At 32.5% G+C, this 115343-nt stretch carries 111 protein-coding genes and 1 pseudogene (2 of these 112 cut by a window edge); 82 read left to right on the top strand and 30 right to left on the bottom strand.

The features are described from left to right. Positions 1-153 carry the 3' portion of a hypothetical protein gene (locus AAGG74_RS18665; protein ID WP_429676719.1) on the top strand. The gene continues 72 nt to the left of window position 1, outside the view, so only the last 153 of its 225 coding nucleotides appear in the window; its start codon lies off the left edge, out of view; it ends in the stop codon at positions 151-153. 65 nt (positions 154-218) lie between these two features. Here the strand turns inward: AAGG74_RS18665 and AAGG74_RS18660 are convergent, their stop codons facing one another. From AAGG74_RS18660 to AAGG74_RS18580, 17 genes are all read right to left on the bottom strand, one after another. Beyond that, the gene (locus tag AAGG74_RS18660; RefSeq protein ID WP_429676718.1) at positions 219-2333 is read right to left on the bottom strand and encodes a DEAD/DEAH box helicase; all 2115 of its coding nucleotides are present in this window, start codon (positions 2331-2333) and stop codon (positions 219-221) included. A gap of 119 nt (positions 2334-2452) precedes the next feature. Continuing rightward, entirely contained in the window at positions 2453-3856 is a 1404-nt protein-coding gene (locus AAGG74_RS18655) for a replicative DNA helicase (RefSeq protein WP_429676717.1), read from the bottom strand. A 6-nt stretch (positions 3857-3862) separates the two neighbouring features. Further along, a complete protein-coding gene (locus AAGG74_RS18650; protein WP_429676716.1) occupies positions 3863-4567 on the bottom strand; it encodes a hypothetical protein in 705 nt (234 codons plus the stop codon). 27 nt (positions 4568-4594) lie between these two features. Then, positions 4595-5530, bottom strand: coding sequence for an ATP-binding protein (locus AAGG74_RS18645; protein ID WP_429676715.1), 936 nt, complete (start codon positions 5528-5530; stop codon positions 4595-4597). Beyond that, entirely contained in the window at positions 5530-5802 is a 273-nt protein-coding gene (locus tag AAGG74_RS18640; RefSeq protein ID WP_429676714.1) for a hypothetical protein, read from the bottom strand. The genes AAGG74_RS18645 and AAGG74_RS18640 overlap by 1 nt, the downstream gene beginning before the upstream one ends. 215 nt (positions 5803-6017) lie before the next feature. Further along, the gene (locus tag AAGG74_RS18635; protein WP_429676713.1) at positions 6018-6818 is read right to left on the bottom strand and encodes a hypothetical protein; all 801 of its coding nucleotides are present in this window, start codon (positions 6816-6818) and stop codon (positions 6018-6020) included. A gap of 39 nt (positions 6819-6857) precedes the next feature. Next, complete coding sequence (locus AAGG74_RS18630; protein WP_429676712.1) at positions 6858-7421, bottom strand: TadE/TadG family type IV pilus assembly protein; 564 nt, start codon at positions 7419-7421, stop codon at positions 6858-6860. A 5-nt stretch (positions 7422-7426) separates the two neighbouring features. Continuing rightward, on the bottom strand, positions 7427-7948 hold the full coding sequence (locus AAGG74_RS18625; protein WP_429676711.1) for an A24 family peptidase: 522 nt from the start codon (positions 7946-7948) through the stop codon (positions 7427-7429). Positions 7949-8180: 232 nt separating this feature from the next. After that, positions 8181-9092 (bottom strand): type II secretion system F family protein, encoded by a 912-nt coding sequence (locus tag AAGG74_RS18620; protein WP_429676710.1) that lies wholly within the window; start codon positions 9090-9092, stop codon positions 8181-8183. An 18-nt stretch (positions 9093-9110) separates the two neighbouring features. Further along, positions 9111-10157 carry a type II secretion system F family protein gene (locus tag AAGG74_RS18615; protein WP_429676709.1) on the bottom strand — a complete coding sequence of 349 codons (1047 nt, stop codon included), beginning with the start codon at positions 10155-10157 and terminating at the stop codon, positions 9111-9113. 23 nt (positions 10158-10180) lie between these two features. Further along, a complete protein-coding gene (locus AAGG74_RS18610) occupies positions 10181-11491 on the bottom strand; it encodes a TadA family conjugal transfer-associated ATPase (protein ID WP_429676708.1) in 1311 nt (436 codons plus the stop codon). 149 nt (positions 11492-11640) lie between these two features. Then, entirely contained in the window at positions 11641-13074 is a 1434-nt protein-coding gene (locus AAGG74_RS18605; RefSeq protein WP_429676707.1) for a CpaE/TadZ family protein, read from the bottom strand. Further along, a complete protein-coding gene (locus tag AAGG74_RS18600; RefSeq protein ID WP_429676706.1) occupies positions 13071-13955 on the bottom strand; it encodes a hypothetical protein in 885 nt (294 codons plus the stop codon). The genes AAGG74_RS18605 and AAGG74_RS18600 overlap by 4 nt, the downstream gene beginning before the upstream one ends. An 85-nt stretch (positions 13956-14040) precedes the next feature. Then, a complete protein-coding gene (locus AAGG74_RS18595; protein ID WP_429676705.1) occupies positions 14041-15948 on the bottom strand; it encodes a coiled-coil domain-containing protein in 1908 nt (635 codons plus the stop codon). 71 nt (positions 15949-16019) lie between these two features. Further along, positions 16020-16706 carry a DUF1064 domain-containing protein gene (locus AAGG74_RS18590; protein WP_429676704.1) on the bottom strand — a complete coding sequence of 229 codons (687 nt, stop codon included), beginning with the start codon at positions 16704-16706 and terminating at the stop codon, positions 16020-16022. Between the two features lie 86 nt (positions 16707-16792). After that, on the bottom strand, positions 16793-17758 hold the full coding sequence (locus AAGG74_RS18585; RefSeq protein WP_429676703.1) for a single-stranded DNA-binding protein: 966 nt from the start codon (positions 17756-17758) through the stop codon (positions 16793-16795). Positions 17759-17774: 16 nt separating this feature from the next. Continuing rightward, complete coding sequence (locus tag AAGG74_RS18580; RefSeq protein WP_429676702.1) at positions 17775-18251, bottom strand: hypothetical protein; 477 nt, start codon at positions 18249-18251, stop codon at positions 17775-17777. Between the two features lie 159 nt (positions 18252-18410). On the opposite strand from AAGG74_RS18580, the gene AAGG74_RS18575 reads away from it, so the two are divergent. The 7 genes and pseudogenes from AAGG74_RS18575 to AAGG74_RS18545 all read left to right on the top strand — a co-directional run bounded on the left by AAGG74_RS18575 (position 18411) and on the right by AAGG74_RS18545 (position 26498). Continuing rightward, positions 18411-20510, top strand: a complete 2100-nt coding sequence (locus AAGG74_RS18575) for a penicillin-binding transpeptidase domain-containing protein (RefSeq protein ID WP_429676701.1) — start codon at positions 18411-18413, stop codon at positions 20508-20510. A gap of 218 nt (positions 20511-20728) precedes the next feature. After that, positions 20729-21838: pseudogene (gene clpX / locus AAGG74_RS18570) on the top strand (ATP-dependent Clp protease ATP-binding subunit ClpX); the annotation flags it as partial. 102 nt (positions 21839-21940) lie between these two features. Beyond that, complete coding sequence (locus AAGG74_RS18565) at positions 21941-22654, top strand: JAB domain-containing protein (RefSeq protein ID WP_429676700.1); 714 nt, start codon at positions 21941-21943, stop codon at positions 22652-22654. A gap of 43 nt (positions 22655-22697) precedes the next feature. Beyond that, positions 22698-23306, top strand: coding sequence for an ATP synthase subunit B family protein (locus tag AAGG74_RS18560; RefSeq protein WP_429676699.1), 609 nt, complete (start codon positions 22698-22700; stop codon positions 23304-23306). A 118-nt stretch (positions 23307-23424) separates the two neighbouring features. After that, complete coding sequence (locus AAGG74_RS18555) at positions 23425-24342, top strand: GGDEF domain-containing protein (protein WP_429676698.1); 918 nt, start codon at positions 23425-23427, stop codon at positions 24340-24342. Positions 24343-24376: 34 nt separating this feature from the next. After that, positions 24377-25489: an FUSC family protein gene (locus AAGG74_RS18550; protein WP_429676697.1), complete on the top strand. Its 1113-nt coding sequence runs from the start codon at positions 24377-24379 to the stop codon at positions 25487-25489. Positions 25490-25637: 148 nt separating this feature from the next. Further along, entirely contained in the window at positions 25638-26498 is an 861-nt protein-coding gene (locus tag AAGG74_RS18545) for a sigma-70 family RNA polymerase sigma factor (RefSeq protein WP_429676696.1), read from the top strand. Between the two features lie 70 nt (positions 26499-26568). Here the strand turns inward: AAGG74_RS18545 and AAGG74_RS18540 are convergent, their stop codons facing one another. Next, positions 26569-27258 (bottom strand): sigma-70 family RNA polymerase sigma factor, encoded by a 690-nt coding sequence (locus tag AAGG74_RS18540; protein WP_429676695.1) that lies wholly within the window; start codon positions 27256-27258, stop codon positions 26569-26571. A gap of 133 nt (positions 27259-27391) precedes the next feature. Further along, on the bottom strand, positions 27392-27682 hold the full coding sequence (locus tag AAGG74_RS18535) for a hypothetical protein (RefSeq protein WP_429676694.1): 291 nt from the start codon (positions 27680-27682) through the stop codon (positions 27392-27394). A gap of 91 nt (positions 27683-27773) precedes the next feature. On the opposite strand from AAGG74_RS18535, the gene AAGG74_RS18530 reads away from it, so the two are divergent. Beyond that, entirely contained in the window at positions 27774-28208 is a 435-nt protein-coding gene (locus AAGG74_RS18530; RefSeq protein ID WP_429676693.1) for a hypothetical protein, read from the top strand. Between the two features lie 56 nt (positions 28209-28264). Here the strand turns inward: AAGG74_RS18530 and AAGG74_RS18525 are convergent, their stop codons facing one another. After that, positions 28265-30808, bottom strand: a complete 2544-nt coding sequence (locus AAGG74_RS18525) for a type IV secretory system conjugative DNA transfer family protein (protein WP_429676692.1) — start codon at positions 30806-30808, stop codon at positions 28265-28267. 176 nt (positions 30809-30984) lie between these two features. Between AAGG74_RS18525 and AAGG74_RS18520 the strand changes: the two genes are divergently transcribed. After that, the gene (locus AAGG74_RS18520; RefSeq protein ID WP_429676691.1) at positions 30985-31587 is read left to right on the top strand and encodes a chemotaxis protein CheW; all 603 of its coding nucleotides are present in this window, start codon (positions 30985-30987) and stop codon (positions 31585-31587) included. A 24-nt stretch (positions 31588-31611) separates the two neighbouring features. Here AAGG74_RS18520 and AAGG74_RS18515 read toward each other — a convergent pair whose 3' ends face one another. Next, positions 31612-32982: a MinD/ParA family ATP-binding protein gene (locus AAGG74_RS18515; RefSeq protein WP_429676690.1), complete on the bottom strand. Its 1371-nt coding sequence runs from the start codon at positions 32980-32982 to the stop codon at positions 31612-31614. Between the two features lie 118 nt (positions 32983-33100). Between AAGG74_RS18515 and AAGG74_RS18510 the strand changes: the two genes are divergently transcribed. From AAGG74_RS18510 to AAGG74_RS18470, 9 genes are all read left to right on the top strand, one after another. Next, positions 33101-33766 carry a hypothetical protein gene (locus AAGG74_RS18510; protein ID WP_429676689.1) on the top strand — a complete coding sequence of 222 codons (666 nt, stop codon included), beginning with the start codon at positions 33101-33103 and terminating at the stop codon, positions 33764-33766. Between the two features lie 87 nt (positions 33767-33853). Then, positions 33854-34300 carry a hypothetical protein gene (locus AAGG74_RS18505; RefSeq protein WP_429676688.1) on the top strand — a complete coding sequence of 149 codons (447 nt, stop codon included), beginning with the start codon at positions 33854-33856 and terminating at the stop codon, positions 34298-34300. 91 nt (positions 34301-34391) lie between these two features. Next, positions 34392-34793, top strand: a complete 402-nt coding sequence (locus AAGG74_RS18500; protein WP_429676687.1) for a hypothetical protein — start codon at positions 34392-34394, stop codon at positions 34791-34793. A gap of 32 nt (positions 34794-34825) precedes the next feature. Further along, positions 34826-35263 (top strand): hypothetical protein, encoded by a 438-nt coding sequence (locus AAGG74_RS18495; RefSeq protein WP_429676686.1) that lies wholly within the window; start codon positions 34826-34828, stop codon positions 35261-35263. A 26-nt stretch (positions 35264-35289) separates the two neighbouring features. Then, on the top strand, positions 35290-36612 hold the full coding sequence (locus AAGG74_RS18490; protein ID WP_429676685.1) for a hypothetical protein: 1323 nt from the start codon (positions 35290-35292) through the stop codon (positions 36610-36612). Between the two features lie 27 nt (positions 36613-36639). Beyond that, positions 36640-36999, top strand: coding sequence for a PrgI family protein (locus AAGG74_RS18485; RefSeq protein ID WP_429676684.1), 360 nt, complete (start codon positions 36640-36642; stop codon positions 36997-36999). 39 nt (positions 37000-37038) lie between these two features. Continuing rightward, positions 37039-37854, top strand: a complete 816-nt coding sequence (locus AAGG74_RS18480; RefSeq protein WP_429676683.1) for a TraC-like domain-containing protein — start codon at positions 37039-37041, stop codon at positions 37852-37854. A 1-nt stretch (position 37855) separates the two neighbouring features. Beyond that, on the top strand, positions 37856-39670 hold the full coding sequence (locus AAGG74_RS18475; RefSeq protein WP_429676682.1) for a VirB4-like conjugal transfer ATPase, CD1110 family: 1815 nt from the start codon (positions 37856-37858) through the stop codon (positions 39668-39670). 100 nt (positions 39671-39770) lie between these two features. Next, complete coding sequence (locus tag AAGG74_RS18470) at positions 39771-41864, top strand: M23 family metallopeptidase (RefSeq protein WP_429676681.1); 2094 nt, start codon at positions 39771-39773, stop codon at positions 41862-41864. A gap of 23 nt (positions 41865-41887) precedes the next feature. Here the strand turns inward: AAGG74_RS18470 and AAGG74_RS18465 are convergent, their stop codons facing one another. Next, complete coding sequence (locus tag AAGG74_RS18465) at positions 41888-43021, bottom strand: hypothetical protein (RefSeq protein WP_429676680.1); 1134 nt, start codon at positions 43019-43021, stop codon at positions 41888-41890. Between the two features lie 206 nt (positions 43022-43227). Here AAGG74_RS18465 and AAGG74_RS18460 point away from each other — a divergent pair, with 206 nt between their 5' ends. From AAGG74_RS18460 to AAGG74_RS18280, 37 genes are all read left to right on the top strand, one after another. Beyond that, on the top strand, positions 43228-43722 hold the full coding sequence (locus tag AAGG74_RS18460) for a hypothetical protein (RefSeq protein WP_429676679.1): 495 nt from the start codon (positions 43228-43230) through the stop codon (positions 43720-43722). 117 nt (positions 43723-43839) lie between these two features. Further along, positions 43840-44307, top strand: coding sequence for a DUF327 family protein (locus AAGG74_RS18455; protein ID WP_429676678.1), 468 nt, complete (start codon positions 43840-43842; stop codon positions 44305-44307). A gap of 164 nt (positions 44308-44471) precedes the next feature. Beyond that, a complete protein-coding gene (locus tag AAGG74_RS18450; RefSeq protein WP_429676677.1) occupies positions 44472-44930 on the top strand; it encodes a hypothetical protein in 459 nt (152 codons plus the stop codon). 19 nt (positions 44931-44949) lie between these two features. Further along, positions 44950-46308: a flagellar hook-associated protein FlgK gene (gene flgK / locus AAGG74_RS18445; RefSeq protein WP_429676676.1), complete on the top strand. Its 1359-nt coding sequence runs from the start codon at positions 44950-44952 to the stop codon at positions 46306-46308. 42 nt (positions 46309-46350) lie between these two features. Then, a complete protein-coding gene (flgL, locus tag AAGG74_RS18440; protein WP_429676675.1) occupies positions 46351-47223 on the top strand; it encodes a flagellar hook-associated protein FlgL in 873 nt (290 codons plus the stop codon). 21 nt (positions 47224-47244) lie between these two features. Then, entirely contained in the window at positions 47245-48576 is a 1332-nt protein-coding gene (gene fliD / locus AAGG74_RS18435) for a flagellar filament capping protein FliD (RefSeq protein WP_429676674.1), read from the top strand. Between the two features lie 15 nt (positions 48577-48591). Continuing rightward, a complete protein-coding gene (locus AAGG74_RS18430; RefSeq protein ID WP_429676673.1) occupies positions 48592-48972 on the top strand; it encodes a hypothetical protein in 381 nt (126 codons plus the stop codon). Between the two features lie 17 nt (positions 48973-48989). Next, positions 48990-49271, top strand: coding sequence for a hypothetical protein (locus AAGG74_RS18425; RefSeq protein WP_429676672.1), 282 nt, complete (start codon positions 48990-48992; stop codon positions 49269-49271). Then, a complete protein-coding gene (flgB, locus tag AAGG74_RS18420) occupies positions 49264-49761 on the top strand; it encodes a flagellar basal body rod protein FlgB (protein WP_429676671.1) in 498 nt (165 codons plus the stop codon). Before AAGG74_RS18425 ends, flgB begins: the two co-directional genes overlap by 8 nt. A gap of 13 nt (positions 49762-49774) precedes the next feature. Further along, positions 49775-50188, top strand: coding sequence for a flagellar basal body rod protein FlgC (gene flgC / locus AAGG74_RS18415; RefSeq protein ID WP_429676670.1), 414 nt, complete (start codon positions 49775-49777; stop codon positions 50186-50188). Between the two features lie 26 nt (positions 50189-50214). Further along, positions 50215-50517 (top strand): flagellar hook-basal body complex protein FliE, encoded by a 303-nt coding sequence (fliE, locus tag AAGG74_RS18410; RefSeq protein ID WP_429676669.1) that lies wholly within the window; start codon positions 50215-50217, stop codon positions 50515-50517. Positions 50518-50538: 21 nt separating this feature from the next. After that, positions 50539-52161: a flagellar M-ring protein FliF C-terminal domain-containing protein gene (locus AAGG74_RS18405; RefSeq protein ID WP_429676668.1), complete on the top strand. Its 1623-nt coding sequence runs from the start codon at positions 50539-50541 to the stop codon at positions 52159-52161. A 50-nt stretch (positions 52162-52211) separates the two neighbouring features. Continuing rightward, entirely contained in the window at positions 52212-53222 is a 1011-nt protein-coding gene (locus AAGG74_RS18400) for a flagellar motor switch protein FliG (protein ID WP_429676667.1), read from the top strand. Further along, positions 53209-53961, top strand: coding sequence for a FliH/SctL family protein (locus AAGG74_RS18395; protein WP_429676666.1), 753 nt, complete (start codon positions 53209-53211; stop codon positions 53959-53961). The genes AAGG74_RS18400 and AAGG74_RS18395 overlap by 14 nt, the downstream gene beginning before the upstream one ends. Further along, positions 53945-55240 carry a FliI/YscN family ATPase gene (locus AAGG74_RS18390; RefSeq protein ID WP_429676665.1) on the top strand — a complete coding sequence of 432 codons (1296 nt, stop codon included), beginning with the start codon at positions 53945-53947 and terminating at the stop codon, positions 55238-55240. Before AAGG74_RS18395 ends, AAGG74_RS18390 begins: the two co-directional genes overlap by 17 nt. Positions 55241-55251: 11 nt before the next feature. Then, positions 55252-55674, top strand: coding sequence for a hypothetical protein (locus tag AAGG74_RS18385; RefSeq protein ID WP_429676664.1), 423 nt, complete (start codon positions 55252-55254; stop codon positions 55672-55674). A 15-nt stretch (positions 55675-55689) separates the two neighbouring features. Next, a complete protein-coding gene (locus AAGG74_RS18380) occupies positions 55690-56841 on the top strand; it encodes a hypothetical protein (protein ID WP_429676663.1) in 1152 nt (383 codons plus the stop codon). Next, positions 56810-57244: a flagellar hook capping FlgD N-terminal domain-containing protein gene (locus AAGG74_RS18375; RefSeq protein ID WP_429676662.1), complete on the top strand. Its 435-nt coding sequence runs from the start codon at positions 56810-56812 to the stop codon at positions 57242-57244. The genes AAGG74_RS18380 and AAGG74_RS18375 overlap by 32 nt, the downstream gene beginning before the upstream one ends. A gap of 52 nt (positions 57245-57296) precedes the next feature. Then, the gene (locus AAGG74_RS18370) at positions 57297-58811 is read left to right on the top strand and encodes a flagellar hook protein FlgE (protein WP_429676661.1); all 1515 of its coding nucleotides are present in this window, start codon (positions 57297-57299) and stop codon (positions 58809-58811) included. A gap of 116 nt (positions 58812-58927) precedes the next feature. Next, positions 58928-59167, top strand: coding sequence for a flagellar FlbD family protein (locus tag AAGG74_RS18365; RefSeq protein WP_429676660.1), 240 nt, complete (start codon positions 58928-58930; stop codon positions 59165-59167). Beyond that, positions 59145-59414, top strand: a complete 270-nt coding sequence (locus AAGG74_RS18360) for a FliM/FliN family flagellar motor switch protein (protein ID WP_429676659.1) — start codon at positions 59145-59147, stop codon at positions 59412-59414. Before AAGG74_RS18365 ends, AAGG74_RS18360 begins: the two co-directional genes overlap by 23 nt. Beyond that, positions 59407-59781: a response regulator transcription factor gene (locus AAGG74_RS18355; RefSeq protein WP_429676658.1), complete on the top strand. Its 375-nt coding sequence runs from the start codon at positions 59407-59409 to the stop codon at positions 59779-59781. The genes AAGG74_RS18360 and AAGG74_RS18355 overlap by 8 nt, the downstream gene beginning before the upstream one ends. 11 nt (positions 59782-59792) lie before the next feature. Then, a complete protein-coding gene (locus tag AAGG74_RS18350; protein ID WP_429676657.1) occupies positions 59793-60761 on the top strand; it encodes a flagellar motor switch protein FliM in 969 nt (322 codons plus the stop codon). A gap of 29 nt (positions 60762-60790) precedes the next feature. Further along, the gene (locus AAGG74_RS18345; RefSeq protein WP_429676656.1) at positions 60791-61192 is read left to right on the top strand and encodes a FliM/FliN family flagellar motor switch protein; all 402 of its coding nucleotides are present in this window, start codon (positions 60791-60793) and stop codon (positions 61190-61192) included. A gap of 20 nt (positions 61193-61212) precedes the next feature. Then, positions 61213-61560 carry a flagellar biosynthetic protein FliO gene (locus AAGG74_RS18340; protein ID WP_429676655.1) on the top strand — a complete coding sequence of 116 codons (348 nt, stop codon included), beginning with the start codon at positions 61213-61215 and terminating at the stop codon, positions 61558-61560. Next, positions 61550-62293: a flagellar type III secretion system pore protein FliP gene (locus AAGG74_RS18335; RefSeq protein WP_429676654.1), complete on the top strand. Its 744-nt coding sequence runs from the start codon at positions 61550-61552 to the stop codon at positions 62291-62293. The genes AAGG74_RS18340 and AAGG74_RS18335 overlap by 11 nt, the downstream gene beginning before the upstream one ends. Positions 62294-62385: 92 nt before the next feature. Further along, on the top strand, positions 62386-62652 hold the full coding sequence (locus AAGG74_RS18330) for a flagellar biosynthetic protein FliQ (protein ID WP_429676653.1): 267 nt from the start codon (positions 62386-62388) through the stop codon (positions 62650-62652). Between the two features lie 11 nt (positions 62653-62663). Then, positions 62664-63428, top strand: coding sequence for a flagellar biosynthetic protein FliR (locus tag AAGG74_RS18325; RefSeq protein WP_429676652.1), 765 nt, complete (start codon positions 62664-62666; stop codon positions 63426-63428). 15 nt (positions 63429-63443) lie between these two features. After that, a complete protein-coding gene (locus tag AAGG74_RS18320; RefSeq protein ID WP_429676651.1) occupies positions 63444-64502 on the top strand; it encodes an EscU/YscU/HrcU family type III secretion system export apparatus switch protein in 1059 nt (352 codons plus the stop codon). A 24-nt stretch (positions 64503-64526) separates the two neighbouring features. Then, positions 64527-66614, top strand: a complete 2088-nt coding sequence (locus AAGG74_RS18315; RefSeq protein ID WP_429676650.1) for an FHIPEP family type III secretion protein — start codon at positions 64527-64529, stop codon at positions 66612-66614. A gap of 33 nt (positions 66615-66647) precedes the next feature. Next, positions 66648-67712 carry a flagellar biosynthesis protein FlhF gene (locus AAGG74_RS18310; RefSeq protein ID WP_429676869.1) on the top strand — a complete coding sequence of 355 codons (1065 nt, stop codon included), beginning with the start codon at positions 66648-66650 and terminating at the stop codon, positions 67710-67712. Between the two features lie 109 nt (positions 67713-67821). Then, complete coding sequence (locus AAGG74_RS18305) at positions 67822-68559, top strand: sigma-70 family RNA polymerase sigma factor (RefSeq protein ID WP_429676649.1); 738 nt, start codon at positions 67822-67824, stop codon at positions 68557-68559. A 9-nt stretch (positions 68560-68568) separates the two neighbouring features. After that, a complete protein-coding gene (locus AAGG74_RS18300) occupies positions 68569-69480 on the top strand; it encodes a flagellar hook-basal body protein (protein WP_429676648.1) in 912 nt (303 codons plus the stop codon). Between the two features lie 140 nt (positions 69481-69620). Further along, on the top strand, positions 69621-70214 hold the full coding sequence (locus tag AAGG74_RS18295) for a hypothetical protein (RefSeq protein WP_429676647.1): 594 nt from the start codon (positions 69621-69623) through the stop codon (positions 70212-70214). 37 nt (positions 70215-70251) lie between these two features. Beyond that, complete coding sequence (locus AAGG74_RS18290; protein ID WP_429676646.1) at positions 70252-71052, top strand: hypothetical protein; 801 nt, start codon at positions 70252-70254, stop codon at positions 71050-71052. Positions 71053-71199: 147 nt separating this feature from the next. Beyond that, positions 71200-74118, top strand: coding sequence for a DNA polymerase III subunit alpha (gene dnaE, locus AAGG74_RS18285; RefSeq protein WP_429676868.1), 2919 nt, complete (start codon positions 71200-71202; stop codon positions 74116-74118). Positions 74119-74240: 122 nt separating this feature from the next. Continuing rightward, positions 74241-74636 carry an FtsB family cell division protein gene (locus AAGG74_RS18280; RefSeq protein WP_429676645.1) on the top strand — a complete coding sequence of 132 codons (396 nt, stop codon included), beginning with the start codon at positions 74241-74243 and terminating at the stop codon, positions 74634-74636. A gap of 6 nt (positions 74637-74642) precedes the next feature. Here AAGG74_RS18280 and AAGG74_RS18275 read toward each other — a convergent pair whose 3' ends face one another. Then, entirely contained in the window at positions 74643-74825 is a 183-nt protein-coding gene (locus tag AAGG74_RS18275) for a hypothetical protein (protein ID WP_429676644.1), read from the bottom strand. A 92-nt stretch (positions 74826-74917) separates the two neighbouring features. Here AAGG74_RS18275 and AAGG74_RS18270 point away from each other — a divergent pair, with 92 nt between their 5' ends. The 12 genes from AAGG74_RS18270 to AAGG74_RS18215 all read left to right on the top strand — a co-directional run bounded on the left by AAGG74_RS18270 (position 74918) and on the right by AAGG74_RS18215 (position 88730). Further along, a complete protein-coding gene (locus AAGG74_RS18270) occupies positions 74918-75940 on the top strand; it encodes an HD-GYP domain-containing protein (protein WP_429676867.1) in 1023 nt (340 codons plus the stop codon). Positions 75941-75991: 51 nt separating this feature from the next. Next, complete coding sequence (topB, locus tag AAGG74_RS18265) at positions 75992-78742, top strand: DNA topoisomerase III (protein ID WP_429676643.1); 2751 nt, start codon at positions 75992-75994, stop codon at positions 78740-78742. 192 nt (positions 78743-78934) lie between these two features. Next, positions 78935-80161, top strand: coding sequence for a cell division protein FtsZ (gene ftsZ / locus AAGG74_RS18260; RefSeq protein WP_429676642.1), 1227 nt, complete (start codon positions 78935-78937; stop codon positions 80159-80161). Positions 80162-80240: 79 nt separating this feature from the next. Then, positions 80241-80918: a hypothetical protein gene (locus AAGG74_RS18255; RefSeq protein WP_429676641.1), complete on the top strand. Its 678-nt coding sequence runs from the start codon at positions 80241-80243 to the stop codon at positions 80916-80918. A 121-nt stretch (positions 80919-81039) separates the two neighbouring features. After that, the gene (locus AAGG74_RS18250) at positions 81040-82161 is read left to right on the top strand and encodes an FtsW/RodA/SpoVE family cell cycle protein (protein ID WP_429676640.1); all 1122 of its coding nucleotides are present in this window, start codon (positions 81040-81042) and stop codon (positions 82159-82161) included. 166 nt (positions 82162-82327) lie between these two features. Then, positions 82328-83359 carry a hypothetical protein gene (locus AAGG74_RS18245; RefSeq protein ID WP_429676639.1) on the top strand — a complete coding sequence of 344 codons (1032 nt, stop codon included), beginning with the start codon at positions 82328-82330 and terminating at the stop codon, positions 83357-83359. Positions 83360-83463: 104 nt separating this feature from the next. Then, the gene (locus tag AAGG74_RS18240) at positions 83464-84177 is read left to right on the top strand and encodes a cell division ATP-binding protein FtsE (protein ID WP_429676638.1); all 714 of its coding nucleotides are present in this window, start codon (positions 83464-83466) and stop codon (positions 84175-84177) included. Beyond that, positions 84177-85052 (top strand): cell division protein FtsX, encoded by an 876-nt coding sequence (locus AAGG74_RS18235; protein WP_429676637.1) that lies wholly within the window; start codon positions 84177-84179, stop codon positions 85050-85052. Before AAGG74_RS18240 ends, AAGG74_RS18235 begins: the two co-directional genes overlap by 1 nt. A gap of 244 nt (positions 85053-85296) precedes the next feature. Further along, positions 85297-86646 carry a GGDEF domain-containing protein gene (locus tag AAGG74_RS18230; RefSeq protein ID WP_429676636.1) on the top strand — a complete coding sequence of 450 codons (1350 nt, stop codon included), beginning with the start codon at positions 85297-85299 and terminating at the stop codon, positions 86644-86646. Beyond that, positions 86643-87464 (top strand): TIM barrel protein, encoded by an 822-nt coding sequence (locus tag AAGG74_RS18225; RefSeq protein WP_429676635.1) that lies wholly within the window; start codon positions 86643-86645, stop codon positions 87462-87464. The genes AAGG74_RS18230 and AAGG74_RS18225 overlap by 4 nt, the downstream gene beginning before the upstream one ends. A gap of 11 nt (positions 87465-87475) precedes the next feature. Further along, positions 87476-88114 carry a hypothetical protein gene (locus AAGG74_RS18220; RefSeq protein WP_429676634.1) on the top strand — a complete coding sequence of 213 codons (639 nt, stop codon included), beginning with the start codon at positions 87476-87478 and terminating at the stop codon, positions 88112-88114. After that, the gene (locus AAGG74_RS18215; protein WP_429676633.1) at positions 88056-88730 is read left to right on the top strand and encodes a tyrosine-type recombinase/integrase; all 675 of its coding nucleotides are present in this window, start codon (positions 88056-88058) and stop codon (positions 88728-88730) included. Before AAGG74_RS18220 ends, AAGG74_RS18215 begins: the two co-directional genes overlap by 59 nt. A 58-nt stretch (positions 88731-88788) precedes the next feature. Here AAGG74_RS18215 and AAGG74_RS18210 read toward each other — a convergent pair whose 3' ends face one another. Continuing rightward, positions 88789-89562 carry a TIGR00266 family protein gene (locus tag AAGG74_RS18210; protein WP_429676632.1) on the bottom strand — a complete coding sequence of 258 codons (774 nt, stop codon included), beginning with the start codon at positions 89560-89562 and terminating at the stop codon, positions 88789-88791. Between the two features lie 170 nt (positions 89563-89732). Here AAGG74_RS18210 and AAGG74_RS18205 point away from each other — a divergent pair, with 170 nt between their 5' ends. From AAGG74_RS18205 to AAGG74_RS18170, 8 genes are all read left to right on the top strand, one after another. After that, on the top strand, positions 89733-90443 hold the full coding sequence (locus AAGG74_RS18205; RefSeq protein ID WP_429676631.1) for a tetratricopeptide repeat protein: 711 nt from the start codon (positions 89733-89735) through the stop codon (positions 90441-90443). Between the two features lie 88 nt (positions 90444-90531). Next, complete coding sequence (locus AAGG74_RS18200) at positions 90532-92376, top strand: glycosyltransferase (protein WP_429676630.1); 1845 nt, start codon at positions 90532-90534, stop codon at positions 92374-92376. A 32-nt stretch (positions 92377-92408) separates the two neighbouring features. Beyond that, complete coding sequence (locus AAGG74_RS18195) at positions 92409-94073, top strand: ribonuclease J (RefSeq protein WP_429676629.1); 1665 nt, start codon at positions 92409-92411, stop codon at positions 94071-94073. A gap of 100 nt (positions 94074-94173) precedes the next feature. Further along, on the top strand, positions 94174-97647 hold the full coding sequence (rpoB, locus tag AAGG74_RS18190) for a DNA-directed RNA polymerase subunit beta (RefSeq protein ID WP_429676628.1): 3474 nt from the start codon (positions 94174-94176) through the stop codon (positions 97645-97647). Between the two features lie 46 nt (positions 97648-97693). Beyond that, positions 97694-101278, top strand: coding sequence for a DNA-directed RNA polymerase subunit beta' (gene rpoC / locus AAGG74_RS18185; protein WP_429676627.1), 3585 nt, complete (start codon positions 97694-97696; stop codon positions 101276-101278). Positions 101279-101328: 50 nt separating this feature from the next. Beyond that, positions 101329-102270, top strand: a complete 942-nt coding sequence (locus tag AAGG74_RS18180) for a DNA-directed RNA polymerase subunit alpha (RefSeq protein ID WP_429676626.1) — start codon at positions 101329-101331, stop codon at positions 102268-102270. Positions 102271-102321: 51 nt separating this feature from the next. Continuing rightward, positions 102322-102567: a poly(ADP-ribose) glycohydrolase domain-containing protein gene (locus AAGG74_RS18175; protein ID WP_429676625.1), complete on the top strand. Its 246-nt coding sequence runs from the start codon at positions 102322-102324 to the stop codon at positions 102565-102567. Between the two features lie 2 nt (positions 102568-102569). Then, on the top strand, positions 102570-103115 hold the full coding sequence (locus AAGG74_RS18170) for a TIGR02452 family protein (RefSeq protein ID WP_429676866.1): 546 nt from the start codon (positions 102570-102572) through the stop codon (positions 103113-103115). A gap of 150 nt (positions 103116-103265) precedes the next feature. On the opposite strand, the gene AAGG74_RS18165 is transcribed toward AAGG74_RS18170, so the two are convergent. Further along, entirely contained in the window at positions 103266-103706 is a 441-nt protein-coding gene (locus tag AAGG74_RS18165) for a hypothetical protein (protein ID WP_429676624.1), read from the bottom strand. 9 nt (positions 103707-103715) lie between these two features. Then, entirely contained in the window at positions 103716-104762 is a 1047-nt protein-coding gene (locus AAGG74_RS18160) for a site-2 protease family protein (RefSeq protein ID WP_429676623.1), read from the bottom strand. A gap of 153 nt (positions 104763-104915) precedes the next feature. On the opposite strand from AAGG74_RS18160, the gene AAGG74_RS18155 reads away from it, so the two are divergent. Beyond that, on the top strand, positions 104916-106205 hold the full coding sequence (locus AAGG74_RS18155) for a serine hydrolase (protein ID WP_429676622.1): 1290 nt from the start codon (positions 104916-104918) through the stop codon (positions 106203-106205). 47 nt (positions 106206-106252) lie between these two features. Here the strand turns inward: AAGG74_RS18155 and AAGG74_RS18150 are convergent, their stop codons facing one another. Then, on the bottom strand, positions 106253-106726 hold the full coding sequence (locus AAGG74_RS18150) for a GreA/GreB family elongation factor (RefSeq protein WP_429676621.1): 474 nt from the start codon (positions 106724-106726) through the stop codon (positions 106253-106255). 158 nt (positions 106727-106884) lie between these two features. On the opposite strand from AAGG74_RS18150, the gene AAGG74_RS18145 reads away from it, so the two are divergent. Beyond that, positions 106885-107718: a hypothetical protein gene (locus tag AAGG74_RS18145; RefSeq protein ID WP_429676620.1), complete on the top strand. Its 834-nt coding sequence runs from the start codon at positions 106885-106887 to the stop codon at positions 107716-107718. 20 nt (positions 107719-107738) lie between these two features. Here AAGG74_RS18145 and AAGG74_RS18140 read toward each other — a convergent pair whose 3' ends face one another. Then, positions 107739-108656 carry a hypothetical protein gene (locus tag AAGG74_RS18140; protein WP_429676619.1) on the bottom strand — a complete coding sequence of 306 codons (918 nt, stop codon included), beginning with the start codon at positions 108654-108656 and terminating at the stop codon, positions 107739-107741. A 69-nt stretch (positions 108657-108725) separates the two neighbouring features. Between AAGG74_RS18140 and AAGG74_RS18135 the strand changes: the two genes are divergently transcribed. Both AAGG74_RS18135 and AAGG74_RS18130 read left to right on the top strand, forming a co-directional pair. Beyond that, entirely contained in the window at positions 108726-109265 is a 540-nt protein-coding gene (locus tag AAGG74_RS18135; RefSeq protein ID WP_429676618.1) for a hypothetical protein, read from the top strand. Beyond that, the gene (locus AAGG74_RS18130) at positions 109243-110400 is read left to right on the top strand and encodes a YfbR-like 5'-deoxynucleotidase (protein ID WP_429676617.1); all 1158 of its coding nucleotides are present in this window, start codon (positions 109243-109245) and stop codon (positions 110398-110400) included. The genes AAGG74_RS18135 and AAGG74_RS18130 overlap by 23 nt, the downstream gene beginning before the upstream one ends. Before the next feature lie 220 nt (positions 110401-110620). Here the strand turns inward: AAGG74_RS18130 and AAGG74_RS18125 are convergent, their stop codons facing one another. Further along, entirely contained in the window at positions 110621-111427 is an 807-nt protein-coding gene (locus tag AAGG74_RS18125) for a 5'-3' exonuclease (protein ID WP_429676616.1), read from the bottom strand. A gap of 226 nt (positions 111428-111653) precedes the next feature. Between AAGG74_RS18125 and AAGG74_RS18120 the strand changes: the two genes are divergently transcribed. Both AAGG74_RS18120 and AAGG74_RS18115 read left to right on the top strand, forming a co-directional pair. Next, positions 111654-113636, top strand: a complete 1983-nt coding sequence (locus tag AAGG74_RS18120; protein ID WP_429676615.1) for a chemotaxis protein CheW — start codon at positions 111654-111656, stop codon at positions 113634-113636. A 12-nt stretch (positions 113637-113648) separates the two neighbouring features. Then, complete coding sequence (locus AAGG74_RS18115; protein WP_429676614.1) at positions 113649-114053, top strand: chemotaxis protein CheW; 405 nt, start codon at positions 113649-113651, stop codon at positions 114051-114053. A 32-nt stretch (positions 114054-114085) separates the two neighbouring features. Here AAGG74_RS18115 and AAGG74_RS18110 read toward each other — a convergent pair whose 3' ends face one another. Then, positions 114086-115343: the 3' portion of a FapA family protein gene (locus AAGG74_RS18110; protein ID WP_429676613.1), read on the bottom strand. It continues 440 nt past the right edge of the window; only the last 1258 of its 1698 coding nucleotides appear in the window; its start codon lies off the right edge, out of view; it ends in the stop codon at positions 114086-114088.

The following is a 115343-nucleotide window of genomic DNA, read 5'->3' as shown; positions in this document are numbered from 1 at the left end:
ACTAACACTATAAATAATTCTAAAATTGATGAAGGGAATATTCGCATAAAAGAAATAATAAATTTTTTGCGAGACCAAGGATACACAAGTTTAGATTTACTAGATGAGTTAGAGTCATTAATAGCTGCGAAAACACAAACAGTTCGAAATTGATCGAGCCAAAATATGATGGTGAATGAAAAATAAAAACTTAAAGATGACCATTTGGTCATCTTTTTTTACACTTCGAAAATTATTTTAAGGATCTCTTCGTTGGCTTTTTTAATAGCATCGTTATCCATTTTTTTGTTTTCTATCATCTTTTCGTTCAGTTTGATTTGTTTTTGAATGGACTTGAAAACCTGTTCATCTATTCCTCCGTTTGTCATAAGGTTATAAATGAATACAGTATCGTGCTGTGAACCTAGTCTTCTAATTCGACCATTCCTTTGGAGGTATGTACTAAAAGTATCAGGGTGGTCTATATTTATTAAGGCGCGCGCAGACTGTAAGTTAACCCCGAAATTCGCCGCATCAGTGCATATAAGAGCCTTAGTATTTTGGATATCATTCTGAAATATGTACGCAAGTTTAGTTCTTGTGCCGCAACTATTAAAGAAAGGACAATCTTTATCCGTACACTTCGCTAGAGAAGTATCTTTTTTTTCCTTTTGTAACTTATCTCGAAAATTACAACCTTGAGGAGTTTGGCCCTTATAAACAAAGGAGCGATATGGTTCTTTGTTTTCCTCTTTGCTTTTCTTCATAAAAAGATTTGTAACTTGCTCTTGAATTAGATCGGCCATTCTTGCATATTTAGAGAAAATTACCACCTTTTCTCCGTTATCAACTATTTCCTCGACTAACTCTAACAATCGTTCTATTTTTTGCACAGTATTAAACTTTTTCTTTTTCCCGACAATTCTTTTGATTAGATTGGACTTACTATCGGCTAATAGTGAAGGGGAATCACAAACTAACATTCTTGTTTGAAGTAAGCCTTTCATCATATCTTCTAAGGTCTGTTTTTTCTCAGGATCTGTTTCTTTTTCAATGTCCTTCTTATATTTCTCGATCGTTTCGTTTATCTTTTTAAGTAATTTGAGTTGCTCGTCATTAAATTCGACCACAATATTTTGGATAACTTCTTCTGGCATTTCATCACTTACATCCTCAGTTAAGCGACGAAGAAGGAAGGGGTTAAACTTATTTCTTAAAGACTGCTCATTAATTTCTCCGAAAACTTGGATGAGTTCATCTTTAAGATTGCTTAAGTCTTTTGGTAAATAAACAAATGGATTAATTCGTTTCATTAGGAACTGAGTTTCAAAAAACTCTTTTCTTTCCTCGAAAGGTAGGGAAGGATCAGAGAGTATTCCTGGATTTATGTAATCAAACAATTGAAATATGTTTTTAAGTTCTTTTTGAATGGGGGTACCAGTCATTAGCAACTTATACTTAACATCTATTTGTCTAATAGCTCTAGCAATCTCCGTATTAGGATTTTTCATTTTATGTGCTTCATCTATAATGACCATATCATAGCCGATCTTTTTGATTTGTTTTAAATCTAAATAATCCCCAAATACCTTTTTCTTTTTTTCTTTACCGGTCTTATTATCTTTTTTGACCACTATAGTTTCCTTGAGTTCTTTTTGATATAGGAGCTCATAATTAATAATCGTGAAAAATGGCTTTTCGCTATTTATTTGATCGTATAGTTTTTTTCTGTCTTCGAAACCTTTGTTTTTTGAACGTATGACTACAGACTTTTCGTATGTGAACTTATCTATTTCCTGAGCAACTTGTGTCTTAATGGTGGCCGGCGTAATAAACAGTACATTCTTTATCCAGCCTTGTTGTTTGAAGTATCCTGCAATAGCCATTGCTTCAATTGTTTTACCTAAACCCATCTGGTCAGCAAGAAGGCCGCCTTTAATTTTTTGAGTACCTTTGTCAGCAGCTGCCCAAGCCACAGAAAGCTTCTGAAAAGGATAGGGGTCTATTTTCATATATGAGGTATCTATATTGCTGTCTATTCTGCTAAGAACCTCTTGTAAGCTTTCTTGAGGCAAGCTTTGAAAGTCTAAGTCTCTTTGTAGTTCTGTTGGATCTCTCCAAACTGCTTTATCGCCAAGTGCTTGTTTTAATGCTTTTAATTGATGTCTGGGTATATAAAAAGAGCCTTTGTAAGGAGACTTTTCGCCAAAAAGAGTTCCTGGTATATTGGCAAGTTTGGCAAAAATCATTTTGTTTTTAGGGAATTGAACTAAGAAACCACTCGGTTGTTTTATTAAAATAACTGTAGCATAAGATTTGGGTCTAGTTAGATTTAAGCCTTCTATGTAATCCATTTATCTCACCACCTAAATTTATATTCGAAGGGATAAAAGTAATTTCTAAACTAACTCTTTTTAAATTATTCCGATTGTCCTTGTATACAAAAAGCCATCTAAATTGATGGCTTTTTGTATTAGGCAGCGGTGGTTGAAGGAATGGCTCTCTGATAAATTGATTGTCTTGAAAAATCGTATGGTAGCTTAACAGTTACATTGCCTGTGCCAAAACGGTTCTTACCAATAATGACTTCTAAAATGTTTTTGTCTTCTGTTTCTTTGTTATAAACTACATCGCGATATAAATGAATGATTGCCCCAGCGTCTTGTTCCAATGCACCTGAGTTTTTAAGATCTGAGTCCATCGGTCTCTTGTCGTCACGTTTTTCAACATCCCGGCCCAACTGAGCGCCTAAAACTAAGGCAACACCAGTTGATTTGGCAATTTCACGAAGGTCATTTGAAATCTCGGTATAATCTGACACTTCTTTGGGAGTTTTATTTTGTCGGGTATGCATAATTTGAATGTAATCTACGAATACAAGTTCAACGCCAAGTTGCTTTTGATAAAATTTAATTTTTGCTTCAAGTTGGGGGGCGTTAATTGATTTAACTTCATCAATAAACAGATTTTTTCCGTATAAACTTGTTACTTTTTCTTGAGATTTTTTAAGATCCGAGATCTCATTATTTGTTATAAATTCAGGCTGTAGAATTTTGCTCATCTTAACGCCAGATACTTTAGACATTGAACGTTGTAAACATTGAATCAAGTTCATCTCGATGGAGACGAATAATACCTTTTTACCTTGTTTTGCCGCCTCAATCGCAGCATTAAGCATCATTACTGTTTTTCCCATCGCTGGGCGTGCCGCTATAAGTGTAAATACGCCCTTACGAAATCCGCCTGAAAGGTATTGATCCAATTCTTCATAACCTGTACACACTGTTTCACTTAAAGTTGGATTGCTTTTTTGTTCTATTACACGTTCAATTACTTTTTTTAATCCTTCTGAAAGGTTAAGGCTCTTTAGTTCTTCTGGCGTAAAATTTTCAACTAGCTCATTAAATTTTGAAGATAAATAATCAAATGTTTTAGTTTCTTTGTCGTAAGATGGATTATTCATCTCTTGATTGATCATATGTAAGCCTTCGTTTAAAAGAAGGCGTAATTTTTCTAAATCTTTATGTTTTTTAATGAAAAATACGTGTTGTTTGAATAAATCAATTTCGACTGGGGGGCAAGTGTCCCTCAGCTTCATTAAGTTGGAAGTCATCTCGACCCGTTTATCTTCATCTTCATCTTTAGGATAAAATTGTTCGATAATCATATCAGTACTTGGAGTAATGTTCGAACGACATAAACCATTGAATATATCTAATATCTTTTTGATAGTTGGATCCTGAATAGGTTCGGTGTTAATTTCATTTGAAATGGCGTGTTCTCTACACTCTTTATTGAATAAGATAGAAGAGAGGATGATGTTTTCACGTCTTCTTGTCGAAAGTATTGTTTCAGGTTTGATTTTTGGTTTTGGCAATGAGTTCTACACCTCTACTTTTAACTCTAAAAAAGTATTTGATCCGAATTTGAATTTATTTTTGCTTATTGTAAGTGCTACTGTATTTATATTTATTAATTTTAAGTTAATGATCGACGATGACATCTGGTGGTACGAGTCTACAAACAAAACGTATTTATAAAAGTAAGGAATTAGGTTGGCTGCTAAAACAATTGAAATATTTAATGATAATGCAATGTTATATACGCTATTTGCGTTGTCGTGGTGATCACTGCGCGTATCAGGATTTTTGTTTCTGTCGGTCATTAAAGATTGGATATTGTCAATATAGACAATGTCAATACCATAGTATTTTTGATAATGTTCTACTTTGCTTTTGAGTAAAAATGGATTTAAATAATTTACTTTATCTATGAATAGATGTTTTTTACCCCAAATGATTTTTTGAAGCCGGCCGTCTAAATCAAAATTTTCTTCTGATTCAAACATTTGATCTTTGATATGTATATATAAAACTTTTGCTCCTCTTTCTGCTGATTCTATGGCTGAATGAAGTATTGTCCTTGATTTTTTCTCTTTAGGGAGAGAGGAAATAAAGTATATATTATTTTTTCTAAATCCTCCGTTTAGCGCTACATCCAGATTATCAAAACCGGTGGATAATGGTGGAGGTTCTATGCTTTTGCAACGAAATAAAAATTCTTTTATGTCTTCAGATAATATAAACATTAGAATTTGCTCCTACATTTTTTCTATTTAAAAACCGAATTGATCGAACATATCGAGCATTTTTTCCACACGACCATCTCCATCTCTTTCTAAGTGAAAGAAAAAGAATGTCCCTTTTAAAAGACTCATTATTTCCTTGCCATAAAGAAGTGAGAAATCTTTTGGTGTTCCTGTTGATGTGCAAATTGTCATTAACTTATTTTCATTGCGGATTTCTAAAATCTCATTGATTTTCTTTTTGGCAAATTGAGAATCTGTATGATATTCATTGAAAAATTTATCTAATATCAATACATCATAATGCTTAGCAAATGTTTCTGTTTTGATTTGTTTGTCCATAATCTGATTTAAAAGGTTCTGTGTAGTAGTGTAATAGACTTTCTTATCGTGTTGTAAAAAATATCTTCCGATTAAACAAGCAAAAGTGGTTTTCCCATTTCCAGGTTCGCCAAATAGTAAAAGGTTAGCAGTTTTCTTTTCCATATTTAATAATTCTAAATTCTTTTCACTAAATGATTCGAAAATTTCACCAGTCAATCTAGGGTCTACTTTAGTTTTGTAATTTCGTTTTATGAACTCATTAGGGTCTTCTTCTAACAATGCTTGTTGTAAGGATTGGCCTTTTTTCTTTGTCTTAAATTCATCTTCTTTTAGTTTAGGCATTAATATAGTAGCTTTGGTTTTTCCATCATCAAAATCAAAATTGATTCTTAAAAAGTCTTGTGATATGTTTGCGTTTTTCAACTTTTGTGAGAACACGCGATCTTGGTGGCATTGACAGAACGCTACTGATTGGGCACCATCTTCTTTTTCGATTCTAATCATTCCACTTCCGTCACATTTGTTATAAGGACAATCATCTACTTTTTCGTTAGGATCCATTGTTTCTTCTATTGCTAAATCTTCTTTTGTTTTACCAAAATTGACGCCCATTATGTCATTAAGAGAAAATTGATGATTCATTATTTTGCACCTCGTTTATCTTTAAACATATTTTTTACTGGTGTATGTATGTAGCTAAGACTTTTAAATCGATCGGGATATAATTTATAAAATCGACTAATGGTTTGCATAATCTGTGCTGGATAAGCTAATTCAACTAAAAGTTTTAGCGTTACTAATTCATCTTTCATAAAAGGTCGTTTAGTAATTTTTTCGTAATGATGAACAATTTCTCGATAATTTGAATGCAATTCTTGTTTTTCTTTGTACGAAAGAGGCCTGTTTTTGATCATTGATAACCCTCCTTTGTATATTTTTTAAAAAAAATAATTTTTATCAGAAAACATATAAATATTATACACGATATTATAGGAGAACTGATGAGGTATTACAATAAAAAGAAAAACATAGTTGTTTTAAACGAACCGGGGCATCAGACACTTGGGATAGTAGATACAAAAAAACAGTCTGAATCCCTTTGGATTCATAACTGTTTTTTTATATCTTATTAATGGCATTCATCTGACGTACAATCATCTATTTGTGGATAAGCGATAGCATATGTAGCTCTCGCTGGAGGAGCGCTCCAATTTGATTCATCTTCTCCATTGACCAATCTTTGCAAAAGTTTATAGAAGAAGTGTTTATCTTCATAGACAACACCCACAAAAGCCACATTATAAACTTTCATTTTTCCTGACTTATTCAATTTATGATTGTATCCATATACTTCAACATTGTTTGCTGAAACATTGATCGTTTTACCCGCAGGGGTAGTAACGGAGCAAGAAAAATTTAATTTTGCTTTTTTAGTAATGGGATTACCAGCAGGTAAGGGGAGAACTTGTATACAGATATTTTCTGTTTTGAGTTCTGCGATTTTGTCTCCTGATTCGTTTTTGCCTAAAGAATCATTCAAAGTAGAAATAACTGTTTGTTTTGCAGATGTATCAGCGTTCTCTAATGCCGCTTTGTATGTTTGAGAAGATGGGCTAATAATTGCTGTGTCATAACCTGGAGAAGGGGAGAAGCTGTAAGTGGGCTCTTTGTAATTGGGTTTATAACCTTCTGATTTATCAGGTCTTAAAGCCTCGATTATACCGTATTGTTCTTTTAAAGGAATGTTAACGGAAAGCGCTCTTGTTCTTGCACCTGCTTCAGCAGCAGTATGAACACGTTGATATGTTTCTCCCATTAGTATCAGACTAAGAAATATAGCCACCAGCAAAGTAATAAATAAGAAGTAAAACAAAGCAAATAAATATACGCTACCATCTTTTCTAAATTGCTTTATTCTCAATTTCTTCATAAGGCACCTCCTTTGCTTTAGAATAGAGAAATTTTAATTTTAATAATATTGGAATCGACCAGAGATATCTTTGGTAGTTGCGCCGTTTCCATAAAGGAACACTTTATCTTCTAGACCAGGTACAAAGTTTCCAATGATTTTAAATGGAACTTTAACTCTCACGATAATTTCATCGTGACTACGCCCGCTAACTGTAATTGACTCGGTATAAACGCAGAGAACACGTTTTACACTATTGTCTTGCAAGGCGGTATTACAATTCTGTTTATTTTCGATATATTGATTAAAGTTTGATAGAGTTAAACTATTGTTATTACTATCTGTAGAGAATAAGACGAATCCATTATTGCTTAATGACTGATTTAAACGTGAATATAGATCGTCTATAATCTCGGCTTTGTTTGACAATGCTGTTAATTTGCTTTCTGTGCCCCTCAGTTCTTGAGCAACAATTGAAGCACCAGCATCAGCAGCGTGATCAACTTGGTTATTGGCATAAACGTAAACAATTAATTGTAGAATCAACCATAATGAAATAATCATTAAAGGAAGCACAATTATATATTCAATAAACACTTGTCCTTTTTTACGAAATTTTTTCATTCTGTTCACCTCCAGTACGAAGAAAACAAATCATAATAAGGTGTTAAGTAAAACATAAAAGCAAGAAATAAAGCTGGTCCAAGAGGTACTTTTTTTAATTGCTCTTCGCTTTTTCCGGGGATTCCATAAAATAAGAAGTAAGATAAATCCTCAAACATTTCAATAAATCTTTTGGGATGAATCTTACATAAGGCAATAATTGAACCTAATACTAAAGTGATCAGGATTAACAGAAAGGAATCTGTTAAAGGAATAAAAAGGGCTGTAACTCCAAAAAGTTTAACGTCACCGGCTCCGATGGCTTTAAAGTGAAACAATGTTGTGACAGCCCATAGGAGAAATAGAGGGACGAAAACAATCAAAGCATTTAATAACATTTTTCCAAAAGAGATATCGTTTAAGTGGAATAGGTTTAAAGTGACTGCAATAATGATTCCTGCAATAGGTATCCAGTTTGGAATCTCCATTGTTCTCCAATCGTAAACAGCAGCAGTGAGTAAGAAAAGAGAAACAATAAGTAATAGCAAAGTTTATCGCCTCCGAACCTAAGAAAGGTGGAAGGGGAGAGAAATGCTCTCCAGGAAGTATTTTAAATACATCCTAACGTGTTTACTCCGAAGATAACTTGTAAATGTATCTATTACTACTTCGGAAAATCAATAATATTCACACGTTTTCCGTTTTCAATATACCTAGAAAAAACTAATTTTCAAAAGAAAATAACAAAAAACAATGAGAGTTCCTCATTGTTTTTATGGGTTACTGAAACATTGATATAGATTCAATGAATTGGATAACAAATGGTCCGGCCATAATTAAAATACAGCATATCAATAATAAGGCAGCTGGTCCCAGTATTAAGAAAGAAGCTTTGTTACCTCTTTGCTCAGCTAATTCTTTTTTTGCGTGTCGTATTGATTTCGCTTGTGAAATTAAAACATCTTCAAGACCTGTGCCGAAGGTTTCAGCTTGATTTATTTGTGTAACCAAAGAACTTACTTCTCGTATGCCGGTTCGAAGGGCTAATTCATTAAAGACTGTACGTTTCTTTCTTCCTGTTCTGATTTGATCTAAAGCAATTAAAAACTCTTTAGATATTTCGTTATTAACCCGAGGACAAACGAGTTCAAAAGTTTGTTCGATATTAGCACAGGCGGGAAATGTAACGGATACTAAATCCAGAAAATCCGGAATTTCATTTCGTAAAATGAATTGTCTTTTCTCGATGGAATCTTTTAATTTAAGGTCCATAATAAAGAAACCGACTCCAGCGAATAGTAAAATGAGAATAGGATTTTTAGTTAATATACCTATGAAAGATCCGACTATAGCGAATATGATTTTTTTCGTCCAGAACTGAATTGGCGTTGACTTAAAACCGCCTTGCGTTAAACGAAGTTCTAAACTAGAAAAATTCCCTTTCTTTATTTGGACTTCGACGAATGATTCAATTCGATGTTCGACCATTTTGTATGTACGATAAAATATAGAGCCTTCTTTAAAATTTGCTTCCTTTTTAGGCTTTGAGAGGTTGAGTAGAGAAGAGAGGCGTTTATGAGATCTTTCAGCATTGGTGGTTGAAATGGAGATTCCTATAATTGATAGAAATATGGTTAAGCATATGATTAAGGTATACTCAGGTAAACCGAGATTTGCAAGGGCGTTTAACATTGAAACACCTCCTTTTCGTTAAACAACCTTATCAACATATTTATTAATCCGAATGATAAGAAAGAAAGCTATAATGTACATAATAATTGCAGCAATCACACAACCCCATCCAATGCTGGAACTAAAGAGGGAATCAAAGAATCCTTTTGAACTGAATGAGAATAATAAGGCTATAATAAATGGTGCAGCAAGTAAAATATAACTTGTTGTTTTTGGGCCACGCACAATTTTTTTCACTTCGCTCATTAATTCCTGTCTTTCTTGGAAAACTTTTGCCATTGTTCTAAGTAGCTTTTCAAGTTCTCCGCCGGTTTGGTTTTGGATTTGGAGCGCGTTTATAGCTAGGCTATATTCTTTAATGTTTATTCTATTGGCCAAGTCCCTTAGTGCCTCTTCATAAGGTTTAGCATAATTCAATTCTTGTATGGTTTTATTCAGTTCAGAAGATATAGGATCCGGCATTTCTTTAGCAACAATAATCATTGCTTCTTGGGGAGTGGGGCTTGATTTAACTCCGTCTGCTAGACTCATTAAGAATTCTAATAATTGTTCTTCGAGGGCTTTTTTCCTTTTAAGAATCAACCGCTTGGTCCAAAGGGAAGGTGTTAACGTTCCAATTGCTGAAAATGTTAAAGTGGAAATTATTCTTGCTACAAACGTTTTGAGATAATTATCTTCTAGAAAAAACACTATACTTTTGAAAATGCCGGCGAAAGGAAAGACAACAAATCCAATAATGGCTCCGACAATAATTCCAATCATAAAGAAAGTGACATATTCTTTTGCAGTAAAATCTAAATTAGCTCTTGCTAATTTTAACTCCGCTCTTTTTTCTATTTTCCCCAAATGGTTTCTTAAAAGCTCAAGAGGTTCACTTAGACTAAGGCCTCTTTTTTTCTTTTGAGTTTTTCTCATTCTCTCTAAGACTTGCATAGAAAGAGGGTTCTTCCTAGCCTTCCAATAATCATAAAGGATAGCAATGAAAAGGAGTGTAAGAGCGTTTATTTGGATCATTGTAATCGTATCATTTCTGTATATCTCGATTATTTTGTCTATAAAGATCAAGGCAAACACCTCCTATTAAGGTCTTAATTATGTTCAATTCCGTTTTGTTTAAATTTATAACGTAAGTTATCAGAAATATTATAATCAGTTCTTACAAAATCGCCAATAACTTGGTTTTCTTTTGTGACCTTCTCAATTTTGTATTCAAATATAGGGTGAGTAGTCACTTTGCCGTTTGGATCAACCCTTACTTCGGAAATGTATTCAATTCTTCTTTTTCCATCTCTCATCCTTGTAATTTGAACAATGATATCTAAAGTGTTGCCGACCATTTTAGATACAATAGCAGGATCTTTATAAATGCCGCCCTCCATAACAAGTGAGGTTAGTCGCGAGATACAATCATCGGGGTTATTAGAGTGAACTGTGGACATAGATCCTTCGTGTCCTGTATTAGCAGCTTGTAAGAAATCATAAGCTACAAAATCCCGTAACTCACCGATAATTATTCTTTTAGGATACATACGAAGAGAATTTTTAACTAAGTCCTGGATTGTAACCTGACCTCGTCCTTCTGAATTGGAGTCTTTTGTTTCTAACGATACTATATGGGCATTGTATAATTGAAGTTCGGCAGAGTCCTCGATTGTGATAATACGTTCAGAGTCTGGGATAAAGTTGGAGATGATGTTGAGGGTTGTTGTTTTACCTGAGCCGGTTCCGCCGCTAACCATAATATTTGCTCTAGAAAAAACAAGTTCTTTTAAGAATCTAGCCATTTCAGGGGTTAACGTATTGAATTTAATTAAATCTTCTATTCCGATTTTTTCTTTAAAAAATTTACGTATTGTGATAGTTGTGCCTTTTCGAGAGGCGGGTGGGATAATAATGTGGACACGAGATCCATCTGGTAGTCTGGCGTCTACATAAGGATGTATTTGGTCTATTTGTCTTCCAACGTTACGCGCTATTCTTTGAGCAAGTTCTAATAATTGTTGGTCATTATCATATTTTATATTGGTTAGAATATTTCTACCGTTGCGTTCAACCCAAATTTCATTGTATTTATTGACCATTATTTCTGATATAGTTGGATCCTCCATTAAAGGACTCAATTTGCCGAGGCTTGTAATTTCTAAGAAAAGCGTATCAACCAATTTTTCAATTTCGTATTGTCTCAAAAAAGTATTAGCATTTTTAGCAATTTGACGCATATGTCCTTTGATATTTTCTTTCTCGCCATCATCAGTTACACCGAACAAATCATTATTGGGTACATAAGAAGGTAATTCTCTTTGAATTCGATCTTGAATTCTTTTAAGTTCAGAATCTCTGTCTTGGCCATCATTATTAGATTGGTTTTGGTTCATTATTCGATTTAAATAATCAGACATAATAACACCTCCTAAAATAATGTCTGTACTGGTTAAGAAAAATATTCAAATGCCTATAAAAATCAAGGAAAAAAGGTAAAAACAATTTGAAAATAAACAAAAAGAAAAAGCCATAAATTATGGCTTTTTAGATTATTGCTTTCTGATTCTTATTTTCTAAAGAAGGGGAGCTTAATTTTTTTCTTTTCGGATGATGGATTAATTGGATATATAAAGTTGGCTATATCTAAAATAGATGAAGCTGCAATAGAGTCACTATCTACGATGAACTTTCCTTTATTCGCAAAATCAACAAAATTAGGATCTTCCGGAACTCTAGCGATAAACTCTTTGTTATAAAGAAAATCGCGGGTAGTATCGGAATAAATAGATTTCATTTTTGTTTCCTTGTTTAAAACAATATGTGTTTTGTCTATTACTTTTTCCTTCAAAGTGTCTTCTAATCTTCTTAAAACATAAAAGAATTTATTGACCCCAACAACATTTAGATAATTTGGTTCAAGAACTATAATGTTTTTGTCGGCAAATTGCATTGGGAATAAAACAAGATCTTCTGTGATAGCGTTTGATGTATCAATCAAGATGACGTCAAACATATCTCTTAGATGAACTAAGATTCTCTCAATTTCTTCAGATTTAATTGAACTAACCTTATGGATGAATTCAGGATCGGAAGGAGTATTCATCATATATATTCCAGTTGGCTGGTGCAGAGTAAGTGCTTCTCTCAATAATTCTTCGTTTAAATAATTCAGATCAGCACTTATATCATATATGTCTCTAGAGGCAAGTTTTAAATCTGTATTTAAAAAGTGGAAGGCGATAGATGGGAATAACAGATTTAAATCGACTAAACAAATTTTAGGTTTATTTTTGGAATATTTGTTGATTGCATATGCGACGTTGACTAATAAACTAGTTTTTCCCGTACTTGACACTGAATCGAATGTTACGATTGTCTTTTTAGATTTATTCGTTTTTGATATAGATTCTTCAACAGGATTTAAGGTATTGAGTAAAGGATTGTTGTCTACTTTGCTAAACAAGTCGTTTTCTTTGTTAGGCGGGAAAGGGGTAGAAGGCTTATTAGTGGAAGGCTTCTTTTTCGGTTTTAAACTAGGTTTCTTAGAAACTGAAGGGATTTCTGGATGAGAGACAACGGGATCTGACTTGTTTTCTGTTTCGGGTTCAGTATGTCTTTTGGTTAATTCGTAAATAGACGTGGTTAATTCCTTGACACTGAATGGTTTTTGAAAAATTTTATCCACGCCTTTTTGCTGGGCGATAGAGGCGTGATTCCTAGTTTGTTTATCAATTGTAAACAAAATTGGTTTGTTTTCTGTTACTGAATTTTTTTTCAAAAACTCAACGATTTTAATTCCTGTTCCATCTGGAAGGTTTGCAGATACAAGGAATATATCTGCTTTTGAGATTTTAGCTTTGTCTTTATCAAAATAAGATGTATTGGTTGAAGAACCGATAACGGTAATACCGTAATCGGTTTTTTCAAAGAAGTATCCTTCGATTTGATCGATAAATTTTGAATTTGGATCAACAATATATAATTTGATATTATCAATCATTTTTTATCACCTCCGGAACTTTCGTCAGAATTTGATTTACTGCTACTAGAGTTAGTTATTACAGTGGAGGATGCTTTTTCTGCTTCGTCATTATTTTTTTCATCTTTTGGTGAACCATTTATTGCTTTATCTACAGAACTTGTTGTTGTTGAATATGTTTTGTTTAAAATTGCTTTGAAAATATCACTTTGTTCAATGACCGCTGGAGTTGAATCGGTATCATCACTTGAACAATCTGTTGAATCGTTTCCACATAATCCTGTTTTTTGACCAGGTATTTGATAAACAAATGTTCCAAGTTGAGATGCGGTAGATAAAACTAAATCTTGTTCTAAATCAACATCTACGTAAATATTGTTTTCAACGATTCTATAAATTTTGATATCAGTCATTAGCATACCTGTATGTATTTTTTCAGTACCGTCATCGTCTTTTTCTTTATAAGAAAGAGCGATATTAATTTTGTCTCCTGCTTGTACTGGAGGTAATCCGACCATAGCTTGAGATAATAAATGTACAGTACGACCTTTCGGCATTATAGCTGCAAATTGTCCCGCTCCATTAGGTTCTTCTAAAGAAGAGAGTGGAATAGGACTACCAGGTTTTAAGTTATAAAGCAAAACTTTATTTTTGAGTTGTTGCTTACTTGTTACGACAGTACCTTTAAAATATTTCATTTCGCTTTTTAAGATTTCTTTTTTCTCAAAATACTCTAGTTGATTATCGAGTGTTTTTTCTGTATTCAATCCTTCTTTTTTCACCACTAATATTTCTACAGTGTTAATCCTACCTGCGATTAAGCTGATTGTGAGTACTGATATAACAAGAAAGAGCACAATCAAAGTGATTTGTTTCGCTCGATCTTTAAATCTACCTTTCATTTAAATCACCTCTCTCAGAAAAAATCTAGTTAAATATTGAAAAAAATCAAGTATTAAAGCAAAAAAATAAACGCTAATATAGCGTTTATTTCACTTGTCTTAGGTCTGTGACTTCCCAGAGATTTTTTTGTTTTTTTCTCAATTGTTCAATTGTTGTCATATTTAATATCACATCCGCTTTTTGGATGCCGCCAAGCGTTTTTGTAACCCAAGTAAAGAATTTCTTTTTAGTATTTTTATTTTTAACAGTTTCATTTGGACATATAAAGTAGAACTCTTTAGTAATTTCGTATATTTTGTCCATTGCATTAGAAAAACCTTCTTGGGTATGTGTTCCTCTTTCGACTTCTATGTGCATTAATTTGCCTTCATCATCTTCAACAATGAAATCGAATACTTTACGGTGTTTAGGATCTATCTTGAAAGAAACGTCATCAAGGTCTGTATATACTTTGTATCCCATTTCTCTAAACAACTTGGCGCTATCTTTAATAAGGTAACCGTGCTCAAGGCTAGCGTGTATATCCTTGATTCTTTTTTTCTCTGGGATAACAGGGTTGTCCTCTGTGATTTTCTTATAACAAGACTTGCCGGTAGAAGAGAGTTCATAAACATTAAAGTTTCCGCCACCTTTTCCACCATAACTTACTTGTTCGTCACTGAGGATGCTTTTATCTCGAAGCTCGGCAATATCTCTATTCAGAGCATTTGAATTATATTTTTTTCCTACAAAATAATATTGTTGTCCTTGCTCGTCTGTTTTTAAGTAGTCCTTTAAATCTGAGTTTCTCGATATGCCGGTTTTCCCAATAACCTTTAATAAAAATTCCTGCTGCACACTTAAATTTTGAAGGTATGCATCAATAGTTTCATCGAAGAAGTCATCTACGATTTCCTTTTCTGTTTCGATATAGTCTGGAGATAAAGGATGTTTTTGGACATCTTTTGAATGAGATGCTTCTTTCATTGGACTTTTTTCCATCTTGGATGCAGAAATTCTTTCGTCGCCTTTGTTGTCCGTGGAAGAAGGTGCACTTTTATCTAAGTTTTCTTCTTTTTTCATTTTTTCGAATGATGTCTTAAATTCATTGAAAAAGTCTGAGAAATGAGGGTTGTGTTCTGTTGTATTCTGTTGTGGCTCTGCTTCGCCATCGCTTAAATCTGTGGGTGTTTCAATTGGAGTAATACTTTCTTCTTCTTCGATTGAATCATCCTTAGTTTCGGTGAAATCTATAGTAGGAGGAGTGGGGGGAGGGGTGATCTCAATTTTAGGTGGTTTGGAATCATTTGAAGATGAACCTTGAAAGCTGCCTTGTTTTTGATTTAATAATTCCTCGATTTGTTCCATTTGCTCTAAAAACTGTCTGTTGAGAGCTTTATACTGAAGGACTCTTTCTTTAAGCATAGTATTTTCTTCTTTAATTTTTCCTACTTCTTCTTCGATAATAGCATCTACTTCTCTTACTTTGTTTAAAAGAGAAACTACTATATTTGCAATGTCTTCAAATACCTCATTTACCTCCCAAGTTCCTTGGTCCACAATATCCTTTATATTTGTATAGCCTGGAAATAAGTGAACAATTTTTCTGATTAAATTTCTCATATTACGAACTTCTTCTTCGTCGGTTCTTCTTTCGAGTTGCAAATCACTAATTAGTCTTTCGTTATTTGCAACTGTTTTGTTAAGGGTGTTAAGTTTATCGAATACTCTATTGTATTCTAATTTAAGAATTTTCAGTTGTTCTTTAGACGATTTTTTATCTAGATCTTTCATTGAAAGTTTATCGATATCAGAAAGATGATCTGTCTTATCTCGTTCTTCTCCGATAGTGAAGTCGTCAAAGTCGGAGAAAGTATCTTCCGTATCTGGATTTCGTTCATAACTTGTAGACTCTGGATTGTTCAATATAGTTCTCAACTTATTGTTTGTTTCTTTTTTTGCTCTGGTTTTCTGAGAACCATTTAATAAAATATTAAAAATGTTATCAGCCATTATAAATTTGCCCCCTTTCTAAACAATGGTGCGTTGTTTTATGTAATTAAATAATATATTGCTTGTGATATTTATTTTTTGTTCTTTTTGTTTTTTTCTTTTTTTCTTTTGTTTTTCTCAACTAACCAGTCATTGTATTCAATCCATCCTCCATAAGCCTCAACATACTTAACCACTTTTAAAGATAAATTAGGATAATGATATTCAAAAAGTTTAAGTTTGATTTTGAAATCGGGAGTTATAACGCCTTTTGTATCGACAATAATTTCTTCTCCAGAGAGAGAAATCACCTTGAAATCAGCTATATATTTGATTTGCGTAAAGGTTTTATTGTTCTTTTTGAACGAAGGTTGGAGTATAAAAGAGGGTTTTATTTCGAAGTCCAGTATATTTCCTTTTTTCTTTTCGTCTAATAAATGTAGATAATAATCACTTTCCAGCATTGAATCAAATTTAATATCATTTATCTCTATTTTTTTTGCGTTATACTTTGATAGTTGCTTAACTTTCTTTTTCTTTAAGAGGGAATTGATATTGAAAGAGTCAATACATCCTGCATCACGTAATTTTTTTAATTTGTTGTAATATCTTAACCCTTGACTGTTTTTAAATATGAGACCGTCAATTTTATATTTCTCTTTTTTAAATATTAAGTATGGCGTTCTGTTATAAAAACTTTTGTATTTCAGATGTGGTCCGTTTGCCAAAAGATTATAGGGTTTCAAAATATATGTTGTTTTGTTTTTTTGTTTTATCAAAACATTATCACCTCAAAATAATTATATGAAAAATAATATAAATTTTTCAAAAAGGCAAGTAAACCAATTAAATAAAAAACATCAAATTATGATGTTTTTTTAATGATCTTAGCCATTTTTTCAATTGAAACTTCTCTTGTGATTTCGGTTATCGTTATTTTTTTTCTCTTTGTTTTACCAGAAGCAGTTTTCTTTTTTAAACGAAGAGTCCGTTCTATTGCTCTGCTTTGAATTCGTCCTGTGAAGCGGACCATATCACCTTCGGATAACTCGGAAAATATGATTTCAGCATTGTTACCCCAAACAAAAAAATTAAGGAAAACAAATCTTTTTTCATCGGGTTGAAAGTATTTTACATATGATTGAACTGTTAACTTGGCGAATTGGATGCCATCTATCACATCGAAAATAGGGGGTCTGCTTATTCTTCCGTGGAAAATAATGTGGTTCTCATCGCCAATCGAAGGGTCGAGTTCTTCAGAGAGAATTGTCACTTCGTGAGCAATCACTTCATATGCTGTATGCTCGGTTTCCTTGTATACTTCGCCGTTTGAATCAACTCGGTAAATATACATTTGTGTTTCTGTTCGTTCTCGATTTCCATTTTCTCTAATAATTGAGTCTGCTGGAATCTCATCTATTAAGTTATAGTGAAATAAAAGATCCCAGGAAATTGGTTGTTTAACTCGAGTATTAGGTTGGACCTTGCAAGGTAATTGGCCTTCTTCAAAAAAATCCTTGTACATATCAACAGCATTCTGGATTAAATCATCTGTTAGTGGATGAGTGGTTGTATAGTTTCTGCTTTGTGCTTCTCCTTTAATTAATACTCTATCGCCAATATTAATTTGGTCTAATATTTCCTCATCATTAAATTTTATGATCCTGATTTCATCATAAACCTGTTCTTCGTTTTCCTTTTGTTCTCTATATGAATAAATATTAAATCCTGCTAATGGATAGGGGATGTAATTAGTATAGTCATCTTTAGCATATACTTCGCCGCTTAATGAGATCTTGTTTTTAAACGGTTGAGTTTGTATTTCTTTCAATTGGTTTCACCTCACTTTAGATAGTTTTTTTATTGTTGTTATATCCTAGCAAAATTTCTTGGGTGCCAGGTGTTTTTTTTCTGAAATCTGAAAAGTTCTTTATATCTTGCGATGTTATATATTCTTTCTCTAATAGATAGCTTTCGAGTTCTTGGTAAGTTGTGATTTTTTCTTTTTCCGAAAACAATCCAATTTCTAAGTCAAATCTCATCGGACGAATTTCTATGATTTCTTTATTTTCAGCCCAGTCAAGTATTTTATCTATATCATAGTCAGTAATATAATAAACACCACACTCAAAAGGTTCTGGACTCAAAACAGTTTGCTCTATTCGATTGTGTGAATTTTCATCTCTTAGCCTGTGTTTAATGTAAGTGTAACGTTCTTCATCATCAATAATTTGTTTTACACAAACCCATTTGTTGAGAATAGAAGCTAAAAGAATTTTCTTTTTTTGCTGCTCTACTTTATTCTTCCTTTTCTTTTTTGCCATAATGTTACCCTCCCTTTGATTGAAGCATAATCTTACATAAAATTATGCTTGATTATCAAAAAACCTTTTGAAAAAACAAAGAAAAACAAAGGTATTTACTAAAAAAAATGAAGAGAAAAACAATGTTAGTTTGAAAATAGAATAAGAGGTGTTCCCAACTTGAAAAGAACGATTGCAAGGTCCCTGATTGTAGTTTTTGTGTTGTTTCTCGTAATCACAGGGAAGTTCGCTTATATACAATTATTCCAATCGGATGAGTTACAAAAAGAAACAGTGGACCAAAGGGTAAGGAAGATAAAAGAACTGCCTGAAAGAGGGGAAATAGTAGATAGCGAAGGAAGAACTCTTGCAATGAGTTTGAATGCTAAGAACATTGCTGTTTATCCAAATATCATAAAAACAAAAGAAACGAGAAAGAACATATCGAAACTTTTATCAGACGTTTTGGATGTTTCTTATAAGGATGTTCTTAAAAAAGTGAGTTCCAAGAATAAAAAAGGGGAATATCAGCAATGGGTTTCAATTGCAAACAGAGTGGGTCCGGAAAAAGCGGAGGAACTAAAGCAATCAAAGTATTCAGGGTATATTGAGATCTCAAATGCGCCTAAGCGTTATTATCCTAACGGGAAATTAGCTAGTACAATTCTTGGATTTGTTAACTATCAATCAGAGCCCGGAGCTGGACTAGAAATGTCGTTGAATCATTACCTTGCGGGTATTCCGGGATATACAATAGCTGAATTTGATCATTCGAGAAAGGAAATTCCGATAGGCTTTCAGACTGATTCAAAGCCGGTAGCGGGAAATAAAGTAACATTAACCGTTGATAGTTACATTCAATATACATTGGAACAAACGTTAGAAAATGTAGCTAAAGAATTAAAGCCTGAGCGTATGCACGCTATTGTGATGGATCCTAACACCGGAAAAGTACTTGGTATGTCAAGTTATCCAAGCTTTGATCCTAATGATTATACTGCTGCAAATCAGTCAGATATCAACTTAAATGCGGCATCATATGTGTATGAGCCAGGGTCCACATTTAAACCAGTTTATATGGCTGCTGCGTTAAATGGAGGATACATCAATAAGGACTTTACGTATTATGATGGTGGGACTATCAACGTAGCTGGGACCACAATCAGAAACTGGGATGGTGGAGGATTAGGACGAGCGGGACTTCAAGATATCATAGTTAATTCTTCCAATGTCGGAATGATCAATGTCTCTAAATCAATGACAAGTGAACAAACTCTTAAGGGAATAAAAAAAGCGGGAATTGGTCAAAAAACTGGTATTGAATTGCCGAATGAAGAAGTCGGTCTTATCCCGAGTGCTAAAAGACTCAACAATGACCCAGTTGCAAAAGCAACGGTATCATTTGGTCAAGGTATTAGTGTTACACCAATTCAATTAATTACTTCGTTCTCAGAAATTATAAATGGTGGGTATGATATTTTACCAACCATTTTGGAAAAGGTTGAAGATGACTTCGGAAATGTGCAATATGAATGGAAGCAAGACAAAAAAATTAGAAAATACAAACAAAACACAGTTGATTTAATGAAAAGTTATCTAAAAGCAAATATGGAAATCGGTTCAGGTAAAAACGTGCAGATTAGCGGATATGATGGTGGGGGCAAGACAGGATCAGCTTGGAAAGTTGAAAATGGACGTTATGCTTCTGGAAAAATCATTGGTAGTTTTATGGGATTTATTCCATATGATCATCCTAAATACGTAATGCTGGCAGTAGTTGACGATCCAAAAGGCGCTGAGTTTGGTAGTACATCAGGTGGTCCAGTATTCCAACAAGCTATGACTGAAATTCTTCGTTACAAAGGGGAAGAGAAGACAGTTCCTGACAAAGGTAAGAAGACAATTGCAAAATCAAAAAAAATGAGTGTGCCTGACGTTTCATACGAATTGTTTGATAACGCTAAACAATATATTGAAGATAAAGTTGATGGAAAAGTAACCATTAAAAAAGATGGACCTGGAGAAGTTGTCGTTTCGCAAGACTATGAATACAAAGATGATACGCTTGTTGTTAATTTAAAAACCGTTAGCATTAAAGGTGAAGGGAAAAGTACTTATATTCCTAATGTAGAAGGAATCGATATTGATGAGGCTAAGAAGATTTTTAAAAAATATAACATTAAAGTAACTGCACACGGATCTGAAAAAGTTGAACATCAAGAAACCAAACCGGGAGAATATGGGAAAGAAATTTCAAAAATAAAATTATGGTGTGACTAAGCGGGATGAATAAATCCCGCTTTTCCCTTTTTATTGGGGGACAGAGGGAAATATAATTACTTAAACAATTAATTGGGAGGGAGTTTAAATTGAAAAAACTTTCTAAAGAAGAATTTATAAAAAAAATGACAGCTAAACAAAAAGACGATAAGAAAAAAATATATAAATGGGGAAGCAAAGATCAAAGTAAATCGGCTTTGCGTTGGTAGGAGGTCCAAATGAGTAAATTAGTCTGTGGTTTTTGTGGTTTAGATCAAGATAATGTTGACAGTATGGTTCAAGGCGTTGGAGAAATTGCGATTTGCAACAATTGTATAGAAAAATGCACCGACATCCTTGAAGAGATTGGAATAGAGACAGAAAATGAAATTCCGGAATTTGAAAATGCAAAACAAATTAAAGAGACTTTAGATGAATATGTTATTGGACAAGATGAGGCTAAGAAGAAACTGGCCGTAGCAATATACAAACACTTTTCTAAGCAAAAAGTGATTGGGAAAAATAATGTTTTACTAATTGGTCCTTCTGGTGTGGGGAAAACAGAATTAGCAAGAGCAATCGCCAAGATAAATGGAGTTCCTTTTGCTATTGCTGATGCAACCACTTTAACTGAAGCGGGTTATGTAGGCGAAGATGTAGAATCTATTCTTTTGAAGTTGTTACAAGCAGCTGATAATGATGTATCCAAGGCCGAAAAAGGAATCATCTATATTGATGAAATTGATAAAATTTCTCGTAAAGGTGAAAATGTTTCAATTACAAGAGATGTTTCCGGAGAGGGAGTTCAACAGGCCCTACTTAAAATCATAGAAGGAACTGTGGCGAATATCCCTCCTGAAGGCGGGAGGAAGCATCCGAACGGAAAGTTTATTCAAATGGATACCAGTAACATTCTTTTCATATGTGGTGGAGCGTTCGAAGGATTAGATAAAATAATAGAAAGAAGATTATCTAAATCAACTGTTATTGGTTTCGGAAATAAAACAGAAGATAAGAAGAAAAGTGCTGATGAAATAAATAAAAATGTAACGGTAGATGACCTAGTTAGTTTTGGGATCATTCCTGAGTTTATAGGACGAATACCTGTGATCGCTACATTAAGTGAACTTAATGAAGAAGAACTAGTTGAAATTATGAAACTCAACTTAGAGAAAGAATATAATCAATTTGATATTGAGTTTGAAACTGAATCAATGAAAGCCATAGCTAAAAAGGCTATTGAGAGAAAAGTTGGGGCTCGCGGATTAAGAGCCATTTTAGAAGAATTAACATTTGACTATGTATATAAAGGTGAAAAGAAATTAATTAAAAAAGAGGACGTCATTAAAAAGCTGGGATGAAAATCCTGGCTTTTTCCTTCTTATTATTGGAAATGTAGATCACTGAATGTTTATAATAAAAGAAAATAGAGAGAAGAAAAGGAACGCAAAATGAAAAAAATATTAGATAAACTAAACCAAATATATAAAAATGAAAAGTTTGAGAAGCAATATTTGATCTTTGAAGATGAAGACCAAAATTATTTTTATCATTGGATAAGCGATGATGTTTCTGGGGATGCAACAAATAGTTCTATTGAAAAGTTTGAAAAAGCTGTTCAATTTTATAATGAAAAGAAAGGAAGTAAAGCTCTCATTGTACACAATCATCCAGATGCTTTGCCGAACCCATCGTTAATGGATTATTCAAATGCTCGATTAATGAGAGCCTGGTCTTCTGTTTTTAAGATCAATGTTACTGATTATATGATTTTCTCCGAATATGGATATTATAGTTTTCAAGAAGCAAGTGAATGGGAGTGCGTAACTTTAAGAAATGATGAAGACATAGACGTAAAGACGACAATATTAGATATAGATGATGTAACTTTTGAAAAAATTAGAAACAAAAAAGAAGAAATAAACCATTTATTTCTAAATTTCAAGGAAGGAATCTTATTAAATAAAAAAATTTATATTTCTAATTGTTTGCCCCTTGAATTTATAAAAAAAGAAATAGAAAATGTATGTATAAAAAACGCAACAACTGTTTTCTTTTCAAAGGGAAAAATGGATGAAAATAATTTAGAAATAATCAAAAGATTTTTGAATCCAAATGGAATAATTGAAATCTCACCTTATGGAGAATGGGACATTGTATTTTAAAAATAGGTAGACGAAGGGAGTGTCGCGTCGTAAGACGTAATATATGAAAGAAAACAACGTTAAGAGTACATTTGAACATTTGGATGATGCGGAATATTTGCTTAAAACAGCATCTTTTAATTTGATGGGTAAAAGTTGGGTTGATCATAAAAAACTATCTGATTGTATTTCAAAAGCTAGAGAAGCAACTGAAAAGTTACGTGAAAAATCAGCGAAAATTGAGATGCGAGAACACCGAATTTATGAAGAAGCTGAGAAAAAGTGTGAACTAATGATTCAGGAAACACAAGAAGAGATTGAAAATATGAATACAGTTAGAGAAGCAGAGGCTTACGCTGTAAAATTGGTTGAACAAGCTCAAGAAGAAGCTGAACGAATTAGAATGGAAGCAATTGAAACGAGAGATAATACTATTTCACACGGTGAAAAAGTCAAAAACGAACTAATCAATCAAGGGTATCAATATGTAGAAAACACAATTGAACAGTTAATGAAATTTTCTGATGAAAATATCGAAAATTTATCAAATATGTTTAATGAAACTCAAGAGAGATTAACACAAGGGATGCAAGTCTATCGAGAAAAACTTCATAGTGACTATCAGGAAATTAGACAAATGGTTAATAAGGACGATACGGATATTGCTTCATAATTAATTTGTTTTTGGGCAGAGCAGCTTAAAGAGCTGTTCTTTTTTTTGACCTTTTTTTCTTGAGTTACTGAACAATTGGTGGTACAGTTCTACAAATTGTCCAGAGGGGGTTAGTTTATTGGAATATTTAAAACAAATATTGAAATCAAACAAAATAGACATTCAAAATAAAGAGATCGTAGACATATTTGAGATGCTAGGAAACCAACAGGAACCTAAGAATATATTCAAAAAATTAGATAAGTACCTTAACAGCATTGGCTCTGACTTTTCGATTTGGGAGTACGATCGTAATAAAGATATTAAGTTAATTTGGTACAAAGGAGACAAAGAAAAGAAAACTCATTATGTAAGGAATCAGGAAATATTTTCGAAAGTTCAAAAAAACAAAAAACCTTTAGCTGAATATGCTGATAAGGGGTTTGATTTAATGCTCCCTATTATCTCTAGGGAAGAGGTAGTTGGATACTTATGCTTACATCAAAATGTTGAATTGGGTGATAGATGGTTAGACATATATGTCGTTGTTCAATTGCTAGGATTTGTGTTGAAATATTATGAAATGATTGATCTTATGAAAGAGATGTCTGTTATTGATGTGGTAACTGGTTTATACAATTATAGGCATTTTAGATTGCAAATCCAATTAGAAGTTGAAAAAGCGCTGAGATTTAAAAAACCCCTTACATTAGCTGTCTTAAAAGTTAAAGACTTTGATCAAATTAATTTGAAATTGGGATTTCAAGGTGCTGAAGAAGTATTAAAAGAATTTGGTACTATGTTAAATAAAGAAAGCAGAAGAACTGATATGCCAGCAAGACTAAATGATGAATTGTTCGCTGTGCTGCTTTATGAAACAGATATAGATGGGGCGAAAAAATATATCGAGCGTTTACAGAATTACTTGTTAGAAGTTCCGATGGTTGTTGACGGTTATCAATTCTATATTGAATTAGAGCATAATTTAATTGAATACTCGAAACATATGAGCGGAGAGGAATTTCTTGAGGAAGCCAAGAAAAATTTAAACGCCTGATTTTAGGGCGTTTTTTGCTTAAGGGAGTGGAATAATGAATATTGGTGCCAGAATAATTAAAACTGGTTTATCTGTTACGCTGGCAATTATCATAGCGAACTTTTTAGGACTACAGCCGGCTGTACTATGTGCTGTTGCGGCTGTTATTGCAGTTAAACCTTCGGTGGGTAAGTCGTGGGAATATTTAAAAGAAGTGGTCGTCGGAAATATAATTGGCGCGATATTTGCTACTGTAGGGTTTTATTTGTTTGGAACTGAACCAGTTTATATTGGATTGATAGTTGTATTAACAATAGCAGTAAACTTAAAACTGGGGTTAAATAAGAGCATTAATTTATCTCTCTTAACAGTAATCTCAATTTTAACAACATCCAACTTACACGATTCTACTTTAAGCACAGCAGTTAATAGGCTGTCTATAGTTGGATTAGGTGTTTTGGCGTCATTTTTAATAAATGTTTTTATACTGCCTCCAAAACACGATGAAAGATATTATGAACTAATGAAATCTTTGAATACTAAATTAATTACACTGATGAGAATAGTGCCGCAAAAAGAGATTTCTCTAAAAATTTATAAGCAAGAAAAAACTGAGATTGATCGTTTGTTCGATAAATCAAAAGATTTATATGAAATATTAGAAGAAGAGAAAAATAAAATATGGAGAAAAAAATATAAATTACATACAAGAAAATTAATTGTATTCAGACAAATGTTGAAGGTTGCGAAAAAAGAGATAGTTTTAGTCGAGAAAATTGAAAAACATCTAAATACAATGAGTCAAATTTCTTTAAAACAATCTGAGGATGTTAAGAATACTCTAAATGAGTTATTACATTATCAAGAATCAATTTTCTTGATGTATGAAGATAAAGTTCTTCCGAAAACAAATAAACAGTCAATAGAGAAAAGAAAGAAAATTGTTGAGAAATTAAAGTGTACAGTTAATTTGTTGATGAAACATTATGATCCAGCAAATGAAGCACTGTGGTGGAGGCTGTTTCCGATAATAAATGCCTTGATCGAAACTGAAAATGAATTAGAAAAACTAGAAAGTATGGTTACTAACTATAAATTAAGGCAAAGAAAAAATCCTGCGAAAAAGAAAAAAACAATAACAAATACAATTAAAAAGTTAAAGGGATAAAGAAAACAGGTGTATATTATGCACCTGTTTTTTTAAATTCTATTTATTTTTAAATTTATATGTTTTTTGCTGAAAATATTTTTTCATCTTTTTTAAATATTGATTATATAATAAATCTATAAAATCAGTCATATAAAAGGGGAAATATATGCGTAATAAAAATAGTTTATCGTTGTTAATGGAACGCGTGAAAGAATATGGATTATTAGAAGAACACCAAGCCAATAAATATATTAAGATGGCCCAAGAAGGTGATTTGGAAGCTCGAAACAAAATGATAACACATAACATTAGATTAGTTGTTAATATTGCTAAGGATTACGCGGATAGAGGCGTTGAATTAGAAGATTTGATTCAAGAAGGCGTTGAGGGTTTGATTATTGCGATTGAAAAGTTTGAAATCGAAAGAGGTAATAAATTTAGTACGTATGCTTTCCAGTGGATTAGGCAAAGAGTATATAAAATGGTTCAGGATAAATCCAGAACTATAAGAGTTCCTGTCTATATTCACGAGATTATAAACAAGGTTTCGAGAGCAAGAGAAAAGTTCCTTATCGAAGGAAAAGATAATCCAAGTACAAAAGAAATTGCTGATTATATTGATGTGGAAGAAAGAAAAGTGAAAATAGCTATGAAACATTTAAAAATGAATTTGAGTTTAGAATACGAAAAAGACAGATCGGATTTCACAAATTTAATTGAGCAAAAAACGTTTATTGAGCCTGAAACGAAATTTGCAGAATCTCAATTTGTCAGTGATAGAAATAAAACCATATTTGATGCATTAGAAACTTTGTCTGATCGCCAGCAAAAGGTTTTGATTTATAGATATGGATTAGATCAAAAAGATGAAGATGGATTTTCGAAAATGAGAACACTGAAAGAAGTTTCTGACATTATTGGGATTAGTAAAGAAAGAATTCGCCAACTTGAAAAGAAAGCTCTTGAAACATTAAGAGAAGGCGGGGGAAGAACTAATAGACGAAGACGTTTAAGGGAGTTCGTATGACTACATAAAATTAGGCGATGATGACTACATAAAAAACACGCAAATAATAATTTGCGTGTTTTTACATTTTTCAATCTAAGTTTTGAGCTTTACGTTCTTCCTGTTCAATAATCTGAATTGCTTTTATTTTAACCCTTTGGAGTGCATTATCAATAATTTTCGCTTTAGGAAGATTTAATTTTTCTTGGATTTCTTTATATGAATATCTCTGTTGTCTTAGAGAATATACTTCTCTTTCTTGTTCGCTTAATTCTTTGTCTAAAAGATTTTGAGACCTTTCAATACTCTCTTCGAGGATTAACCGCTCTTCAGGATTCATAAATTCCAAATTCGTTGACTTTTGTATTTCTGGTCTGGCTGCAATTAAGTCCATAGAAGTTAAACTTTCGTTATCTTGTAGTGGTCTATCAAAGGAAACAAATTCGTTTAAAGGGGTGTGCTTTTTTCTGTTAGCTGTTTTAATAGCGCTAATGAGAGCTCGAGAAATACACATATACAAAAAGTTTTCTAAGTTTTTCTGAAAGTTCTCGGATTTCCCTTTCGTTTCATCGAAATCATTAATAGCTCTAGTTAAACCAATTAAACCTTCTGAAAATAGATCATCTTTGTCTCCACATCGTAAAAAGTATTGTTCTGTGTTTATTATAGTAGAGATCATTGATTTATAACGATTAATTAAATAACGAGTTGCTCTTTCGTCGTTTTTTCTTGCAAGAATTAAGATATCTTTAATATCCATTTCTTCAATTTTAGTAGGCATTTCTACCCTCCTCAATAGGTGGATGTATTCAAAATAATATTACAGATAAAAAAAATAATACCTTTAAATATTGAAAAATGGAGCTCCATATTATAGAAGAGAAAAAGCGCCTAGGAAAACCTAGGCTGCTTTATTATTTCGAAACTTGATAGTATTTAAGTTGTCCTTGATATTCAAACACTTCGCCGGCTTTAATTTCAATTACAGAGCCTTCTCGGATAACTTGCTTTGTATCGGTTGTGTTTGCTAGACCGCTTAGAACAATAAGAATGCGATCTTTATCAATGGCCGGAATAGTTTCTCGTCCTACAACTGTATGAAAAGAGAGGTCGAACTCTGTCTCAGTTAGTTTATATTTTTCGAAGCGACCAATATCGTTGCTTTTGTTTTGTGGTGTTAGAGCTTTTAGATGTAACTTACTCATTAAAGATTCCTCCTAGGAAGTTGTTTTAGATTTCTTTTATAAAATACAATTTCTCTATGAACTTTCCTTAAAAAAAATCAAAATAAATAACGTGGGAGAGATTGTAATAAAACATAAAATTATATATCAACCTAGTATTAGAGCTATTAAAACAACATTTGAATTAACAAATCCTCCGCAGGGATCTATTAGAAAATTGGATCAAAAGAGTCGATATGTTTATACAGAAATAATTAGGTATACGGGATATAATAGTGATGGAGAAAAAATAGAAAGATGGCAAGGTGTAAATTGCGGCGGAGATATCAATAATGATGTGGTATTTCATATTAATAACAGTAAGCAATCTATATGTGATATTTGCAGGAACCAAATTAGTTGTATATTTGCCAATAAAAATAATCAGTTTCAAATGGTAGATGATTATATTGAATATAGGAGAGAAACAATTGCTGATTGGGTTTGCAATAATTTTAAAAAATACAAAATAAAAAAAGAAGAGTTCTATAAGATATTAGACATTTGAAAAATTAATTACTAAAACAAAAAACCCCAGAACGATTAATTCTTGGGTTTTTTTGTTTAGTTTGAAGAGATTGTGTCCATATCAGCACGTCTTTCGATATCTTTACGAACTATATCTTGTCTTGAACCAATTTGTTTTCTAGATCTTTCAATAATTAAGTCGGGGTTAGCATTAGGATTTGCTTTAACCGGAGGAAGAGGGTAAGCAGTAAAAGGATGGCTTTGCAATCCTTCTTTTGTCATTACCCTTGCTATAACTGTGAATTTGCCCAAATTAGCTATATCCTGCGTTTTATATCCGGTATTGGTATCTGGGTTGTAATAAAAATCCGAGAAAAATTTGGCATCTGTGGGTCCAACACGGAAGGTGAGAAGTGTACCACAGTTATTGAAAATCGCAGACATTAAGAAGTCTCCTCCACTTTGACGAAGTTGATCTAAGAACTGATGAGCTATGACCAAACCTAATCTATATTTACGAGCTTCGGATAAAATTTCTGCAAATGATTTTGCTCCTCCAGAGTCTCCAACAAAGTTTTGGAATTCGTCTACATATAGGAATGTAGGAACTCTAAGCTCCATAGGGATAGACACACGCTGCATTGCAGCAATCTGTACTTTACTTATTAACATTGTTCCTAATAATGCAGAGTTCTCGAAACCAACGTCTCCACGACTAAAGCGTGCTAAAATAACTCCGCCTGAGTTGATTACTTCGGCAACATCTATAGTTGATTTCTTTTGACAGATGATATTCGCTGTTACGGAGTCGGAAAGAAACCGACGAATTTTGTTTAGTGGAGCATTTAAGTTTTGCGTTGCAAACTGTTTATTTTGATTTAAACTTGGGAATACGGTATCCCAATAGTTTTTTACAATTGGATCTTTAATATGAGGGATAACCGCTTGTCTATATCCATCGTTAACCAGGATAAGTAGCATTTCTAACAGGCCTCCGCCTTCAGGAGAGTCGAGTATAGCAGCGGCGCTCATACGAAATATATCATCTGTATTTGGTCCAATAGCCCCGTCACCAAAAACCCTTTTGAAAAGAGTGATGTAAGAATCGACTACTAAAGATTTCTCTAATGGTCTTCTTTCTGGGTCTCTTGTTGAAATTTCTAAGAGATTAAGACCAAAAGGATGTTGGATATCAGCAGGATCCAAAACATAGATGTCTTTTCTTTTTGTTGATATTTTCTCTAATACAACATCAACTAACTCGCCGTGCGGATCTATGACAACTGCTCCACGACCTCTCTCTATATCATTTATAATCATATTCTCTAACAATGTCGATTTTCCAACCCCGGTCATTCCACTTATATATACGTGTCGTAAGCGAGCTAATAAATCAAGGCCAACAGGTTGAAGAGTTCCTGTTTCGTCTGGAGCCATAGCAAATGGATCTTCTTTTGCTATGCCGTTAGGGAATGGCTGTTTTTTGTTTTGAATATAAGCGATACCAGGTGTAGCTGTAGTTTTGTTGACTAGATGTGCAAAACCGGCAATTTCAATAGTAGATAGTATATCCTGGTTTTTGATCACGCTGAAATAGCGGCTTTTCATTCTTTTGTGTACAGCTGGAGAAGTTGTATACTTATTTTTCTTAAAACCATTATGGGCGCTATTTAACTCTTGGAAATTGCTTAGTATTCGTCTCAAACGACTTTTAGCAGCGTCTGTTCCTAAAGGGGAGCCAACTAAAATTCGAACCTGAGTTTCGAACCCCATATGTTGAACTTTTTCTAACATAGCTTTTTGATTCGCTGTATCTAAACTTGATTGTTGTGGGGTTGGTACTTTAATATCATCTGGTCTGCCGCCAAAAGCAGAAATAATGTGATCTGCAATTGCGAAAAACGCTTGAACAAATTTCCCAACATAATTTGTCCATTCTTGCATTTTTCTAGGTTTTTTCTTTGTTTTTTCATATCTGGCTAACGTTTTTGCAGCTCTTCCGTTCCACTTGTAGCTGGCCGGTCTTAGCATAAACTGAATAACGGCAAGCTCATTCTCGTTAACCGTTGATAAAGAACTAAGTATTGAAGATAGTGGGTCAACGTCTATGTCTTGAAATTGCTTTATAGAAAAAGCATTGTCTTCTCTTAAAGTAAGTTCTGCTGATTCGACCAATAAATCAGAATCATCTGGATCTGGTATAAAGTCTTCCTCTAATCTAATTACTTCACAATATCTATAAGTTGCTTTTAATCTTTCTTCGACAAGTTCTACAAGATCTTCTGGAACCCAAAAGTTAAATGAAATCTTTTTCTCTTTTTCGCTGTTTTTTAGTCTGTTGATAGAACTGATTTCAAAAGAAAAATATTGTTGAGATTTCATTAAACGTTTGTACCAAGGTAGATATAAATGAAATGAAGTCCATAATTGACTTATCTCGAAAGGCGTAACTTCCGAGTCTTTTTCTAATAAAACTTGTAGTAAGACGCCATTGTTAGTACTTTTTTTGGTTAGGGAATTTTGATAAAGAATCCATAAAATATGAAATAAAGTGAAAATAACAATGGCGGCGGCGACTAAGGTTATAATTATTGAAATAATTGAACCGAAGTCATAGTGAACGGTGTTTGTTTCAAACAAATTAACCACCCCTTTGGAAAAAACTTCTCAAAACAATATATTCAAAGAATCGAAGATGTCAATTAAGAAAAGCTTTTCTTTAATTCTTGTAACTGTTTTAAAAAGGAATGGAGATGAACATAATGAATAGATTTTATAGATTATATAAGTAAATGTAGGAAGAAGGGGAAGAAGATATGAAAGAAAGATATTTGATTTTTTCTTGGTTGGATCAATCATTTGCAGTTGAAATTAATCAGGTTGTAGAGGTGTTAGACTTATCTAATATGGTATCTACGAATAAAAGAGAATTGAAGCTAACCTCTTGGAATAATAGAACTATGCCGGTTATTGATCCAGTCGCTTTGCTGACAATAGATCAAATGAAAATCACGAAACAAACAAAAATAGTCATTATGGAAGTAAACACATTTAAAGTTGGTTTCTTGGTCGAAAGAATCGTTGCAGTAGAAGAAATAAATTCTGATGAAATCAAAGAAGCTAGTATTAAAGAAAAGAGATATGTTAGAAATATCGTAAATGAGCATAAACTTGTTGATTTTGGCAATTTTGTTAATGCTGAAATATTGCGACTCATAAAACAAGCTTATACTCTAAATGTTGATGTCATACTTAACGGGGAAGAAATGTATCGTGAAAGATGGAATGGTAAAGATGGAATGCTTGAAGATCTTAAATTAGAATCGTTAAACTTTTTAATTGAATCTAATAGAAGAAAATTAGATGAATATTACCTAAATGGATTAACAAATATCTTTAAGAAGATTGAAAAAATGTAAAAAAGCTAGGGTTACCTAGCTTTTTTAAAATAATCCGAATCTCTTTTTATGATTTTTTCTTTTCTCCTCTAAGGGTTGGATTGCGAATATATTTTGGATATAATTCGCAGTCATACTTAATTGTCTTAAAAGTTCAGGTGAACATTGCTTTTTTAGTAAAGGTGATCCGTTTTGAACTGAATCATATATTTCTTGTGAAGATGGAACTGATACTTCTATTTTTCTGTTGAGAAAAGATTGAATTAAATGTTGGATTTTCTTTGTATTATCGCTGTCGGAGGATTTATTGATGATAGGATATACTTTTTTGAGATCAAGAAAATTCAAAAAGAATGGACCGTATTCGTGATCAAAAAGTTTTTGCAAGGCTATGATATTTCCTGGTGTTTCAGTAATTGGCATTATAGAAATATCTATATCTTTAATGACATTGATTATGTGTTCTTCCTCCATCCCACTTTCCATATCGAATATAACAGAAGTGTAACCTTCTTGTTCAGCATATTCTTTAATTAGCTTAAATGACTGATAAAGTGTTTCTTGACTTGGTTTTTTGCTTTTTAGGATAACTCCTAACATTATAGTTAGGTTAGGGTAATAAGGGTGTGTGATTAAATAATCTTCAACATCTCGAATATTAGAAATAGCATCGGCTTCTAAATCTTCACATAAAGCTCCTAAGTTGTGATTCCCGTCTGGGTCATTTAATTTAAATTGAACGTGTATGTTTGGATTGTTTGGGTTGAAATCAACTAATAAAGTCTTTTGTTCAGAGTTTTGGGCTAAAAGAAGAGCAGTGTTTACACTTAAAAATGTTGAACCTGATTGTTGTCTAATCGACCAAAAAGAAGCTGTTTTAAAGTAACTTTTTGTGGGATTTTGTTTTAAACCGGTTTCGAATTTTGAATAATCTTCTTCTAATATAATGCCTTCATCTTTATCGTCTAATAAGAAATCTTTGTCCAACTCAAAAGAATCTGAATCTAAATCCGTCATTTGGTGAGCAACATCTTTCCATTCTTTTGGTTTAAAGAATGAATGATATAATTCTTTTATATTTAACTTAGGTTCTAAAGAAAAAATGTCAAAGACGCTTAATTGATATAGCAATTTCTTTATACGATAGTTTTCCTTATCGGTAAGGATAAAAATCATTCGTGTGTCTGGATGGCGTTTTCTTGTAATCCTTATTAGCTGCTCTAAGGAAAGTGTGTTTCCTTCTAATTTGTCAGATAATAATATAATATCTGGATGGTTCCTAACGATTGAGTCTCCGAGTCCTTCTCGGAAATATACTTTTTGTTTAATAAATAATATTTTTTCATCTTTTGAAAAAAACTTTTCTAGTGTATTGTCTAATTGTTCGAATCCTGTTGCAAATAAAATGGAAATCATTCTGATCACCTCTTCGGTTATATATTAAGGAAGGGAATTGATAAATCAATAATTTTGCCAAAAAAGTGAAAATGTAATTAAAATGAAAACACAAACGTTCAAGGAGGATTATTTCTATATGAATAATAGAGAAGAAAGTGGTCAGTTTAGCCAAGGGGTGAACTTGACTGAAAACAATAATGAAAATTATTTTTGGCAAACGATTTTTGCGCTACCTTTATGGATGCGATTAGGAATTTTGTTTTCAGCGCCAGCACTTATATTAATGAATCGCACTGCAATCATTTTTTGTTTGCTTTTGATTCCGATTTTATTCTCAAGAATGAAGAATGAATTACTTAGAGATATCTTGATTGTGATCAGCTTATTGTATTATCTGGATTATTGGGTTTTTATTATATTTGCTTTTAGATTTTTCGGCCCTCTGAAAAGATATTATGATCTAGGTATTTTTGGATTCATTTTCTCTGTAGTTGCTATTTTCCACTCATTTATAGGGCAACCATCAATTGGGTACGCATTTTTTGAATACAATTGGAAAACAAGGCACGGTTGGGAGACAATGTTCTTTGTTTCGCTAGCAATTTACCTAGTCGTATTTGTTATTGCTAAGATGGCTTTTGTTAATATGGCTAAATCTCATCAGAATACATATGTCAAAAGAGGCAATGAAAATAAGCCAGAAACAAAAAAACAACCTAAAGTTGAAAAAATCGACCCAAGTAAAGGTTCTTTTAAAAATGCAAAATCTTTAGTGGTTGAAGAATGGATACGTAAAGATTAAAGACTCTTATATAGAGTCTTTTTTATTTCTGAAAAAATAGAAGAAAGAGGAAATTTAGGTATAATCTCTTAACTGTGAGGTGATATAATGTTTAATCTGAAAAAAATAAAAGCTGAAACTAAAAAATTAATAAAGATTGTGATGAGTGAGAAAAGACTAAGGAACATATGGATATTTGGATTAATTTTAACCTGTTTTTCTATATTTATAGATTTTAAATTATTGGCCGTTATTGTTTTTGTAATGATTTTTTTAACGATTGGTGCACTAAGACAAATAGAAGTAGAGGATCTTGATGAAACAGCTTTGCTACTATCAGATAAAAAGGAGTTGGAAGCGCTCATTTCGGTGACAAAAGAACATATAGAAACAGGAAATGCGACACTTGAAGAAAAAATTGAATTAAAAAATTTAGAGATGGAACTTAATGAAATTAATAATATTTTAAAGAAAAAATATAAAAATAAAGATAAAAAAGATGTTATAACAATTGATCAAAAAATCGATAATCAAAACGAAATTAAAGAAAAATAAAGGGCTAAAAAAGTCCTTTATTTTTTTTTGTTATTTTCTTGAAAATGGCAAAAAAAGAATTACTATCTGTGTGAGTAAAGGAGGGATAATTATGAAAAAAATTACTCAATTATTTGTTACATTTGCATTTGCGTTGGTTGCAGTTTTTAGCGCAACTACAGTTGCCGAAGTTAGCGTCGTAGGTCAACATTATCAGGTTGAAGCGGCAAACAGTACTATTTTCGGGAGTAAAGAAGTTAACAGTACCGCGAAAAACTCTGAAGCTTCAAAGATTACCAGCAAACTTTTCACAGCTGCTAATATATTCTCAGGATTCGTCCTTGCAATTTCAATCATTATGATTATCGTTGGTGGACTTCGTTACATATTAGCGAATGGTGATCAAAGACAAGCTGAAACTGGAAAAATGATTCTTATCTATTCCGGAATTGGTATTGTAATTGCTTTGAGTGCATTTGTTATCGCAAGACTATTTGCTAGTTTCAAATTCTAATTCGAAGCTTCTTAAGTAAAGGGGGGGAGAAAATGCGAACCATTAAAGGGCTTATAGTTGTTGCTCTGTTGGCATTCTCCTCCGCTTTTTTTGTAGAAAATGCAATGACTTATTCTATAGATAAAGTGGAGGCCAAAGTATGCGCACCAGGGCAATATGTCAATCACGGAGATGATGGTTTGAGTGCGGGTGGATGTGCTGATAATAGCTCTAAAAACCCTAAATCTTACGTGAAAGACAATTTTTTAGATGAAGTTGTTAATTTATATAATCCTATAGCTGGAACTTTGTTAGCTGTTTCAATTTTAATGATTATTTATGCTGCTTTCAGAATGATGACTTCAATGGGTGAACCTCAGAAGGTATACCTTGCGAAAAAACTGTTGCTAGGTTCAGGGATTGCAGTAGTAGTTATTTTATCTAGCTTTACAATTATGAGATTGATTATGCTACTAATCGGAGCTGTGTAATCTTTTAAAAGATTGGGGGTGAAACAATGTTTAAAAAAGTTAGAGTAACACTGATGTTTATGGCGTTTTTTATGATTTTGAGTCCTTTGCAGGCTTATGCAGCAAGTTCGGATACAAAAGAAACTGCAAGAATGGTAACATCAGATGGTTTCTTCACTACATATAAAAATGATGCGGAGAAGTGTGCCATTAATGGAGATGCAAAAGATTTCTTTTCATTTTCTAAAGACAAAAAAATAGAAGAAAATAAAGATTCAAAGGAAGATAGTAACTTTGCTTTGGATATGTTGAGTTCTATATTCGATGGAGCTTTACAAGGAATTAAAGGTTGGGTTAGTTCGGGAACAACCGCTTTATGTAATTTAGATGACACTTTAGGTTTATTTTCACAAATATACATTTTTACTAACCCTGTAAACGTGACACACGTTGAAGCTTTAATGTCTGTTACTGGGATTGTTCAATGGATTTCGCTAACATTAATGGTTTTTGGTATTTTATTTTTTGGATTTAGAATTATGACTGGGCAATCAGAAATTGATCCATTCCCATTTGCATTAAGGTATTTCTTAAGTATGTTTTTAGTTTATTACGCACCTTATTTTGTGCAAGATATATTAAATTTAAACAATCAGATTATTAACGCTTTGGCAAATTATCAGGTGAGTATGGGTGGAGGAGTTTCGACTACTGCTGGTGCTGTCATTCCATTATCGCTGGTTGGTTTCATTGTGAATGCAGCTGATCAGGGAGCATTAGGTTGGTTATCAATGCTTGTTTTATTAATAGTGGTCGTAATGACTTTTATTCCAATGCTTAAGCTTGTCGTTTGGTGGTATGTAAGATTATTTAAGATTTTTCTATATACTGCTATAAGTCCTTTAATGTTTGCAAGTATTGCATTTCCTGAATTTAAATATACTTTTTCGGGATATATTTCGAGCTTAATAAAGGAAATATTCAGTCAATTCTTTGTGATGCTAGCAGTTCTTATCACTGGAGCATTTATATGTGAGTTGCCAAACCTTGCAAATACATTAAATTTAGGAATAATTGGTCTCGGGCTTGCTCTATATGCAGCATTTAATTTCTTACACGAAGTACCTAAATTTGCAACAGACCTCTTAGAAGGTAAAGTTGGTGGGCCTCACCTTGACACAATTGCTGGTGGAGTTCACGGAATGAGAAGTAGATTAGGTAAATCGGCAAGAGTGAATACAAAACAAATGTTAGGTAAATCACAAATAGGGCGAAACATTAGATCAGGGGTTGGAAATAAAACGAGAACTTTAAGAACTATGGCTAGACATACCAACTTTGGATCAAACAAATTTAGAATTAAAAAATAATTATAAAATGTTGAAGGGGGAAATGAAATGTACGATTATATCGTTCCACAGGAATTGAACATAGCTGATAGAATTGGAAAATTTACATTCACCCAACTAGGATTTCTTGCCGCTGGTATACTCGTCGTTATGATTATGTTCATAACAGACAGTATACCTATGTGGGTATCCTTGTTAATAGGGGTTCCATTCTTTGTACTATGTTTAACTTTAGCTTTTGTAAAGAGATACGATATGCCATTATATGAATTCCTAATAATTTTAATTATATATAAGTCATTGCCTAAAGAAATGATTTATAGTGCTACAGAGTCTGAGAATGAAACGTATGATTTTGAAGAAGAAAAAATTGATGAAAAAGAATTAGAAAATATGATTTTATCTTGATGAAGTGAAAATTCAGATTAAGAAAGGGAGGTTAGGAGAATGATTTGGCTTTTTCTAGCTTTATTTGTATTGCTACTTGGTGGATTAGTAGCTCTTATTATCATTTTGAACAAAAGAAAAAAACAACAGAAAAAAGAAGAAGAAACAAAGATTCATACTACTCAAGAACAATTGCCTTTTGAATATATTCGTAGAGGTATTGTCAAACTTAAGAACGGGCAATACATAAAATTAATGGAGGTTCCTTGTATTAATACCCAACTAATGGAAGAGGAAGAAAAAGAAATTGTAAGAGAAACATACGCAAGTTTTTTGAATTCGTTGGACTTCCAAATCCAATTTTATATCCAGTCGAGATTAGTTGATATCAATGATTATTTAGCTTTTTTAAAAGAAAAAGAAAATAACGCTGATAATAATTTTCGTTCTAGCGGACTAAGAGAATACTCAAAATTTATTGTGGAGTTAATTAAAGAAAACTCGGTACAAACAAAAAAAGATTTTTTAGTTATTTCGTATCAAGACATTAAAAATAAATCAAAAAGTAATAGCGGGGATACAATGAAAAAATATAGGAAAGGCGAAGAAGATGCGGTAGTTTCAGAAGAAGAAGCTGTTATGCAGGAAGAAAGAAGATTTGATAAAGCGTATAAAACCTTGACACAAAGAGAAAAATCTTTACAAAAACAACTAAGAAGATTTGGAATCAATCCAAAATCACTTAATGACAAAGAAGCGTTTGAACTGTTCTATATTACTTATAATAAGGAACGTTCTGTATATCAATCTCTGAAAGGAGTGAATCCAAATAACTTCACAACGCTTTATGTGAAACAAGAAAGAGGAGGCGAATAACTTGTTTGGTATAAAAAATAATAAAAGTCAGGAGGGTGTAAAGAAAGATATTTTAACTAAAGGTGAAAATAGAATAAACGATTTGATAGCACCGGACACTATTCAAAATGAAAAAACATTTTATGTTGTTGGGAATAGGTTAGTTCGTACTTTTATTGTAGTTGGTTATCCGAGAACGGTAAGGATGGGTTGGTTAGATCAACTTTACTCTTATGATGCAAATATTGATATTTCTGTCCACATAACTCCTTGGTCCCGTACCAGAGTCATAAAAACACTTAACAAAAGAATTGGACAATATATGTCAACGATATCAATGGATGATAGAAACGGTAGGATAACTGATATAGAAGTTGTAACGGCTTTAGAAGATGCGGAAGACTTAAGAGACAAACTACATACCGGTTTATCAAGGTTTTTCTATCAAGCTATTTACATTTCAGTTAGTGCACGATATTTAGATGACCTTGATCAGATGACAGAAGATGTAGAATCGCTTTGCGGTTCAATGCAGCTCACAACCAGAATTGCAGTTTTACAGCAGGATAAAGGATTTTTAACAGTTCTACCTCTAGGAAATGACCGAATTAGAAAAACAAGAAACTTTGATACTGAATCACTATCCACTTGTTTTCCCCTTGTAAGTGCTGAACTCACTAACACAGATGGTATACCTATCCTCTATGGTATCAACCAAATAAATAATTCCCTAGTAATGTTTGATAGGTTTAAACTTAATTCTTATAATTCTGTTACTCTAGCTACATCAGGTGCAGGTAAATCCTACTTTGTGAAACTTGAAGCGATCCGTCATTATCTTATGGGAACAAAAGTGATTGTAATAGATCCGCAAAATGAGTATAGAGCTATTACGGAAAGTCTAGGAGGGCAATTTATAAACCTTAGTGCTAACTCTAAGGACCGAATTAATCCTCTTGAAATAACATCTGATGTAGAACTTGAAGATGATGCAAGAAGTTTCTTGTCAACAAAAGTTATGGACGTTTTCTTGATTATTCAAGTTATGTTAGGAAAAGATAAAAAGCTTAATGCAAATGAAAAACGGGCGATACTTTATGGCATTCAAAAAATGTATGAGCGTTTTGGAATTACAGAGAATGGCTATGAAATGGATGCAGATGATCAATTGCTACTTGATGAAGAATTCATTATGGTCGGATCCAGTAGTCAAAAAATGCCTACATTATCGGACTTGGATTCATCGTTGCGTGAGATACGTGAATCAACAGAGATTGCTAAGGAATTAGAGCCTTATGTAACCGGTGTAATGAACCTATTTAATGGTGAAACGAATGTTGATTTAAATAATGATTTTGTTGTTTTTGGTATAAAAGATCTCGAGCAAAGTATGACCGATATTGCTATGTTTATATGTTTGGAATTTATATGGAATAAAATTAAATCCGGTGATAAAAAGCGAAGAATAATTGTAGTAGATGAAGCTTGGATAATGCTGAAAAATGAATCTTCAGGAAGATTTCTAGAAAAAGTCGCAAAGACAGCTCGTAAATTTAATTGTGGATTATCAATTATAAGTCAGAACGTAAAAGATTTTATGGAAAATGGTGGAGAAAGTATTATTTCTAACACAAGTATGCAGATTCTCTTGAAACAGAATCCAAACGAACTACATTATTTAGAAGAGATTTTAGGGATAACAGAAAGTGAAAAAGGGCTTTTAAGAACGGCGGATATTGGAGAAGCACTAATGTACGTTGGACAAAATAAAACTCTGGTTAAAATAACTGCTAATGAAATGGAACACAACCTTTGTTTGTCTGGTCCCGAAGAATAAAAAGCGGAATTCCGCTTTTTATTTTTATTTTCATTGAAAATAAACAAACAAAAGTTATAATACTCAAGATTTGAGATTAGAGATTTGGAGGTGAAAATAGATGAATTTCCTAAAAGGGATAGCTAAAGGAATGCTAAAAAACGGTGGAGTTAAAGGAGCATTGAAAGCGGCTGCCAATGCGGTTATTAAGAAATATTTATATATTGGTCTGGGAATTGCTGCTCTCATACTTATATTAATAATGTCAGTATATATGTTATTATCGAGTTTCTTGTGTAAAGACATTGTGCAGTTATTTGCAGATGAAGAGACAACAGGAATACCTTGCCCTAAACCACCTATAGATTTAGATAAACTGTCTGATTTGGCCGGGGATACAATGGCTGGCAGAATGCTTGCATATGTAAAAATAGACAAAGAAACTCGATCTGAAAATGAATTATTTAGAACAAAAGAACAATCTCAAGCACAATCAGATGGAGATGAAGAAGTTTATTCCGAAGCGGAATATATGATAAGAACAATGGCAGAAATTGATTTGAATACTTATGTACAATATGTAGAAACTAACCAGTTAAGAAAAGGTGGATCCCTTTACGACTCTCCAATAGATTATAGTGTTACATATTCAAAAAGAGAATTCAAAAAAGACTGGACTAATTGGTTTAAATCAGAAGAAACTAAAAATAAAAAGTTTAATAAAGATAGAACTCATTATTTAATGAATTATAGATTGAAAGTTTACAGGTGTTATTTATTAGGAGAAGAATGCAGTGATGAAGTTGTTAGAGCAATGGGGACAGATAAATATACAAGTGTGGCGATTTCTTTAAATAAAGATAAAAAACACTTCACGCGTGCACAGATTCAGGGAATATTAGATGATTTTTATCACATATCTTTTATGAAATACTTAGATGGGAAAGTAGATGGGGTGCCAAAAGGGAAAAGCAAAGAAATGTATGAAGAATTATTGGCAAAAAAACAAGCTGCTTATAATGATATGTATCCAGCGAGTGTACCAGATGCTACTGCTGCCGCCAGTGATGGTTGGTTAATACCATTGATAGAAGGGACATATAATTATGCTTCTCCTTTTGGTATGAGAACGATGGAGGGGAAAACTAAAATGCATAATGGTGTAGATTTAGGAACTATGAAAGTTTCAGCTGTACCTTACTTCGCTGCAAAATCAGGAACAGTTGTTAGTGCTGGATGGAATAATGGTGGTTATGGCGGAGTAGTGACAATTAAATCTGACGACGGGTACTATTTTACATACAACCATATGTATAAAGAAAATATTGTGGTTAAGAAAGGACAAAAGGTAACACAAGGGCAATTAGTTGGTGCGGCAGGAAATCAGCCAAATGTTGCATACCATTTACATTTCGAAGTTTGTAAAAGTATAACGAAAGGTACTGGTTATGATCTATCTGGTGGAGATTTAATGATTTGTAATGAACGTGTTAATCCCGAGAGCGATGAGGTATTTGGGAATGCATTAAAATCTGCTAAACAAGATATATCTAAAACTAATAAATATGCTAAACAATTTTTAAATGATTGGAAAGCTAAAGCGCTAAAAGGAAAAACTATTATGATGCCTGGATTTACTCCTTCGACTGGGTTAGGTAAGCTATCTCAAGATTATGAAGGTAAACCGGGTGTGTGCAATAAAGCTTATGAAGATAGCTCGAATTTTGCGTGTGGTGCTTGGCAACTTACAGATACAACTATAGGTGAATTTATGAAGTATCTTCAAAAACATAAACCTGAATATTATCAAAGGTTCAAAGGATTGAATTATTTGAGTTATAATTCAACTTTTGCGAATGCGTGGGTGAAGTTATATAAAGATGATCCTAATGGATTTTACCAGGCTCAACACGGTTTTATACAGGAGTCTCACTACGATCCGGTGGTTAAAGCTTTAAAGAGTAAGTTCGGATACGATGTGAAGACTAAGCCAGTTGCGATACAAGAAATGATATGGTCTTCAGCTGTTCAACATAGAGCTTGGACTTACTCTAGGATATGGCCTTATATCGGTAAGGGATGGAAAGGTAAAAGTGATGCAGAGATTATTAAAGCGTTTTACGCTGCCAGAAAAGCCGAATTTGGAGCCTGTTGTACACCTAGATTTGTTAGTGAAGAAAAAGCTGCATTGAAAATGTTAGGTTCGGGAAAATAAAAAGAGCGATTAATTCGCTCTTTTTATCTATTGAGAATCTTAATTGTTTTAAGGTATGAATCTTCATTTCCATCTTGAAGATATATTTTATTGCTATCGGAAAATGCAACACTGACGCCTGATAGCACAGGATATAATTTATTTTTTTTGACATTGTAAATTTGTAAATTTGAATCAATGATTAACATTAGATTGTTATTATCTATCCATATTGGATATGTACTAGATGATAATTTGGTATTTAATCTCCCGTTTATTGTATAATATGAGTTTTCTAAATCGGTGTAATTTATAAATATATTGCTTCCTGAAATCGCATAATCTAAAAGATATTTCGTTGGAATTTTCGATTTTAAAGCAGCTTTTCCGTTGGATAATTCATATATTGAGCTTGTATTTTTATCAAAAGCAAACAACTTGTCATCATAAACCTTGAATTTTGTAAAGTTGTATTTGGATAGCAGAGTTTTGTATTGGTTTAATTTCGACGTAGGTATGCTTACTTCTGTTTTTAGAACATCAGAATTTGATGTTGCTTCAGTTAAATCTGTTGCGTTATAAAAAACTAGGGCATCATAAATTGCAGAGCTTTTAACTGTCATACCTTTATCAAGCTCACCGATATTAGTTCGTTTGTTTGTTTCGGTATCAAATATAATAAGGTTTTGTTTATCCTCTTCTTTTTTAACAGCATCGACATATTTGCTATAAAAAACGTATTTTCCGTTATCGTTCATATTGCCGTATGTTGTGAATTTATCAATAATAGTACTGGATTTTTTGTTGAAGTTATAGAGATAAAGGTATCCTCCATAAGAACTTATTAATCCGTTGTTTTGTACTCCTCCGTTCAATACTGCTCCGGCTCCAGGAGTAGTTGCTTTTTCAAAAGTATCTGGATTACCTAAAACAAAATCCGAAATAGTATAAGAATCTTTGGAACCATCAAAAGGGACTTCTATATTTGGAATATAATCATCGTGTAGCGTTCCATTGTCCTTTCCTTCATCGTCTTTAAAACTTTCGATTTTGGCTTTTTCGACTTTTTGGTCATTTTTAATATAAGATATAAATATTGCTGTTACAATAAATAAGGAAATTAGAACAATAGAAAAGATACTAACTAAAGCTTTGTTATTTTTAATAAAATTAAGCAATTATTTCACCTCCAAAAAAAACTTTACTTAATGTGAATTTTGCTTATTATACATAGGGTAGTTGAGGGAAGCAAATGAATATTATAAAAAATTACTGTTAAGTTCACTGTTATCAGTAGATCAATTTTATTTCTAAAACTCTTAGTTACTTAGGTGATTAATTTTTAAAATATACTCTCCTTTTAAAATGAATGGTGGTGAGGAGTGTGATTGTTGCCACAATAGCAGCATATGTTATTGCTATACTTGCTGTATTATTATTATCAGTTAAATTTTTGTGGTTGTTCTTTATATTATTTGCTTATAGAACTTACTCTAGTTTTATATCTTTTGAATGGTTTAAAAAAATAGGGATCGAAAATCATTTTATATACTTTATAATTATTTTGGTATTGTCTATTGTCACTTATTTATTGGTTTTAAGATTAACGGTAGATTTGATTTGGATAAGGTATGTTTTATTAGCGCTTATGGCTATTTGGGTGTTTAAGAATTACCAAATTACAGACATATTATTCTTTAAAGATTTTTTCCAATCAAAAGGAATGTGGAATATAGATTTTTGGACCAATCAGATGAAACAAATTTTCGGCACTGATAGAGACAGTTATGCTAGTTTGTTTAGTGATGCTTTTGAAAATGTCTTTGGTGTTACTGAAAAGTTGTTTGGCGGATTATCAGATGTTTTCAAATCAAAATAATCCAACTTTTAAAGAACAATTTATAATTGTTCTTTTTTGTTTGTTATTTTTTCAGGAAAAATAACTAGAACTAATAAACATAATACATAGATTGATTTATATATAGAGGTGGTTTATTTGGAAATTGGATCAACAAATAATTTAATTATGGGGAAGATAGAAAGGTATGTTGAAACAACGCAAATCAACGACATTGATATGAAAGAAAAGACAGACAGATTTGAAGAAACTCTAAAAACAAACGAGGTTCAAGGGCCGGAGAGATCAGAGACACTTGAACAATGGATTGATTCTTTAGAAGAAATGAAAATGAAATTAGAATCAGATATAACTAAGGATAATTTAAATATGTATAAAGACTCTGTAAAGAAGTTCTTAAACTATTATGTTAATAATGATTTGTATTTAAAGGAATACCAAGCTAGAGATGGGATGTATTATACGAAAAAAATCCAAGTTCTTAAGGCGGTAGATAATAAAATTGATAATCTTACAGATAAGTTAGTTGATAGTCAGATGGGGAGATTAGAAGTATTGAAATTGACTGGTGATATCCAAGGGTTATTATTTGAATTAACAGTTTAAGTTCTAAATGGGCGGTAATATGCTGCCTTTTTTCGTAAAAAATAATCCTCCATACAACTAATTTAAAGGAAAAAAATAAAGATGATTGAAAATAATTTTTGAAGGGTTAAGGATTTAATAAAGAAATTAAATTAATTTTTTTCAAAAAAAAGATGGAGGAAAAAATGAAACAAATAATCGATTCTTTAAAAAAACTTTCGAACAGCTATAAATTGCTGGCTGAAAACGCAAATCATATTTTTAATACACTAAAAATTAGAGATTATAAACGAAAAGAAGTACTAGAAAATGAGGCTCAGGAACTTTATAAATTAAAAGAGAAATATGAGGCTGAATTTATCACTTTGATTGTAAAAAAAGCCGATGAAATGGATTTAGCAGAAAAAAAACTTCAAAAAATTTTAGATGTTCATAAAAATGAGGTAGAAGTATTAGAAGCTCAGTATGAAATAGAGAGGTTGTTTGAATATACACAGTCTTTTCAAATTAATTTGAAAAGAAATATTGAATTCGCCAAAGCTTTTGTTCAAGTTAATGAAAAAGCTGAAGAAATTATGTTTGAAGCAATTAGAAGAGAAAGATACAAGCAAGGTGGTTCCTTATTGTTAAACGAAGAATTGTAATTTCGAGGAGGGGATATTAATGAGTTTGGATTTCAATATAGCATTAAGTGGATTACGTGCTGGAGAGAAAATGCTTTCAGTTGCACAGAATAATATAGCAAATGCTACAAATACAAGTTATGCGCGACAACGAGTTGAAGTTAGTGCATCTGAAATACCACAAAACAGTTCTGGGGTAGGAGCTCAAATGGGGACTGGTACTGTAGTAGAGGGGATAACACGTATAAGAGATGAGTTATTAATACAGCAATCTAGAACAGAAGAGGGTTATGTGGGATACTATGGAGCAGCTTCTGATGCTCTATCAAATATTGAAACAATCTTTAATGAAACTGGAGAAAACTCAGTTTCAGATTTATTAAATAATTTTTTCAATGCTTTTGAAGAAGCGGGGAAGTTCCCGGAAAAGAGTTCTTATAGATTGAGTGCAGCATATTCAGGAAAAATGCTTTCTGAAAAAATCCGTGGTATTTCAGCTGAAATTGATGAAGTTAAGGGGCAGACTGATACAAATTTAACTACAAATGTGACTAAAATAAATCAATTATTGAACCAAATCGCTAACATTCATAAAAAAATGGAAACGGTAACTTCGCAAGATCCAAATGCCTTGTTAGATCAAAGGGATAAGCTTTTAGATGAATTATCTCAGTATGTGGATGTTCAAGTAATTAATAAAGCTAATCCTATGAATATGGAAATAAAGGTTGGTAATGCAACTCTATTATCTGGGAAAACAGTATATGATATAGATGAGATGTATGTAACTGAAAAAGATCAATGGGTTCTTGCTGCTTCTGACGTTGAATTCACCCCTAAATCTGGATCTTTGGCTGGAATATTAGATGCAAGAAACAACTATATACCTAAATATGAAGATGGCTTGAACACACTTGTAGGCAGTCTGATTGAAAAGGTTAACCAAGAACATAGTTCGGGTTATGGGTTGGATGGGACAACTGGTATGAGATTTTTTTTGGGGTCAGATATAAGAACAATTGAACTCAATCCAGAGTTAGAAATAAATCCAGAAAAAATTGCATTAAGTTCAGAAAATGGAACTACGGGAAATAGTGATATCTCCAAAAATATTTCTGCTTTAGCGAAGAGTGAGTTTGTCGATGGAAAAGAACCTGGTAGATATTATCAGGAATATACGGTTAGATTAGCTTCTGATTTAAATGAAATTAAAAATAATGAAAAGATACATAGTGACGTTCAATCAGGAATGGAAAGTCAACGACAAGCAGTTCAAGGAGTGAATACAGATGATGAATTGGCAGATTTAATGATTTTCCAAAAATACTATCAGTCTAATGCTAAAACGCTAAATATTGTTAATGACTTGATGGATAAACTTTTAAATATCATCGGGTAATTATAAGAATGTATTACTTCTCTTTCTTCCAGGAGGTGCTTTATGAGAGTTTCTGCATATGACAAATTCAAAGTTACTCAAAATTATATTTCCGACATTCAATATCAAACTCAGAAAAAACAAGAACAAATTGCTACGGGGAAAATATTTAATAAGGTAAGTGATGATCCGGTTCGAGTGAATCGTTCGATGATTATTGCTTCAACAGAAAGTCGCGTATCCCAATATCAAGATAATATTAGTGATGCAAAGAGTATGTTGGAGTATATTGACACTGTTTATGAAAATACAACTTCGAATCTTCAAGAAGCTCAAAAAATTGCTATAAAAGGGGCGAACGATACATACAGTAGTGCAGATCGAGGTGTTATGGCGGACAATATAGAGGAAACGATAAAACAAATTGTTGGTTTTGCTAATTCTCAACATTTAGATCGGTATATGTTTAGTGGGCAGAAATTAGATACTAAACCAATTGATTATGATGGTACGAGTTTTACCTACAATGGGAATAACCGAGATATGGTGATTAACGCTTCTGAAGAAGTTGAAGTTAAAGTCTCTCAGTCTGCTGAAGATGTATTTGTTCCGGTTTTAAATCAATTGGTGAAATTGCGTGATGCATTGCGATCTGATGATCAATCTCAAATTGAAACTGCTATGAACGATTTAAATACAGCTACTAATGATTTTATTGATAACAGATCCAAAGTTGGTGTGCAACTCCAATCTATGGATTTATTAAGTGAAGCTTATAGTCAAACAAAAACTGATTTAACAGTAAAAAAACAAGAAACAGAATCTGTTGATATGGCCGCCGCAATAACGGATTTTACTTATCTTCAGACTATTTATCAGGCCACCGTAAAAAGTAGTTTAAATATGTTGAAAAATTCAATTCTTGATTATATTTAAAAATGAAAGGGGATGATTTTAATGGCAAGTTCTTTTGATAACGCGCAGATAACAGCATACGGAGACCGTATGCAAATATTTGGTTTGGGTTCAGAATGGGATACTAAAACAATTCTTGAAGCTGAGTTAAACATATTGAAAATGAGACAAAAACCATACGTGACTAAAAAGGATGACTATAAATCGGAACAACAAACTTGGACTGCTTTTCAGAATTCCTTAACTAACTTTAATAGCATCGTTTCAGAATTAAAAAACCTTAATTCTGATAGTAAGACGGTATCTTTGTCTGAGGAAGGATATTTCACAGCAACTGCTACTGGTTCTGCAATGGATGCTACATATGACCTTAGTGTTCAACAAGTGGCCACTAAGCATAGAGTTATGGGGGACCAAATTGCTGAGGGAGAATTAGGAATTGAAGAAACAGTAAAATTAAACGGAAAGGATTTAAAAATAACTGGTGATATGGATGTAGAAAGTGTTGCAAAATCAATTAACGATGGTTCATATGGTGTTAATGCTGTTGTTTTAGACAATAGATTGGTATTAACCGCTCAAAAAACTGGAACAACAAATGCTATCACATTTTCGGGAGCGGCGTGGGATACATTAGGAGTCACAACAAACGGGACAATAAAGAATGAATTGCAAGCAGCACAGGGTTCAAAATACGCTATTAATGGAATTGAAATGACGAGTGATAGTAATACTGTTTCAGAAATTGATGGTTTAACAATTAATCTATCTAAAGTGACTACGGAGAACGTAACAATAAATGTAAGCCGAAGTGCTGATAATGTTGTTGATAAAGTGAATGATTTGGTAACAAATTATAATAAAGTGATACAAAATATTAATACACTAGCTGGAGAAAAGGGAGTTTTGCAAGGAGAAAGCATTCCTAGGAATTTAAAAAGGCAGATGAATAATATGTTGACAGATGTAAAAGAATCGGGGACAATGCTATATCAACTGGGTATAGAATTGGATAAAGATGCCAAAAACGGTACAATAGTTTTTAATGAAAGTAAGTTAAGAAAACAATACGAGGATGATCCGCAAAAAGTGCAGAATATACTCACTGGTGATAATGGATTTGGTGGTAAGTTGTTTAAGTTGGTTGACAATTATGCTAAATCAAATGGAATGATACAAACTGAAATAGATGGTTTAGATGAAAGAATTAAACGTATTGATGAAACGCTGGATAGATATGATCAAGATTTTGAAAGACAAAAACAATCTCTTATACTAAAATATGCTACTTTTGAAACTCAAATGAGCAGTTTGAATTTACAAAATCAGTACTTAACTGCCCAATTGGGTTTGAAAACCAATAGTGATTCTTAATATTTGGAGGTTTAAATGAGTACTTCTAATTATGGAACAATGGGGTCTACTTCGGACCCCAAACAATTTGTTCTTCAATTGTTGAAAAAGGTTCTTTTAAATAATAAAAACGCTGTTAAATTTCTGGATGACCAAGATTATTTAGGACTAGAAAAAAGAGTGACTAATTCTATTCATTGTTTAGAGGAATTAAATTTAGGTCTAAATAGAGAAAATTATAATCCTACAGTTGAAATGGTATCTGCGCATTATGAACAAATGATAAATTTCTTCGAGGAAGTTTTATTAGATATTGAACAAAAATCGTTTGAGAAAGAGAAATTTGATAAGGTTATTATTGCAACAGATAAAATAATTAAAAACTTATATGATGGATTTGCTGGAATGAGAGACTGAATGAAAAGGGGAATAATATGAAAGAAAAAATTAATAAAGAATTTAGTGAATTATTTGAAATGATGCTAAAAACAAAAGACAGCAAAGATATAGGGATATTTAATGAAAAAATTGAATATATAAATGGACTTATTAAAACTTATAATGGAAATGATAGAGAAGAATATTTAAAATTAATGTTAATAAAAAATGAAGAAATTAAACAATTGCTGCAAGAAAAAATGGATGTATTAAAAGAAAAAATAATACAAGAGGACGAATTAAACAGAAACAGAGGAACTTATAGACTCTATGAGTGATATAAGTGATCCTCTGTTTTTTTATATAAGAAATAAGGAAAAAACGAAAACCTTGAGAATAGAAAAAAGGAAACCCGTCTTTTTTTTAGGGAAAGGGGTGTCAGACTTGTTTGGAGATTTTGTACCTTATTTGAATAGCGTGATGGACTACTCTTCGGTTAATCGTAAAGTTATCGCCAATAATATTGCTAACTATAACACCCCGGATTATAAAGTAAAAACGGCTAGTTTTGAAAATGCTATGGATAGTGGAGACGACATAGAACTTGAGACAACTAATAAACTGCATATTAGTAATAAAAAAAATTCAAAGGATCCTCTGAATTATGAGGTTGTTGAAACTAGTGATGGGTCTTCAAGAGTAGATGGTAATAATGTTGATCAGACTGCGGAAATGATAAAAATGTTAAAAAACAACGCATTATATACAACTAGTGTGAATGCATTGAATAAAGAGTTTTCTCTAACTAAGATAGCAATTGGAAATTAAGGGGGTATTTTGAATGTATTCATTGTTAGATATTAGTGGTTCGGGAATGACCGGAAATAAAGAATGGATGGAGACTATTGGTAACAATTTAGCGAATATCAATACAACAAGAACGGAAAATGGAGGGCCGTATAAACGTCAATCGGTGGCTTTTGAATCAAGGAAACGTTTTGATACGATCCTAAACAAGGAAATGGGAAACGGAATTGAAGTAGGCAAGATAGTTCAAGATGACAATACAAAGTTAGTTTATGATCCGGATCATCCAGACGCTAACGAAGAAGGGTACGTACAGTATCCTGAAATCAATATGACATCAGAAATGACTGACTTGTTAATGGCTGAAAGAGGATATGAAGCGAATTCTTCTGTATTAACTGCATCAAAGAAAGTAATTGAGAAAGAACACGAGATCGGTAGAGTTTAATTTTAATTAGAAAGGTTGTGTAAAATATGCAAACAATTTCAAGTCTGCCGCCTGTTGAATTAAAAGTTGATCAAGCTTTGAATATGGGATCTAATGAAAAGTCAGCTAATTCTACAATGTTTGAACAAATTTTGGATTCTATTTCATCAATGGAAAACACTCAAGTACAAGCAAAAACAGATATGGCAGATGTTTTGTCTGGAAAATCTGATGATTCGCACGGTGCTTTAATCGAGCTTCAACAAGCAGAATTGCAAATGTCATTTGCAGCTTCTGTACGAGATAAAGTGGTTCAAGGTGTAAATCAACTATTCAATATGCAAATCTAAACTAGGTAAGGTGTTGCTGAAATGAACCAGCGTATCCAAATGCTGCAAGAAAAATGGAGAAATATAAATACTCCAATAAAAGTTGCAATAGGGACGGCATTATTAGCATTAATATTATTTATTATTTTTAGCTTTTTTATGCCGGATAAATATCAAGTTTTATATTCGGGATTAACTACAAAAGACGAAACAAACATAGAGAAATATTTATCAGATAAAGGTATTGATTATAAGGTTGATTCCGAAAACAGTGGAATATTGGTGAGCGGCGATACGATTAAAATAAAAAAAGAACTGGCTTTAGAGGGATTACCAGAAGGAGATACTTCTGGTGGACTTGATAACTTTAATAATTTGAGTTTGGGATCTACTAAATACGACAAAGATGTTCAATATCAAAATGCATTACAAGATGAATTGAATAAAAGTTTAGAAGGAATGTTTGATGGAATATCAAGTGCTGATGTCAAGCTGCCAAAAGATAAAGAGGAAAGTATATTCACTGATGAAAAAACTGAAAAAAAAGTTTCAGTAGCTCTTAAATTAAAATCAGGTTATGAATTATCATCTGAGCAAGTAAAGGCGGTACAAGTATACGTCGCTGGTGCAATAAATGATGTAAAAGCTGAAGATGTCCAAGTTGTGGACCAAAATTTAAACCCTCTTTCTTCTACGGACACTAAGGAAACAAGTTTAAATAAACAAAGGCAAATTGTTGATGAAACTAAAAAACAATTAGAAACAGAGCTAGGAAATGCCTTATCAGAAGTTTACGGTAGAGTTAAGGTTATTGTTAATGTTGATATAAACTTTGACGAGATTGTAAGAAATATTACGAAATATGATCCTAATGGAACTTTGGTTTCTAAAGAAGAAGACATCGATAAAAGTAGGAGTATTACTGGTAAAGATGCAACTATTCCTGGAACTGATACAAACGGAGAAGTTCCTAATTATGAAATGAAAAACGTAGATCCAAAAAACATATTATCGGTTGAAGACAAGGATAAAATTATTCAAAACTTTAAAGTAGGAGAAACGGTTGAAAAGGTTATCAAACAACCTGAATTAAGAAATACAAACGTTTCTATTTGGTTTGATGATACAACATTAACCCAAACGGATTTATATGATGCTGAAGAGATGGTTGCAGTTGCTTCGGGACTAACTGGAGAAGTTAAAAGGGTTGCAAACGACAAAGCTGTTTATAATAACGGGTCTGTTAAAGTGACTAAAAAGAATTTTGCACAAGAATTAAATAAAGGCAAAAGTGATGATGCAACAGAAACAGACAAAGGATTCTTCAACAAAATTCCTTGGTATGGATATGTTGGGGCTGGGTTACTGCTAATTGTTATCATAGGTTTAATTGTATTTTTTATACTTCGATCTAAAAAGAAAAAGAGACAATTATCCGATGAAGAAATGATTTATGATGAGGCTTCTATTCCGTTGGAAGAGGAAGAGATTCACAATGAAGATTTTGAGAATAAAGAAAAAGATGGCGAATTAGGTGATATGGAAGACAATTTTAATATTGAATGGAATAAAGAACAAAAAGATTTAAGAAGTCTAACGAATGATGTAGCGAAAAAATTCCCAAAAGAAACAGCGGACGTAATTAGTAAAATGCTGAAAAAATAAAAAAATAAGCTGACCTAACTCGGGTCGGCTTATTGTTTAGGAGGGGTTAGATGGCAAAAGAATTAACCGGCCCAGAAAGGGCTGCAATCTTAATGGGATTTGTTCACGAGGATACAGCTAAACAAATTTTTGTTCACTTGAAAGATTCTGACAAAAGAGAAGTTTTAAGGGCTATAGGAAAACTAAAAGTTGATGATTTTGACGAAGTGCAAACTTCTATCGAAGAGTATCTGGGGGTTCTAAGAGGAAATCCTAATGGATTGATTGAGTCAGGGGTTGAACGAGTTAAAAAAATTATGGAAGGTATTTTATCTGAAGATGAACAAGATCACATCTTACAAAATATATTTACTGATGAGAAAAATATATTTGAATCACTTAAAAATATAAAAGATGTCTCGCCATTAGTCACGTTATTGGTAAATGAAGAACCACAATTAATAGCTTTGTTGGCGAGTTATATGAAACCAAATATGGCAGCCGAATTGTTTGCTACTTTACCAAAAGAAAAAATGAGAGATGTGGGTGAATGTATTGCTCTTATGGGACAAACAAATCCTGCTGTAATCGCCAAATGGGAAGAATACTTAGGTAAAAAAATACAAAATTTTAGTTTCTCTGATGTTTCGCCGGAAACAAATGGAGTTAAAAATATAGTAAGTATATTAAATGGTGTCACAAGAGCTACAGAGAGAGTATTCTTTGAAGCTTTGGATGAAAAAAATCCTGAGCTTTCAAAAAGTATAAAAGATAATATGTTTGTATTCGAAGATATAAGTATGTTGGATTCTAGATCGTTGCAAAAAGTATTCTCTGTTATTACGGATAATGAACTTATCGCTAAGGCAATTAAAACAGCTAGTATAGAATTAAAAGAAAAAATTATGGCTTCTTTCCCTAAACAAAGAAAAGATATATTGGATGAAGAATTAGAAGGATTAGGACCGATTAGAAGAGAAGATTCAGAGGAAGCACAACAAAAAATCGCTAACGTTGTTAAAGAATTAGAAAGAAATAAAGAGATTGTAATCGATAGAGGTGGCGGAGATGTCATATTCTAATAATAAAATTATAAAAAAACCGGTCTCTAAAAATGAAAATATACATATAGGAGAGTATGTTGCTTCTAGAAAAGAAGAATATATAAAAAAAACCTCTCATATGAAACTCGAAGAGTGTAAAAAAGAAATAAATGACTTTAAAGAAAAAGAAATGAAAAAAGCATTAGATGAAATAGAAAAAATTACAGAAGATGCGTATAGAAGCGGTAGGGAAAAGGCTAAAGAAGAAGCAATACTAGAAGTAAGATCTGATACAGAACAATCAATGCGGATAGAGTGGGAAGAAAGATTTTCAAAAATAGAGAGTCTATATGAAGAGGCCAACCACTATCAAAAAGAAATAAAACAAAAAATTGAAGAAAAAAAAGAAAAGTGGTTAGAAGAAAATGATAGGGAATTATTAGAGATTGTTATGGAATCTGTTAAAAAAATATTAGTTAAAGAAAGCCTGGAATCAAGTGATGAACAGGTGAAGGGAATAATTAAAGAAGCCATTGATCAAGTGAATGACAAAAGTAAAACAATTTGGATTCGAGTACATCCAAAAGTAAAGGAGAAAATTGAATCGCAAAACTGGTATGAACGAAAAATAGAGTGGATTGCTGATATCAAATTAAATGAATTTGACGTATTAGTTGAAACAGAATCAGAATGGATTGATTCGACGATTCAAAATAAGATCAACAACTTAAAAAAAATTATAGAGGAGTGGGTATTGAATAATGACCTACTTAACTGAACTTAAACAAAAAATACAAAAAAAATCTCTTATTTCTAGAGCCGCAGTGATAGAAGAAGTTTATGAAAACTTCATCTTATCTAAAGGCCCAATCGTACCGATTGGGTCTATTTTTGAAAGTAGGGAACAAAATACGAAATTCGAAGTAGTAGGTATTAAAGAAAAACATAATGTTCTTATGCCTTTAGATTATGGAAGCAGTTTGGTTAAAGGAGATAAACTGTATGAATTATCAAATAAAATCGAATTACCCAGTGATCCTGTTAATTTATTAGGTAAAGTTATTAATGCATATGGAGAGTCTATGGACGGATATCGATTTAAAGAAAAAGTTGAATGGAAAACTGCATCTAAACCGCCAAGTCCATTAAAAAGGCTGCGAATAAAAGATGCAATTGAAACAAAGATAAAAGCGATAGACGGATTCCTAACTATTGGTAGAGGGCAGAAAATAGGAATTTTCGCAGGAACTGGAGTCGGAAAATCCACACTTTTAGGACTGTTAGCAAGGCGTTCGACAGAAGAAATAAATGTTATAGCACTAATCGGTGAACGTGGTAGAGAAGTAAGAGAATTTATTGAAAGAGAGTTAGGAGAAGAAGGAATGAGACGTTCTGTTGTGGTTGTATCCACTTCTGATGAATCGTCCTTGATGCAAATTAAAGCAGCGGAATTAGCAACTAGGATTGCAGAAGAGTTTAGAGATAAAGGCAAAAGAGTTTTGCTAATGATGGATTCTGTAACGAGGTTTGCAATGGCAAGAAGAATATTAGATATAGCAAATGGAGACATACCACTCGCTGGTGGGAAAACATTGGGTATGGAACCAAGCTTACAAAGACTTTTAGAACGATCAGGAAACAACGAAAAGGGGAGTATTACTGGTATATATACTGTTTTGGTAGAAGGGGATGATTTTGACGGACCAATACCTGATATGGCCAGAGGGATTTTAGATGGACATATTGTTCTAACTAGGCGATTAGCAGATAAAAACCATTTTCCAGCCATCGATGTGTTGTCTTCGGTTTCGCGTGTAATGCAAGAAGTGGTTGACGATAATCACTGGAGAGCGTCGAGAGAAATAAAGAAATATATCAGTATTTATAATGAGATTGAAGATCAATATAACCTAGGATTAATAGAACGAGGGAAAGATCCTGAAATAGATCGAGCTATTATGCTGCATAAAAAAATCAACTTTCTTCTTCAGCAAGATTTAAAAGAATCAAGTGATTTAGATTTAACGGTTAAGATGATGAATGAATTACTAGGATAGGAAGATGCTAAATGAAAAAAAAGAACGTATATGAACTAGCCTTAATTAGGGTGAAGCAAGAGCTAACTTCGTTAGAGTTGGTTCTTAAAGAAAAAAACGCCAATAAAAAAGCATTAGAAAACATCCTGTTGAGTCAAGAAAAAATTAAAAAGGAATTGGAAAAAGAAATGAAGGAGAAAAAAGAAATTTCTCCTTCGATTTCTTATTTTAACAGGATGATGGATTATAACGAAAGTCAAAATATATTGTCAAAAATAAATAAAATAGACTATGAAATATTGGCCTTCAAAAAAGAATATATGCGCATAAAACAAAGGAAGGAAAAGATCATTGAACAAAAAGAAAAAAAGGAAAATGAAGTGATAGAGATGAAAACAAAAAAAGAAATAAAAAGTATTCAAAACGATTATATTTCAAAGCGGTATTTAAAATAAGTGGGTGGATTGATTATGAAGATTGAAGTTAATAGTGGTAACGAACAAGGAAAAAATAAAGTATCCAATAGAGAAAAACGCGAGACTAAATTATTTGAAAATATATTTAATAAGAATTTAAAAAAAGGCAATGGGGACGTGAACATAACTAAGAACAAGAAGGAAGTAAGCCCAATTAATGAAAATGTGGAATCTAAACTTAATGCAAAGCGACAAGAAAAGATCGACATTTCATTGCAAAAACTTGTGAAACTAGAAAAAAACATAACAAAACCTGAAGAGAAAAAAGAAATTTCTAAACTTATTGATGATCTAATAATTGAAAATAAGAAAAGAATCACGAATTCGAAAGATTCAATTAGTTTGAAAGAAATTAGAGAAAAGATAAGCAGTGGAAATTTAGATATCAAAGTAGAAATTAAAAAAGAGAAATTAACTAAAATAATGGAATCTTTGGATAAGAATAATAAACAGGTTATCGAAATGAAAAATGAGTTGATAACTAAAGAAGCAAAAACAGAAAATGTAGAGACAAAAGAAAAAAGCGAAAAAAATAAAATGATTTTTCCAAGTGAAGAACAAAACATTGGACTACAAAATACAGAAACAACAGAAAATTCAAATGTAAAACCCCATAATTTAAGAAAAATCAATAAAAGTGATGATTACGATTCAAAAAATAATATATTTGAAGAAATAAAAAAACAGAGAATTGAAATTCAAAATTCCAATGTTAGTAAAGAAGTAAACTTCCATCAACATAACCATTCTAATTGGCAGGTTGCAAGTGTAAAAGAAAGTCCAATGAAAATGGGGGATTGGATTAGTTCATTCAAACAAGAGATCGATAAATTAGCGGATTTTAGAATTGAGAACCGTCAAAAAGTATCATTGTTATTAAAGGAACAAGATGAGCAATTGAGAATAGTAGTAGAGAAAAGAGAATCATACATTTTAGTAGAGGCTGATATGACTGATAGTATGAAAGATAAATTAGACGGCATTTTAAGTGAAGTCAAATCAGAAATGAGAGATAAAGGGATCGAAGTAAGAATAGAATTAAAACAGAATAAAGATTCAGAAGAAGAAAGAAATAAAAAAGATAATCAGTCACAGGGAGGTAAACAAAATAACAATGGCAGTAGACAACGTAACAAGTCCAATTAACTCAACAACATCAACTACTTCGAGTGATAAATCATCATCAAATAATACTACTATAGATCAAGAAGGGTTTCTTAGTTTATTAGTATCTTCCTTGCAAAGCCAGGACCCTTTAGAACCGATGTCAAATAGTGATATGATGCAACAAATGACTCAACTAGCACAGATTCAGAATACCAACAGTATGAAAGAAATATTAGAAGATCTGTCTGAAAGTGTAAAAGGACAAAACCCAATAAATAATTATGTTGATCTGATTGGGAAAAAGGTTAAGGTTGAAACTGACTCTGGTTATAAAGAAGGAAATGTTCTTTCTGTTGGTAAAGATGGAGATGACATTATATTTGAACTAGAAGATGGAACATCTCAAAATGTAAGTAGTATTGTCAGTGTGTCTAAATATTAACAACATTTACATATAAATATTTTTTCTTTTTATTGAAAAGGTGTGATAACCTATGATGCGTTCATTTTATCAAGGCATTTCTGGTATGAAGGCAATGGCAGATGGACTTGCTGTTACAGGAAACAATCTAGCCAACGCTAAAACAACTGGATATAAAGCTCGACAAGCTATGTTTGAAGATTTATATTATCAACAATATAGAGCAGCTACATCGCCAACAGATGAATATTCAGGAATTAACCCTATTGAACAAGGAAACGGAGTCAAGATGAAAGGGCTGTCTCTAGACTTAAGCCAAGGGACATTAACTAGTACCGGTAAAAATACAGATTTAGCTATTTCTGGTGAGGGGTATTTCGTTGCGGGAAATGCTGATGGCAATGAAAAACTATATACTCGTGACGGATCTTTTGAATTGTCTTCTGATAGTAAATTAGTTACTTCAGGAGGGCAATACGTATTAGGTTGGAATGTAGATCAAATCACTGGAAAAATAAATACTAGTGCAGGTGTTAGTCCGCTTGAAATAAATATTAATCAAGTTTCTAAACCTGTTGAATCAAAAAACGCCTCTGTAAAGGGTAATTTGAATGCAACATCAGAGGTGGGAAATGTAGTGGGGATGCAGATTCCTACATATGATTCTTTGGGAGCTAGACACGATGTTGATTTAAATATCATTAAGACAGGGACCGCTCCAGCAGAATATACTTATATTGCTTCGCCAGCTAATGACTTCATTAAATCGGCTAGTATAGAAAAAGCAGTTTTACAACCATCGAGTGAAATTGCATCTAAAATTCAAAAAGGTAATTACACTTTTTCTACTTCCCCGGGTGCTACGACAGGTACTGTTGATATTACAGTCAAAGATCCGTCTGGGACAACGATTATATCAAAAACAGTAACTGACAATGATCAGACAATATCATTAGATGATGGAACTAATCAATGGTTTACCGTAAATTATAAAGGCGGGGGAGCCCCATCTACAGCAAACTTTCAAATTGCTGAGGTTGGAAAATTAGGCTATGATTCAAATGGACAAATGGTTTCTAAAACTGGTTCCGGTACCAATGGGAATGCTAAACTTGATTTTATTCCCCAAACGACAGGGAAAGCTATGTCAGTTAATGTTGACTTGTCTTATATAACGGGTGTTGCAGCGGATGATAGTGTTACAGTTAAAGATTCTGATGGTTTCCCGTCTGCTACATTAAAAAGTTATACAATTGGTGATGGCGGTATCATAACAGGATACTTTAGTGATGGTTCGATAAAAGATATTGGTCAAGTTGCTGTTGCCACGTTTGCTAATCCTTCTGGTTTATCAGCTCAAGGAGAGAACTACTTTTCCGTTACTGCAAATTCGGGAGAGGCTTCTATTGGAGTATCTGGTTTAGGAGATAAAGGGACAATAAAAGCTGGTAGTTTAGAAAGTTCTAACGTAGATACTGCAACTGAACTCACCGAGTTGATGTTTTATCAAAAGGCATATACAGCAAATTCGAAAAACATATCAGTTTCTAGTCAAGTATTAGATGTAGCAATAAATTTAATTCGATAAATTGAATTTATTAAAAAACACTCAGGAGGCAACCTGAGTGTTTTTTAAAGGAAAAATAAAAAAAACAAAAAAACAATATTGATATTCAGCTTTTTTCCGAAATGAGGAGATATATAATGATCTATTTAACAAAAACTGATGAAGATAAAACAAAGATACTTGTTAATCATCGAAGAGTTGTAACAATTGAAAGTACTATTAGTCAAACTAGTAATATATTTATGGATAATGGGAAAATTATTACGGTTGTTGAGCGAGAGGAAGAAATTATAAAAAAAATAAAAGCATTTGAATCAGAAATTATAAAAAAATCATTGAAAGGTGAGTTTGAAATTGAAAAAGAATCAAGATCCTAATTGGATTAAAAACATTCCTCTATATATTGTAGTTGAAGTAGGCAAATCAGAGAAGACAGTTAATGAAATTTTAATGTGGAGGAAGGGAACCACTATAAAATTAGAAGACTCTCTATTAAATATTCTTAGAGTTTATGTAAATGATAAATATTATGCATATGGAGATGTCTTAAGAAATGATGATGGAGAGATGAGTATAAGACTAAAAAAAATATTGATAGATAAAGAAGGTTTACAAGATGTATAAGCGGATCATCATTTGTGATGACACTATTTATAGTCGGTCTATGTTGAGAAATATGATTGAAGAAGTAAATGATTATATTATTGTCGAAGTTAATAATCGAAAAGAATTACTAGAGACTCTAATAATAAATAAAGAAAAAGGTAGAGAGTTTGACTATTTGTTTTTAGATTTAGAAATTAAAAGAGATGATGGATTAAAAATTTTGAAAAAGATCAGAGAAATCGAACCTCTAATAGAAGTTATTTTATGCGGTGGTGTTAGTCTAAGTGATGAAATAATTGCACAAGGAATGAATTTAGGAGTCAAGCGTTTTTTGCCTAAACCTTATAAATCTAAAAATGTTGAATTAATTTTAAATAACGAATGAGGTGAAATTTAGTGGAAGATAAAACAAATCAAGGTCTTGGTGTTTATGATTTTGACAGACCGGATAAATTTAGTTTCGAAAATTTAAGAAGTTTAGATTCCATTCTATCAATATTTGCTCGAAATTTCGCAACTGATTTATCTGGTTTATTAAGAATGCCAGCTGAAGTTGAGGTCAAAAAAGTTGAGCAAATTCCGTTTGCTTCTGAATATACAGATAAAAGAGAAAAAGACGAATATGTCTTTGTTGTAACTAACCTAGAAGATAAAGAACAAATCATAGTGCAAATGGATGTAGGATTCCTATTATGTGTTCATTCAAAACAAGGAGGGGGAGCATTCGGGAAAATAAAAACAGTAAAGAAAAACATAACTGATTTTGAAAAACTAACTGTAGAACATCTAATTGAAAATTGTTTATATCCACCCCTTAAAGAAGCATTTAAAAATGTTTGGGATTTCTCCTATAATATCGAAAGGATCGAAACTGATCCTCAATACGCTAAAATAACTCTTCCCCAAGATATGGCTGCGTTAGTCACATTCGATGTAAGAGTGGGTAATGAATATACGCAGATACAATTTGTTATTCCTTATCTATCTATAGAAATGAATATAGAAAATTTAAACACAGATAATGTACTGAAGAATCGAAAAATAGATACACCTCCAGAACAAGTATTTTATTTATGTGACAATTTGTTGCAAACAAAAGAAAACTTCGAAGTTGAATTAGGAGTTGTGGAACTAACTGTAGAAGAATTACTACAATTAAATTTAGGAGATACTCTTGTATTAAATCCAATTGAAAATCCAGTTATCTGTAATTTCGGGGGAGAAGCGAAATTCATTGGTAAAATTGGGTCTGTGGAAGGAAAGGCTGGAGTTAAAATTATAGGTATGGTTAAAGAGGTAGAAGGGAAAGAAGAAAAAATTGAAAAAGTTAAAGAAGAATTATTGAAAAATGAAACAGATGAGTAAAGTTAGGAGGAACCGCGTAAGCGAAATTTATGAGTAATGATTTTGAAAATAATGATAAACCTGAAGAAGTTTCGTTAGAAAGTGAATCCAGCGAACAAAAAGAAGTGCAGCCTGTTATTTTAGAAGAGTTAACGGAAGATAAAAAAAGTAATGTTTCATTAGAAGATATTGAAAAACTAGGTGATATAAATTTACCTGTAAGAGTAGTATTTGCAAATATTGAAAAAACATTCGAGGAAGTTTTAAAGTTTAGTGAAGGAGATACTGTTAAATTAAATAGGTTTGCGGGTGAGCCCGTAGATATTATGGTAAAGGAACGAGTATTTGCAAAAGGAGAAATTACAGTTGTTGATGATTGTTTTGGGGTAAGAATCGTGGATATTTTACCTTCTGGAGAACGTATTGCTCCTTCTCAAAACGAAGATAAATAACTCAAAGGAAGGTACACTTTATGTTTTTAAGTTTTTTGAGTATGATTTTGATTTTCCTCCCCTTGTTAGCTCTTGTTTATTGGTTATACAAAAAAACCAAGGGAAGGACTTTTTCTGGACTTAAACGAAGTGATCATATAAAAGTTATTGATGATGGGTTTCAACTGGGGATTGGGCAAAAAATAACAGTTGTTAAAATAGGTGAAGAGTATTTTGCTTTAGCTTATGGACAAAGTGGTGTAGCTTTTCAGAAATTACAAACTAATAGTCTGGACAAAAAACAAGAAAAATGGGAAAAAGAAATAATGGGCGAAGAACATCAGATGTCCTTCAAAGAACTAGGGGAAGTATATAAAAATGAAGAATAAAGTAATAATTTCGACATTAAGTATACTTCTATTTTCATTGTTTTGGAATCAAACCACTTTTGCGGCCGACTCATCATTGGTGAATTTAAATGTTGGAAATAGTGGTAATTTATCTTCGTCAGTTGAAATATTTGTGATAATCACCTTATTATCTTTTTTGCCGGCTCTTGTTATTAGTTTAACTTGTTATGTAAAAATCGTAATTGTTCTATCTTTGACTAGACAAGCGCTAGGAACTGCAACTACTCCGCCGAACCAGGTGATTAGCGGTTTAGCCTTGATAATTACTTTGTTTGTTATGTCGCCTGTTGTTAAAGATATTTATAATGACGCATATGTACCTTATAAAAATGGCGATGTGAAATTTGAACAAGCAGTGGAAAAAGCTGAAAAACCGTTAAAAAGTTATATGATTAAGAACGCAGATCAAGATGAGATAAAAATGGCTGCTAAATTAGCAGATGTTGAAATAAAGAAAAAAGCAGACGTTCCTTTTATGGTTGCTGCCTTAGCTAATATGATTACCCAATTACACGATGCTTTAGGAATGGGCGCTCTGATAATGTGTGCCTTCGTAGTTATTGATATGATTGTAGCCGCTGTAGTTATGTTGTTGGGAATGGTTATGCTACCACCAAACTTAATAAGTTTGCCGATAAAAATTATTGCGTTTTTAGCGGCCGGAGGATTTCAACTTATCATTGAGATACTGGTTCAGGGGATAAAGGTGTAGAGGTTCTTTTAAGAACCTCTTTTTTGTTTGCAGTTAATGATGAGGATAGGGATTTAAATTTTTTTTAAAAATGTATTGGAGAGGTGAGGAGATTGGATGTCTCAAACATAGAATATTTATTTCAACATCTAATGGTGACAGGTTTAATCGTGTTAGTTCCCATTTTAGCAATAACATTTGTTGTCGCTATTTTAATAGGAATTATTCAAGCAATGACACAGATTAATGAACAAACATTATCATTTGCTCCAAAAATAATAGTGGTAGGTGTTATTACCTTGGCGTTTGGAGGAATGATGTTTGACAAAATAGTACAGCTCATTAAAGAAACACTTGAATTTGCTCCTACTATTTTTTAAGGAGAGAAAAAATGTCTTTTGATCAATATTGGATTCTTGTATTATTGGCACTTTCGAGGTCTATAGCTTTTATTTTTTTCTTACCATTTTTTCGAAATCAAGGATTTCCTAATATGGCTAAAGTGGCTTTATCCTTGGGTATAGCAATGTTTGCAGCTCATAAAATGCCGAAAGTGGAAGTTGATGACGTATGGACAATGTTGGGTTTGATTGCGCTTGAAGTAATTATTGGATTGATTTTAGCCTATACTGTGGAATTGATGGTATCAGTAGTAAGAGTGGCCGGGTCGTATATTGATATAGACATTGGTTTTAGCACGCCGTTTATGGATATGAACCAAACGCAAACAACTATAATATCAAGTTTATTCTATTATATATTTGTTTTAGTTTTTTTGGTCACCGATGGATTTAACCAAGTATTTGCTGGTTTCCTTTATACTTTTAAATTTGATGTATCGCATCAATTCTTATTAGGTGGAGATTTGCTCAGTTTTGTGTTAGATACTTTCACTTATATGTTTTTTGGCGCTTTGCAAATAGCTCTTCCATTTATGGTCGCGACGTTTTTAGTTAACTTGGCACTTCTGCTTATGAGTAAGTATGTTGACAAATTGAATATATTAACCAATGTTTTTGGTATTAAAATTTTAGTGGGTCTAACATTGATATTTGTGGCTGTTCCAACAATTTTGGTTGTTTTCCAACAACTCGATGATAACTTGATAGAAAAGTATTTTGAAAGTATGAAATATATGTTTGAAAGAAAGTCATAAGGCAGGTGGTGATATATGGCTCAAGATGGCAGAACTGAAAAAGCCACCCCAAAGAAAAGACGAGAGGCCAGAAAAAAAGGGCAGGTATTAAAGAGTAAGGAATTTAGCAATTTGATGAGCTATGGAACACTATTTGTTGGTGTTATATTTCTTGGCTCAAACGTCGTTACTGTTTTTTATCGAATGATGCAAACTATGTTTGAACAAATTGAAATGAACGTTAAACCGATGCAACTTATAAAAGAAATGTTCTATGTTGCGGCGCCCCTTTTGTTAGGTACAACGGCTTTTTATATTTTGTTCACTCTGATCTCCTCTTTTGTACAAGTAGGATTTTTATTTTCTCCAGAAGCGGCAAAGCCAAATATTAAAAAATTAAATCCTCTTAATTATTTTAAACAGGTATTTAATTTCAAAAAAAGTGGATTTGAACTTTTAAAAAATTTAATTGTATTTGTTGTTATTGTAAGTGTTATTTACAATGTTTATTTAAATAACGCGCACCACTTTCAAGAATTTCTTCTCTTGTCTTGGTTTGATTCTCTTCAACAATTTCAAAAAATATTAAACGAATTATTGATCAAGCTAGGCGTCGTGTTTGTTGTTATTGGAGTGGTAGATTATATATTTCAGAAATTCCAATACGAAGATAACTTAAAGATGAAAAAACAAGAAGTTAAAGATGAATTAAAAAATCAAATGGGGAACCCTGAAGTTCGTTCAAAACAAAAAGCACAAATTAGAAAAATTTTAGAAAAGCAAGTGGCGAAGACTGTACCTGATGCCTCGGCTGTTATCGTAAACCCAACACATTATGCTGTGGCAATCAGATATAAAAAGAATAAAGGAGATAAGGTTCCAAGAGTTATAGCAAAAGGGATAGATCATATTGCCTTATATATGAAAGAAGTTGCGAAAGAAAATAACATACCAATATTAGAAAATGTTCCTCTTGCGAGAAAAATGCACGCTGAGATAGATGAAGGGGATTATATTCCTGAAGATCTATACGAAGTTGTCGGAAAAATCATAGCGAAATTAGTTAAAGAAAACAAAATTAAAATCGATAAGTAATGATCGTTTATTAAGGAGGATACTGTGAATTTAAGACCTATTTATGAAGAATTTAAAACAACACTATTTATTTTCGGTGTAATTGCTTGGGTTGGATTCATTATTGTGCCAATGCCAGGAATAGTGATTGATTTGTGTATATCAACATCCTTGGCTTTTTCGATGATCGTATTAATGACTTCTTCAGGAATAGATAGTTGGGATAAGTTAAGAACATTCCCTATGATTATGCTGATGAGTACAATATTCAGAATAGCATTTAATATTGCAACTACACGTAAAATTATATCCGGAGATAGTCCAGGAAAAGTAATTGAAAGTGCTGGGCATTTGATTGTACAGGATGAAATAATCATCGGCTTAGTTATGTTCATTATTTTAATTATTGTCCAATTTATTGTGGCCAATGGAGCTAGTCGATTCGGGGAAGTAAGTGCACGTTTTATGTTAGATGCTTTACCTGGTAAACAAATGAGTATAGATAATGAATTAAATCAAGGCGCTATTGATGAAAAAACAGCCAAAAAGCAAAAAAGAAGACTACAAATGCAAGTAGACTTCTACGGAAGTTTAGATGGAGCTGGGAAATACATAAAAGGGGATGTATGGGCCAGTGTAGCGATGATAGTTGTGAATTTAGTAGTTGGATTGATTGTGGGTATGGTTCAATTAAATCTATCTTTTGCAGAAGCTGCGAATAGATTTACCTTACTTACAGTAGGTGACGGAGTTGTTAACTTAATATGCGCTCTAATGATAACAGTCTCTGGTGCAATAGTTATGGCAAAAGTTGAAGAAGAAGAAGAGGAAAATCCTAAAGGTAAAAACAGCAAAAATATTTTGCAACGTATCTTATTAGAGTTAATACCCAATTCAAGAAATCTGTATATTGCTGGTGGGTTTTTAATTTTATTAGGAATAGTCGGGCTTCCTTTTTTTCAATTGGTTATTCCGGGATTGCTTTTAATATGTGCTGGCTATATGGTTCACCAAAATAAGAAAAAGGAAAATAAAATTGCGGCAGAAAAAGAGCTGAAAAAGAAACAATCCGAACAAAATAATTCGACAGAAGTTAAGATTAAGAGATCTGTTGAACCAATTGCTTTGGAAGTCGGTTACAAACTTGCTCCATATTTTATGAATGAAGGAAAGGACCTGTTCGGAAATAAAAAAGAATCAATTCACGATAAAACAGATATTATGAGGCAGATATTTGCTACTCGTTTAGGAATTAAAATACCTGGTATAAAAATAAGAGATAATGTGTCTCTTCATCCTTCGACAAAATACGTCATAAAAATAAAAGAAAGCACAGTTGCTTCCGGAATAATTAAGAAGGATAAAATTTTAGCAATTCCTACACCACTGGTTATAGGGCAGATTGAAGGGGAGAAAGTAAAAGATCCAGTGTTTGGTCAAGACGCATTCTGGATTAATGAAGATCAGTTGGACGAAGCTTCTGAAAATGGATATGATGTATGGAATCCGCTAACTATAATAGCTACACATTTGCACGAAGTTGTAGAAAAACACATTTATCAGTTTGTATCTCTTCAACAGGTATCAGATATGGTTAAAGAAGTTGGAGAAGATCATCCTATTCTTAAAGAAAAAATGGATAAAATAGATGATCTGCATTTATTACAAAAAGTGATTATATCTCTATTAAAAGAAAAGGTTTCGATTAAAGATCTGCCAACAATTATAGAGGCTTTCATTGAAGTTTATAATATGACTAAGGAAATAGACACTATTGTATCAGTTGTCAGACAAAGGATTTCTAGACAAATATGCGAAAACTATATCAATAGTGACGGAAATATATATTTAGTTACGGTAGGAAAAGAGAATGAAATTAATGCAAACAAACAAAGTGGCAGTATGTACATTGATATGGAGAGAGAGTGGCAAAAGGGATTTTTAGAACGTTTAAAAAAAGAAAAAATTGAACTTAGAGCTCAACATAATATTGAACCTGTTCTGTATGTACAAAGGCCGGAACTGAGGACGGCATTTAGTAGAATGTTAGAAAATTATCAAATTGATATGCCTGTTATTTCAGGATTCGAATTGCCAACAAGTGTGAAAAATAAGATTGTAGCAACAATTTAAGAGAGAGGTGAACGGGGATACGCCCCGAGATTGATGTCACAAATAAAGAAACAAATTGGTTATTCTCCTGATGAAATATATGAAATCATCGAAAAAGAGTATGGAAAAAACTATAAGATCACAAATAAAAAAACTAAGATGAAATATCATTTCCCTTTAACTTTTAAAAGAGAATATATATTTGAATATGAAATTACAAAGGAAATGAAAAAAGACAAAAAAAGATTAATTGAGATTTTAAACTTGTCAAAAGAAAATAGAGAACTAGAGATGAACAGCAATCAGAAAGTTCGACTTTCCAAAATTGAGTCTGAAACAGAAAAAGTTCTTTCTTCTGATTTTTCTTCAGTTTGGGATTACCTTAAAGAACAAGAGTTTAATCAGAAATGGATAGAATATCTGTTGGAAAAGGCTCAGGAAGAGAATCCAGAAACAACGGAAGACTGGAGAAAATCCATCAATAAAATTATTGAAAGTGAATTAAATGATTGGGTAGAAAAAAATGATTTTCAGATTATGACTTTATTCGGTCCAACTGGCGTGGGAAAAACAACAACATTGATAAAAATTATGAATCGTTTACAAACAGGGAATAAAAAAATAGGAGTTATAACTACTGATAATTTTAGAGTTGGTGCTTATGAGCAAATGCAAAATTATTCAGAGAAACTGAAGTTTCCATTAATTCAAAGTAATGTAGATGAACTAACTATTCCCGTAAATGTTTTTAAACATAAAAAGGGAATGGATTACATATTAATTGACACGTATGGTAGAAATTCAAAAGACAAGGAAATGAAACAAGAATTAGAGATGTACTTAAACACCGTTAACCCTGAGTCAGTTTGTTTAGTTTTAGCTGCTAATCAAAAATATAAAGATATGGTTAATACAATAAAAGCATATGAAGGTGTTAATATTGATCATTTAATAATAACAAAAATGGACGAAACTGAATCATACGGATTCATCTACAATTTATTTAAAGAATTTAAAATCCCAATTTCTTACCAAACATTTGGGCAACAAGTTCCTGATGATATAGAGCTGTTTACAGCAAAAAAATACACAGAAAAAATTTGGGAAAGCTTCTCTTAAGAGAAGCTTTTTTTATTTTCAAGAAAGAATTTGGCTTAGAACGGATAAATAACTGAAGGAACTCGAGGGATTTGTCTGCTAAAAAGTGAGTAGAGGGGGGTTGCTGCTAATGAATCCGTCTCGTTTCGAGTTGTGGAATAGTTATTCGCAAGAAAAAAGCCAGAAGATAAGAAATAAAATTGTTGAAAGTTATTTGGATCTCGTAAAACAAGAGGCCAAAAAATCAAAGGCTCCTGTAGGTATAGATAAACAAGATATATATCAGTTTGGCGTACTTGGTTTGATTAAAGCGGTTGATAGATGTGATGTAAATCAAATTGAAAAATTCGAATCATATGCTTCTATAAAAATCCGCGGAGAAATAAAAGATCAGCTGAGAAAACACGCAATGTATTCTCAAGGGGTGTCGAGGACTACGTTAAAACAAATAAGAGAGCTTGAACGAGTAAAGGCTAAACTAGAGACCGAAAAAAAAGAAAAAGTTTCAGGAAAAGACATAATGGATTACTTAAAAATAGAAGAAAAAGAGTTTGGGAAAATACAACAAAAATCTCTCATATATAATGGAGTACCGATAGATGAGTTTTTTGATAATCCATATGAAAAAAAAGATTTTGGCGAAGAGAACAATGCAGAATTTCAAATTATTGAAGATGAAACCAAAAAAGAAGTTGTCGGTTTTGTAAAGAGTCTCAAAGAGAAAGAAAGATATGTCATTGAAAATTATTATTTTAAACATAAAACTATTAATGAGATTGCTAAAGAATTGAGAATTACAGAAGCAAGAGTTTCTCAATTACACCACGAAGCAATAAAAAAATTAAGATCATTACTTGGTAAAGAATAGAGGTGCAGAATGGCAAATGTATATACTTCCGCTATGGGGATGATTTCATTTCAAAATAAATTAGACGTTGTGGGAAACAATATTGCTAATCAAAAAAGCAATGGTTATAAGAAAGATCACGAAACATTTCGTGTTTTTGAAGAAGGCGTCCAAAAAATGATTGAAGGCAATCGCCAGAAAACGATTGGTGATTACGAAGAAGAAGTTCACTCAGATAATGTACAAACAAACTATGATCCAGGTCTACTAAAAGTGACTAATAGAAATTTAGACCTGGCATTAGAAGATAAGACAGATTTAAACGGTGATTCCAATGTGTCGTTTTTTGAGGTTGAAATTTCAGGGGAGAAAATGCTTACAAGAGATGGACATTTTGAAATAGATGAAGAAAATAATCTAACGTTGTTAAACGGAGCATATGTTTTAGATACTAACGGAAAACATATAAAAGTTCCTAAAGGTGAAAATGTGAGTGTAGATAGCCTCGGAAATATAAAAAGTAGTGAGACGGGGAGGCTATTGGGATCAATACAAATTCGTTCAATAGCACAAGAAAATACAGGTTACCTGAAAAAAACTTACGGAAATATGTTTCAGGTAATGTCTTTAGACGAGATTCAAAAAAATTTTGGGAATGTTAATGAAATACTTCGAGTTTTTGATGACAATCCATCTTTGCAAAAAATATTAAAAAATAAACAGGTGTTACAAGAAGCTGCTAGCACAGGGCAATTAAATATTTTTGATGGAGGCGGCGGAAAAGCGTTGGTGCATTCGCAAACCTTGGAACAATCTAATGTGGATATAACTACTGAAATGAATGAAATGTTATTAGCTCAGAAAGGTTACCAAGCCAATGCAAAAGCATTATCTACGATGGATAAAATAAATGAAAAAGAAGCAAATCAGATAGGGGTTTAATCGACCCCTATTTTTTTGTTTTTTAATAAATTACTTTTTGCTTCTATTGTCTTTTGAAGAATGAGGATAATATAATTCGTTCGAAGTTGAAAAAAGTATAAAAACATTCGTTCTTCAATACCGAAAGGATAGAAAGTTATATGAATAATCGTAAAAATCAAGAGAGTAATAGATTACAAAAAATTGAAGAATTATTTGAAAATCCGCTTTTAGCACAAATACCTTCAGATCCACAACCGGCCGAAATAACAGAAATTTTGGCGAAGAATCCTTCTATCATTGCTTATATTGGTAACGAAATAGCTGAACTGGACTTGGCGATATCTAATATAAAACTTCTAATTAAACACAAAAATAGAGAGTTAGATAGACAGAAAAGCGAAATCAGACTATCTACTATCAAGGCATATAGAAATAAATTAGAAACTCACCTAACAACAGAAGTTCAGATTATAGAACATTTGATTTCAAGTGGATACACCCGTGTAGAAGCAAAAGAAATAGCCAAATTACAAAGACCAGAAAAACCTAGAGAGGTTGATTTGGCAGATACAGCAGAAGTTAAAACAAAAACGTTTTATCGGGACGAAATAGAACCTTTGGAACAAGAATTAATAGAACTTAAAAAAAGAATAGATGATTGGAAGGTAAAAAGAGATTTATTTGAAAATAATTTCAAGGCTTCTCAATCAATAAAAGGCTTGATACAAAGTGATAGAAATAATTTCAACTAATTTAGGAGGTGTGTCTGGTCGTTAGATCAGGTATATTATGGAGAAAAAAACTTTTGGACAAAATCGTGGTATTTGGTGTGGTAAAGTTGTGGAAGGACCAGTGTTCAACCACGAACTTAGAGATAGAGAAACTCAAGAATTGATTGAAGAATATTATGTTGTACAGTTAGAAGTCGAATTTGAAAACGCAAAAAAAACTGTAACTGATGTATCCGTTCTTCCAGTGCTGATTACAAAATCAAAACTAGATGCTCTAGGCGATGTTAAAGAAGGAGATCTTTTATTCGTGAGAGGTGAATATCGCGCTTATGATCGTCGAGATGAAGAGAATAATAAAAAGCGAACAATTACAACAATCCTCTCGAAAAAAGTTGAAAAAGTAACTGATTACACGCGCACACGAAATAAAATTGAATTTCACGGTATTCTTAAAAGTAAAATTTACAAAGTTAAATTTGATGAAAATGGAGTTATTGAAAAAGATGAAAAGGGCAAGCCGGTTCCAGTATTAGATGAAGATGGAAACAAAATCCCAGCAGTACGTCGTAATACTGAAGGGAAAACGGTAAACGATTTTATTTTACAAGTGCCTAAACAAATTTTTGAAAATGAAGAAGTGAAAACAATTGCGAATGATTATATTCCGATGATTGCTTATGGTTCAGCAGCTTGGCAAATTGCTCAAGAAATTGATGTGAATACGAAAGTAATGGCCAGAGGATACGTTCGTCGCCGTGCTAAAAACGGATTTGAGGGAGAGTGGGTTTATGAGCCAGTAATTACTCGAATTACTCCTATTAAAGAATCCGAAGAAGGATTGGAAGCACAAACAGAATAACAAGTCAGCTGCAATATATTCTGGTTTTAAAGAGTCGCTAAGCGACTCTTTTTAATTTTTCTAAACACACATTTTTTTGTTAAAAGGGTAAAAAACATAAAAGAATATGTATAATAGAAGCGAAGGAGAGTGTCGATTTTGTACCTTGTGAAAACTAAATACAGTTTAGAAAATAATATAGATCCATTGGCGTTATTAAAAAGATCAAAAGAAATGAATATAAAAACAATTTTGATAGCAGATCAAGGGCCTTTTTCTTGGTTAGAAATTGAAAAATGGAATAAAGATTATGAAATAAATGTTCTTTACTCAATTCATAAAGAAAGAAATGGCGTAAATATCATCTGGATACCTAAAGGAGATGTATTGAGACAAATAGCAAAACTTGAAAAATCTTATAGAGAAAAAGATTTTTCAAACATTGGATCTAATGATTTTGTAGTGCTTCTGGATCCAAATACTGTTACAAAGAAAGAAATCATTGAAAAGGAACTTGACACGTTAAAATGGTTAAAATCTAGCCTTAAACAAGTGTATATTTTGGACAAACAAGGATCAAAACATAATTTTAAAATACTTAAAGAAAAATCGGGCGTTCATCCGATAACAATTAAAGAGGTTATGTATTTAGATCCTACAGAGAGAGATATTAGTTTGATGAGAAGAGCAATTAAAACGGGGAAAATGATTAATGATGATTATCGTTCCTTTATATTGCCATTGCAGTATCTAAAAAAAGAACTTGGTACATTTGAATTTAATAGACTTGAAAAGTTTATGAACGGTATTCATCAAGACTTTATCGTTGAAGGTCATAAGGAATTCAAAGAAAAGAAGATGGAATATTGGAATGTTCAAGAGATAGAGAAAACAAAGATACCAAAGGACTGGAATCGTTTTTTTAACAAACAAATAAAAATCCCTACATCGATTTTCGAACAAAAAAAATTGGCTTTATTATGCTATAAGGCGGGGCTGGGTTTTAATAAAAGGTATAAAAATGAAGACCTGCATATTAAAGAACACGCAATAAATCGCCTTAAGCAAGAATTGGGTGTAATAGCAGAAAAGGGCTTTTATACATATTTTTTAATGGTCGAAGATTTTATAGCACATTGCATTAAAATGGGGATTCTCGTTGGTAGGGGAAGAGGATCTGTTGTTGGTAGTGTTTTAGCGTACTGCTTGAATATAACGGAAATTAATCCTGTTTATTATGATTTAAAATTTGAACGGTTTCTTAATCCTTATCGTTCGAACAAACCTGACATCGATCTCGATTTTGCACCTTCTCAAATAGAACTAATATTCAAATATGTAAGGGAAAAGTATGGAATAGAAAACGTTTCAAAAATACTTACTTTTAACACATTTGGTGTAATTAACGCTATTCAATCAATAAAAAACGCACTTGGTATATCCGAAAAAATTGAAACTTGGTTCCCAAAGGGATTGGAAAATTTAGATGATTTTTTCAACTCTGAAGAAGGGAGACAAGTAAAAAGTAAAGTTATTGAAAAAGGGTATGGAAAAATTCTAGAATATGTTAGCGGAATTGCTGAACTGCCGCAAGCTTTATCTATACATCCGGCTGGAGTTATAATTAGCCAAGAATTAAATCAATTGCCACTGATTCTAAGAGATGGGGAACTCGTATTGCCTTTCACTAAACACGAGGAACAAATAGAAAGGCTTGGAGTAATCAAATTTGATTTCTTGAAAGTTAAGACATTGGACGTTGTTAAAGAAACTGTTGAGATTAGAAAATCGCTAAACAAGCCATTATATGATATTGATTTCGAAGATAAAAAAACGTTCGATTTGTATCGATCTGGTCATTCAATAGGTGTTTTTCAAATGAAATCGTATGGTATGAGAAAAACTTGTATTGAAGCTAAGCCTAACAGTATCCAAGAATTAATGGATATTATTTCGTTATATAGACCTGGACCAATGGAAGAGATACCGAGATATGTGGACAATAAAGAAAAAGGCAAATGGTCTTTCGATAAGTTGGATCCTGATTCTTCTGAATTCAAAGATATAGTACCTATGTTAGATCAGACTCACGGGATAATTATATATCAAGAACAAATAATAGAGATGGCTTCTGTTTGGGCTGGTTATACTCTTGGAGAAGCTGACTTATTAAGAAGAGCTATCTCGGAAAAAAATAAGGAAATGATGAAAAAAGAAAAGCTCAAATTTGTTGAACGATCTTTGCTTAATAATAGAGAAAAGAATGTCACTGAATATATTTATAATCTCATCCTTAAATTTTCTGATTATGGATTTAATAAGAGTCACGCTGGTGGATATGCAATGTTTTCTTTTGAAACTGCTTTTTATAAAGCTCATTATCCTGTTGAGTTTATGTGTTCTTTGTTAAATAACTATATTAACGATCGAAAAAAATTAAAGGTTTATTTAAGAGAAGCTGAAAGATTAGGGATACGCTTACTTAAACCAGATATATACGAATCGGAAAGTTTGTTTAGGGTGACTGAAAAGGGTGAAATCCGTATGGGATTAGCAGCTATTAATGGTATTGGAATTACCAAAGCGAATGCTATTAAGGAAACCGTATCTAATCAAAAAACAACTTCATTCAAAGAAATTACGAAAAAGTTACATCAATTAGTTATCGGAAGGAATATGGATATACTCATACGAGCAGGTGTTTTTGATTCATTTGGAGATCGTTATAAGCTGTGGCAAAGTGTGAAGGATAAGAAGAAAGACAAAAAAGACCTTGAAGGAAAATCTCCAATTGATATATATAAAGAATGGGAGGCAAAGTTGCTCCAGTATGTTTTCAGCAATTTTGACAACATAGCAACTTCTCTTGAGGGTAATGAATATGTAATTGACTCTATCAAAGAAATTAAGGACAAAAAGAAGAGAGAAATGGCTTTTATTAAAATAGTAAATGCTAAAGAGAAAAAAGAGTTGGTTGTATATTACAATGTTTGGTCTTATTTGAAAGACAGAATATCAGTAGGTAAAATAATTGTTCCAGAAATTAAGGACAATAATGTCTTAAAAAGAATAAGTAAAGTTAAGTGATTATAAAGACTAAATCTTATGGGTTTAGTCTTTTTTATGCTGAAAGAAATTTATATACGATTAGAGGAAAAACAAAATTATAAAGAAAAAAACAACTATACATAAATATAGGAGGCATATTATTGAAGAAAATAGCGTCGTGGCTAAATGAAAATAAAACTTATGCCTATTTAATTGTTGCTTTCATTGTCGGATTTGCTTTCTTAATGAATGTTCTGTTTACAATTCAACTCAAATTTGAAAATACAGAGCTTAATAATGAAATAGGGGAATTAGAGAATCGTATAAAAGGGGTTAAACAAGAATTGCAGCAAGCTAAAACTGATTCTTATATCGAAAAGGAAGCAACTCAGAGATTAGGTATGGTCAAAAGTGGGGATACTCCAGTTAAGATCTATGTAACAGAAAAAGAAGAAGGAAAAGACAAGACTGCTGAAGAAAAAGAAAAGCAAGATAAAATAAGAATTTATATTAAAGATTGGTACACTCAAATGAAAAGTTGGATTAAAAAGAATTAAGCAATCCTAGTTATAGGATTGCTTATATTTTTGTTTGTATAGAGCATCTTTTTTTGTTTTTCCCTTTTTTTCAGAGATGAACTGAAAACCATCTCGATTTTTAGTGAAAAAACTTTGTTTGTTTGCGGGATCAAATCCCCCTTCTCTAACAATTTTTTCTCTTAGTTTTTTAGCTCGAGACTTAGACATTAGGGCCACCTCCTGAAAAAGTTTTATTTATTATATTTGAAAAAAATGAAAATACAAATAGAATCCTTAAAAAGAGGTGATTAACATTGGATATGATTAATATCAATAATATAAAATATGGTGATTTTTTAGAGCAAAACTTATATCGACACGATGGATTACTCGCTTTGCCAAAGGGTACATCTATTAGAGAAATAGAGGCTTTGTGTATTAAGGAAATGCAAGTTAATTACGTTTATATAGCTCCTTATTATGAACGTGAATATACTGACGAAGAAACATTGGAAATTATCGAAGATGTTATATATACTTGTTCTTTTTGGAGTTTGCCGGCTGCTAAAAAAATTTATTCAGGGATACAAAAGAAATTAGAAGAGAAAAAACATCGAAAAATATTATCTGTATTAAGTCTAATGAGAGAAGTTGATCACTATTCATTTGTATCTTCTTTAAATACTGCGATGGTGGTAGCGCAGTTATTGATGGTGGATTATAAGGTGGATAAACCGTTAATAGATTTGATTTTTTTCACATTGATACACGATATTGGTAAAGTAAAAGTTGCGAAAATAACTCAAAAACAAGGTGAACTTTCAGATAGCGAATTTAAAAAAGTACAAGAACACCCGCGTTATTCTGCTGAACTATTAGAGACTTGTGGATTTAGTAAAAACGATATTTCTTTTGTTATGCAAACCCACGAAAGGTATGACGGTACAGGGTATCCATTTCATCTAAAAGCGTATGAAATTCAACCGTTTGCTCAAGTAATAGCAGTAGCAGAAATGTACAATGCGCTTTCTAGCTTTCGCCCTCATAGACCGCCTTTCCATCCTATTGAAATATCAATGAAAATTGAAGAAGAAAAGAATAAAGCATTTGGAACAGAATATGCACAATTATTTGTAGAAAAATTCAATCCTTATCAAGAGGGTGCAAGAGTCGAATTGAGTAATGGTTTATCTGGTGAGATTGTTGAGATAAATCCACAAATTCCACTATTCCCTAAGATAGGTGTTTACAATGAAGACACCGGTGAAATTTATGCCCAAATTAGTCTTTATAGATATAAAGATGTTCGAATTACCAAAGTGATACCTAAAGAAAGAATATGAAAAGTTACATAATCATAATTTTTAGAAATAGATAGAGAGGGGTTGGTACAAATGAAATTAGTTATTGCTGAGAAACCGGATATGGCTAAAACATATGCGAATGCAATGAAACACACAGGGAAATTTGTTCGAGGTGAAGGTTGTTATAAGAATAATGAATATATAATTGTTTGGGCTTATGGCCATTTGGTAAATTCTAAAGAACCTGGAGATTATCCGAACGAATTCGGGGGATGGAATTGGGAAGCCATACCGTTTGTTCCTCCAATAGGGAAGCTAGAATATCATCTACCGATTAAAATTGAATTCGATAAGGTAAGAAAACAACAATTAAACAATATCAAAAAAATTTATAAACAAAATAAGTTTGAAGAAATTATAAATGGATGTGACCCAGGTAGAGAAGGTGATTTAATCGGAAACGAAATCATCGAAATTTTAGGTATGGAGGAGCCAGTAAAACGACTTTGGGTTCAATCACCAGTAGAAGAAGATATTAGATATGCTTTTGAAAACCTAAGAGATGAAGACTTTCTTGGACCTAGAAGGGATGCGTCTTATGCTAGACAATTTGCAGATTGGGTTTTAGGGAATAACTTAACAATAGCCTTTAGTGTAAAAGTTGGGAGAACTTTGCACGTTGGAAGAGTGCAGACTCCTACATTGAGTTTATTGGTAAATAGGAGGTTGGAAATTGAAAGTTTTAAACCAAAAGATTATTTCGAAATCAAAGCAACTTTCGGAGGTAAATATGAAGGCATATGGTTTAAAGATGCCAAAGGAAATACTAAAATAGATGTTAAACAAAATGCAGAAAATATAATTAATAAAATTGCAAACAAAACCGGAACGGTTGTTAGTAAAGATGTTGTTGAAACAAAAATAAATCCAAAGGAACTATTTGACCTTGCATCATTGCAAAGTGAAGCCAATAAAAAATTTGGATTCACAATGCAAAAAACGTTGGATATCGCTCAATTGCTCTATGATAAATATAAAGTATTGAGTTATCCTAGAACTGATTCAAAATACATTATGAGTTCACAAGTTGCTGAATTACCAAAACATCTTGAAGCAATTAACACACCTGAATATAAAGAATTTGTGAAATATATATACTCGAAAAATATACCTACTAGTAAAAAATTTGTTGATGATAAAAAAGTTACGGATCACTTTGCTTTAATACCAACTAAAAAAACAATAAATTGGAACGAAGTAACTGATGAATACGATAAAAAAGGAAACTTAATTGCATCTAAGGATGATATAAGAAATATTTACGATATGGTCGTCAGACGATTTTTAGCCGTGTTTTATCCAGAAGCTATATACGAGAAAACGGAAATAGTGACTAAGGTGGAAGATGAAACATTTAAAACGAATGGTAGGATATTAAAAGATCCTGGATGGGAAATTATTTACGGAAAAGATATCAATAAAGGCGAAGTAGAAAGCGATACTGAAAATAACAATGACAAAACATTACCACCTATTGAAAAAGGAGAGGAATATAAAACTGACACTGTAGACCTGCTATCCAAGCAGACAAAACCTAAGCCACATTATACTGAGGGAACACTCGGAACGGCAATGGAAAATGCTAAGGATTATTTAGAAGAAGATGAATTAAAAGAAGAAATGAAAGAATCAAAAGCAGGATTAGGAACGTCAGCAACGCGAGCTGCAATTATAGAAAATCTAATTAAACGAAAATATATAATTCGTAAGGGGAAGCAAGTGATTGCAAGCGATTTGGCGGTGAAGTTAATAGAAATTGCTCCTGATCGATTAAAATCGCCTGAAGTAACCGCTCAGTGGGAGAGAGAATTAAGATTAATTGAAGAAGAACAAATTAATAAAGATGATTTCAATACTAGAATAGTTGAGTTTGTCAGAGAAGAAATTAATGAATTAAGAAATAAAGAACTGACAGTAATTTTCGAAAGCGAAGAAAGTGAAAATACAGTGGGGATTTGCCCTAAGTGTAACCAACCTATAATTGAATTTAGTAAAGGTTTTGCTTGCAAAACAACTAATAGGGACTTTACTTGTTTTAGAGTTTGGAAAGGTATTTTAAATAAAACGATATCCAGAAATCAGTTGAACCAGATATTGAAAAAAGGAGAAACAAATTTAATAAAAAATTTCAAATCAAAATCTGGAAAAACGTTTGATGCGAAATTAAAACTAAAAGATGCGTATGATGGGTTGGAATTTGTATTTCCTCAAAAAGAAATGAAAGAACTTGATTTCACTTGTCCAAAATGTAGCGGGAAAGTTTATGATAGAGGGAGTTTTATTCATTGTGAAACTAATTCTAAGGAATCTCCTTGTTTTTCAATACCAAAGGAGTTCTTCGGGAAAAAACTTTCTCTAAAAGTGATTAAAGATTTAGCGCTTAAGGGGAGAACGGATTTAGTAGAAGGATTTAAGAGCAAGACTAAAAAAACAACTTATTCGGCTTATTTAATCTTCAAAAATGATAAAGTGAGTCTAGAATTTCCTGAAAGAAAACAAGTGGAGAAAAGAGAAACAGATATGAAATGCCCGTCTTGTGGTGGAGGCATAATTGAAATGGAAAAAAGGTACGGTTGTAGCAATTACTCAAGTACAGGGTGCAAGTTCACCGTTTGGAAAAACATTGGCGGTAAACAAATGACATTAGATCTAATTAAAGACGTTATAAACAAACAACAAACAGAAAAGTTAGATGGTTTTGTTAGTAAAGCAGGGAAAGCGTATTCTGCGAAACTGGTTTGGAATGAGAAGAAAAATACAATTGAACTATCCTTTGATTAATTATCAATAAAAAGATGAGAGAAATCTCATCTTTTTTATTTTTGTTTGTTTTTTTAAAAATATATATTGCATCTATTGTTTTTTAAGAATCGCAGAAAATATAATATCTTCGAAAATAATCAATGAGATTTTATGCAGACGTTGATTGTTGAAATATCAATAAATGATGGAATTCTAGGAGGTTAATTTTAGATGGCAAAAGAAAAAGAAAGAAATAATAAATCTGATAATGCTGTAATTAAAATCGTTGGTGTCGGTGGAGCTGGGTGTAATGCAGTTAACCGAATGATTGAAGATGAAATTTCCGGTGTTGAATATATTGTTATTAATACGGATAATCAAGTATTAGAAAATATGAAGGGTGCAAAAACTGTATTAATCGGGAGTAAAACAACTCGCGGTTTAGGTGCAGGTGCAAACCCAGAGATCGGAAAAAAAGCAGCGGAGGAAAATAGAGAAGATATTCGACAAGCTGTTGAAGGAGCGGATCTTGTTTTTGTTACAGCAGGAATGGGTGGAGGAACTGGAACTGGCGCAGCTTCTGTTGTTGCGCATATTTGCCGGGATTTAGATATTTTAACAATCGGTGTTGTTACACTACCATTTACTTTTGAAGGTCGAAAACGTATGCGTGTAGCGCAAAAAGGTAGAAAAGAGACTTTTAAAAATGTAGATACCTTAATTACTATTCCGAATGATAAAATTTTAGAATCTTTAGATGAAAATGAAAGATCACAAATTGGTGTTGAGGATGCATTTAGATTAGCTGATTCGGTATTAGCTAAATCCGCTGTGTCAATTTCTAATCTTGTAAATAAAACAGGACATATTAACTTGGATTATGCTGATTTCCGTACTGCTGTCAAAGTTGGGGGTTCTGCGCTTATGGGAACTGGTATGTCCAAAGGAGATCAAGCAGTTATTAAAGCGGCAAAACAAGCTATGACAAACCCTTTGCTTACCCACGGTATCACCGGTGCAAAAGCTATTATTATGAACTTCACAAGTAAAAGCAAACTATCATTTATGGATGTTCAAAAAGCTGCTATGGAAATTGAGCAACACGCTGATGAAGAAGCGGAAATTCTTTATGGACACGTTATTGTTGATGAAGATGATAAAGAATGGGAAGATGAGCGTGTTGAAGTTACTATCGTTGCGACAGGGTTTGAAGACGAATTGACGGAAACTGAAGCTCCTAAAATGATGAAAAATTCTTCAGTTGACATAAATCATCGTGCATCTAATGATCAAATGACGAATTCTGCTAGTGACATTGATTTAAAAGTGAATACTAGTACATACAAAGGGATTGAAACCGTTACGCAAAATAATGGTTACAATTCTTTCAAAGAAATAGAAGATGAATTAAAACAGGATATCGAAGTTCCATCATTCCTTAGAAGAAAAAGAGTTTAAATCTCAAAATTAAAAAAGGGGTTCACTCTCTAAATGAGAGTGAGCTGAATTAAGGAGGGAACCCTTCGGGGGAATTGTAATGAAAAATAAAAAAGAGCAAAGAATTAGTACTAGAATTTTGGAAGTGGAGTTTGAAACTTTCGGGATCCCTTTGAAAAGAGATAAATTTTATAGCCAAACTGAAGTAGACAGTTTTGTATCAGTTACTGCATCAGAAGTTGGGGACTTAGAAGACGATTATAAGAAATTGCTTCATCATTATACAATTCTTAAAGATAAAGATAGAAATCGCAGCCACAATAATGATAGTAATGTAGTTGAAAATACTTCTGCTGAAACAGAAACAACTATTGTAAGCCGTTCAAATAATCAAGTGTCTGAAAGAATGCTTAGTCATATTCAAGCGTTGCTTCAAGACGCGGAGCAAAGATCGTCCAAAATCGCTAAAGAGGCTGAAATTGAGAAAGGGGTAATTATATCAGACGCTAAAAAAGAAGCGGATAGAATTATCTATGAAGCTCAGAAAAAGGCTAAGGAAATAGTGTATGAGGCGACAGATCAGTCTGAAAAATTAAAATCGCAAGCTGAAGAAAAGATTAATGAAGTAAAGTTTTATCAAAAAGAACTTGAAGAAAAATCAGTAGAAGTGCAAACTGCATTGCTTATTAAAGCAAAAGAGTTAGATACTATGAAAGACAATATTTCGAAACTTAGTCAAGAAATTAAGAGCACCTTTGGGAATCAACAGTCAGCATAAGTCGTTAAAACGGATTTTACTTTTTTCAACTTCAACTATAAAAACCTCCTCTTACTAAAGATAATGAGGGGGGTTTTGTTTTTTTATAAGGAAATAAATTATGATAAGGAGGCAGATAGATTTGCAGAAGGTAAGATATCATCCGATTTTCACTCTACTGCTTATAACCCTTATGACGTTTGGGTTAATGATGATTTTTAGTGCTAGTTCTGTAAAATCATTGGAAGAAACGAATAATGCAAGTATGTATCTTTATTTTCGAAAGCAACTTATTAGTGATGTTGTTGGAGTGATTGTGGGGATAGTTGTAGCAATGTATCCTTATACGAAGTGGAGAAAGTGGATCGTATGGATTAATTTGGCTGTAATTGTTCTATTGGTTTTGGTGGGATTTACGCCACTTGGTCAAAGTATAAATGGAGCAAAACGTTGGTTAGCACTTGGGCCGTTATCATTTCAACCGTCAGAATTAGCTAAGTTGGTCATTATTATTACCGTATCTCATATATTGTCAGTGGCAAAGAGATTTAATAATTTAAATACAATAAGTACACTTTCAATAATTGGAGTATATGTGATCGGGATGGGTGCATTGATAGGGATTCCCGAAAACCACGCTTCAGTAGTTATGATTATCATAATGGTTGTTGGTACTATGTTGTTTTTTGCTGGCATCAATAGATTTTTATTCTTTGGAGGGATATTGTCTGGAGGATTAGTCGGTGCATTGATTATCTTAACATCTGAATTTCGACGGCAAAGGGTCCTTACATTCTTAGATCCTCTTGCAGATAAGCTTGGGGATGGATATCAGATAACACAAAATTGGTATGCACTTGGATCAGGAGAGTTATTCGGTATTGGGTTAGGACTTGGGCGACAAAAATTTGGATGGCTGCCTGAGAATCATACAGACTTCATTCTTGCTGTGATAGGTGAAGAGTTAGGATTTGTCGGAGTTTTGTTTTGTATTCTTCTAATTGTCGGGTTATATATCTTTGGAACCTCAATTGCTCTAAATGCAAAAGATGAATTTGGTACAATACTTGTTATGGGTGTGATTTTGTTAATTCTTTATCAAGCTGCGATGAATATGGCGGTTATTTCAGGGTTATTCCCAGTGACAGGCATTCCTCTTCCTTTTGTTAGTTTTGGAGGTACATCTAGTATTATGTTGTGTATGATGATGGGATGCGTATATAACGTATATTCTTATACAAAGAATAATGAAGAGTCTGAATGATGATATTCAGACTCTTTTTTGAATTTTTTTAAAAAAGACAATAACATATTTCGAATAAAAAAAGCAAAAAAAATTATTTTTTTCAAAAAAAATAATAGAAACACTAGATTTTTTATATTTTTTTTGCTAATAATAATAGTAGTCAAAACAAAAAGGACGGGAAAAAATGAAAAAAGATGAAATTTTAAAAGAAGTTATATTTCGTTATTTAAGAAACGAGCCAATAGCTGAAAAAGATATAGCTGAATATGATTATGATTTTTTCCGAACTGTTTTAAGAGAATTCGGAACTTGGAACAGAATGGAGATTGATTTTGGTTTTAAAGCGAAGCATAGAAAAGAGCGCGATAAATATTTTCTTTATATGATGATGAAAGAAAGAAAAAAACGTTTCGGTATAGAAGCATTAAAATACAAAAATATAGAGGATGAAATTAAAGAGAAAATTACTTATCACTTTAAAACGGTGAAAAATTTAACTCGAGATATTTTGGAAGGATGGAGTAAAGAAAAAGTTCTTTTCGAAGCACATACTTATCATTTAACAGGTGGAACCCCAGAGAATTTATCTGAAAATAAAACTCTTTATAAAAATATCATTGAATTCTTTGATTCAGAAGATAAATTCTATCAAGAATATGAAAAACATTTCTTTATTAATCCGTTAAAAATGCCTGTTGAACTTGGAGAAGCTCGGAAAATAGATGTGGCAGATAGCACCACTTTGGGTAGACAAATGCATAATGAAGTTAGAGAAAAAGATACTCAAAAAATAGATGAGACGGATAACGTTGGCTCTGATTTTAGTGCGCAAATGGCTAACGAAGTTGGTAAAACAGAAACTCCAAAAATTCAGGCAGTGAATAATACCGCTTTTGATTTGAACGAACAAATAAATAACGAAGTTGGAAAAAAAGATACTAAGAATGAACTGAGTAATACTGTTTCTTATGATTTGGATACACTTGTTGCATTTGGATTTATGGAACCAGAACAAGCTGAAATGGTCAAAAAAGCGGCTAAAATGCCTCTTAAGGATATTGTTTTTTTTATTATGCAGATGGATTATGGCGTTAGTAATGAAGCGCTCTCTAAGGAAAACGCTATTATGTGGCTAGCTATCAAAAAAAGGTTTGGAGATCTTGAAACAGCTAAAAAAGAAATATTGGGAGAGAATTATAATATAAAGCAAATCTAAAAAAAGGCAGATGACTTTTCATCTGCCTTTTTTTATTTGTATAAGGATTAAGAAATTGAATATCAAATGAATTAAATAGGTTTATCCGAAAGGGTGATTATTTAATGATTGAATATCGAAGTGTAGAAAAATTTTATCCGAATTCAAGAATTCACGCTATCAAAGATGCTAGTTTTAAGATAGAAAATGGAGAGTTCGTTTTCTTTATGGGCAAGAGCGGGGCGGGAAAAACAACTTTATTAAAAATGTTATATAAAGCTGAAAAACCAAGTGAAGGTACAATTATGATATTTGGTGGTAATATAAAAAAAATCAAAAAAACAACTTTAAGAAGAAATATAGGGGTTGTATTTCAAACATTTGAACTTTTGGAAAATAAAACCGCATTAGAAAATGTCTCTTATGTATTAGAATGCTATGGAATTAGTCCAAGAAAGTCTAAAAAAAAGGCTATTAAAACATTAGATATGATGGGTCTAAAAGGAAAAGAAAAACAATATCCTCACGAAATGTCTGGAGGAGAAAGGCAAAGAGTTGCGATAGCAAGAGCAATGATTAACGATCCACAAATACTAATTTGTGATGAGCCGACAGGTAACTTAGATGATGAAAACGCAAAAAATGTTATGCATTATCTAAAAGAGATTAATGAAAGAGGGACGACGATTTTGATGGCCACGCATAATAAAGAAATAGTAAGAGAAATGAAAAAAAGAATTATATATGTTCAAGATGGATACATAATTGATAAAACATATAAAAACAACGTAAGCCTTGCTGAATTTATTTCTAAGAGAGAGAAGAGTGAAATACAATAATGTGGGGATTGATACTATGGATTAAGGAAGCATTAAGAGGACTGTTTAGGAATTTTTTAATGAACTCCTTTGCATTACTATTGTCTATTGTTTGTTTTGCAATGTTAGCGTTTTTTACTACGATAGGTATAAATGCTAAATATATTTCAACAAACCAGGAAGAGAAGATAACTGTGGTTCTTTTATTAAAAGATGAAGTTAAAAATTATCAAGACATTTCTAATAAAATAAATGATTTAAAAGAAGTTAAATCATCTGTCTTTGTCAGTAAAGATGAGGCATTTGAAGAAATGAAACAATCTTTAGGAAAGCGAGAAAAAATGTTAACAGGTTTGGGGTTTAACCCGCTTCCCGCTTCATTTGAAATTAAATTAAACAATCCTAGAGATGTAGAAAGAGTTGTTAAACTATTAGACTCCTGGGGAATTGATAAAGACATAAAATATGGTCAAGAGTATTTGGATAATTTTTTTGAAGTTACTGATAAAATAACTCAATTGGCTTTTTGGGTTATTATTGTAATGTCTGTGGCAACTGGAGCTGTAATATATTCGTCTATTCGAATGAATATTTTGAATCGAAACAAAGAAATTGAAATAAAAGACTTGATTGGTGCTGGTTTATTTAATATTAGAATTCCATTTATTTTAGAAGCTGTTATTTTAACGTTAATATCGGCAACTATTGTTTTGGCAATTGTATATTTTACATACGATGAAATGATTTACAAAATGGTAAGTGGTATTCCTATAACAACGCTTATGAGTAAGGGAGCAATATTGAAAAATCTGTTGTATCCAATGTACTTTATGGCAATTGTTATTGGTGTTATTAGTAGTGTCATTTCCACACAAAGGTATTTAAAAAGACATTAAGTTCTTTCGCAGAGAAGACTTAATGTTTTTCTTTTTGGATAAAAAATAACTAAAAAAATAATAAAAAACTTATACTTTTTAAAAAAATATGTTAAAACATTGAAAACAAATTGACTTCAAGAAGTGAGGTGATTTAATGGAGAGGGCCTATCTATTCATAACGTCTGGTTACAGAGTGTTATTAACAATTATTATTATATCTTTAATCTGGTCTTTGAATTCCAGTGGAATAACGGAAAGTGGAATGATTAAGACAGCCTTACTAGGCGGTTATGCATTAGTGTTCTCTATTTTTGGGAACCAGAGACTTATATCTTATTTAGAATGGTTAGCTGTGTTAGGATTAATTGTTTTCTTACCTGGGATAACAATGGTCAACTTTCTTTTATTAATGCCATTTATTCAATTGATTTCAATTAAGGCCAAACAATATGATCTGTTATATTTAGCAATAACGATGATGATATTTCAATATTATAGAAATGATGGATTGATTGAAATTATTACTACAGGAGCTGCAATTTATGCTGCGGGATTTATTCTAAATATGAATTTCAAAAAAATTGATATTCTTGACAAAATGGTGAAAGAAGAAAAAACTGAAAACGAGATCTTAAGATATGATAACTCAGTGAAAAGAGATCAAATTGAAGTTGTATCGAAGTTGTTTATACATAAACAACATTTAGATGATATTAATGATATAAATTTGTTAGTTGATCAAATGATGAATTCGTCTATGGATTATTTCAATGCATACTATGTGACTCTCTATTATTATAAAGATGGATTGTATCACAAGTTGGGGGAAAAGGGAGGCAAAGGTAAATATGATGTGCCAGAAATATTGAATAAAGAGAAGGGAAATGAAATGTACTATGATAGACAACTTTTAAGGGTGCCGATTACTTATGAAAGAAGGCCGTGGGGGTCTTTAGCTATTTATGGAAAGAGGTCTAGATTAGGAGAAGATGGTCAAATTGTATTTTTCCCTTTTGAAGAATCTGATTTTGAAATCTTATCAATATATGTTGACTCAGTTATGGCGAGATTAAAAGAAATAAGAAGAAATGAAAAGTTAAAAAAGGCTGCTCTATTTGATAGACTCACTAATTTACCGAATAGGATGTATCTAGAAGGGGATTTATTTAAAGAAAAGGTTGAAATGATGAAAAAAGAAAGAAAAACATTTGCAGTTATGCTTTTAGATATTGATAAATTTAAAAGTTTTAATGACACTTTTGGACACGATGTAGGGGACGAAGTATTGAAAGTGGTTTCGAGAATTGCAAATGAAAGAATAGAAAGCTTCAACCAAAATGATGTTATTGGTAGATGGGGAGGAGAAGAATTTTTAGGATTTCTAACAGGTAACCCCGAAGAGTGTCTTGCCAAGGCTGAAGCAATTAGAGAGGAAGTTGAGAAATTCCCGTTTAAATATAGAAAGATAACTGTATCGATAGGCTTTGCATTTTTCGGAATTGATGGAAAAAATCTTAAAGATGTTTCTAAGAAAGCTGATATTGCTTTATACCATTCGAAAGAAAATGGTCGAAATCAAGTTACTGTTTATAAAAGGGGGATGGAACAATGAGAATAGGTTTCCATTTCCCTTTTTCAGGTGGTCTAATAAAACTAAAAGAGAGAATATCATCAAGCCGTGGGAACACGTTTCAAATATTTGCACGAGGGCTTAGAGGTGGAAGCCTACATCAATTAAACCAAAAAAACCTAAGTGAATTGAATAAATTTATTGATTATAAAAATATTAAACCTGTTATTATTCACGCCCCATATGTTTATAACTTAGCTAATTTAGAAAACTTAGATGAAGAAAGGGTATTGGAAGATCTCGAATATAGTAAACAGTTTCGTTCGCCTTATTATGTGATACATCCTGGATATTATACTAATCAACATCCGTTAGTTGCTATGGAGAATGTCAAATATCAATTGTGGGATATTCTAAATAGAACAGATTGGATGGGGCATATATTAGTTAAAAATATGAGAGGAGCAGGAACTGAAATAGCTGCTGATTTAAGAGAGTGGAGAGAGCTAATAACATACCACCCTCAAGTAAAAGGGGCTTTGGATTTATCAAGAGCATATATTGCCGGATACAATTTTTTAGGAGAAGAAAAGGCAGAAAGCTTTTATCGTGTAATAGAGGAATATATAGGGTGGGAAAATATTAAAGTGATTTATATAAATGATACAAACTTTAATTTAGGAACTAGAAGAGATGATAAATCTCCCCCTCCTCTTGGAGAAGGTACTATAGGTTTTAACGGTTATCACTATTTATTGAACAAACCAAAAGTGAAAGAGAAGATTTGGATCATAGAAAACTCTCCAGATGCATCATATTATTTAAGGACTTTGGATTTCTTATTACGATTTTACGATTAAAGGTGATAATAATGTTTAAAATCTTGTTAGGATTAGCACTTGGAATATTTGGTTTATATTATTCAAAAGATGTAGGGCTTTATGCAATTATATGTATGCTTGCAGCTACAGAATTATTAACAGTATTTAAAAAAGTGGAAGTTGGAAATCTCCCGATGATAGTAGGGATGTTTCTGTGCGAGGCTTATTTTCTTTATACTGGATCAGGAATCACTGAGTTAAATTATTTTTTGTATGTTTGTCTATATCTGTTCGTTCGTTTTAAAGGGAATAAGTGGTTTATTGACAATAATGTAAATGAGTATGTCTATTTAATTTTTACATTAAGTGTTCCAATATTTTTAGATTTCGTTACAAAACTAATGAATTTTGATATGGGAGTATTGCCTTTTATAACTATGTATTTAATCTTTTTGCGAATGACTGATGACATATTAAAATCAAGAATAGTAGTAATTCTATTCACATTAATTCAAATTGTATCAGCCTTTACCCTAGAAAAGTTTATGATACAGGATGATTTAAAAATGTATTTCGCTTTAGGATTAATTATTTGGACTATATTAAAGATAAAGGTAGTGGTTAATAAAAATGTTTCAAGAATATTTGATGAAAGAGTATTCTATAAAAGTGGCAAAGGGATATATTAAGGATTATTCAGACTTTGAAAGTTACTTGATGCAAACCAATAAAAATGTCGAAGAGACGACGGAGACTGATGTAAAAGAATATATACAATGGCTAAGAGATAAAGGTTTTTCAAATAAAACCATACCTAAAAAAATAAGTTTGCTTAGAAAATACTATAAGTGGCTTAGAAGAGAAGGAAAAATGATTCATAATCCTATGGATGATATTCAACAACCAAAAATTGTTGAGGAGAAAAGGGAAGTCACAGAAGAAGAACGTAAACACCTGAGAGAGATTGTTGAACAAAAAAACAGTATTAGAGACAAAGTAATTTTTAAATTGTTGATGGATGAAGGTATAAAACCTAATGAGATGATACAAATAACTTTTAAAGATTGTGATTTGGAAAAGAGAATGATACTCTTTGATAAAAAGAAAGTAGCAATAAATGAAGAGACTGCTGCGTTTATTGAGGAAATGAAAAGCAAGAAGAGTGAAGGATTTTTATTGACGAATCAACACGGACACCCATTAAAAGAATCTGGCATATATTTCGTTATAAAAAATTATTTGTCTGCAATGGAGAATATTAATATTAAGCCTATGGATCTTATGACAAAGAAATATACACAGTGAAAAAACTTGAGGATATCTATACCTCAAGTTTTTTATTGTGAAGACTTATGTTATATTCTTACGATTCTAAGAATCCCTCGATAGCGCCGCCAATTGGATTTCCTGATTCAGCTACAGAATTCGAAATTGTATTAACAAGTTTGTTAAAAGGTAGAGATTGTACCCATACTGTTCCAGGACCACTTAGGACTGTGTTGAATAATCCGTTGCCTGAAAATAAAACACTTTTAACACCTTTAATTCTTTGAATATCATAAGAAATATCTTTTGTCATAGCTACTAAAGCTCCTGTATCGACAATCAATCTTTCTCCGGGTGATAATTCTCTTTTAACTATAGAACCTCCGGCGTGAATAAAAGTCATCCCATCACCTTCTAATTTTTGGAGAATGAAGCCTTCTCCTCCAAAAAAACCTGCACCGATTTTTTTGTTGAATTCTAATCCAAGAGATACGCCTTTCGCAGCACAAAGAAAGGCATCTTTTTGACAGATAATTTTACCGCCATATTCTTGAAGATCTACGGGGATTATTTTCCCCGGATATGGAGCGGAAAAGGCGACAATTCTTTTTCCGTCTAATTCATTAGTATATGAAGTCATAAAAAGACTTTCTCCAGTAAACAGTCTTTTGCCCGCTCCTAAAAGTTTGCTGCCAAATCCTTTTTTCTGATGTTCTGATCCATCTCCAAATAATGTTTCCATTTTTATACCATCATCCATCATAAAAAAATTTCCGGCTTCTGATATTACTGTTTCTTGAGGATCTAAGGCAATTAAAACATATTGCATATCGTCCCCTAAAATTTTAAAGTCTATTTCGTGGCTATTCAAATGCATCCCTCCTAAATAAAAACCATTTGAAGTATAGGCGTATATGAACGAAAGTCAAATACGAAAATTAATACAAAAAAACAAAGGGAAATCCTTTACAAATTAATCAAAAAAAGTATGTTCGAGTTGAATGGAAATGTGCTTCGATTTGAAAGGGGAGAGCAGTTAGTATGAAGAAAATTTTTAAACTTTACCCCGATAATTTTTACGTAGTTAGAGCAAATGAAGCATTCGAGAAGGGGATGGATGAGATTGCGAATACAAATTATAAAAAGGCATATTCTTGTTTTAGGGACGCTATTGAGCTAAATCCCAATGAATCGAAATATTATTTCTTTGCTGGGTTATCCACATACTACTTCCAAGAAGAATTATCGACTGGCCTTTTTGGAAAAGCTGCGATGATGGATATTGAAAATGTAGATTATCAAATGTGGTATGGTATTAGTCTTTATCGAGACAAAAAGTTTCCTGAAGCGAAAAAAGTATTAGTTTATGCTTTTAGTTTGGATCCTAAAAATGAGAAAGTTGCACATTATTTAATGAAAACTTTTAACAGAATGGGTGAATACAAAAATGTTAAAGATATATTGGATAATAAAATAGGAAGAGAAAACGCTACTAGTGAGATGTTTTATGAGTTGGGATATTCGTATATGAAAGAAGTCGAGTATTCGAAAGCTAAAAAGATGCTCAAAAGCAGTATTGAAAGTGATCCGAAAAATATAATGTCTTATTACTTCCTCTCGAGAGTTTATTGTAAACTTGGGGAATTTGATGATGCGATAGATATTTTAAATTGTTTGGCTGAAAAAGTTGAAAGCGAGAAGGATCTTGTGAAAAGCCATATTGAAGGGATAGAAATGTTGAGATCGTTTTGAAAAGACTCGGAATATGCCGAGTCTTTTTGTTTTAAAAGAAAAAAGGTGTACAAGTTGTGTTGGCTAAAAAAAATAATGGAGGTGTAGTATGAACGTAACAGTTGCACTAATGGTGAAAAATGAACTATCTAACTTAATAGAAACAGTGCCATTCTTCAAAGAAAATTTTGAGGAAGTGGTGATTATAGATACGGGTTCCACAGATGGATCGATCGATTTTTTAAAAGAACAAAATATAAAATTCAAAGTCGCTAATTGGAATTATGACTTTGCTGAAATAAGAAATATGTTGATAGAAGAATCAACAGGAGATTATATATTGATGTTGGATGCAGACGAACGGATTGATGAGGAGTTTGTGTCAGAAATGAGAAAAGAACTTAAAATGCCTAAATCGGCGTATGAGGTTAAGATTATTAACATAACTGATTCAGGAAGCTTGAACGTTTCACATATTAATATTCGTTTATTCAAAAGGGACGGATTATTCTATTATGAGGGTAAAATACACGAACAATTAAAACACCCTCAAGGTTATATGCCAGCAAAATCAAAAATGATACTTAAACACTATGGGTACCAATCTGAAGTCGTAATGGCTAAAGATAAGCGTAGAAGAAATATGAGAATTATAAAAGATGAATTAAAGAGAAATCCTAATGATCCATTTCAAAATTTTAATTATTCTACGGAACTAATAGGAGCGAAAAAATACAATGAAGCCATATTACACTTAAAAATAGCAGCTAGAAATGGGCACCGAGCTTCTTATGAAGCTGAAATTTATAGAAATATAATCTTTTGTTTAATGGAAACCAAAAGAACAGAAGATGCTGAAACTGTTGCCAGAGAAGCGATTAAAAGATTTAAAAAAGATACAAGGTTTTATTTTGTGTTAGCTGGAATCTTGCAGAAACAAGGTAGATTAGAAGATGCTGAATATACAATGAAAATGGGTTTAGGGGCATTTTTATCAAACGGTAAAACAATCGATGGTACTGAAAATGTTTATTTGTTGTGGGAAATGCTTAAGATCTCTAAGAGGAAGAGAAAATTTGAAGATATAATAAAAATAACAGATATACTGAATAATTTGACAAATCAAAGTATAGATGTAATTGAAGAGGAACTAAAGGTTTTAATGCATAGCTACGAACAAGAAGAAGTATACGAATGGATAAAAGAAAAAGTTAAAGATCAAGAAAAGCAGGAAACACTATTCTTTGAATATCGCATTAAAAAAGGGATAAAAGAAATTCCTATGAATAGAATTATGAATTTGGAGAATCGAATTATAAAATTATGGGAGTCCAGTAGATACGAGAAAATAACTAAAGAAGTCCATAGTGCAGATATTGAGCAAAAATCCAAACTGTTAGCATATTTATTCTCGAATAACTTAGAAAGAAACAGAAAAGAAATTAATGATCTGGTATTAGAAAATAAAACTATTAGAGCTATAAACCAGTTTATAAATGGAAACGAAGTAAAGGCTTTGAATTATAATGGCGAAATCTTTGTAAATATAATTGAAGAGTTGATTAAACAAAAAAAATTAGAAGAATTCAGTAAAGTAATTCAAATGTTTCATTTTTTTGATAAAAAATACTGGAAACAAATAGCTAACTTATTAGATAACTATTATTTTGATGAAACTGCTATTACTTTGTATATACATTATCTGAACCATATTGAAACGGATTTTGATGTATGGGTAAAAGTGGCGGAATTATTATATGCACAACAAAACTGGGATGATTGTATGCTTCTTTCTGAAAAAGCAAGTCAATTAAATAAGAATAACTTTAGGCCACTTGAATTAATGATTCTTTCACTGGAACAAAAAAAGGATTATCATCTGGCAAAACAATTGATATCAGAACTGAAAAATCAAGTTAGTCACTCCCAATTTATAAAAAATAGAGAGAGATAAGAATAGAAAGGAGTGTGAAAAGCTGTTCTTTCTTGAAAAGAACAGCATTTTTTATGTTAGATAAAATTAGAATTATCCCACTTGGTGGGCTTGGAGAAGTAGGGAAAAATATGACGGTTATTGAGTATAACGACCAGATGTTTATTATCGATGCTGGGATCATTTTTCCGGATGAAGATATGTATGGAGTTGACGTTATTATTCCCGATTTTGAATATGTAAGAAAAAACAAACACAAAATTAAAGCTCTTTTTGTAACACACGGACACGAAGACCATATTGGGGGCCTTCCTTACTTTATGAAAGAATTTGCGAATGTTCCTGTTTATGCAACCAAATTAACTGCCGGGATGATTACAAATAAGCTCAAGTACCATAAAATCGATAGAACTGTAATTAAGGTTATCAAATCAGCAGATGAAGTTTTTAAGTTTGGGAAAGTAAGAGTTTCTTTTTTTAGAACCATACATAGCATTCCCGACAGTGTAGGTGTTGTTGTTGAAACGCCGATAGGTAACGTTGTGCATACAGGTGATTTTAAGATTGATTATCATCCTGTAGATAAAAAGTATATAGATTTTCAACGGCTAGGTGAGATAGGCAAACAAGGAGTAAAAGTTTTGTTGTCGGACAGCACTAACTCAGAAAAGGAAGGGGTATCAGTACCTGAAACCACGGTAGCAGTAAATTTAGAAAAGGAAATTTTTCAAGCGACTGGTAGAACTGTTGTTGCAACTTTTGCCTCTAGTTTGCACCGTGTAAATAGTATCGTGAAAATTTGTGAGAAGCTTAATAAAAAGCTTGTGATCGTTGGAAAGAGTATGGAAAAAAACATTAAGCTGGCTATTCAATTGGGACATATCAAAGCAAAAGAGGAAACTATTGTGTCCGCTAAGGAAGCGAATAAATATCCTAAAGAGAAGTTATTAATATTAGCTACTGGTGCACAAGGAGAAGTAACTGCTGCTGTTAATCGCCTTTCTCAAGATGAGCATAAAATTATAAAACTCGAAGAAAATGATACTGTGATATTTTCGTCAGGTGTAATACCTGGTAATGAAAAATCTGTAGGATCTTTAATTAATAACTTACTCAAAAAACAGGTAAATGTTGTTCAAAAGAAAGAAATTCATACATCAGGACACGGTTATCAAGAAGAGCAAAAGGTTCTTTTGAGTATACTTCGTCCAGAGTTTTTTATTCCTTGTCACGGGGAATATAGAATGCTTGTTAAACATAAAGAGACAGCAAAACAAGTGGGTATTAAGGAAAAAAATGTTTTTGTTATTGAAAATGGAAATGTTGTTGAAGTAACTAAAGATGGAGCTTCTATCTTAGAGGAGAAGGTTCAAGCTGGACCGGTTCTTGTTGATAACTCGGGGCTTGGCGATGTTAATGTAAATATAATGAGGGACAGGCGTAGGATGGCCGAACAGGGGTTAGTCGTTGTGTTCGCAAAAGTATTTACAAAAGAGAAAAGAGTTTCAGTAAAATTTGAATTAAAAGGTATAGCAGCCAGAGTAGATAAGAATCAACTGAATAAAGAATTAGCTGAAGCTGTGAAAAAAAGATTAAGTTCAGATAAAAAAGAAGGAACGTTACGAAGAGCGTTGATAGAAGATTTTATTGATGTATTTTATAAACATATAAAAAGAAGGCCCTTAATAGTTCCATATATAGACTTTGTTCGCGAATAAAAAAGGTAAAAACGAAAAAATAACAAATAAATAAATGTCAAAACGAAGCTAAAGGGTTTTACCTTTAGCTTCGTTTATTGAATATTAAGAGGTGAAATTAGTGAGTCGTATTCCGTTTGCAAATATAAAAGATTATATGGAATTACCGAGTTTAACTGGTCATCAAATAAACTCATTTAAAGATTTTATGGATAGAGGGATTAAGGAAGTATTAGAACAAATATTTCCAATTAAAGATAAAGATAATGATGGGATGTATGAATTACAACAACTAGGATATACAATTGAGCCGCCTACTAAAACCCCTAAAGAAGTGAGAGAAAAAAATGCTTCTTATACAGGGAAATTAATGGTTCGGCTCCGATTAATAAGTAAAGTTTTTAAAGGTGAAATTAAAGAATCAACTGTTTTTTTTGGTGAAATACCGTATATGACGGAAAGCGGTAAATTTATATATAACGGCAATGAACGTGCAGTTGTAACTCAAATTGTTAAATCTCCGGGCGTTTTCTTTGAATCGTCAATAAATGATCGGGGTAAAGTGTTATATAACGCTAGGATTCAACCAGATAGAGGTACTTGGCTTTATTTTGAAACAGACGCAAAAGACGTGGTTTGGGTTAAAGTAGATAAGAAAAGAAGGATGCTATTATCTGTATTTTTGAAGGCTTTAGGTATTGGAGACAACCAAGCCATTATAGATATGTTTGGAGACAATAAATATATTCGTGCAACTTTAGATAAGGATAAGACGGAAACTTACGAAGAGGCAATAACTGATTTTTATCAAAAAGTAAAACCGAGCGAAATACCTTCAATTGATAGAGCGAAAAATTTTATTGAAAATACACTGTTTGATCCTAAGCGATACGATCTTGAACGTGTAGGACGATACAAAATGAATCAAAAACTTAATTTGAGACAACGTGTATTAAAAAAGCCTCTTGGGGAAGATATCGGCAGATACAAAAGGGGGACAATTATAAATGATGAGATTTTAGAAGATCTAAATGTTACTAGATTAAAGGTAGAAAATAAAGATGGCGATATTATTGATGTTATGGGAAACGGAAAACCTGAAGGTAGATGCATTACCTTAGAAGATATCTATTCCTCAGTTAATTATCTCTTACATTTAGACGACAGCATAGGAGATATAGATGATATTGATCACTTAGCTAACCGTCATATTAGATTGGTTGGAAAGAGTTTGCAAACAGTTTTTCTACAAGGAATGAGAAGACAGGAGAAAAACATAAGAGACCAACTGATGTTGAATGCTAATAATGGAAAAAGAGAAATTGATGAGCTTACTCCTGAATCTCTTGTATACACAAGGCCTCTTGAAGGTAAGTTCAGAGAATTTTTAGGTAGTTCTCAACTATCTCAATATGTTGATCAGATTAATCCTTTAGGTGAACTTTCGAACATTAGAAGAACAAGCGCTATTGGTCCCGGAGGTTTTACAAAAGAACGTGCTGGGGTAGAAGTTAGGGATGTAAACTCAACTCACTATGGCCGGATTTGTCCAATCGAAACACCTGAAGGACAAAATGTAGGTCTTATAAACCAATTAAGTACATATGCACAAATAAATGATTATGGGTTTATTACATCCCCGTACAGAAAAATAGACACTAAGAAACAAGTAGCAACAGATCAAGTTCATTATTTGGCTGCTGATGATGAAGAGAAATATTATATTGCTGAATCTTCGGCATTAGATGAAAAAGGGAAGTTTAAAACGGATAAAATCAGAGTTCGGTATGGAAAAGAATATTTAACTGTAGATAAAAAGGAAGTTGACTATGTTGCAGTCTCAACTAAACAGCCTTTTGGTATAGGGGCAGTTAGTATCCCTTTTCTTGAAAATGATGATGCAAATCGTGCATTAATGGGAGCTAATATGCAACGACAAGGTGTGCCAACTATTAAACCTCAAGAACCGCTTATTGGTACAGGTATTGAAGCGAGAATAGCTCAAGATACTATGGCATCGATAATAGCTAAAGAAGATGGTGTCATCAAAGAAATAAAAAATGATCGAGTTATAATGCAAACAAAAAAAGGCGAGATCAAGGAATTCATCTTGAATAAATTTATGAGAACCAATGACAATACGTGTTGGAATCATTATGTTAGATGCTACGTGGGACAAAAAGTAAAAAAAGGTGATGTGCTAGCCGATTCAACTTCTTCTAATAATGGTGAGTTAGCAGTAGGACAGAATTTGTTAGTTGCATTTATGCCTATGGAAGGATATAACTTTGAAGATTCTATTGTGTTAAGTGAAAGATTGGTTAAAGAAGATGTCTTTACCGTTGTGATGCTTGAAGAATATAAAACAGAAGTAAGGTCTACCAGACTTGGTGCAGAAGAAATTACATTAGATATTCCTCAAACAGGTGAGAATCAGAAAAGAAATCTAGATGAAAATGGAATAGTGAAAATTGGTACATATGTTAAAGGTGGAGACATACTTGTTGGGAAAAGGACTCCTAAAGCTAAAGATGATAAAACTGCTGAAGGAAGATTGTTAGATGCAATCTTTATTGGTAAAACAGATGATTATCGAGACAACTCTTTAACGTTGAAAGAAAACAAAGAAGGGATTGTCATCGATATTGTTCGTAACACAATGAAAGATTCAGACCTAAAAAAAGGAATATTAGAAGAAGTGAAAGTTACGGTTGCGGAAATTCGCAAAATAGATGTGGGAGATAAAATGGCTGGAAGGCACGGTAACAAAGGAGTTATATCTTCGATAAGACGTATTGAAGATATGCCGCATTTAGCGGATGGAACACCTGTTGACATTGTTTTAAACCCACTTGGTGTACCTAGCCGTATGAATATCGGACAAGTTATGGAATTGCATTTAGGGATGGTTGCTAGAAAGCTTGGAGTTAAATTTGAAACTCCGGTTTTTGGAGGAGTAAACGCTCCCGAAGAAATAAAGAAATTATTAAAAGAAAACGATCTCCCTGAAGATGGAAAATTCCAATTGTACGATGGACGAACGGGTGAAAAATTCGAAAATAGAGTAAGCGTTGGTGTAATGTATATGCTTAAACTATCGCACCAAGTAAAGGATAAGCGTCACGCTAGAAGTATTGGTCCTTACAGTTTGGTCACTCAACAGCCATTGGGTGGTAAAGCTCAAAATGGCGGTCAGCGTTTTGGGGAAATGGAAGTTTGGGCGCTTGAAGCATATGGAGCAGCTAATACCTTACAAGAGATGATGACAACAAAATCAGATGATTTTATCGGTAGATCAAAAATGTATAAGAATATAGTTCACGGTTTTGAATTACCTGAATCTAATTTAACTGAAGGATTGAAACTATTACTATCCGAGATGAAAGCATTAGGTATGGATACAGATATTGTTACTGTTGATGGCCAAGAGTTATTAAAGCCTAAATATAAACCGGAACAAATAATGTTGGATGAAGATGAAGAAGAAGGATTACCGCTTGGAAATTCAGATGAAGAGGAAGACTTAGATAAAGTTGACTATGATTCGATTGAAGAAAACCGAGAAAATGAGGAAGAAGAGGAAGAAGAAAAATAATAAGCCGCCACAAGCGGCTTACTTTCCCTAAAATAGGAGGAAAACTATGAGTATACTAAACAGAATTGACAATATTCCTATTAAAATAGCTTCTCCGGAAAAGATTATGGAGGAATGGTCTTTTGGAGAGGTAAAAAAACCCGAAACAATTAATTATAGAACCCATAAACCTGAGAAGGGTGGATTGTTCTGTGAGCGTATATTTGGACCAGTGAAGGATAACCAATGTTCTTCTCATTGCGGTTATTATAAAAAGGATAGACATATTGGAAAAGTATGTCCTAAATGTGGCGTGGAAGTAACTTTGTCTCGTGTTCGTCGAGAAAGATTTGGTCATATTAAACTCGAAGCTCCAGTTGCTCATTTTTGGTTTTTCAGAGGAAAAGACAACTATATATCCACGATTCTAGGATTAACAAGAGATAGCCTACAAAGAGTTATCTACTGTGATAGCCGGATAGTAATAGATCCTGGGGATACTGAGTTAGAATACCTGCAATTGTTATCTGAAACTGAGTATGCAAAAGCCTTAGATCATTACACTGAAGAAAATGGTTATGTTATTGGATTTAAAGCAGGAATCGGAGCACAAGTAATAAGAGATTTACTCGAAAATATTGATTTAGAAGAACTAGAACGAGAGTTAAAAAAACGGCTAGAAGTCGAAAAATCTCAACAAAATCGAAAATCTTTGGAAAAAAGATTGAAAGTTGTGCAAGCTTTTAGCCGTTCTGGAAATCGTCCAGAGTGGATGATTTTATTGGGATTGCCAGTTTTACCTCCTGAGCTAAGACCAATGGTACAAATAGATGGAGGACGATTTGCAAGCAGTGATTTAAACGATCTTTATCGACGTGTTATTAATAGAAATATTCGTTTGAAAAGGCTTAAAGAAATGGGAGCACCAGGGATCGTTATCGAAAATGAGATGCGTATGTTGCAGGAAGCTGTAGACACTTTGATCGCAAATCAAAAAACACGCAGGCCGGTTACTGGTCCAGGTAATAGACCTTTAAAATCCCTAGAAGATTCTTTGAAGGGAAAACAAGGGCGATTCCGACAAAACTTGCTAGGAAAACGTGTAGATTATTCTGGCCGTTCAGTTATCATATCTGGACCGAAATTAAGAATGCATCAATGTGGTATTCCTCGTAAAATGGCAATTGAATTATTTAAGCCATTTGTTATGTATCAATTAATGCAGCAGAAAAAAGCATTGAATATTAAAAATGCTAAAAATAAAATTGAAAACGGGCATCCAGATGTATGGCCTATTTTAAAAGAAATAACGAAGAACCATCCTGTTTTATTGAATCGCGCGCCTACTCTTCATAAATTGTCTATTCAGGCTTTCGAACCGGTTATTATCGAAGGAAACGCTATTCAGTTGCACCCTCTTGCAACAGGAGCTTTTAACGCAGATTTCGATGGTGATCAGATGGCAGTACATATTCCTTTGTCTAGAAAAGCACAACTTGAAGCTAGAATATTAATGCTTTCAACCGAAAATTTAATTCACCCACAAAACGGAAAAGCGATTAAAACTCCTTCGCAAGATATGGTTCTCGGGCTTCACTATCTATCAATTGAAAAAGATGGCGAAAAGGGAGAGGGGAAGTTTTTCAGCAGCGAAGATGAAGTGGTCCGTGCATATGAAGCTGGTTGGGTTACATTACAATCTAAGATCATTTTAGATGTTAGAAACCACTCTAAAATAAAGGGATATAAATACCTTGTTACCACTCCAGGAAAAGTCATATTTAATAGAGAGATGCCTCAGTCATTAGTTTACCTAAATGACTCTAAGATTGTATTGCCTCAGCCTGAAGGCTTATTCAACAACATTGGAGAAGCAGTAAATTGTATTCCTAGCAAACAAAATACTCCATTTGATAAAAAGTTCTTAGGGAAAATCATTGATTTTGCTTTTGATACGATTAGCAAGGAAGATACCGTGAATCTTCACGATGCAATGATGGATTTAGGATTTAAATACGCTATGAAAGGTGGGTTGACGATTTCGTTATTCGATATCGAAACCCCTAAAGAGAAAGAATCGTTATTAAAAGAAGCTGAAGAAAAAGTAAGTAAGGTTAAGAAATTGTACGCCTATGGATTCATTACAAATCAATATCGATATAAAGAAGTAGTTAAAATTTGGGGTAAGGTTTCTGAGTCCCTAGCAAAAATCGCTTATGACAACCTTATGGAAGATCCATCGAACTCGATCGCTATGATGATGGGTTCAGGTGCCCGTGGTAGCAATGCTCAATATCGTCAGCTAGCTGCAATGAGGGGGCTGATGGCAGATCCATCTGGGAAAACCATCGAGAGACCTATTTTATCAAACTTTACCGAAGGGTTAAGTGTTAATGAATACTTTATTTCTACTCACGGTAGTCGGAAGGGTATGGTTGATACCGCTCTAAAAACAGCTAACTCTGGTTATTTAACGAGAAGAATGGTTGATGTTGCTCAAGATGTTGTCGTTACTGAAATTGATTGTAAAACGGATGAATTTGTTACTGTGGAATCCATCAAGCCAAATGTTATGTCATTGGAAGAAAGACTGTATGGACGCTTTTTAGCAGAAGAGGTTTATGATGACAATGGTGAATTAATCGCTTCTCGTGATGAAATAATAACTGTTCAAAAAGCAGAAAAAATTGCAGCACTAAAAGATAAGGTGAAAATCCGAAATGTTGTTACTTGTGGATCTAAACGAGGAGTTTGCCAAAAATGTTACGGTATGGATCCTGCTACAAGAAAACTTGTTAATGTTGGTCAACCAGTAGGGGTTATTGCTGCACAATCGATAGGTGAACCAGGAACGCAGTTAACAATGAGAACTTTCCATACAGGAGGGGTAGCTGGCGAAGGGGATATCACCCAAGGTTTACCTCGTATAGAAGAAATTTTTGAGGCTCGGAAACTAACAGGACCGCAAGATAAAAAGGCTGTATTATCTGAAATTGACGGTCAAGTTAGCATCAATGAGAAAGGAATACTAAAAGAAGTAACAATTAAGCCAAATGATCCCGAAATGGAATCTGTTGTCTATACAATTCCGTATGGTTATGGATTGATGGTAGAGGATGGACAAAGCATAGAAAAAGGGATTGCATTAACATCCGGACCAGTGAGTCCTCACGAATTATTGAACGTTAGAGATATGGAAACAGTAAGAAAATATATTGTTGATGAAGTTCAAAAGGTATACAAATCTCAAGGGGTTACGATTTCAGATAAACATATAGAGATCATTGCTAGACAAATGACTAAACGTGTTATTGTTCGGGACCCTGGCGGATCTAATTTACCGATTGGAAGATTGATTGATCGAAGTAGATTAAAAAAATTAAATGCGAAGTTGGAAAAAGATAGGAAGAAAGAAATTGAAGTGAAAGAAAAAGTGCAAGGGATCACAGAAGCTTCGTTATCAGTTGATTCATTTTTGTCAGCATCGAGTTTTGAAAGAACTTCTGAAATACTTTCTGAAGCTTCAATTAGAGGGAAAATAGATAAAATAAGAGGATTAAAGGAATCGGTTATTGTAGGAAAATTAATTCCTGCTGGTACAGGATATTATGAATATAAAAGAAATAAAGAAAAAGGAAATCGAGACAAATAAAAGCGGGGAAACCCGCTTTTAAACATATTGTGTATGGAGGTAAATTTAGTTTGTATAACTTGAATTTTAAAAAAATTGATGTGCTCGTAGACAAAGAAAAATCAAAGGGGAATTACGCTAGAATATTTGTTGAACCGCTAGAATTAGGTTACTCGCTTACTATCGGAACCGCACTCAGAAGAGTTATGCTGGGTTCGATGCCCGGGACTAGTGTAGTTGGATTTCGTATGGAAGGTGTCACTCACGAGTTAATGACAATGCCTGGTACAGCAACAGATGCTGTTGAGTTAATTAGTAATCTAAAGAAACTTAAATTTGATTTAGAAGAAGATGTTTTAGAAAAAGTCGTGTTTAAAGCGAAAAAGCCGGGAATTTATAAAGCAGATAGCTTAAAACTACCTAAAGGGATTGAATTGAGGACTCCGGATGTTGAATTGGTTAATGTAACTGGTGAAAAGGAAGTAGTAATTGAAATCTTTGTGAAAAAGGGTAGAGGGTACGTGCAAGCAAAAGATCATCAGGATATAAAAGTGGAAGGTATTATAAAAATAGATGGCCTTTTCTCTCCTGTTCATAGAGTAGGGGTTTCATCGGAAGAGATACTTGTCGGAGATACAGCGACTGATGAAAGATTAATATTGGATGTAGAAACTTACGAAAACATTGATGCAAGAGAATCTGTGTTGTTAGCAAGTAAGATTTTAGAAACTCATTTTGCAGCATTTGGGGATATGACAGAAAAACTTTCAGAGTATGAAATAATTAAAGAAAAAGAGAAAGAAGTAGAAAGCATCAATAATATGACGATTGAAGAATTAAAACTTTCTGTTCGCTCATCTAATGCTTTACGGGATCATAGTATCCGTACAGTTGGAGAACTTCGTAAAATGAATGAAGTTGAATTGAATGATGTTAAAAATATGGGCAAGAAATCTGTTACTGAAGTTAAGGAGAAACTTGCTCAACTGGGAATTACATTAGGTGATTATTAAAAAATTAAGCCCGTATTAGTTAATACGGGCTTTTTATTTTGGGGAATAAGAATGTATAAAAAAGAACAACTACAGAAACTAGGGGAAGAAACTGTTGATATCCTAAAAAAAGGTAAATTCAAAACAAAAAATAAAACAATTGATATTAAGGATCATATTGAGAATATGATTGATAATACTAAACTTTATAGACCAAAAGATGGCGCAAAGTTAATAAATGAATTATCCGGTAATCCGGAAAATCAGACTGTTTTTGAAGTTGTGAATGACACGACGCTCTCTGTTTGTAGAAATTAACAATAAGCGGTACTTCAAAGGTATTAGCTTTGAATTTCGCTTCGGCCAAAAATCCTGGAGGAGGATTTTTAAGGGGAAGCAATGCTCAAGAAGAAAGTCTTGCTAGATCATCTGGGCTATACGTTTCGATTTCTACTCAACAAAAAATGTATGAGGAAAGCAAAAAGTGTAAAAATGCTATGTATACAGATTATATGATTTATTCTCCCGATGTACCTGTTTTTAGAGATGATGATGGAGGATTAATAGAACCATATAATGTATCCTTCATTACTTCTCCAGCTGTTAATACTGGTATAGTGAAAAGTAGAGATAAACATATTACTCAATATCACATTGATATTGTAATGAAAAAAAGAATTGAAAAAATATTAGCTGCTGCCATAGTTAATGGACATAAACATATTGTTTTGGGTGCTTTTGGATGCGGAGTGTTTAAGAACAGTCCTGAAATAGTGGCAAAGTATTTTGATGAAATTCTAATTAAGGGCCCGAGATTTAAAACAAATTCAAAAAAGTTGTATTTGCTGTTTTGGATTCAAGCGTAAATAAAAGAATAATCGGTCCATTCAAAAAAAATTTGCTCAGTAAATGAGATCAAAACAAATAAGAACTTACTGTTAATATTATTTGATAAAGAAACTCTCAGGATAATAACTGAGAGTTTTTTTGTTACTACGAGAAAGCATCGTGATTAGTCAGAGATCTTTCTTTTGAAAAATTTCGTTTTCGGGCGAGCTCTTACTATGTTCATCTTCTGATTTTTTTAAAATCATAAACTTTAAACGTGTAAACCAATCCTCTTCTTTTTGTTTGGAATATATAAGAGGATATAAACTTAGTGCATCTTCTTTTTTTAGTTGATAAAAACTGACAACTACCCATTCACCTTTAGAAATTCTCGGATTATTTACAATGTTATTAAATGACTCCTCTACAGTTGGATAAGTGGTGTGTTGGCCATTTGGTATGTATTTTAAAAATACATAAAAATATAAATTAAAGTGCAAGAACGCTATAGCTTCGTCTTTGTGTCTTGCTGAATCATATATTGGGTTTCTGTCTAATAGAGGAAGAATAACTTGGCTTCTATACTTATCTGCTTTGAGATAGTCTTCAAATTTTAATATTTTTTTCATTTAAACCTCCTACATTAGCCTTCCAACGATTCTACTTATATCTAAAAAGAATGTTGTGATAAATAAACCAATCATTAAAGCGAAACAAATTACATCTAAATATTTAGTGCTAATACTTCTCTTTCCGCGTAATAAGCAAATGATATCGATTACTATTTTTCCGCCATCAGTAACTGTTAGAGGGAGTAAAAGATTAGCAGCACCTAAAGCAATGTTTATCAAAACGAGAATACTAAAGAACTTTTCGAAAACAGGAACCGTTTGTTGTATGGCGTCGATAGTCCCGATCGGGCCATTAAAGTCTTTTATATTCAAGTGCATTAAAACTTCGAAAAACGCCGAAGTATAAGATTTAAACAAATTCAAAAAGCTTTCAGATGTGTGTATTAAGCCTTCCCATACTGTCATACTGAATGTTACTCCTATTTTATTATTGCTGTTTTGGACACATTCTTTCTTAACTTCTTTTTCGTTTTTCCAAGTAATACACAAGTTATCTTGTGACTTAATATATTGAGAGAGATTGTTTACATTTCCGATTTCTTTATCATTAAATTTTAGAATGTTATCCTGCGGTTTTATCCCAACAGAATCTGCTATTGATTTCTCTTGCACATATATTACTTTCCCGTCTTTGTGCAAGGACATATATGGTGTTAAAAGAGAAAATAATAATATAAAGGCTAAAATGAAATTACCTATGGGGCCTGAAATGGCGATGAAAATTCTTTTTAATGGATGTATTTTCAGATAGTCTCCTTTTAATTCATAGTCTCCTTTTTCGTTTATCACTGGTCTTTCAAATAATACATAGCCACCTAAAGGTAAAACTTTAATATGGTAACTGATTTCATCTAAATTGAATTTTTCTGATCCTTTTTTAGGCAGAAAATAAAATTTTCTTTTTTGATATACGATAAGACTCTTGCCAAATCCAATCGAAAACTCTTTGGGCTTAATTCCTACTAGTCTTGCGGCGATGTAATGAAAGAGCTCGTGAAAGAAAATGATAAACCCAAATGAAAAGATGGCAACAAGTATATTTATTGCTGTCAAATAAATCCCTCCTAAATCTCTTTTATCGTGTTAGAGATTTGTTTTCCTAATCCTTTTGTTACCGATTAATAGGTTTTTTAGATTTAAAGTTTAGAAAGGGATATTTAAAAAACAAAAAAATAATTTATGTATCGAAATTAGGAGGAAAACGATGTGAAAAAATGGATAGGATCTATACTTATAGCAGGTTTGATTGTTCAGATTGTTCAATCTAGTCTAGGTATTACAAGTGTAAAAGCGGAAGAAAACAATAATATAAATCAAGAAGTTGAAAAAAATGAACCTTCGATTATTGGTACGAATGGAGCGGTCATTGATGCTTACTCAGGTAAATTTTTATATACAAAAAATGAAAACGAAAAGGCTTATCCAGCCAGTATAACTAAGGTTTTAACGGCTATTTTGATAAAGGAAAATCTAAAAAATGATGATACGATCACTTTTAGTAAAAGAGCAGCTAGTCAAGAACCTAGTAACCAACAAATTCTTTATAAAGAAGGGGAAAAAATATCTGTTGATGATGCTCTAGAATCTCTGATGATTATAAGTTCAAATGATGTTGCATTTGCTCTCGCAGAAGCTGTAGCTGGATCTGTTGAAAAATTTGCTGATATGATGAATGAAAAGGCTAAAGAATTAGGAGCTACAAATACACATTTTGAAACTCCGAATGGCTTGCCTAACGAAAAGCATTTTACTACTGCTCACGATATGGCGTTGTTTGGAAGAGAAATTCTAAAATATCCAGATATCGTTGAAAAGATGGGGCAAAGAGAAGCTGTTATCAAGACTAATGAAAGAACTGTCACTATTAAATCACCAAATAATATTCCGGAAGAAAACCCTAACGCAATCGGAGGGAAAACTGGTTATACGGATGCAGCGCAGCATACCCTTATCGAAATATTAAAAAAGGGGGATAAAAAAGTGATTGCTGTGACTATGCACTCTACGAAGTCTGGTAAGTACTCGGATATTAATGTTATGAGTGATTATGCCTTTTCGAAAATTCAAACTAAAAAGTTGTTTGAAAAAGGAGAAGTGTATCACATTTTTGAGATGAACGATAAAGAATTTCCTCTTACTCTTAAAGAAGACGCTGTGATTTCCTACGTAGGAAATGAAGGTAAATTCACTCAGTCGATTAAGTGGAATACTAGTAAAAAAGAGTATAAAGCGGGAGAAACTGTGGCCTGGTTAATTGTTAAAAGTAATGGTAAACAAGTTGGAAAATTCGCTTTAAAGACAAATAAAAAATTCGCACCAAATACTGTGGATAAAGATAAAAAAAGTATGGGCATAACTGATGAAGCTAGCCCAGCGTTTCCATCTAACTCTCATACTTCATATGTCTGGACAATTGCTATAATATTTCTTGTACCGTTATTCACTTTTTTATTTCTTAATGTGATGATGAATAAAAAGAAAAAAAGATCTTTTTAGTCAATTGAATAGAAAAAGGCGCTTGGGATTTTGCAAGCGCCTTTTTGTTAATCAATAGTATTGATTTTAAAAGATAAAATTCCTAATGAAGATTCGTTGGCTTCGTAAGAAAATGTATCTCCAACTCTTTTTCCTAGGAGAGAAGCGCCTAATTTTGAGCCAATATCTACCTCATCGACTCCATTTCCATCTTGGCCAATTAGTGTGAATTTATATTCTTCGTTATCTCCATTTAAGGATTTTATAGTGATTTCATTACCTAACTCAACAACGTCATTTTTACCACTATGTTTAATAATTTTGGCGAATTTAATAGTTCTTTCGATGTTCTGAAGTTCAGTTTCAAGTTGTCCCTGTTCCTCTTTTGCTGCGTGATACTCTGCGTTTTCGGATAAATCCCCAAATCCTCTGGCGATGTCAATTTGTTCTGCTATTCTAGGCCTTTCTTCTTCAATAATTTGTTTCTTTCTTCGAATCAATTCATCATATTGAGCTTGAGTTAAATGTATTGTTTCTTTCATAATTTCCTCCTCCAAAAAAACATAAAAAAACCTTGAAAAAATAAACCAATTGAATTTAATAAGCTTAGTAATTTAGACAACTAAGTTTGTATTTTATTAAAAAAAAGAGCAATCCTTTTAATAATGTCTAATATTTAAAACAAGAGGGGGGTGAATAAATGTTCTATGCGCTAATGGTTATTGAATTGATACTGATAGGTTCGTCATTTTTCTTATGGTATCAACTTAATAAAGAGGGAATAATAATATCATCAGAAGAAGAATTTGCTATCCCGCAAAAACCAATAAAAAGAAACAAATCAAGACCAGTGAAAAAATCTAAACAGTTCCAGGAAAGCAAAAGAAATGGAAGTAAACATAAAGCTAGAGATGATGAATTTGAAGCTGAAAATATGGATTGGGAGTTCGGGATGGTGGAAAGAGATAGAGGGGCTTATGAAGAAAAAAAGGAAATGGACGATATGTTCGGTTTTAGGCCTTCTCCTTCAAAAGATGAACTTGCCAAAACATCTAAACCAAACGAATCTAAAAAAACTTCTAAGAACGATAGTATAGATGATATATATGGAGAATTGTTCAGTGATGAGGAAAAGGAATCTTTAGATGAATTCACTCCTACGATTAATAAAGACAATGAACCAATAAAGAACAAACAAGTAAATCGAGATCATAATGATTTTAACGAAAGCATTTTTGCAGATGATCAAAAAGATAATCAGGACGAATTTGATTTCCTGAATAAATATGATTTTGAATCTAATAACGAAGAAACTTTAGATGACGAAATATTTGAACGGGCAAGGAAAAACAAGAAGAATAATTTTGATGATGATTCAGATTTATTGTTTGGAGATACAGAAGAGGACGAACTCGATTTCGCACCAAATAAAAGAGAAATTAAAGACAATTCAAAGCGTTCATTAATTGATGCAGAAGATGATGAAATTTTTTCAAGATTTGAAAGTCTTAAAAATAAATTAGAAGAAAAATAAAACCTATCACTCGATAGGTTTTATTTTTGTTTATGTTTCCCTAAGAATTCTTTTATCTTTGTTTTATCATCTTGGAATTGATATCTCTTTAATAAAATCAAGAATGGCAGCTTTCGTGGATGGATCATTAATTTATCTGTTTTTAGATAGGGGAGATATTCCTGAATTTCTTCGATTAATTTGTTGGAAAGGTGATGAAGTTGAATGAATTCGATTATTGTTCCTTTTCCTAATAAATAACTTAAATAGATTAGTCTGGCACTTATATTTTGATTGTAAGTTGGGATTATTAAATCTTTCATTTTTTTTAAATTGGGATTTGGAGAAATAAGGCCAATACTTTCGTAATAATAGAGAGCTTTGATGATGTGCTTTCCCTTTAATATTTCATAAGCCTCTTTTTGAAGCCTTCCTTCCGAAATTTTTTCAAAATAAGAGGAAGACTCTTTTAGATCATTTAACAAATCTTCAGACCAATTAAGGTTATAGCAGCTAATGAAGCGAAAAGCTCTAACCATAGAATGAGGACTGAAATTTAGGGTTTCCCAAATATTTCTCATAGGTCTAAGAATTCTTAGGTATAAATCTTTAGAAGCAGTTGATTGAGCTATTAAAGTATGCCCGTCAAAATAAAATGAATTAATCGTAAAATCTCTGTCCTTTAATTTGTCCTCAAACTCACTTTCAGTGCACGAACTAAAATCAAATTGAATCCCTTTGTATTGCATCCTACATATACCTAGAGTAAGTCCCTGGTCAGTCCAATTAACTTTGGGGAAAATCTCTTTCAATTTCTCCAAAGAGCAGCTAGTCAAGAGATCAACGTCATTAAACTCATATCCAAGTAGTTTGTTTCTAATATAGCCGCCAACAATGTATGTTTTTCCGTGCTGCTGGCATCTAAATAATACTTCTTTAATTATTTGTTCTTTATCCAATAAAAACGCCTCCTTATAAAGGAATTAGATGTCGTATTTCTAACGAAGGGGATATGGGGTGATTGAAAAATGAAATATTGGAAAACCTTTTATTTTATTGCGGTTAGTTTATTGATTTATGGTTGTGTTCTCTCATTAGGCAAAGGTTTTGATGTTATAAAAGTTTTAAATACGACTTTAGGAGAGGTATACTTATTTGCATTGTTTATTGCAACGTTTGTTTATATGTTTTTTGTCGGAAGAAAAAAACAACAAACGCAGAAAATACGATTTGAAAACTTAAATATAGATAAAGAGCTCTTTGAAGCCTGGGTTTCTAATGTAATTAAATGTGATGAAAAGTCAAAAAACATATCAATTGAATATGAAATATCTGAAGCTCTAGAATCCAAAGTGTTAACTGTTCAATTGAATGTTTTAGACTTAGAAGCAGTGAATGTAGGAGACGCAATAAATGAAATTAAGGAGAAGTTTGATAAAAGCTTGAAAAGTCATTTTGATGGATTGTTAAAAGAAGAAATAAAAATTGAATTTGAGATTATTAAAAAGAAAGAAAACGTCTTAAAGCAAAAGGAGGAGGAGGTAAGTGACAAGACCGAAAAACAGTGAGTTGTTTCATATTTTTTACAGACTTTCTGTAGTCCCCAGGTGGGAAGACTTTTCTCCAAAATATAACGATTCGACTGCTAGTCACAGCTATAGAGTAGCTGTGCTTTCTTTGTTAATTGGATTAATAGAAAAAGAAAAACATAACAGAAAATTGGACATTGAAAGAATCTTAGGAAGGGCCATTTTTCACGATTTCAATGAAGTAATTAATGGCCCCATAAAACACAGAACTAAAAAGAATAAAATAGTGCATAATTTCATTAATGAAATCGAGAAAGTAGCGTCAGAAGATATTGCAAGCTTTGTTTCAAAATCTCTAAAAGGATATTTTTATGACTACATTGTTAATGCAGAAGACGGTACAGAGGAAGGAAGAATTGTTGATCTGGCAGATACGTTCGATGTCTTCTTGTTTAGTGCGAGGGAAGTAAAAGCGTTAAATAAAATTCATTTTCAAGATTTCTATAGAAATTCTAAAAAAACACTTTTAAACAGTGAATTCAAATCTATCCGAGAGTTAGTGGCGGAATTTGAAAAAAATGATAGTCCAACTAGAAAGTTATTAAATGCAGTATTGCGTATGGACCAAATAAATAGATGGTCAGGAAGATTTAATACGTTTCCAGATAACGATGCTACACATACATTCAGAGCAGCTGCAATGGGAATTTTCTTCGCGTTGTATGAAAAGGAAAAGCACGGAATAGAAATTGATCTACAGAGATTAGTTGGGAAAATATTATTCCACGATTTGCCAGAAGCAATTTCTGGAGATGTTAATGGTCCTGTTAAACATCAAAGTAAAGAAATCAAGGAAGCATTTGAAGAGTATGAAAGAAAAGTTGCAAAAGACATATTAAAATGGGTTCCGGATTCAATTAAGGGTGATATAGAGGATTATCTAATATATCCTAAAGATGCAACCAAAGAAGGAATTAGGGTGGATATAGTGGATAAAATAGATGGATTATTAAAGTGTTTATTGGAAATGAAAAGAAACTCTAGAGAATATGAGTTGGCATATAAAAGACAGTTGGATTCAATCCAAGGAAAGTTTTTTGATTATCCGTCTATAAAGTTCTTTTTATCAACTATACTTCACGATTTATATTTTGCATCTGAGTTCGAAAAATAAAAAACAGAGGCTAAACTCTGTTTTTTAAATTGAAAGAGATTTGAATTCTAATTCTTTGAATATTTTATTGCCACCTTCTTTATTGAACCTGAAAGAAAGTGATTCTATGTCTAACTCTTGAAAACCAGGTACATTTGATTCAATTGTTGCTAATTGTTTGCTTAGGAGTGCAATGTCTTTGTTTAACAACATTTTTTCAGGATCGACTCGTTTTATTTGTTTATCTAAAAGGATTTTTTTTAAATTCTTTTGAGTCATATTGATTCAATTGATCATAAAAATTTTCGATCGTTTTGTAATGCTGAAGAATTGGTATAGCAGTTTTTTCCCCCATTTTATCTATTCCGGGGATTGAATCGCTTTTATCTCCTGTAAGACCTTTTAAGTCAATTAATTGTATTGGATCCAATCCGTAAATTATCCTAAACGCTTCTAGTGAAAAAGGAAAATAATTAACAGGAGCGTGTTTACGATCACTATCAAGTTCCGTAATTTGCAAGAAAAATTTACTGACTTGTTTGGTATTCAGCCATACTGTAGTGTTTGAGTCAATTAGCTGTAAAGCGTCTCGATCTTTTGTAAGAATAAAAATTTTATTTTCATTAGAGAATCTTTTTGAAATTGCCCCCAGTAAATCGTCGGCTTCATAGTTTTCTTTTTTAAATTGAGGAACTCCCATATAATCTAAAACCTTCTGCATTAATGGAAATTGTGAACTTAATTGAAGAGGAGTATCTTTCCGATGTGATTTATAACCAGGATATAGTTTTCTTCTGAATGTTTCTCTAGAGATGTCCCAACACACCGCCAAGTATTCCGGATTATAATCATTTACTAACCTTAAAATAGTTTTTGCCATATTAAAAACACCGTTTGTATAATCCCCTGTTGATGTTTGCAATAGATCTTCTTTAAGTGCTTTTTTCTTTTCTTCTTCGCTTTTAGCAAATCTATAACTTGCTGGCAAATTCCCATAAAAATGAGTACTTAACATAGACGAACCGTCTATTAAAAATATTCTGTTCAACAATAACACCACCTATATTTTAAATATGTTTATTTGATTTTATTATCATTTTTTTGTAAAACGAAAAAAACAAAAAAGAATATAGATAAGATACCTGCTTTCGAAACAAAATTCTTTCAAATATTTTAGGATTTAACACAAATATGTGGTATAAGTTCTAAGATTCAGAGAGGATTTTGCTTGGAAGCAAGATGCCTTTCATATTATAAGGGGTGAAGTGTATCTGATGGATACTAATGAGTATTTAGATATGTTCCTTGAGGAAAGTGAAGACCATTTGAGAGAAATGTCTGATCAAATGATGAAATTTGAGCAGGAACCAAACAATCTAGAAATTGTGGCAGTAATGTTTAGAGCTGCGCATACACTAAAGGGTATGGCCGGAACAATGGGATTCGAGAGAACCCAAAAATTAACTCATACAATCGAAAATATGATGGATGCTATTAGAAATGGTGAAGTTGAACCCACACAAGAGACAATCGATTTTATGTTTAAAGGCATAGATAAATTAGAAGTATTGATAAATGAAATTAAAGATACTGGTGCAGAAGTATCTGGTATTGATGATCTAGTAAATGTAGAAGTTAAAACATCTAGTCAAAAAAATCAAAATGAAAAAGAAATTGTTCTTTCTAGCCTAGAAAAGGATGCTGTTGTAGTTGCGAAAGAAAGTAATCAGAATGTATTCCAAATTAAATTTGAATTGCGTGAAGATTGCCTGTTAAAAGCTGTCAGGGTACATATGTTTTTCAAGGAAATGAACAATTTAGGTGAGATTATAAAAACAGATACAGAAGAAGAAGAGCTTGAGAAAGAAGAGTTTAGTGGAATTTTGAATTTGATATTTGTAACAAATGAGCAGAAAGAAACTATTGAGGATTTGATTAATAAATTATCTGAAGTTAAAGAAATAACAGTGACGGAATGGAAAGATAATGATGAGAGAAAAGAAGATAATAATCAGAATTCGAAAGACGCGGATAATAAAGAAGAGAATACTGAAAATACAAAAACTGAATCTCAAACCTCTCCGAAAAAAGAAAGTACTCAAGATAGCCACAAAAAACAATCTCAATCTATTCGAGTAAATCTGGATAAAATTGAATATTTAATGGGTCTCTTTGAAGAATTTATCGTGGAAAAGGGACGTTTACAAAACATCGATAAAAGAATGAAAGACCCAGAACTCTCCGAGTCGTTTGAAAGATTATCTAGAGTATCAACAGAAATGCAAACAAGTTTGCTTTCAATGCGTATGATACCACTAGATACAATATTTAATCGTTTTCCTAGAATGGTTAGAAGTACCTCTAAAGATTTGGGGAAAAATATCAAGTTTATTATTGAAGGTGCAGAAACCGAACTAGATCGAACTGTTGTTGAAGAATTAGGAGATCCGCTGGTTCATTTATTAAGAAACTCATTAGACCACGGAGTGGAGATGCCTGAAGTTCGTAAAGAAAGAGGAAAAAGTGAGCAAGGAACAATACTATTGAAAGCATATCATCGAGGCAACGAAGCTGTTATTGAAATTAAAGATGATGGTAACGGAATAAATGTGGAGAAAATTAAACAAAAAATATTAAAAGAAAACTCTCTTACAGAGAAAGAGATAGAACTGTTAACTGAAGATCAAATCATTCAATATATTTTCTCGTCTGGAATGAGTACTGCTGAAAAAATCACTAATCTAAGTGGACGAGGAGTAGGGCTAGATGTAGTTAAAACTAAAATTGAATCTCTAGGTGGTTCGGTAAGGGTTGAAACGAAAGAAGGCGTAGGAACAACGTTTGTAATTGTTTTGCCTTTGACGTTGTCTATTATTCAAGCATTATTGGTTAAAGAAAGTAATCAAACTTTTGCTGTACCTTTATCTAATGTTGTGGAGACAATTTCTGTTCAAGAGGAGCAAATTAAAGAGTTAATGGGACGTAAAGTTTTATATTATCGAGAAGAAATATTAAATACACATAGATACGGAGAGTTATTTGGTTACAGTGAACCAACTGGTAACTTGTACGCCTTAATTATTCAAAATTCATATCAACGTTACGCATTATTAGTTAGTGACATTGTTGGTCAACAAGAAATAGTTCTTAAACCATTACAAGGATATACTCAAAACTCTAAAGGTGTAACAGGAGCTACGGTATTGGGTGATGGTAGCGTTTCGTTCGTCTTTGACGTGAACATTTTTCAAAAATAGAGGTGTGATTATATGAAAGTTTTAACGTTTTATTTAGAAGAGAAGAAATATGGTGTTTCGATTGAACATATTATTACAATAGAAAAAAATGATCGTGAAATAACTGAAATTCCTAATGCGCATAATGCAATTAGAGGAGTTGTAAACGTTCGAAGTAAGATTTGTCCTGTAATCGATTTGAAAATGGTGGTTCAAAATATTGAGAATGAAATAGATGACACAAAAAAATTGATATTATTTGAAATTGCTGAAAAGAGTGGGGCGCTTCTCGTTGATGATACTGATAATATAATGGATGTTGAACAAGAACATATAGAAGATTTTGATAATGGAGACGTAAAAGCAAAAGTTGTTAATCAAGAGGGCGATGTATATGTATTAATTGAAATGGAAGATTTCGATAATCTTCTTAACTAAAAAAAACGGCATAAGCCGTTTTTTTTAGTTTCTTAGTTTTTCGGTATGTTTTTTGTTTCATAAACAACATTTTTTTCGTCATCAATTGCTGCGTATTTCTTATCTCCTATTTGAATTAAGCTGTCGCTTCCTAATGCATCTATTTTGACATAACCGCTGCTTTTTTTCACATAAAGTTTCATATCTTGTTGTGTGCCAGGTTTAAACTCTCCGACTTCAATATATTGTTCGGCTACAATTTGTGTAGATAAGCTTTTACCACTAATTTCAACGGATTCATTAGATTCTATGATTGTTTGGAAAGTTCCTGTTCCGTTTATTTTTATTTTGTTGTATCCGAATAAGTGAGAGCTGTTTGCGCTGCCGGTTTCCAGCAAACCTAAATCGTCTTTAAGATGTTCTTTTGATTCCTCTATAATTGCATAAAACTTCTCCATTTCTAAACGTATATCTTCAGTGTTTGATTGATCATTTAAAACAGTTTTTGTTCCTTGTTTGCATATATCCATAAATTTATCAAACAATTGCTGGATTTCGGGGCTACCGAATTGCTGAATTAAAGATAGGAAAGGATCAATAGATTGTTGAATAGAATTGAATTCACTTTTTGCTAATTCTAATGATTTTGTTTTTTCTTCATAGTCAAAGCCATCTTCTGCTGTAAAGCTACTTTCAAACATTACTCTTTCTAAAACTTCGAGATATTGTAAACTATAAGTTTCTACTTGCTTGGCAGAAGTTTTTGAAAAACCAGAATATATAACGGATTGATCTGCATTTCCTTTGATAACAATGTTTCCGTCGGCGAATACATAGGATTCAAATACTCCACCTAGGACGGTTAAATTTCCTGTGCATTTTATTTGCCCGCCTTCTTTAATATCTCCGTTAATAACGACATCCCCATCATACTCTACTAATCCGTCTTCATAAGTTAATGTTTTTTCGACATTTTGTTCTTCGATTATATTGATTGAATATGGTGTATAGACCAATCTTCCGTTTTTAAGGCTCATCAAACCTCTATCTTCTACTAATACATTTTCGCCAATGTCCGGGAAAAACGTTAAGTCTTCGGGTTCAATTTTGATTCCATAAATATCGAATCCAGGTTCTCCTGGTGTTTCGTCTACATATTCAGCGAAAAATTGATTTTCTTTTATCTGTTTGCCGTTTTCGACTAAATTTAATAACTCAAATCTGGCTGGTTTTCCTGGGATTGATTCTCTTGAAGTAACAACTGGTAAGGTAATATTTTCTTCGCTAACACAGATCTGATGGATATTATCG

This window comes from Bacillus mexicanus (genome assembly GCF_050445615.1).
In the GTDB taxonomy this organism is placed as follows: Bacteria; Bacillota; Bacilli; order Bacillales; family Bacillaceae; genus Bacillus; species Bacillus mexicanus.
The sequence above is the reverse complement of the archived record's forward strand: the minus strand, read 5'-3'. Positions and strand labels throughout refer to the sequence as shown.

Excerpts from the sequence above, each read along its gene's own strand:
- AAGG74_RS18335 (WP_429676654.1), top strand. The coding sequence starts at position 61,550 with ATGAAGAATAAAGTAATAATTTCGACATTAAGTATACTTCTATTTTCA.
- AAGG74_RS18485 (WP_429676684.1), top strand. The coding sequence starts at position 36,640 with ATGTACGATTATATCGTTCCACAGGAATTGAACATAGCTGATAGAATT.
- AAGG74_RS18580 (WP_429676702.1), bottom strand. The coding sequence starts at position 18,251 with ATGGCAAAAAAGAAAAGGAAGAATAAAGTAGAGCAGCAAAAAAAGAAA.
- AAGG74_RS18660 (WP_429676718.1), bottom strand. The coding sequence starts at position 2,333 with ATGGATTACATAGAAGGCTTAAATCTAACTAGACCCAAATCTTATGCT.
- AAGG74_RS18540 (WP_429676695.1), bottom strand. The coding sequence starts at position 27,258 with ATGCCTACTAAAATTGAAGAAATGGATATTAAAGATATCTTAATTCTT.
- AAGG74_RS18365 (WP_429676660.1), top strand. The coding sequence starts at position 58,928 with ATGATCTATTTAACAAAAACTGATGAAGATAAAACAAAGATACTTGTT.
- AAGG74_RS18275 (WP_429676644.1), bottom strand. The coding sequence starts at position 74,825 with ATGTCTAAGTCTCGAGCTAAAAAACTAAGAGAAAAAATTGTTAGAGAA.
- AAGG74_RS18430 (WP_429676673.1), top strand. The coding sequence starts at position 48,592 with ATGAGTACTTCTAATTATGGAACAATGGGGTCTACTTCGGACCCCAAA.
- AAGG74_RS18325 (WP_429676652.1), top strand. The coding sequence starts at position 62,664 with ATGTCTTTTGATCAATATTGGATTCTTGTATTATTGGCACTTTCGAGG.
- flgK (WP_429676676.1), top strand. The coding sequence starts at position 44,950 with ATGAGTTTGGATTTCAATATAGCATTAAGTGGATTACGTGCTGGAGAG.
- AAGG74_RS18270 (WP_429676867.1), top strand. The coding sequence starts at position 74,918 with ATGATTAATATCAATAATATAAAATATGGTGATTTTTTAGAGCAAAAC.
- AAGG74_RS18370 (WP_429676661.1), top strand. The coding sequence starts at position 57,297 with ATGATGCGTTCATTTTATCAAGGCATTTCTGGTATGAAGGCAATGGCA.
- AAGG74_RS18545 (WP_429676696.1), top strand. The coding sequence starts at position 25,638 with ATGCGTAATAAAAATAGTTTATCGTTGTTAATGGAACGCGTGAAAGAA.
- AAGG74_RS18255 (WP_429676641.1), top strand. The coding sequence starts at position 80,241 with ATGAAAAATAAAAAAGAGCAAAGAATTAGTACTAGAATTTTGGAAGTG.
- AAGG74_RS18395 (WP_429676666.1), top strand. The coding sequence starts at position 53,209 with ATGTCATATTCTAATAATAAAATTATAAAAAAACCGGTCTCTAAAAAT.
- AAGG74_RS18490 (WP_429676685.1), top strand. The coding sequence starts at position 35,290 with ATGTTTAAAAAAGTTAGAGTAACACTGATGTTTATGGCGTTTTTTATG.
- AAGG74_RS18220 (WP_429676634.1), top strand. The coding sequence starts at position 87,476 with ATGTTTAAAATCTTGTTAGGATTAGCACTTGGAATATTTGGTTTATAT.
- AAGG74_RS18425 (WP_429676672.1), top strand. The coding sequence starts at position 48,990 with ATGAAAGAAAAAATTAATAAAGAATTTAGTGAATTATTTGAAATGATG.
- AAGG74_RS18115 (WP_429676614.1), top strand. The coding sequence starts at position 113,649 with ATGAAAGTTTTAACGTTTTATTTAGAAGAGAAGAAATATGGTGTTTCG.
- topB (WP_429676643.1), top strand. The coding sequence starts at position 75,992 with ATGAAATTAGTTATTGCTGAGAAACCGGATATGGCTAAAACATATGCG.
- AAGG74_RS18515 (WP_429676690.1), bottom strand. The coding sequence starts at position 32,982 with ATGATTTCCATTTTATTTGCAACAGGATTCGAACAATTAGACAATACA.
- AAGG74_RS18340 (WP_429676655.1), top strand. The coding sequence starts at position 61,213 with ATGTTTTTAAGTTTTTTGAGTATGATTTTGATTTTCCTCCCCTTGTTA.
- AAGG74_RS18200 (WP_429676630.1), top strand. The coding sequence starts at position 90,532 with ATGAACGTAACAGTTGCACTAATGGTGAAAAATGAACTATCTAACTTA.
- AAGG74_RS18645 (WP_429676715.1), bottom strand. The coding sequence starts at position 5,530 with ATGAATCATCAATTTTCTCTTAATGACATAATGGGCGTCAATTTTGGT.
- AAGG74_RS18630 (WP_429676712.1), bottom strand. The coding sequence starts at position 7,421 with ATGAAAAAATTTCGTAAAAAAGGACAAGTGTTTATTGAATATATAATT.
- AAGG74_RS18345 (WP_429676656.1), top strand. The coding sequence starts at position 60,791 with ATGAGTAATGATTTTGAAAATAATGATAAACCTGAAGAAGTTTCGTTA.
- AAGG74_RS18230 (WP_429676636.1), top strand. The coding sequence starts at position 85,297 with ATGATTAAGACAGCCTTACTAGGCGGTTATGCATTAGTGTTCTCTATT.
- flgL (WP_429676675.1), top strand. The coding sequence starts at position 46,351 with ATGAGAGTTTCTGCATATGACAAATTCAAAGTTACTCAAAATTATATT.
- AAGG74_RS18150 (WP_429676621.1), bottom strand. The coding sequence starts at position 106,726 with ATGAAAGAAACAATACATTTAACTCAAGCTCAATATGATGAATTGATT.
- AAGG74_RS18480 (WP_429676683.1), top strand. The coding sequence starts at position 37,039 with ATGATTTGGCTTTTTCTAGCTTTATTTGTATTGCTACTTGGTGGATTA.
- AAGG74_RS18640 (WP_429676714.1), bottom strand. The coding sequence starts at position 5,802 with ATGATCAAAAACAGGCCTCTTTCGTACAAAGAAAAACAAGAATTGCAT.
- AAGG74_RS18305 (WP_429676649.1), top strand. The coding sequence starts at position 67,822 with ATGAATCCGTCTCGTTTCGAGTTGTGGAATAGTTATTCGCAAGAAAAA.
- AAGG74_RS18355 (WP_429676658.1), top strand. The coding sequence starts at position 59,407 with ATGTATAAGCGGATCATCATTTGTGATGACACTATTTATAGTCGGTCT.
- AAGG74_RS18595 (WP_429676705.1), bottom strand. The coding sequence starts at position 15,948 with ATGGCTGATAACATTTTTAATATTTTATTAAATGGTTCTCAGAAAACC.
- AAGG74_RS18390 (WP_429676665.1), top strand. The coding sequence starts at position 53,945 with ATGACCTACTTAACTGAACTTAAACAAAAAATACAAAAAAAATCTCTT.
- AAGG74_RS18300 (WP_429676648.1), top strand. The coding sequence starts at position 68,569 with ATGGCAAATGTATATACTTCCGCTATGGGGATGATTTCATTTCAAAAT.
- AAGG74_RS18205 (WP_429676631.1), top strand. The coding sequence starts at position 89,733 with ATGAAGAAAATTTTTAAACTTTACCCCGATAATTTTTACGTAGTTAGA.
- AAGG74_RS18290 (WP_429676646.1), top strand. The coding sequence starts at position 70,252 with ATGGAGAAAAAAACTTTTGGACAAAATCGTGGTATTTGGTGTGGTAAA.
- AAGG74_RS18565 (WP_429676700.1), top strand. The coding sequence starts at position 21,941 with ATGAAAAAAATATTAGATAAACTAAACCAAATATATAAAAATGAAAAG.
- AAGG74_RS18450 (WP_429676677.1), top strand. The coding sequence starts at position 44,472 with ATGAAACAAATAATCGATTCTTTAAAAAAACTTTCGAACAGCTATAAA.
- fliE (WP_429676669.1), top strand. The coding sequence starts at position 50,215 with ATGCAAACAATTTCAAGTCTGCCGCCTGTTGAATTAAAAGTTGATCAA.
- AAGG74_RS18535 (WP_429676694.1), bottom strand. The coding sequence starts at position 27,682 with ATGAGTAAGTTACATCTAAAAGCTCTAACACCACAAAACAAAAGCAAC.
- AAGG74_RS18600 (WP_429676706.1), bottom strand. The coding sequence starts at position 13,955 with ATGAAAGGTAGATTTAAAGATCGAGCGAAACAAATCACTTTGATTGTG.
- AAGG74_RS18310 (WP_429676869.1), top strand. The coding sequence starts at position 66,648 with ATGTCACAAATAAAGAAACAAATTGGTTATTCTCCTGATGAAATATAT.
- AAGG74_RS18510 (WP_429676689.1), top strand. The coding sequence starts at position 33,101 with ATGAATAATAGAGAAGAAAGTGGTCAGTTTAGCCAAGGGGTGAACTTG.
- AAGG74_RS18605 (WP_429676707.1), bottom strand. The coding sequence starts at position 13,074 with ATGATTGATAATATCAAATTATATATTGTTGATCCAAATTCAAAATTT.
- AAGG74_RS18235 (WP_429676637.1), top strand. The coding sequence starts at position 84,177 with ATGTGGGGATTGATACTATGGATTAAGGAAGCATTAAGAGGACTGTTT.
- flgB (WP_429676671.1), top strand. The coding sequence starts at position 49,264 with ATGAGTGATATAAGTGATCCTCTGTTTTTTTATATAAGAAATAAGGAA.
- AAGG74_RS18225 (WP_429676635.1), top strand. The coding sequence starts at position 86,643 with ATGAGAATAGGTTTCCATTTCCCTTTTTCAGGTGGTCTAATAAAACTA.
- AAGG74_RS18635 (WP_429676713.1), bottom strand. The coding sequence starts at position 6,818 with ATGAAGAAATTGAGAATAAAGCAATTTAGAAAAGATGGTAGCGTATAT.
- AAGG74_RS18320 (WP_429676651.1), top strand. The coding sequence starts at position 63,444 with ATGGCTCAAGATGGCAGAACTGAAAAAGCCACCCCAAAGAAAAGACGA.
- AAGG74_RS18120 (WP_429676615.1), top strand. The coding sequence starts at position 111,654 with ATGGATACTAATGAGTATTTAGATATGTTCCTTGAGGAAAGTGAAGAC.
- AAGG74_RS18135 (WP_429676618.1), top strand. The coding sequence starts at position 108,726 with ATGAAATATTGGAAAACCTTTTATTTTATTGCGGTTAGTTTATTGATT.
- AAGG74_RS18610 (WP_429676708.1), bottom strand. The coding sequence starts at position 11,491 with ATGTCTGATTATTTAAATCGAATAATGAACCAAAACCAATCTAATAAT.
- AAGG74_RS18215 (WP_429676633.1), top strand. The coding sequence starts at position 88,056 with ATGTTTCAAGAATATTTGATGAAAGAGTATTCTATAAAAGTGGCAAAG.
- AAGG74_RS18560 (WP_429676699.1), top strand. The coding sequence starts at position 22,698 with ATGAAAGAAAACAACGTTAAGAGTACATTTGAACATTTGGATGATGCG.
- AAGG74_RS18240 (WP_429676638.1), top strand. The coding sequence starts at position 83,464 with ATGATTGAATATCGAAGTGTAGAAAAATTTTATCCGAATTCAAGAATT.
- ftsZ (WP_429676642.1), top strand. The coding sequence starts at position 78,935 with ATGGCAAAAGAAAAAGAAAGAAATAATAAATCTGATAATGCTGTAATT.
- AAGG74_RS18550 (WP_429676697.1), top strand. The coding sequence starts at position 24,377 with ATGAATATTGGTGCCAGAATAATTAAAACTGGTTTATCTGTTACGCTG.
- AAGG74_RS18500 (WP_429676687.1), top strand. The coding sequence starts at position 34,392 with ATGAAAAAAATTACTCAATTATTTGTTACATTTGCATTTGCGTTGGTT.
- AAGG74_RS18245 (WP_429676639.1), top strand. The coding sequence starts at position 82,328 with ATGAAAAAAGATGAAATTTTAAAAGAAGTTATATTTCGTTATTTAAGA.
- AAGG74_RS18400 (WP_429676667.1), top strand. The coding sequence starts at position 52,212 with ATGGCAAAAGAATTAACCGGCCCAGAAAGGGCTGCAATCTTAATGGGA.
- AAGG74_RS18650 (WP_429676716.1), bottom strand. The coding sequence starts at position 4,567 with ATGTTTATATTATCTGAAGACATAAAAGAATTTTTATTTCGTTGCAAA.
- AAGG74_RS18385 (WP_429676664.1), top strand. The coding sequence starts at position 55,252 with ATGAAAAAAAAGAACGTATATGAACTAGCCTTAATTAGGGTGAAGCAA.
- AAGG74_RS18175 (WP_429676625.1), top strand. The coding sequence starts at position 102,322 with ATGTATAAAAAAGAACAACTACAGAAACTAGGGGAAGAAACTGTTGAT.
- AAGG74_RS18295 (WP_429676647.1), top strand. The coding sequence starts at position 69,621 with ATGAATAATCGTAAAAATCAAGAGAGTAATAGATTACAAAAAATTGAA.
- AAGG74_RS18470 (WP_429676681.1), top strand. The coding sequence starts at position 39,771 with ATGAATTTCCTAAAAGGGATAGCTAAAGGAATGCTAAAAAACGGTGGA.
- AAGG74_RS18620 (WP_429676710.1), bottom strand. The coding sequence starts at position 9,092 with ATGTTAAACGCCCTTGCAAATCTCGGTTTACCTGAGTATACCTTAATC.
- AAGG74_RS18405 (WP_429676668.1), top strand. The coding sequence starts at position 50,539 with ATGAACCAGCGTATCCAAATGCTGCAAGAAAAATGGAGAAATATAAAT.
- rpoC (WP_429676627.1), top strand. The coding sequence starts at position 97,694 with ATGAGTATACTAAACAGAATTGACAATATTCCTATTAAAATAGCTTCT.
- AAGG74_RS18165 (WP_429676624.1), bottom strand. The coding sequence starts at position 103,706 with ATGAAAAAAATATTAAAATTTGAAGACTATCTCAAAGCAGATAAGTAT.
- AAGG74_RS18375 (WP_429676662.1), top strand. The coding sequence starts at position 56,810 with ATGGCAGTAGACAACGTAACAAGTCCAATTAACTCAACAACATCAACT.
- AAGG74_RS18495 (WP_429676686.1), top strand. The coding sequence starts at position 34,826 with ATGCGAACCATTAAAGGGCTTATAGTTGTTGCTCTGTTGGCATTCTCC.
- fliD (WP_429676674.1), top strand. The coding sequence starts at position 47,245 with ATGGCAAGTTCTTTTGATAACGCGCAGATAACAGCATACGGAGACCGT.
- flgC (WP_429676670.1), top strand. The coding sequence starts at position 49,775 with ATGTATTCATTGTTAGATATTAGTGGTTCGGGAATGACCGGAAATAAA.
- AAGG74_RS18505 (WP_429676688.1), top strand. The coding sequence starts at position 33,854 with ATGTTTAATCTGAAAAAAATAAAAGCTGAAACTAAAAAATTAATAAAG.
- AAGG74_RS18380 (WP_429676663.1), top strand. The coding sequence starts at position 55,690 with ATGAAGATTGAAGTTAATAGTGGTAACGAACAAGGAAAAAATAAAGTA.
- AAGG74_RS18520 (WP_429676691.1), top strand. The coding sequence starts at position 30,985 with ATGAAAGAAAGATATTTGATTTTTTCTTGGTTGGATCAATCATTTGCA.
- AAGG74_RS18145 (WP_429676620.1), top strand. The coding sequence starts at position 106,885 with ATGTTCTATGCGCTAATGGTTATTGAATTGATACTGATAGGTTCGTCA.